General features: G+C 70.6%; 101 protein-coding genes, 1 tRNA gene, 3 rRNA genes, 2 pseudogenes and 1 riboswitch (2 of these 108 cut by a window edge). Of the genes and pseudogenes, 88 read left to right on the forward strand and 19 right to left on the reverse strand.

The genetic code is table 11. The annotated features are described in order from the left end of the window. The 18 genes from JOD64_RS25585 to JOD64_RS25665 form a co-directional block, all read left to right on the forward strand. Positions 1-137, forward strand: partial view of a dihydroorotase gene (locus tag JOD64_RS25585; RefSeq protein ID WP_204944571.1) — the 3' portion only. It extends 1,141 nt beyond the left edge of the window; only the last 137 of its 1,278 coding nucleotides appear in the window; its start codon lies beyond the left edge, outside the window; it ends in the stop codon at positions 135-137. 58 nt (positions 138-195) lie between these two features. Then, positions 196-1,392 (forward strand): glutamine-hydrolyzing carbamoyl-phosphate synthase small subunit, encoded by a 1,197-nt coding sequence (gene carA, locus JOD64_RS25590; RefSeq protein WP_204944572.1) that lies wholly within the window; start codon positions 196-198, stop codon positions 1,390-1,392. Beyond that, the gene (carB, locus tag JOD64_RS25595) at positions 1,385-4,777 is read left to right on the forward strand and encodes a carbamoyl-phosphate synthase large subunit (RefSeq protein ID WP_204944573.1); all 3,393 of its coding nucleotides are present in this window, start codon (positions 1,385-1,387) and stop codon (positions 4,775-4,777) included. Before carA ends, carB begins: the two co-directional genes overlap by 8 nt. Positions 4,778-4,799: 22 nt before the next feature. Next, positions 4,800-4,925, forward strand: a complete 126-nt coding sequence (locus tag JOD64_RS33580; RefSeq protein ID WP_275581595.1) for a hypothetical protein — start codon at positions 4,800-4,802, stop codon at positions 4,923-4,925. Next, entirely contained in the window at positions 4,922-5,965 is a 1,044-nt protein-coding gene (locus JOD64_RS25600) for a quinone-dependent dihydroorotate dehydrogenase (RefSeq protein ID WP_204946249.1), read from the forward strand. The genes JOD64_RS33580 and JOD64_RS25600 overlap by 4 nt, the downstream gene beginning before the upstream one ends. 55 nt (positions 5,966-6,020) lie before the next feature. Beyond that, complete coding sequence (locus JOD64_RS25605) at positions 6,021-7,295, forward strand: adenosylmethionine--8-amino-7-oxononanoate transaminase (RefSeq protein ID WP_204944574.1); 1,275 nt, start codon at positions 6,021-6,023, stop codon at positions 7,293-7,295. Positions 7,296-7,367: 72 nt separating this feature from the next. Then, entirely contained in the window at positions 7,368-8,204 is an 837-nt protein-coding gene (gene pyrF / locus JOD64_RS25610; RefSeq protein ID WP_204944575.1) for an orotidine-5'-phosphate decarboxylase, read from the forward strand. A gap of 178 nt (positions 8,205-8,382) precedes the next feature. Beyond that, a complete protein-coding gene (gene mihF, locus JOD64_RS25615) occupies positions 8,383-8,700 on the forward strand; it encodes an integration host factor, actinobacterial type (protein WP_110566057.1) in 318 nt (105 codons plus the stop codon). 25 nt (positions 8,701-8,725) lie between these two features. Next, a complete protein-coding gene (locus JOD64_RS25620; protein ID WP_204944576.1) occupies positions 8,726-9,259 on the forward strand; it encodes a nucleoside/nucleotide kinase family protein in 534 nt (177 codons plus the stop codon). 64 nt (positions 9,260-9,323) lie between these two features. Beyond that, positions 9,324-9,587, forward strand: coding sequence for a DNA-directed RNA polymerase subunit omega (rpoZ, locus tag JOD64_RS25625; protein WP_074318577.1), 264 nt, complete (start codon positions 9,324-9,326; stop codon positions 9,585-9,587). A gap of 14 nt (positions 9,588-9,601) precedes the next feature. Beyond that, positions 9,602-10,810, forward strand: a complete 1,209-nt coding sequence (coaBC, locus tag JOD64_RS25630; protein ID WP_204944577.1) for a bifunctional phosphopantothenoylcysteine decarboxylase/phosphopantothenate--cysteine ligase CoaBC — start codon at positions 9,602-9,604, stop codon at positions 10,808-10,810. Between the two features lie 87 nt (positions 10,811-10,897). Further along, positions 10,898-12,091 carry a methionine adenosyltransferase gene (metK, locus tag JOD64_RS25635; protein WP_204944578.1) on the forward strand — a complete coding sequence of 398 codons (1,194 nt, stop codon included), beginning with the start codon at positions 10,898-10,900 and terminating at the stop codon, positions 12,089-12,091. After that, positions 12,088-14,067, forward strand: a complete 1,980-nt coding sequence (locus JOD64_RS25640) for a primosomal protein N' (protein ID WP_204946250.1) — start codon at positions 12,088-12,090, stop codon at positions 14,065-14,067. Before metK ends, JOD64_RS25640 begins: the two co-directional genes overlap by 4 nt. A 315-nt stretch (positions 14,068-14,382) precedes the next feature. Further along, positions 14,383-15,366: an AAA family ATPase gene (locus tag JOD64_RS25645; RefSeq protein ID WP_204944579.1), complete on the forward strand. Its 984-nt coding sequence runs from the start codon at positions 14,383-14,385 to the stop codon at positions 15,364-15,366. A gap of 121 nt (positions 15,367-15,487) precedes the next feature. Beyond that, positions 15,488-16,756 (forward strand): cytochrome P450, encoded by a 1,269-nt coding sequence (locus JOD64_RS25650; protein WP_204944580.1) that lies wholly within the window; start codon positions 15,488-15,490, stop codon positions 16,754-16,756. A gap of 45 nt (positions 16,757-16,801) precedes the next feature. Continuing rightward, complete coding sequence (gene def, locus JOD64_RS25655; protein WP_204944581.1) at positions 16,802-17,359, forward strand: peptide deformylase; 558 nt, start codon at positions 16,802-16,804, stop codon at positions 17,357-17,359. Positions 17,360-17,364: 5 nt separating this feature from the next. Next, the gene (gene fmt, locus JOD64_RS25660; RefSeq protein WP_204944582.1) at positions 17,365-18,291 is read left to right on the forward strand and encodes a methionyl-tRNA formyltransferase; all 927 of its coding nucleotides are present in this window, start codon (positions 17,365-17,367) and stop codon (positions 18,289-18,291) included. After that, on the forward strand, positions 18,246-19,724 hold the full coding sequence (locus JOD64_RS25665) for an RsmB/NOP family class I SAM-dependent RNA methyltransferase (protein ID WP_204946251.1): 1,479 nt from the start codon (positions 18,246-18,248) through the stop codon (positions 19,722-19,724). The genes fmt and JOD64_RS25665 overlap by 46 nt, the downstream gene beginning before the upstream one ends. A gap of 77 nt (positions 19,725-19,801) precedes the next feature. On the opposite strand, the gene JOD64_RS25670 is transcribed toward JOD64_RS25665, so the two are convergent. Then, positions 19,802-20,692: a septum formation family protein gene (locus JOD64_RS25670; RefSeq protein WP_204944583.1), complete on the reverse strand. Its 891-nt coding sequence runs from the start codon at positions 20,690-20,692 to the stop codon at positions 19,802-19,804. A gap of 82 nt (positions 20,693-20,774) precedes the next feature. Next, the gene (locus JOD64_RS25675) at positions 20,775-21,665 is read right to left on the reverse strand and encodes a septum formation family protein (protein ID WP_204944584.1); all 891 of its coding nucleotides are present in this window, start codon (positions 21,663-21,665) and stop codon (positions 20,775-20,777) included. 254 nt (positions 21,666-21,919) lie between these two features. Here JOD64_RS25675 and rpe point away from each other — a divergent pair, with 254 nt between their 5' ends. From rpe to ribH, 7 genes are all read left to right on the forward strand, one after another. Next, positions 21,920-22,600, forward strand: a complete 681-nt coding sequence (gene rpe / locus JOD64_RS25680; protein WP_110566069.1) for a ribulose-phosphate 3-epimerase — start codon at positions 21,920-21,922, stop codon at positions 22,598-22,600. 1 nt (position 22,601) lies between these two features. Then, on the forward strand, positions 22,602-23,558 hold the full coding sequence (locus tag JOD64_RS25685; protein WP_204944586.1) for a GGDEF domain-containing response regulator: 957 nt from the start codon (positions 22,602-22,604) through the stop codon (positions 23,556-23,558). A 77-nt stretch (positions 23,559-23,635) separates the two neighbouring features. After that, positions 23,636-23,806: riboswitch (FMN riboswitch) on the forward strand. Positions 23,807-23,970: 164 nt separating this feature from the next. Continuing rightward, the gene (gene ribD / locus JOD64_RS25690; protein ID WP_204944588.1) at positions 23,971-25,032 is read left to right on the forward strand and encodes a bifunctional diaminohydroxyphosphoribosylaminopyrimidine deaminase/5-amino-6-(5-phosphoribosylamino)uracil reductase RibD; all 1,062 of its coding nucleotides are present in this window, start codon (positions 23,971-23,973) and stop codon (positions 25,030-25,032) included. A 1-nt stretch (position 25,033) separates the two neighbouring features. After that, on the forward strand, positions 25,034-25,672 hold the full coding sequence (locus JOD64_RS25695; RefSeq protein ID WP_204944589.1) for a riboflavin synthase: 639 nt from the start codon (positions 25,034-25,036) through the stop codon (positions 25,670-25,672). Beyond that, on the forward strand, positions 25,672-26,358 hold the full coding sequence (pnuC, locus tag JOD64_RS25700) for a nicotinamide riboside transporter PnuC (RefSeq protein ID WP_204944590.1): 687 nt from the start codon (positions 25,672-25,674) through the stop codon (positions 26,356-26,358). The genes JOD64_RS25695 and pnuC overlap by 1 nt, the downstream gene beginning before the upstream one ends. Positions 26,359-26,434: 76 nt before the next feature. Further along, on the forward strand, positions 26,435-27,700 hold the full coding sequence (locus JOD64_RS25705; protein ID WP_204944591.1) for a bifunctional 3,4-dihydroxy-2-butanone-4-phosphate synthase/GTP cyclohydrolase II: 1,266 nt from the start codon (positions 26,435-26,437) through the stop codon (positions 27,698-27,700). 2 nt (positions 27,701-27,702) lie between these two features. Beyond that, on the forward strand, positions 27,703-28,203 hold the full coding sequence (gene ribH, locus JOD64_RS25710; protein ID WP_204946252.1) for a 6,7-dimethyl-8-ribityllumazine synthase: 501 nt from the start codon (positions 27,703-27,705) through the stop codon (positions 28,201-28,203). 55 nt (positions 28,204-28,258) lie between these two features. Here the strand turns inward: ribH and JOD64_RS25715 are convergent, their stop codons facing one another. From JOD64_RS25715 to JOD64_RS25725, 3 genes are read right to left on the reverse strand one after another with little or no spacing between them, the layout of a single operon-like run. After that, a complete protein-coding gene (locus JOD64_RS25715) occupies positions 28,259-29,002 on the reverse strand; it encodes an amino acid ABC transporter ATP-binding protein (RefSeq protein WP_275581596.1) in 744 nt (247 codons plus the stop codon). 2 nt (positions 29,003-29,004) lie between these two features. Further along, on the reverse strand, positions 29,005-29,850 hold the full coding sequence (locus JOD64_RS25720) for an amino acid ABC transporter permease (RefSeq protein ID WP_204944592.1): 846 nt from the start codon (positions 29,848-29,850) through the stop codon (positions 29,005-29,007). Beyond that, positions 29,847-30,710 (reverse strand): ABC transporter substrate-binding protein, encoded by an 864-nt coding sequence (locus JOD64_RS25725; RefSeq protein WP_204944593.1) that lies wholly within the window; start codon positions 30,708-30,710, stop codon positions 29,847-29,849. The genes JOD64_RS25720 and JOD64_RS25725 overlap by 4 nt, the downstream gene beginning before the upstream one ends. Positions 30,711-30,843: 133 nt before the next feature. On the opposite strand from JOD64_RS25725, the gene JOD64_RS25730 reads away from it, so the two are divergent. From JOD64_RS25730 to argH, 17 genes and pseudogenes are all read left to right on the forward strand, one after another. Further along, positions 30,844-31,107: a phosphoribosyl-ATP diphosphatase gene (locus tag JOD64_RS25730; RefSeq protein WP_204944595.1), complete on the forward strand. Its 264-nt coding sequence runs from the start codon at positions 30,844-30,846 to the stop codon at positions 31,105-31,107. Positions 31,108-31,157: 50 nt separating this feature from the next. Continuing rightward, positions 31,158-32,003, forward strand: a complete 846-nt coding sequence (gene hisG, locus JOD64_RS25735) for an ATP phosphoribosyltransferase (protein WP_204944597.1) — start codon at positions 31,158-31,160, stop codon at positions 32,001-32,003. Positions 32,004-32,472: 469 nt separating this feature from the next. Then, positions 32,473-32,946, forward strand: coding sequence for a PH domain-containing protein (locus tag JOD64_RS25740; protein ID WP_204944599.1), 474 nt, complete (start codon positions 32,473-32,475; stop codon positions 32,944-32,946). A 564-nt stretch (positions 32,947-33,510) separates the two neighbouring features. Continuing rightward, complete coding sequence (gene infC / locus JOD64_RS25745; RefSeq protein WP_204944600.1) at positions 33,511-34,197, forward strand: translation initiation factor IF-3; 687 nt, start codon at positions 33,511-33,513, stop codon at positions 34,195-34,197. Positions 34,198-34,217: 20 nt separating this feature from the next. Beyond that, complete coding sequence (rpmI, locus tag JOD64_RS25750; RefSeq protein ID WP_110566082.1) at positions 34,218-34,412, forward strand: 50S ribosomal protein L35; 195 nt, start codon at positions 34,218-34,220, stop codon at positions 34,410-34,412. A 32-nt stretch (positions 34,413-34,444) separates the two neighbouring features. Then, the gene (gene rplT / locus JOD64_RS25755; protein WP_007458417.1) at positions 34,445-34,837 is read left to right on the forward strand and encodes a 50S ribosomal protein L20; all 393 of its coding nucleotides are present in this window, start codon (positions 34,445-34,447) and stop codon (positions 34,835-34,837) included. 83 nt (positions 34,838-34,920) lie between these two features. After that, on the forward strand, positions 34,921-35,718 hold the full coding sequence (locus JOD64_RS25760; RefSeq protein WP_204944601.1) for a TrmH family RNA methyltransferase: 798 nt from the start codon (positions 34,921-34,923) through the stop codon (positions 35,716-35,718). A gap of 219 nt (positions 35,719-35,937) precedes the next feature. After that, complete coding sequence (gene pheS, locus JOD64_RS25765; protein ID WP_204944602.1) at positions 35,938-37,005, forward strand: phenylalanine--tRNA ligase subunit alpha; 1,068 nt, start codon at positions 35,938-35,940, stop codon at positions 37,003-37,005. A gap of 40 nt (positions 37,006-37,045) precedes the next feature. After that, entirely contained in the window at positions 37,046-39,580 is a 2,535-nt protein-coding gene (gene pheT, locus JOD64_RS25770) for a phenylalanine--tRNA ligase subunit beta (RefSeq protein ID WP_204944603.1), read from the forward strand. Between the two features lie 211 nt (positions 39,581-39,791). Continuing rightward, the gene (argC, locus tag JOD64_RS25775) at positions 39,792-40,793 is read left to right on the forward strand and encodes an N-acetyl-gamma-glutamyl-phosphate reductase (protein ID WP_204944604.1); all 1,002 of its coding nucleotides are present in this window, start codon (positions 39,792-39,794) and stop codon (positions 40,791-40,793) included. Between the two features lie 115 nt (positions 40,794-40,908). Beyond that, positions 40,909-42,081, forward strand: a complete 1,173-nt coding sequence (argJ, locus tag JOD64_RS25780; protein WP_204944605.1) for a bifunctional glutamate N-acetyltransferase/amino-acid acetyltransferase ArgJ — start codon at positions 40,909-40,911, stop codon at positions 42,079-42,081. After that, entirely contained in the window at positions 42,078-42,983 is a 906-nt protein-coding gene (gene argB, locus JOD64_RS25785) for an acetylglutamate kinase (RefSeq protein WP_204944606.1), read from the forward strand. Before argJ ends, argB begins: the two co-directional genes overlap by 4 nt. Further along, positions 42,980-44,212: an acetylornithine transaminase gene (locus tag JOD64_RS25790; protein ID WP_204944607.1), complete on the forward strand. Its 1,233-nt coding sequence runs from the start codon at positions 42,980-42,982 to the stop codon at positions 44,210-44,212. Before argB ends, JOD64_RS25790 begins: the two co-directional genes overlap by 4 nt. Next, a pseudogene (gene argF / locus JOD64_RS25795) lies at positions 44,209-45,129 on the forward strand (ornithine carbamoyltransferase); the annotation flags it as partial. The gene JOD64_RS25790 and the pseudogene argF, both read left to right, overlap by 4 nt. A 104-nt stretch (positions 45,130-45,233) precedes the next feature. Beyond that, a complete protein-coding gene (locus JOD64_RS25800) occupies positions 45,234-45,749 on the forward strand; it encodes an arginine repressor (RefSeq protein ID WP_204944609.1) in 516 nt (171 codons plus the stop codon). After that, entirely contained in the window at positions 45,746-46,957 is a 1,212-nt protein-coding gene (locus tag JOD64_RS25805) for an argininosuccinate synthase (protein WP_204944610.1), read from the forward strand. Before JOD64_RS25800 ends, JOD64_RS25805 begins: the two co-directional genes overlap by 4 nt. Before the next feature lie 76 nt (positions 46,958-47,033). Beyond that, the gene (gene argH, locus JOD64_RS25810; protein WP_204944611.1) at positions 47,034-48,497 is read left to right on the forward strand and encodes an argininosuccinate lyase; all 1,464 of its coding nucleotides are present in this window, start codon (positions 47,034-47,036) and stop codon (positions 48,495-48,497) included. Between the two features lie 43 nt (positions 48,498-48,540). Here argH and JOD64_RS25815 read toward each other — a convergent pair whose 3' ends face one another. Both JOD64_RS25815 and JOD64_RS25820 read right to left on the reverse strand, forming a co-directional pair. Next, positions 48,541-48,894, reverse strand: a complete 354-nt coding sequence (locus JOD64_RS25815; RefSeq protein ID WP_204944612.1) for an MmcQ/YjbR family DNA-binding protein — start codon at positions 48,892-48,894, stop codon at positions 48,541-48,543. A gap of 265 nt (positions 48,895-49,159) precedes the next feature. Next, positions 49,160-49,585 carry a DNA-binding protein gene (locus JOD64_RS25820; RefSeq protein WP_204944613.1) on the reverse strand — a complete coding sequence of 142 codons (426 nt, stop codon included), beginning with the start codon at positions 49,583-49,585 and terminating at the stop codon, positions 49,160-49,162. A 98-nt stretch (positions 49,586-49,683) separates the two neighbouring features. Here JOD64_RS25820 and JOD64_RS25825 point away from each other — a divergent pair, with 98 nt between their 5' ends. Beyond that, entirely contained in the window at positions 49,684-50,307 is a 624-nt protein-coding gene (locus tag JOD64_RS25825) for a DNA-3-methyladenine glycosylase (protein WP_307813658.1), read from the forward strand. Between the two features lie 64 nt (positions 50,308-50,371). On the opposite strand, the gene JOD64_RS33585 is transcribed toward JOD64_RS25825, so the two are convergent. The 3 genes from JOD64_RS33585 to JOD64_RS25835 form a co-directional block, all read right to left on the reverse strand. Beyond that, positions 50,372-50,506: an NAD-dependent epimerase/dehydratase family protein gene (locus JOD64_RS33585; RefSeq protein ID WP_275581597.1), complete on the reverse strand. Its 135-nt coding sequence runs from the start codon at positions 50,504-50,506 to the stop codon at positions 50,372-50,374. A 67-nt stretch (positions 50,507-50,573) separates the two neighbouring features. Continuing rightward, positions 50,574-50,927 (reverse strand): nuclear transport factor 2 family protein, encoded by a 354-nt coding sequence (locus JOD64_RS25830; RefSeq protein ID WP_204944615.1) that lies wholly within the window; start codon positions 50,925-50,927, stop codon positions 50,574-50,576. Then, positions 50,912-51,832 carry a fructosamine kinase family protein gene (locus JOD64_RS25835; RefSeq protein WP_204944617.1) on the reverse strand — a complete coding sequence of 307 codons (921 nt, stop codon included), beginning with the start codon at positions 51,830-51,832 and terminating at the stop codon, positions 50,912-50,914. Before JOD64_RS25835 ends, JOD64_RS25830 begins: the two co-directional genes overlap by 16 nt. A gap of 127 nt (positions 51,833-51,959) precedes the next feature. Here JOD64_RS25835 and JOD64_RS25840 point away from each other — a divergent pair, with 127 nt between their 5' ends. Continuing rightward, a complete protein-coding gene (locus JOD64_RS25840) occupies positions 51,960-53,045 on the forward strand; it encodes a WD40/YVTN/BNR-like repeat-containing protein (protein ID WP_204944618.1) in 1,086 nt (361 codons plus the stop codon). 2 nt (positions 53,046-53,047) lie between these two features. Continuing rightward, the gene (locus tag JOD64_RS25845; protein ID WP_204944619.1) at positions 53,048-53,323 is read left to right on the forward strand and encodes a ubiquitin-like small modifier protein 1; all 276 of its coding nucleotides are present in this window, start codon (positions 53,048-53,050) and stop codon (positions 53,321-53,323) included. Positions 53,324-53,445: 122 nt separating this feature from the next. Here the strand turns inward: JOD64_RS25845 and JOD64_RS25850 are convergent, their stop codons facing one another. Beyond that, positions 53,446-54,042 (reverse strand): TetR/AcrR family transcriptional regulator, encoded by a 597-nt coding sequence (locus JOD64_RS25850; protein WP_204944620.1) that lies wholly within the window; start codon positions 54,040-54,042, stop codon positions 53,446-53,448. Between the two features lie 102 nt (positions 54,043-54,144). On the opposite strand from JOD64_RS25850, the gene JOD64_RS25855 reads away from it, so the two are divergent. The 3 genes from JOD64_RS25855 (at position 54,145) to JOD64_RS25865 (ending at position 56,660) form a co-directional block, all read left to right on the forward strand. Continuing rightward, entirely contained in the window at positions 54,145-54,714 is a 570-nt protein-coding gene (locus JOD64_RS25855; protein ID WP_204944622.1) for a dihydrofolate reductase family protein, read from the forward strand. Between the two features lie 174 nt (positions 54,715-54,888). After that, the gene (locus JOD64_RS25860) at positions 54,889-56,028 is read left to right on the forward strand and encodes an LLM class flavin-dependent oxidoreductase (protein WP_204944623.1); all 1,140 of its coding nucleotides are present in this window, start codon (positions 54,889-54,891) and stop codon (positions 56,026-56,028) included. Next, positions 56,025-56,660, forward strand: coding sequence for an FMN reductase (locus JOD64_RS25865; RefSeq protein ID WP_204944624.1), 636 nt, complete (start codon positions 56,025-56,027; stop codon positions 56,658-56,660). The genes JOD64_RS25860 and JOD64_RS25865 overlap by 4 nt, the downstream gene beginning before the upstream one ends. On the opposite strand, the gene JOD64_RS25870 is transcribed toward JOD64_RS25865, so the two are convergent. Beyond that, a complete protein-coding gene (locus tag JOD64_RS25870; RefSeq protein ID WP_204944625.1) occupies positions 56,653-57,537 on the reverse strand; it encodes a universal stress protein in 885 nt (294 codons plus the stop codon). The two genes, JOD64_RS25865 and JOD64_RS25870, sit on opposite strands and share 8 nt — an antisense overlap. A gap of 200 nt (positions 57,538-57,737) precedes the next feature. Here JOD64_RS25870 and JOD64_RS25875 point away from each other — a divergent pair, with 200 nt between their 5' ends. The 3 genes from JOD64_RS25875 (at position 57,738) to JOD64_RS25885 (ending at position 60,373) form a co-directional block, all read left to right on the forward strand. Beyond that, positions 57,738-58,238, forward strand: a complete 501-nt coding sequence (locus JOD64_RS25875; protein WP_204944626.1) for a GNAT family N-acetyltransferase — start codon at positions 57,738-57,740, stop codon at positions 58,236-58,238. Between the two features lie 9 nt (positions 58,239-58,247). After that, complete coding sequence (locus JOD64_RS25880; RefSeq protein WP_204944627.1) at positions 58,248-58,889, forward strand: hypothetical protein; 642 nt, start codon at positions 58,248-58,250, stop codon at positions 58,887-58,889. 152 nt (positions 58,890-59,041) lie between these two features. Next, entirely contained in the window at positions 59,042-60,373 is a 1,332-nt protein-coding gene (locus JOD64_RS25885; protein ID WP_204944629.1) for a hemolysin family protein, read from the forward strand. A gap of 19 nt (positions 60,374-60,392) precedes the next feature. Here the strand turns inward: JOD64_RS25885 and JOD64_RS25890 are convergent, their stop codons facing one another. Then, positions 60,393-60,776 (reverse strand): PaaI family thioesterase, encoded by a 384-nt coding sequence (locus JOD64_RS25890; RefSeq protein ID WP_204946254.1) that lies wholly within the window; start codon positions 60,774-60,776, stop codon positions 60,393-60,395. Between the two features lie 107 nt (positions 60,777-60,883). On the opposite strand from JOD64_RS25890, the gene tyrS reads away from it, so the two are divergent. The 7 genes from tyrS to JOD64_RS25925 all read left to right on the forward strand — a co-directional run bounded on the left by tyrS (position 60,884) and on the right by JOD64_RS25925 (position 72,107). Beyond that, positions 60,884-62,176, forward strand: a complete 1,293-nt coding sequence (gene tyrS, locus JOD64_RS25895) for a tyrosine--tRNA ligase (RefSeq protein ID WP_204946255.1) — start codon at positions 60,884-60,886, stop codon at positions 62,174-62,176. Positions 62,177-62,812: 636 nt separating this feature from the next. Continuing rightward, positions 62,813-64,329: ribosomal RNA gene (locus JOD64_RS25900) — 16S ribosomal RNA — on the forward strand. A gap of 384 nt (positions 64,330-64,713) precedes the next feature. Beyond that, positions 64,714-67,822, forward strand: a 23S ribosomal RNA gene (locus tag JOD64_RS25905). Positions 67,823-67,908: 86 nt separating this feature from the next. Next, a 5S ribosomal RNA gene (rrf, locus tag JOD64_RS25910) occupies positions 67,909-68,025 on the forward strand. The 16S, 23S and 5S rRNA genes sit together here, the layout of an rRNA operon. 139 nt (positions 68,026-68,164) lie before the next feature. Next, positions 68,165-70,045: a hypothetical protein gene (locus JOD64_RS25915; protein ID WP_204944630.1), complete on the forward strand. Its 1,881-nt coding sequence runs from the start codon at positions 68,165-68,167 to the stop codon at positions 70,043-70,045. A 20-nt stretch (positions 70,046-70,065) separates the two neighbouring features. Further along, positions 70,066-71,079, forward strand: a complete 1,014-nt coding sequence (locus JOD64_RS25920; protein WP_307813991.1) for a hypothetical protein — start codon at positions 70,066-70,068, stop codon at positions 71,077-71,079. After that, positions 71,076-72,107 (forward strand): HAD-IIA family hydrolase, encoded by a 1,032-nt coding sequence (locus tag JOD64_RS25925; protein ID WP_204944632.1) that lies wholly within the window; start codon positions 71,076-71,078, stop codon positions 72,105-72,107. The genes JOD64_RS25920 and JOD64_RS25925 overlap by 4 nt, the downstream gene beginning before the upstream one ends. A gap of 25 nt (positions 72,108-72,132) precedes the next feature. On the opposite strand, the gene JOD64_RS25930 is transcribed toward JOD64_RS25925, so the two are convergent. Beyond that, positions 72,133-72,471, reverse strand: a complete 339-nt coding sequence (locus JOD64_RS25930) for an SCP2 sterol-binding domain-containing protein (RefSeq protein ID WP_204944633.1) — start codon at positions 72,469-72,471, stop codon at positions 72,133-72,135. Positions 72,472-72,582: 111 nt separating this feature from the next. Between JOD64_RS25930 and JOD64_RS25935 the strand changes: the two genes are divergently transcribed. From JOD64_RS25935 to JOD64_RS33175, 6 genes are all read left to right on the forward strand, one after another. Further along, complete coding sequence (locus tag JOD64_RS25935; protein ID WP_204944635.1) at positions 72,583-73,197, forward strand: phasin family protein; 615 nt, start codon at positions 72,583-72,585, stop codon at positions 73,195-73,197. After that, on the forward strand, positions 73,194-73,454 hold the full coding sequence (locus JOD64_RS33845; protein ID WP_204944636.1) for a hypothetical protein: 261 nt from the start codon (positions 73,194-73,196) through the stop codon (positions 73,452-73,454). Before JOD64_RS25935 ends, JOD64_RS33845 begins: the two co-directional genes overlap by 4 nt. 38 nt (positions 73,455-73,492) lie before the next feature. Continuing rightward, positions 73,493-74,353 carry a TlyA family RNA methyltransferase gene (locus JOD64_RS25945; RefSeq protein ID WP_204944637.1) on the forward strand — a complete coding sequence of 287 codons (861 nt, stop codon included), beginning with the start codon at positions 73,493-73,495 and terminating at the stop codon, positions 74,351-74,353. 103 nt (positions 74,354-74,456) lie between these two features. After that, positions 74,457-75,341: an NAD kinase gene (locus JOD64_RS25950; protein ID WP_204944638.1), complete on the forward strand. Its 885-nt coding sequence runs from the start codon at positions 74,457-74,459 to the stop codon at positions 75,339-75,341. 158 nt (positions 75,342-75,499) lie between these two features. Next, entirely contained in the window at positions 75,500-78,619 is a 3,120-nt protein-coding gene (locus JOD64_RS25955) for a S8 family peptidase (RefSeq protein WP_239559652.1), read from the forward strand. Beyond that, complete coding sequence (locus JOD64_RS33175; protein ID WP_239559653.1) at positions 78,592-79,212, forward strand: hypothetical protein; 621 nt, start codon at positions 78,592-78,594, stop codon at positions 79,210-79,212. Before JOD64_RS25955 ends, JOD64_RS33175 begins: the two co-directional genes overlap by 28 nt. Before the next feature lie 80 nt (positions 79,213-79,292). On the opposite strand, the gene JOD64_RS25960 is transcribed toward JOD64_RS33175, so the two are convergent. Continuing rightward, positions 79,293-80,312, reverse strand: a complete 1,020-nt coding sequence (locus JOD64_RS25960) for a helix-turn-helix domain-containing protein (protein WP_204944639.1) — start codon at positions 80,310-80,312, stop codon at positions 79,293-79,295. An 89-nt stretch (positions 80,313-80,401) separates the two neighbouring features. On the opposite strand from JOD64_RS25960, the gene recN reads away from it, so the two are divergent. The 9 genes from recN (at position 80,402) to JOD64_RS26005 (ending at position 93,200) form a co-directional block, all read left to right on the forward strand. Further along, on the forward strand, positions 80,402-82,159 hold the full coding sequence (recN, locus tag JOD64_RS25965; protein ID WP_204944640.1) for a DNA repair protein RecN: 1,758 nt from the start codon (positions 80,402-80,404) through the stop codon (positions 82,157-82,159). 119 nt (positions 82,160-82,278) lie between these two features. Further along, the gene (steA, locus tag JOD64_RS25970; RefSeq protein ID WP_204944642.1) at positions 82,279-83,457 is read left to right on the forward strand and encodes a putative cytokinetic ring protein SteA; all 1,179 of its coding nucleotides are present in this window, start codon (positions 82,279-82,281) and stop codon (positions 83,455-83,457) included. Between the two features lie 27 nt (positions 83,458-83,484). Further along, a complete protein-coding gene (locus JOD64_RS25975) occupies positions 83,485-84,426 on the forward strand; it encodes a copper transporter (protein WP_204944643.1) in 942 nt (313 codons plus the stop codon). Positions 84,427-84,508: 82 nt separating this feature from the next. Next, positions 84,509-85,375, forward strand: a complete 867-nt coding sequence (locus JOD64_RS25980; protein ID WP_204944644.1) for a hypothetical protein — start codon at positions 84,509-84,511, stop codon at positions 85,373-85,375. 1 nt (position 85,376) lies between these two features. Continuing rightward, the gene (murJ, locus tag JOD64_RS25985; protein ID WP_204944645.1) at positions 85,377-87,062 is read left to right on the forward strand and encodes a murein biosynthesis integral membrane protein MurJ; all 1,686 of its coding nucleotides are present in this window, start codon (positions 85,377-85,379) and stop codon (positions 87,060-87,062) included. Then, positions 87,059-88,228 carry a glycosyltransferase family 4 protein gene (locus JOD64_RS25990; RefSeq protein ID WP_204944647.1) on the forward strand — a complete coding sequence of 390 codons (1,170 nt, stop codon included), beginning with the start codon at positions 87,059-87,061 and terminating at the stop codon, positions 88,226-88,228. The genes murJ and JOD64_RS25990 overlap by 4 nt, the downstream gene beginning before the upstream one ends. Then, a complete protein-coding gene (locus JOD64_RS25995; RefSeq protein ID WP_239559654.1) occupies positions 88,228-90,684 on the forward strand; it encodes a hypothetical protein in 2,457 nt (818 codons plus the stop codon). Before JOD64_RS25990 ends, JOD64_RS25995 begins: the two co-directional genes overlap by 1 nt. Positions 90,685-90,846: 162 nt before the next feature. Further along, positions 90,847-92,598 (forward strand): CTP synthase, encoded by a 1,752-nt coding sequence (gene pyrG / locus JOD64_RS26000; RefSeq protein WP_204944648.1) that lies wholly within the window; start codon positions 90,847-90,849, stop codon positions 92,596-92,598. Continuing rightward, positions 92,595-93,200, forward strand: a complete 606-nt coding sequence (locus tag JOD64_RS26005) for an NUDIX domain-containing protein (protein ID WP_204944649.1) — start codon at positions 92,595-92,597, stop codon at positions 93,198-93,200. The genes pyrG and JOD64_RS26005 overlap by 4 nt, the downstream gene beginning before the upstream one ends. 89 nt (positions 93,201-93,289) lie before the next feature. On the opposite strand, the gene JOD64_RS26010 is transcribed toward JOD64_RS26005, so the two are convergent. Next, positions 93,290-93,562, reverse strand: a complete 273-nt coding sequence (locus JOD64_RS26010) for a TM2 domain-containing protein (RefSeq protein WP_204944650.1) — start codon at positions 93,560-93,562, stop codon at positions 93,290-93,292. Positions 93,563-93,855: 293 nt separating this feature from the next. On the opposite strand from JOD64_RS26010, the gene ald reads away from it, so the two are divergent. From ald to JOD64_RS26065, 11 genes are all read left to right on the forward strand, one after another. Beyond that, a complete protein-coding gene (gene ald / locus JOD64_RS26015) occupies positions 93,856-94,971 on the forward strand; it encodes an alanine dehydrogenase (RefSeq protein ID WP_204944652.1) in 1,116 nt (371 codons plus the stop codon). Between the two features lie 38 nt (positions 94,972-95,009). Beyond that, a complete protein-coding gene (locus JOD64_RS26020; protein WP_204944653.1) occupies positions 95,010-95,975 on the forward strand; it encodes a site-specific tyrosine recombinase XerD in 966 nt (321 codons plus the stop codon). 180 nt (positions 95,976-96,155) lie between these two features. Continuing rightward, positions 96,156-97,079 (forward strand): ParA family protein, encoded by a 924-nt coding sequence (locus JOD64_RS26025; RefSeq protein WP_030487987.1) that lies wholly within the window; start codon positions 96,156-96,158, stop codon positions 97,077-97,079. A 41-nt stretch (positions 97,080-97,120) separates the two neighbouring features. Next, entirely contained in the window at positions 97,121-98,143 is a 1,023-nt protein-coding gene (locus tag JOD64_RS26030) for a segregation and condensation protein A (RefSeq protein ID WP_372434194.1), read from the forward strand. Next, on the forward strand, positions 98,136-99,161 hold the full coding sequence (gene scpB / locus JOD64_RS26035; protein ID WP_204944655.1) for an SMC-Scp complex subunit ScpB: 1,026 nt from the start codon (positions 98,136-98,138) through the stop codon (positions 99,159-99,161). The genes JOD64_RS26030 and scpB overlap by 8 nt, the downstream gene beginning before the upstream one ends. Beyond that, positions 99,148-99,918, forward strand: a complete 771-nt coding sequence (locus JOD64_RS26040; protein ID WP_179778442.1) for a pseudouridine synthase — start codon at positions 99,148-99,150, stop codon at positions 99,916-99,918. The genes scpB and JOD64_RS26040 overlap by 14 nt, the downstream gene beginning before the upstream one ends. A 193-nt stretch (positions 99,919-100,111) precedes the next feature. Further along, positions 100,112-100,792 (forward strand): (d)CMP kinase, encoded by a 681-nt coding sequence (gene cmk / locus JOD64_RS26045; protein WP_204944656.1) that lies wholly within the window; start codon positions 100,112-100,114, stop codon positions 100,790-100,792. Continuing rightward, complete coding sequence (gene der, locus JOD64_RS26050) at positions 100,789-102,201, forward strand: ribosome biogenesis GTPase Der (protein WP_204944657.1); 1,413 nt, start codon at positions 100,789-100,791, stop codon at positions 102,199-102,201. Before cmk ends, der begins: the two co-directional genes overlap by 4 nt. 192 nt (positions 102,202-102,393) lie before the next feature. Next, positions 102,394-102,467 (forward strand) — tRNA-Pro (locus JOD64_RS26055). A gap of 116 nt (positions 102,468-102,583) precedes the next feature. Beyond that, positions 102,584-103,612, forward strand: a complete 1,029-nt coding sequence (locus tag JOD64_RS34065) for a tyrosine-type recombinase/integrase (RefSeq protein WP_239559655.1) — start codon at positions 102,584-102,586, stop codon at positions 103,610-103,612. Between the two features lie 618 nt (positions 103,613-104,230). Continuing rightward, positions 104,231-104,392, forward strand: a complete 162-nt coding sequence (locus JOD64_RS26065) for a hypothetical protein (protein WP_204944658.1) — start codon at positions 104,231-104,233, stop codon at positions 104,390-104,392. 217 nt (positions 104,393-104,609) lie between these two features. On the opposite strand, the pseudogene JOD64_RS33180 reads toward JOD64_RS26065, so the two are convergent. Then, positions 104,610-105,281, reverse strand: a pseudogene (locus tag JOD64_RS33180) (DUF6308 family protein). A gap of 94 nt (positions 105,282-105,375) precedes the next feature. Between JOD64_RS33180 and JOD64_RS26080 the strand changes: the two are divergent. Continuing rightward, complete coding sequence (locus tag JOD64_RS26080; RefSeq protein ID WP_307813663.1) at positions 105,376-105,906, forward strand: DUF6998 domain-containing protein; 531 nt, start codon at positions 105,376-105,378, stop codon at positions 105,904-105,906. A 218-nt stretch (positions 105,907-106,124) separates the two neighbouring features. Here the strand turns inward: JOD64_RS26080 and JOD64_RS26085 are convergent, their stop codons facing one another. Next, positions 106,125-109,736: a tetratricopeptide repeat protein gene (locus tag JOD64_RS26085; protein WP_204944661.1), complete on the reverse strand. Its 3,612-nt coding sequence runs from the start codon at positions 109,734-109,736 to the stop codon at positions 106,125-106,127. A 165-nt stretch (positions 109,737-109,901) separates the two neighbouring features. Between JOD64_RS26085 and JOD64_RS26090 the strand changes: the two genes are divergently transcribed. Then, complete coding sequence (locus JOD64_RS26090) at positions 109,902-110,132, forward strand: hypothetical protein (RefSeq protein WP_204944662.1); 231 nt, start codon at positions 109,902-109,904, stop codon at positions 110,130-110,132. Positions 110,133-110,350: 218 nt separating this feature from the next. Next, positions 110,351-111,574 carry an IS110 family RNA-guided transposase gene (locus JOD64_RS26095; protein WP_204944664.1) on the forward strand — a complete coding sequence of 408 codons (1,224 nt, stop codon included), beginning with the start codon at positions 110,351-110,353 and terminating at the stop codon, positions 111,572-111,574. A gap of 106 nt (positions 111,575-111,680) precedes the next feature. Here the strand turns inward: JOD64_RS26095 and JOD64_RS26100 are convergent, their stop codons facing one another. Then, on the reverse strand, positions 111,681-112,046 hold the full coding sequence (locus JOD64_RS26100) for a tyrosine-type recombinase/integrase (protein ID WP_307813665.1): 366 nt from the start codon (positions 112,044-112,046) through the stop codon (positions 111,681-111,683). Between the two features lie 655 nt (positions 112,047-112,701). On the opposite strand from JOD64_RS26100, the gene pglW reads away from it, so the two are divergent. Next, positions 112,702-115,343 carry the 5' portion of a BREX system serine/threonine kinase PglW gene (gene pglW / locus JOD64_RS26105; RefSeq protein ID WP_204944665.1) on the forward strand. Its footprint extends 1,576 nt past the window's final position, so the window shows 2,642 of its 4,218 coding nt (coding positions 1-2,642); it begins with the start codon at positions 112,702-112,704; its stop codon lies off the right edge, out of view.

A 115,343-nucleotide genomic window follows, 5' to 3' on the forward strand; every position in this document is an offset into this window, starting at 1 on the left:
GCCGCACCATCGAGCCGGCGGAGTTGGCCAGTCGCAGTCGCAACACCCCGTACGCCCGCATGACGCTGCCGGGTCGCATCGTGGCGACCTTCCTGCGTGGCGAGCCGACGGTCCTGGACGGAAAGGCTGTCAAGTGAGCGCGAGGAATGCAGCGAGGCGGAGTCCCGCAGTCGCGAACGAAAGGCGGGCCCGGTAATGGCCAAGCGCAGACCCGCGATCCTCGTGCTCGAGGACGGGCGCACGTTCCCCGGTGAGGCGTACGGCAGTGTCGGCGAGACCTTCGGCGAGGCGGTCTTCAACACCGGTATGACGGGCTACCAGGAGACCCTGACCGACCCGTCCTACCACCGGCAGGTGGTGGTGCAGACCGCGCCGCACATCGGCAACACCGGCGTCAACGGTGAGGACGACGAGTCCAGCCGGATCTGGGTGGCCGGCTATGTCGTGCGCGACCCGGCCCGGATCGGCTCGAACTGGCGGGCCACCGGCGGTCTGGAGGACCGTCTCGCCACCGAGGGTGTGGTGGGCATCAGCGGGGTGGACACCCGGGCGCTGACCCGGCACCTGCGCGAGCGGGGCGCCATGCGGGTGGGCATCTCCAGCATCGACAACGACCCGCAGAGCCTGTTGGCCCGGGTCCGCCAGGCACCGCAGATGGTGGGCGCGGACCTGTCCGCCGAGGTGACCACCGCCGAGCCGTACGTCGTCGAGGCCCTCGGCGAGCACCGCTTCACCGTGGCGGCACTGGACCTGGGCATCAAGCGCAACGTTCCGCGCCGGCTCGCCACCCGCGGGGTGACCACCCACGTGCTGCCGGCCTCGTCGAGCATCGAGCAGTTGCTCGCCACCGGCGCCGACGCGATCTTCCTGTCGCCCGGGCCCGGTGACCCGGGCACCGCCGACGCTCCGGTGGCGCTGGCCCGGGAGGCGCTGCGGCGGGAGGTGCCGCTGTTCGGCATCTGCTTCGGCAGCCAGATCCTCGGCCGGGCGCTCGGCTTCGGCACCTACAAGCTGGGCTACGGCCACCGGGGGATCAACCAGCCGGTGCTCGACCGGGCCACCGGCAAGGTGGAGGTGACCAGTCACAACCACGGCTTCGCGGTCCAGGTGCCCGGTGCGGGTGGCGGCGCGGTGGTCCCCGACCAGGTGATCGACACCGACTTCGGCGGCGTGCGGGTGTCGCACGTGTGCCTCAATGACAACGTGGTCGAGGGGCTGCGGGCCGTGGACGTGCCCGCTTTCACCGTGCAGTACCACCCGGAGGCGGCAGCCGGCCCGCACGATGCGGACTATCTTTTCGACCGGTTCGCCGAGCTGATCGAGGGCACTGGCGCCCTCGACCGGCAGCGCAGCGAGGGCCGGACCCACAGCAAGGGGCGCAGCAATGCCTAAGCGGACCGATCTCAAGCACATCCTGGTGATCGGCTCCGGGCCGATCGTCATCGGGCAGGCCTGCGAGTTCGACTACTCCGGCACCCAGGCGTGCCGGGTGCTGCGTAGTGAGGGCATCCGGGTCAGCCTGGTCAACTCCAACCCGGCGACGATCATGACCGACCCGGAGTTCGCCGACGCGACCTACGTCGAGCCGATCACCCCGGAGTTCGTCGAGCTGGTCATCGCCAAGGAGCGCCCGGACGCGATCCTGGCGACCCTCGGCGGGCAGACCGCGCTGAACACCGCGGTCGCCCTGCACTCCGCTGGTGTCCTGGAGAAGTACGGCGTGGAGTTGATCGGCGCGAACATCGACGCGATCAACCGGGGTGAGGACCGCCAGCTGTTCAAGGAGATCGTGGCGAAGGCCGGTGTCCGGCTGGGTGTCGACGACCCGACCGCGCTGGTGCCCCGCTCCCGGGTCTGCCACTCGATGGACGAGGTCGAGGCGACCGTCGCCGAGCTGGGCCTGCCGGTGGTGATCCGGCCGTCGTTCACCATGGGTGGCCTGGGCTCCGGCATGGCGCACACCCCGGAGGACCTCGCCCGCATCGCCGGTGACGGCCTGTCCGCCAGCCCGGTGCACGAGGTGCTCATCGAGGAGAGCGTGCTCGGCTGGAAGGAGTACGAGCTTGAGCTGATGCGCGACCGGCACGACAACGTGGTGGTGGTCTGTTCGATCGAGAACATCGACCCGATGGGTGTGCACACCGGCGACAGCGTCACCGTGGCCCCGGCCATGACGCTCACCGACCGGGAGTACCAGCGCCTGCGTGACCTGGGCATCGCCGTGCTGCGCGAGGTCGGGGTGGACACCGGCGGCTGCAACATCCAGTTCGCGGTCAACCCGGCCGACGGCCGGATCGTCGTCATCGAGATGAACCCCCGGGTGTCGCGTTCCTCGGCGCTGGCCTCCAAGGCCACCGGGTTCCCGATCGCGAAGATCGCCGCGAAGCTGGCCATCGGCTACACCCTCGACGAGATCCCCAACGACATCACGTTGAAGACCCCGGCGGCCTTCGAGCCGAGCCTGGACTACGTGGTGGTGAAGATCCCCCGGTTCGCGTTCGAGAAGTTCCCCGGCGCGGACCCGGAGCTGACCACCACGATGAAGTCGGTGGGTGAGGCGATGAGCCTCGGGCGCAACTTCACCGAGGCGCTGAACAAGGCGATGCGCTCGATGGAGACCAAGGAAGCCGGCTTCTGGACCCTGCCCGACCCGGCCGGCGTGACCCTCGCCGACACCCTCGCCGCGCTGCGGATCCCGCACGACGGCCGGCTCTACACCGTCGAGCGGGCGCTGCGCCTCGGCGCGTCGATCGCCGAGGTCGCCGAGGCCTCCGGCGGGATCGACCCGTGGTTCCTGGACCAGATCGCCGCGCTGATCGAGCTGCGTACCGAGATCGTGGACGCGCCGGTGCTCGACGCCGAGCTGCTGAGCCGCGCCAAGCGGGCCGGCCTGTCCGACCGGCAGCTCGCCGCGCTGCGTCCGGAGTTGGCTGGCGAGGACGGTGTTCGCACCCTGCGGCACCGCCTCGGGGTGCGCCCGGTCTACAAGACCGTGGACACCTGCGCGGCCGAGTTCGAGGCGACGACGCCGTACCACTACTCGACCTACGACCTGGAGACCGAGGTCGTGCCGTCGGACCGGCCGAAGGTGCTGATCCTGGGCTCCGGCCCGAACCGGATCGGGCAGGGCATCGAGTTCGACTACTCCTGTGTGCACGCGGTACAGGCGCTGCGAAGCGCGCCGATCGGCAGGGCCGCTGCGTCTGGTTCCGGTGCCGCGGGCACCGGTTACGAGACGGTCATGGTCAACTGCAACCCGGAGACGGTCTCCACCGACTACGACACCGCCGACCGGCTCTACTTCGAGCCGTTGACCTTCGAGGACGTCCTGGAGGTCTGGCACGCCGAGGACTCGTCCGGCCGGGCGGCCGGCGGGCCGGGTGTGGTCGGGGTGATCGTGCAGCTCGGTGGGCAGACCCCGCTGGGGTTGGCGCAGCGGCTCAAGAACGCCGGTGTGCCGGTGGTCGGCACCTCCCCGGAGTCGATCCACCTGGCCGAGGAGCGGGGCGCGTTCGGCGCGGTGCTGGCTCGGGCCGGGCTGCGTGCGCCGGCGCACGGCATGGCCACCTCGTACGACGAGGCCAAGACGATCGCCGACGAGATCGGCTACCCGGTGCTGGTGCGACCGTCGTACGTGCTGGGTGGGCGGGGCATGGAGATCGTCTACGACGATCCGACGCTGCGTGACTACATCGGTCGGGCCACCGACATCTCCCCGGATCATCCGGTGCTGGTGGACCGGTTCCTCGACGACGCCATCGAGATCGACGTGGACGCTCTCTGCGACGCCGACGGTGAGGTCTACATCGGCGGGGTGATGGAGCACATCGAGGAGGCCGGCATCCACTCCGGCGACTCGTCCTGCGCGCTGCCGCCGATCACCCTCGCGGGCTCGCACCTGGCCGAGGTCCGCCGCTACACCGAGGCCATCGCCCGCGGTGTCGGTGTCCGTGGCCTGCTCAACGTGCAGTACGCGCTCAAGGACGACGTGCTCTACGTCCTGGAGGCCAACCCGCGGGCGTCGCGGACCGTCCCGTTCGTCTCGAAGGCGACGGCGGTGCCGCTGGCCAAGGCGGCGGCCCGGATCGCGCTCGGTGCGCGCATCGCCGAGCTGCGCGCCGAGGGCCTGTTGCCGGCGACGGGGGACGGGGGCACGATGCCCGCCGACGCGCCGGTCGCGGTCAAGGAGGCGGTGCTGCCGTTCAAGCGTTTCCGGACCCGCGCCGGCAAGGGGATCGACTCGCTGCTCGGGCCGGAGATGAAGTCGACCGGTGAGGTGATGGGGATCGACACCAACTTCGGTCACGCCTTCGCCAAGAGCCAGTCGGCCGCGTACGGCTCGCTGCCGACCGCCGGAAAGATCTTCGTTTCGGTGGCCAACCGCGACAAGCGCGGCATGATCTTCCCGATCAAGCGGCTGGCCGATCTGGGCTTCGAGATCGTGGCGACCACCGGCACGGCCGAGGTGTTGCGCCGGCACGGCATCGCCTGCGAGCAGATCCGCAAGCACTACCAGGCTGGTGAGGGGGACGACGCGGTGTCGCTGATCGGTGGCGGCCACGTGGCGCTGGTGATCAACACGCCGCAGGGTTCGGGTGCCAGCGCCCGCTCCGACGGCTACGAGATCCGCAGCGCGGCGGTCACCGCGGACATCCCCTGCATCACCACCGTCCCCGGCGCCGCCGCGGCCGTGATGGGCATCGAGGCGCGGATCCGCGGCGACATGCAGGTACGCCCCCTGCAGGACCTGCACGCCATCCTTCGGGCCGCCCACTGACCACCCACCCTCCTCGTTGATCATGACGTTGTTGCCCGCGGAGACGGCGTGTCGGGGCAACAACGTCATGATCGACGGCGGGGGCCGGACGAGGGCCGGGGACGGGGTGGAGTTGCGGGTCGCGGTGGGAGAGGGACGGTGGGGTTGATGTTCGAGCGGGTTGTTCGGCCTTGGTTGTTTCGGCTCGGCGGCGGGGACGCCGAGGCGGCCCACGAGTGGACGCTGCGGCGGTTGACCGCTCTGTCGCGGCGCCCGGTGGCCCTCGCCGCGCTGCGGGCCCGGTACGCGGTCAGCGCCCCGCGCACGGTGTTCGGTGTGCGGTTCCCCAACCCGGTCGGGCTGGCCGCGGGCATGGACAAGGACGGCGCGGCGCTGCCGGCGTGGCCCGCGCTCGGCTTCGGTTTCGTCGAGGTCGGCACGGTCACCGCGCACGCCCAGCCGGGCAACCCCCGGCCGCGGCTGTTCCGCCTGCCGGCCAGCGAGGCCGTGGTCAACCGGATGGGCTTCAACAACGCCGGGGCCGCCGCGCTGGCCGCCCGGCTGGCGGCGCTGCCGCGCCCGCTCGGGGTGCCGCTGGGCATCTCGCTCGGCAAGTCCAAGGTGACCCCGCTCGACGAGGCGGTCGAGGACTACCTCGCCTCGTACCGGGCGCTTCGCGGGCACGGCGACTACTTCGCGGTGAACGTGTCCTCACCGAACACTCCGGGGCTGCGCTCGTTGCAGGACCGCTCCCACCTGGACGCGCTGCTCGGCGCACTGGTGGGGGAGAAGCCGGTGCTGGTCAAGATCGCGCCAGATCTGACCGAGGCGGCGATCGCCGAACTGCTGGAGGTCTGCCTGGCCCGGGGTGCCGCCGGGGTGATCGCCACCAACACCACGCTGGCCCGTACCGGGCTGGCCACGGTGGACGCCGAGCGCGGCGCCCAGGCCGGTGGTCTCTCCGGTCGACCGCTGACCGGGCGGGCTCGGGAGGTGGTCGACTTCGTACACCGGGAGACCGGCGGCCAGCTACCGATCATCGGCGTCGGCGGAGTGCTCGACCCGGACGACGCGGCGCGGATGTTCGATGCCGGCGCCGCCCTGGTGCAGCTCTACACCGGTTTCATCTACCGGGGTCCGGCCCTGGTGCGCGCCGCCGCCCGTGCGACGGCCACAGCGGTGGCACCGGATCCGGTCGTCGGCCGGTGACCGGCCGGCGAGCCGGACGCACCGGCCGGCCAGTCGACGCCTGGAAGGAACGCGTGTGACACCCGAGGAGATCCTGGCCGCCGACCGGGCCCACGTCTGGCATCCGTACGCGGCGTTGCCGCCGACGAACCCGCCGTACGTGGTGCAGAGCGCCGAGGGGGTGCGGTTGCGGCTGGCCGACGGGCGGGAGTTGGTGGACGGGATGTCGTCCTGGTGGGCGGCGATCCACGGGTACCGACACCCGGTGCTGGACGCGGCGGTGACCGACCAGCTCGGACGGATGAGCCACGTGATGTTCGGTGGGCTCACCCACGAGCCCGCCGTGCAGCTCGCCCGGACCCTGGTCGAGCTGACCCCGGATGGTCTGGAGCACGTGTTCCTGGCCGACTCGGGGTCGGTCAGCGTCGAGGTGGCGGTGAAGATGTGCCTGCAGTACCAGCGGGCCGTCGGTCGGCCGCAGCGGCGGCGGTTGGCGACCTGGCGGGGCGGCTACCACGGCGACACGTTCCACCCGATGAGCGTCTGCGACCCGGAGGGTGGGATGCACCACCTCTGGGGCGACGTGCTGCCCCGGCAGGTGTTCGCCCCGGTCCCACCGGGTGGCTTCACCGACCCGCCCGACGACGCGTACGTGGCGGCGTTGGTGGACACCGTCGAGCGGTACGCCGACGAGCTGGCCGCGGTGATCGTCGAGCCCGTCGTCCAGGGCGCTGGCGGAATGCGTTTCCACCACCCGGGTTACCTGCGGGTGCTGCGCGAGGTGACCCGCGCGCACGGGGTGCTGCTGATCTTCGACGAGATCGCCACCGGGTTCGGCCGTACCGGTGCGATGTTCGCCGCCGAGCACGCCGCAGTGACGCCGGATGTGCTGTGTGTGGGCAAGGCCCTCACCGGGGGCTACCTGACGCTCGCGGCGACGCTCTGCACCCCGGAGGTCGCCCGGGGCATCTCCGCCACCGGTGTGCTGGCGCACGGGCCCACGTTCATGGGCAACCCGTTGGCCTGCGCGGTGGCCAACGCCTCCATCGGGCTGTTGCGGGCCAGGGACTGGTCGGCCCAGGTGGCCAGGGTCGGCGCCGGCCTACGCGCCGGCCTGGAGCCCCTGCGCGCCATGCCGGGGGTGGCCGACGTGCGGGTGCTCGGCGCGATCGGGGTGGTCCAGCTCGATCACGAGGTCGACCTCGGTGCGGCCACCGTTGCCGCGGTCGACCGGGGGGTGTGGCTGCGCCCGTTCCGGGACCTGATCTACACGATGCCGCCGTACGTCACCGACGACGCCGATCTGGAACGGATCGCGGCCGGGGTGGCGGCGGCGGTGGCGGTCGGCTGAGTCGTCCCGGTCGCCGGGGCGACGGTTACCCGGGCGGGGCTGCCGTCCGGACGAGGAGAGGGGAACACTCCGATGGAAAGCTTCGGCACCCGGCTGCACCGGGCGATCACCGAGCGGGGGCCGCTCTGTGTGGGCATCGACCCGCATCCCGGTCTACTGGCCCGCTGGGGCCTTCCGGACGACGTTCAGGGGCTCGACCGGTTCACCCAAACCGTCGTGGAAGCCCTCGGTGACCGGGTTGCGGTAGTCAAGCCTCAGTCGGCCTTTTTCGAGCGTTTCGGATCCCGAGGCGTGGCGATTCTTGAGTCAACTATCCGACAGTTACGGGATGCCGGCTCGCTCGTTCTCCTCGACGTCAAGCGCGGCGACATCGGCTCGACGGTGAGCGCGTACGCCTCCGCGTACCTTGATCCATCCAGCCCGCTGTATGTCGACGCGGTCACCGCGAGCCCCTACCTCGGGGTCGGTTCGCTGGCGCCGATGTTCGAGCTGGCCGCCGAGCACGGCGGCGGGGTCTTCGTGCTGGCCCTCACCTCCAACCCCGAGGGCGCGGCCGTGCAGCAGGCCCGCACCGCCGACGGCCGCACCGTGGCGCAAACCGTGATCGACGAGATTTCCCAGCTCAACAGGGGTGCGACTCCGCTTGGGAGCTTTGGTCTGGTGGTCGGCGCGACCATCGGTGACACCGGTCACGACCTCTCCGGCGTGGGGGGCCCACTGCTCGCCCCGGGGCTCGGCGCACAGGGTGCCGGTGCCGCCGATCTGCGTACCGTCTTCGGTTCGAGCCTCGCCTCGGTGCTCCCGTCGTACTCCCGGGAGGTGCTCTCGGCCGGCCCCGATGTCGCCGCCCTGCGGGCCGCCGCGGACCGGGTGTTGGTCGACTGTCGGGCCGTCCTGCCTGCCCGGTGACTGACTGATGGGTCGGTCACTCTACGGTGATCATGCGGCCCCCACGTTGCCGAAAGCTCCGTTGGCCGCTAGTTTTCCCCGCGCTGGGAACCACGGACCCCTTGGTTCACAGCGACACCACGTTTCACAGATGCGGCGGTGCGCCCCGCCCGCCGCGATAGGGACCTGAGGAGAACTGGTGCCGCTCCCGTCACTGACCCCCGAACAACGCGCTGCCGCGCTCGAGAAGGCCGCGGAGATCCGCAAGGCCCGTGCTCAGCTGAAGGAGCAGCTCAAGCAGGGCAAGACCACCCTTGGCGCCGTCCTCGAGCGCGCCGAGAGCGACGATGTCGTCGGCAAGCTCAAGGTTTTGGCCGTCCTGCAGGCCATGCCGGGTATCGGCAAGATCCGGGCTACCCAGATCATGGAGAAGCTCAAGATCGCCGACAGCCGTCGCCTGCGTGGCCTCGGCGAGCAGCAGCGCAAGGCACTGCTTGGAGAGTTCGCCGCCAACTGAACCTGGCAGCGTGTAGAAACAAGCAGTGAGCACGGATGACGAGGCGCGCCCGGCGGCTCGGCTCACTGTCCTGGCTGGACCTTCGGGTTCCGGCAGGGAGAGTGTCGTCGAGCTAGTCCGGGCGCGTTCTCCGTCCGTGTGGATCCCGGTGCCGGCAACCACCCGGCCGCGCCGGGAGACGGAGATCGACGGGGATGACCGTGTCTTCCTCGCCCCCGCCGAGTTCGATCGCCGGCTCGCCGTCGGCGAGCTGCTGGAGTGGTCCCGGATCGGCAGGTACCACCGGGGCACCCTGTACCCACCGCTGCGCGCCCGGCTCGACGCCGGGCAGCCGGTGCTGCTCGCGCTGGACCTGCCCGGCGCCCCACTGGTCCGTGCGCGGCTGCCCGATTCGCGGCTGGTGCTGCTGAGCCCACCCGGGTACGAACCCGACGTGACCGTGGCGGCTGCCTTCGAGCACACGCTGACCCATGACCTCACCGAACGGGTGGTCAACGAGCTGGTAGGCTTACTCGGTTCTTCTTATCCGGATCCGGCCTGGTCGCGCGTGCGTGGCTGACGGCCGGCCGCCGTTGAGACTCAGCACCGCGTCCGCGCGGCTCGAAAGACGCAGAGGTTATTTCGTGGGATCCATCGCCAACCCCGAAGGCATCACCAACCCGCCGATCGACGAGCTCCTCGAGAAGACGACGTCGAAGTACGCGCTGGTCATCTTCGCCGCCAAGCGCGCGCGCCAGGTCAACGCCTACTACAGCCAGCTCGGTGAGGGTCTGCTGGAGTACGTCGGCCCGCTCGTCGAGACCACCCCGCAGGAGAAGCCCCTCTCCATCGCCATGCGCGAGATCAACGGCGGCCTGCTCACCGCCGAGCCGACCGACCAGCCGTAAGCCCTCGCCGGCCGATGTCCGCCTCGATCGTCCTCGGGGTCGGCGGCGGCATCGCCGCCTACAAGGCGTGTGAGCTGCTGCGACTCTTCACTGAATCGGGTCACCAGGTTCGGGTCGTGCCGACCGCGTCGGCGCTTCGGTTCGTCGGAGCGCCGACCTGGGCGGCGCTCTCCGGCCAGCCGGTCGCCGACGACGTCTGGACCGACGTCCACGAGGTGCCGCACGTCCGGCTCGGTCAGCAGGCAGACCTGGTGGTGGTCGCGCCGACCACCACCGACCTGCTCGCCAAGGCCGCCCACGGGCTCGCCGACGACCTGCTGACCAACACCCTGCTGACCGCCCGGTGCCCGGTGCTGCTGGCCCCGGCCATGCACACCGAGATGTGGGAGCACCCGGCCACCGTGGCCAACGTCGCCACGCTGCGCGCCCGGGGCGTCCGGGTCATCGAGCCGGCCGTCGGTCGGCTCACCGGTGTCGACACCGGCAAGGGCCGCCTACCCGACCCGGCGGAGATCTTCGCCGTTGCCCGTCGGGTCCTGGCCCGGGGCGACTCCACCGCCGCCGACCTGGCCGGCCGCCGGGTGGTCGTCACCGCCGGTGGCACCCGCGAACCGCTGGACCCGGTCCGCTTCCTGGGCAACCGCTCCTCGGGCAAGCAGGGTTACGCGTTCGCCCGCGCGGCGGTCGCCCGGGGCGCCCGGGTCACCCTGATCGCGGCCAACGTCTCCCTCGCCGACCCCGCCGGTGTCGACCTGATCCGCGTCGGCACCACCGCCGAGTTGCGGGATGCGACGCTGAAGGCCGCCGTCGAGGCCGACGCGGTGGTGATGGCGGCGGCTCCGGCCGATTTCCGCCCCGCGACGTACGCGCCTGGCAAAATCAAGAAGTCGGACGATGGCGTCGCGCCCACCATCGAGCTCGTCACGAACCCGGACATCGCGGCGGAGCTCGGCCAGCGCAAACGACCGGAGCAACTGCTGGTGGTGTTCGCCGCCGAGACCGGTGATGCCGAGGCCAACGGCCGAGCGAAACTCGCCCGGAAGCGGGCCGACCTGATCGTGGTCAATGAGGTCGGTCCGAACCTGGTCTTCGGCGCCGACACCAACACGGTGACGGTCATCGGCGCGGACGGCTCGGTCAGCCGGCTGCCCGAGCAGGCCAAGGAAGCCGTGGCCGACACCGTCTGGGATCTCGTCGTGGCGCGGCTGCCCGGTCGCTCCTGACGGGTGGAACAGGGCGCGACCGCTCCCGACAACGGCCGCAGTGGTGACTAGACTGCCGCGGAACGACCTCACACGCTTAGGAGTGCCGTGACACGCCGCCTCTTCACGTCCGAATCGGTCACGGAAGGCCACCCGGACAAGATCGCCGACCAGATCAGCGATGGCATCCTCGACGCGTTGCTGGCCGAGGATCCGCACAGCCGGGTGGCGGTGGAAACCATGATCACCACTGGCCAGGTGCACATCGCCGGTGAGGTGACCACCAAGGCGTACGCCGACATCCCGACGATCGTCCGCCGGACCATCCTCGACATCGGCTACGACTCGTCGAAGAAGGGCTTCGACGGCGCCTCCTGCGGGGTCAGCGTCTCCATCGGGGCGCAGTCCGAGGACATCGCCCAGGGTGTGGACAACGCCTTCGAGCTGCGCACGGGGGCGTCGGAGAGCGCGCTGGACGCGCAGGGCGCCGGCGACCAGGGCATGATGTTCGGCTTCGCCTGCTCGGAGACGCCCGAGCTGATGCCGCTGCCGATCGCCCTCGCCCACCGGCTGGCCCGCCGCCTCGCCGCTGTGCGCAAGGACGGCACGATTCCCTACCTGCGGCCGGACGGCAAGACCCAGGTGACCATCGAGTACGAAGGGCTGCGCCCGGTCCGGCTGAACACCGTGGTCGTGTCCAGCCAGCACGCCGCGGACATCTCGCTCGACTCGCTGCTCACCCCGGACGTGCGCGACCACGTGATCGCGCCGGAGTTGGAGAGCCTCGGTCTGGACACCGACGGCTACCGGCTGCTGGTCAACCCGACCGGCCGGTTCGAGATCGGCGGCCCGATGGGTGACGCCGGGCTGACCGGCCGCAAGATCATTGTCGACACGTACGGCGGGTACGCCCGCCACGGCGGCGGCGCGTTCTCCGGCAAGGATCCGTCCAAGGTGGACCGTTCGGCCGCGTACGCGATGCGCTGGGTCGCCAAGAACGTGGTCGCCGCCGGTCTGGCCGAGCGGTGCGAGGCGCAGGTCGCCTACGCCATCGGCAAGGCGCACCCGGTGAGCCTGTTCATCGAGACGTTCGGCACCGAGACCGTGCCCGTCTCCTCGATCGAGAAGGCCGTCACCGAGGTGTTCGACCTGCGTCCGGCCGCGATCATCCGGGACCTCAACCTGCTCCGCCCGATCTACCAGCAGACCGCCGCGTACGGCCACTTCGGCCGGGAGCTGCCGGACCTGACCTGGGAGAGCACCGACCGGGCCGCCGACCTCAAGTCGGCCGCGGGAGCCTGACCGCCACCAGGCGTAGCGACCGGCGACCCGCGGAAGGGTCGCCGGTCGCACGCGTCTGCGTGGACGTCGGACTGGCACATCTGGACCGGCCGTTCGACTACCTGGTGCCGGCGGAACTGGACGACGTCGCGGTGCCCGGCACCCGGGTGAAGGTGCGCTTCGCCGGGCAGCTCGTCGACGGATGGCTGTTGTCCCGCGCCGACGACTCCGGGCACACCGGCCGCCTCGCGTACCTGGAAAAGGTCGTCTCGCCGGAGCCGGTGCTGTCGCCCGAGGTCGCCCGGCTGGCCCGCGCGGTCGCCGACCGGTACGCGGGGAGTCTCGCCGACGTGCTCCGGCTCGCCGTGCCGCCGCGGCACGCGCGGGTGGAGAAGGAGCCCCACGACGAGCAGCCCACCCCGGTGGTGGCCGCCGCGCCCGACGCGGTCGACCCACGCGGGTGGCGGAACTACCCGACGGGCCCCGCGCTGCTGCGCGCGCTCACCGACGGCCGGGCGCCCCGCGCGGTCTGGTCGGCGCTGCCCGGCGAGGACTGGGCAGCCCGCTACGCCGACGCGGTGGCCGCCACCGTCGCCGGCGGGCGCGGCGCGGTGGTCGTGGTGCCCGACGCCCGCGACCTCGACCGGCTGGACGCCGCGCTCACCAGCGTGCTCGGCCCGGGGAAGCACGTCAGCCTCTCCGCCGCGCTCGGGCCGGCCCGGCGCTACCGGGCGTTCCTCGCCGCCCGCCGCGGGCAGGTGCCGGTGGTGATCGGCACCCGGGCGGCGATGTTCGCCCCGGTGGACCGGCTCGGCCTCGTCGCCATCTGGGACGACGGTGACGACCTGCACTCCGAGCCCCGATCTCCCTACCCGCACGCCCGCGACGTGCTGCTCACCCGCGTCCAGCTCGCCGAGGCCGGCGCGCTGGTCGGTGGGTACGCCCGCACCGCCGAGGCGCAGCTGCTGCTGGAGACCGGCTGGGCCCGGGAGGTCGTCGCCGACCGGGCCACCGTGCGGGCCCGTATCCCGGCCATCGCGCCGACCGGCGACGACCCACAACTGGCGCGCGACCCCGGGGCCGCCACCGCCCGGCTGCCCAGCCTGGCCTGGACGGCCGCCCGCGACGCCCTCCGAGCGGACCTGCCGGTGCTGGTGCAGGTGCCCCGCCGCGGCTACCTGCCGTCGATCTCCTGCGCCGAGTGCCGCACCCCGGCCCGCTGCGCGCACTGCGCCGGCCCGCTCGCGCTGCCCTCGGCCGGCGGCACTCCGGCCTGCCGGTGGTGCGCTCGGGTGGCCGCCGCGTACGCCTGCCCGGAGTGTGGGGGGCGGCGGCTGCGGGCCGCGGTGACCGGCGCCCGGCGGACCGCCGAGGAGTTGGGCCGGGCGTTCCCCGGCGTGCCGGTACGCACCTCGGGCCGCGAGGAGGTGCTGACCGAGGTGCCCGGCGGCGCCGCCCTGGTGGTGACCACGCCCGGCGCCGAGCCGGTCGCCGAGGGCGGCTACGGCGCGGTGCTGCTGCTCGACTCGTGGGCCCTGCTGACCCGGGCCGACCTGCGTGCCGGCGAGGAGGCGCTGCGCCGCTGGCTGGCGGCTGCGGCGCTGGCCCGCCCGGCGCCGGCCGGACGGGTGGTGGTCGTCGCCGACGGCGCGCTCGCCCCAGTGCAGGCGCTGCTGCGCTGGGACGCCGCCTGGTTCGCCGGCCGGGAGTTGGCCGAGCGCCGGGAGCTGGGCTTCCCGCCGGCCGTACGCATGGCGAGCGTCACCGGCCCGGCCGAGGCGGTGGCGGACCTGCTCGCCGCGGCCCGGCTGCCGGCCGACGCCGAGGTGCTCGGGCCGGTGCCGGCGGAGGAGGGGCGGGAGCGGATGCTGGTCCGGGTTCCCCGGGCTCGGGCCGCCGCGCTCGCCGAGGCGCTGCACTCGGCCGCCGGCGCTCGCGCCGCCCGCAAGGCCGCCGACCCGGTTCGTCTCCAGGTCGACCCGCTGAGCCTGTTCTGACGCTCCCCGCCGGTGCCGACGCCGGTGGTCCCGGTCTCGGCCGGCGCCGAAGACGGTGGCCCTGTTTTTGCAGCTGTCGACGCCGGCGGGCCTGGCCGGTGGGGCGTCTCTCGCACACCGCGTCCGGCAGGGTGGTGGCGCCGGAGTGGTAGCATCGCCCGTCATGCCGAGGCGTACGACGGCTCCAGGTCGCGACGGAGCGTCTGCCGCGCCGAACTGGGGTCGCCGCAGGATGGCGCGGCGATGGCGGGAACGCGTCGCTGGGGACGCGATGTCGATGATGTCTGTGAGCCGGTGATCAGGGGTGGACCAGTCGTGACCGTTGGACAATCGATCGTCTTCAACGGCGACCTCGGCAGCGGCAAGAGCACCGTGTCGGTCGAGATCGCCAAGCGGCTCGGGATGCGCCGGGTCAGCGTGGGGGACCTCTACCGCGAGATGGCGCAGCAGCGGCAGATGACCGCACTGCAGCTCAACCTGCACGCCGAGCTCGACCAGGCCGTCGACGGTTACGTCGACCAGCTCCAGCGGGACATTGCCGCCTCCGGTGAGCCTCTGATCATGGACTCCCGGCTGGCCTGGCACTTCTTCACCGACGCGCTCAAGGTCCACATGATCACCGAGCCGGGTGAGGCGGCGCGGCGGGTGCTCGCCCGCCCCTCCGGGCCGGCGGAGAGCTACGCCACCCTGGAGGAGGCCAAGGCCAAGCTCCGTGAGCGCAGCGCGAGCGAGCGCGGCCGGTTCATCATCCGTTACGGGGTGGACAAGGCCCGGCTGCGCAACTACGACCTGATCTGCGACACCACCCGGGCGTCCGCGGCCGAGGTGATCGAGCACATCGTCGGCGCGTACGAGGGCACGCTCGGCGCCGAGGTGCTGCGCGACGGACCGCCGTTGCTGCTGCTCGACCCGTCCCGCGTCTACCCGACCGAGGACATCGCCACCCTGCGGGGTCTGTGGGACACCGACTTCGTCGGCGACGTGGCCGAGGCCGGCGACGAGGCCCTCGAACCGCTGAAGATCGGGTTCACCGGCGAGTACTTCTTCGTCGTCGACGGGCACCGTCGGCTCAGCGCCGCCCTGCAGAACGGCTTCTCCCTGGTCCCCGCCCAACTGGTCGCCGAGGTCGACGAGCCGGTGGTGGGTGGGATGAGCGCGATCGACTACTTCGCCGCCCAGGTGCGTCCCGGCCTGGTCTACGACTGGGAGGCGGCCCACAAGATCCAGCTGCCGCTGCCCGAGCCCGCGCTGCTGCGCGGCGACGCGGTGCTCGCCGGGGACCCGGGCGCCAACGCCTGACGGGTCGTTCCCCGCGCCGGTGTGCAACCGGCGCAGGACCCGTCCGCCTCGACGGGGCTGCCGGGAGTGGCTGGTACCTCCGATGATGGAGCCTCCAACGCTCCGACGAGGGAGGCCGGCCATGGACGCTGCCGAGGCGCTCACACTGCTTATGTCGCCGCAGGGGCGCATCGACCCGTACCCGACGTACGAGCAGCTGCGGGCGCACGGGCCGGTCGTGCAGGCCATGCCGGGCCTGTACGTGGTGACCGGTTACCCGGAGGTGGACGAGCTGCTGCGCGATCCCCGCCTCGGGGTGCTCGACGACGAGCGGCGCGATCAGGTGTGGCCGAACTGGCGGGCGAGCCCCGCCGTGTCGTCGATCGCCCGCTCCATGCTGCGCACCAACCCGCCCGATCACAGCCGGATGCGCCGGCTCGCCTCCGGCGCGTTCAGCCCGCGGCGGGTCGCCGGGATGCGTGACGTGGTGCACGCCCAGGCCGTGGAGCTGCTCGACGCGATGGTGGCCCGGGCCTCCGACGGTGAGCCGGTCGACGTGCTGGCCGACTTCGCGTACCCGCTGCCGGTGGGTGTGATCTGCGCGCTGCTCGGCGTGCCGGCGGCGGACCGGCCGATGTTCCGCCGCTGGGCCGGTGACATGACCGGGGTGCTGGAGCCGGAGATCACCCCCGAGGAGTTGGCCGTCGCCGACGCCGGCGCCGCCGAGCTGCGCGACTACTTCGTTCAGCTGGTCGTCGACCGGCGGCGGGCCCCGGCCGACGACCTGACCACCGCGCTCGTCCAGGTGCACGACGCCGACGGCGATCGGCTCACCGGCGTGGAACTGCTGGCCAACCTGGTGCTGCTGCTGGTGGCCGGCTTCGAGACCACCACCAACCTGCTCGGCAACGGCCTGGTCGTGCTGCTGGGTCACCCCGAGGCCGCCGCCGCGCTGCGCGCCGACCCCGACCTCGCTCCGGCGTACGTCGAGGAGCTGCTGCGCTTCGACTCCCCGGTGCAGCTGACCACCCGGGTCAGCACCGCGCCGGTGCGCTGCGGTGGGGTCGACCTGCCGACCGGCAGCACGGCGTTGCTGCTGCTCGGCGCGGCCAACCGGGACCCGCGACGCTTCGCCGACCCGCAGCGCTTCGACCCGACCCGTGACCAGGTGCACCCGCTCTCCTTCGGCGCCGGCCCGCACTACTGCCTCGGGGCCGGCCTGGCCCGGCTGGAGGCGCAGCTGGCCTTCCCGATGCTGCTGCGCCGCCTGCCCGAGCTGGCGCTGGCCGGGACGCCCCGGCACCGCACCCGGCTGACCCTGCGCGGCTACGAGAGCCTGCCCGTGACGCTGGGCACACCGGCGGTGGTCGATCAAGGTACGCCGGCCGGCGTGCGTCCGAGCACTCCGTAGACTGGTACGGCACCGCCCGTCCACCTGTCGAAGGAGCCACCCCGCGTGACCGTCCAGCCCATCCGTCTTTTTGGGGATCCGGTGCTGCGCACGCCGGCCGATCCGGTGGTCGACTTCGACGCCGAGCTGCGTCGGCTCGTCGCCGACCTCACCGACACGATGCGTGAGCAGAACGGCGCCGGCCTGGCCGCGCCGCAGCTCGGCGTGAGCCTGCGGGTGTTCACCTTCGACGTCGACGACGTGCTCGGGCACCTGATCAACCCGGTGCTCGAGTTTCCCGACGAGGAGGAGCAGGACGGCCCGGAGGGTTGCCTGTCGATCCCCGGGCTCTACTTCGACACCAAGCGTCGGCAGAACGTCATCGCCAAGGGCTTCAGCTCGTTCGGTGACCCGATGCAGATCGTCGGCACCGGGCTGATGGCGCGTTGCCTCCAGCACGAGACCGACCACCTCGACGGGGTGCTCTTCCTCGACCGGTTGGATTCCCAGGGCCGCAAGGAGGCCATGAAGGCGATCCGCCAGGCCGAGTGGTACGACGCGGCGGCCCCGCCGACGGTCAAGCTGAGCCCGCACATCAGCGACCCCTTTGGTCTGGGGCGGTGACCCCGATGCGCGTGATCTTCGCTGGTACGCCGGCCGTCGCTGTCCCCGCTCTGGCCGCCGTCGCCGCCTCCGGGCATGACCTGGTCGCCGTGGTCACCCGGCCCGACGCGCCCGCCGGACGCGGGCGTGGCCTGTCCCGCTCCCCGGTCGGCGAGTGGGCCGACGCGCAGGGCGTCGAGGTGCTCACGCCGGCCCGCCCCCGCGACCCCGAGTTCCTCGACCGACTGCGCGAGCTCGCACCGGACTGCGTGCCGGTCGTCGCCTACGGCGCGCTGGTCCCACCGGCTGCCCTGGAGATCCCCCGGCACGGTTGGATCAACCTGCACTTCTCGCTGCTGCCCGCGTGGCGTGGCGCCGCGCCCGTGCAGCACGCCGTGCTGCACGGTGACGAGTTGACCGGGGCCAGCGTCTTCCAACTGGAGCAGGGCCTGGACACCGGCCCGGTCTACGGCACCCTCACCGACGAGATCCGCGCCACCGACACCTCCGGGGACCTGCTGGAGCGGCTCGCCGAATCCGGTGCCGGTCTGCTGGTGGCGGTGCTCGACGCGATCGCCGCCGGCACCGCCAGGGCGGAGCCACAGCCCGCCGACGGGGTGTCACTGGCACCGAAGCTGACCGTGGACGACGCCAGGGTGCGGTGGAGTGACCCGGCCTTCGCCGTCGACCGCCGGCTGCGGGCCTGCACTCCGGCCCCGGGCGGCTGGACCACGTTCCGGGGCGAGCGGGTGAAGCTCGGCCCGGTCGTGCCGGTGCCCGACGGCCCCGAATTGAAGCCTGGAGAGTTGCTGGTGGAGAAGTCGCGGGTACTGGCCGGCACGGCGACCGTGCCGGTGCGTCTCGGTGAGGTCCGCGCCGCGGGCAAGCGGGCCATGGGCGCGACCGACTGGGCGCGCGGCGTCCGGGTCGGCACCGGCGAGGACTTCGCGTGACGGCCCCGGAGGGAACGCGCCCGACGCGCTCCGGCCCGTCGGCCGGTCGTGGCGGGGACCGCCGTCCGGTCCGGCCACCCGTGGACCGGCCGCGTCGCGCGGCGTACGAGGCGGTGGCCGCGGTGCACCGCGACGACGCGTTCGCCAACCTGGTGCTGCCCATCATCCTGCGCGAGGAGGGGCTGTTCGGCCGGGACGCGGCCTTCGTCACCGAGCTGACCTACGGCACCCTGCGCCACCTGGGCACGTTGGACGCGATCCTGACCGACGCCGCCGGCCGGGACGTGGCCCGGATCGACCCGCCGGTACGCGACGCGCTGCGGCTCGGGGCGTACCAACTGCTGCACACCCGGGTGCCGCCGCACGCGGCGGTCTCGTCGACGGTGGACCTGGTCCGGTCGGTCGCGCCGGGCGCCACCGGCTTCGCCAACGCGGTGCTGCGCGAGGTGTCCACCCGTGACGCGGACGCCTGGGTGGCGAAGCTCGCCCCACCGATGGAGACCGACCCGGTCGGGCACCTGGCGTTGGCGTACAGCCACCCGCAGTGGATCGTGCGGGCCTTCTCCGAGGCGCTCGGCGGCGATCTCGGTGAGACGGCCCGTCTCCTGATCGAGGACAACGAACGCCCGCCGGTGCACCTGTGCGCGCGGCCCGGCCTGATCGACCCGATCGAGCTGGCCGACCAGGTCGGCGGGGCGCCGGGCGCCTTCTCGCCGTACACCGTCTATCTGCCCGGCGGTGCGCCGGGCGACGTGCCGGCGGTGGTCGACGGCCGTGCCCACGTGCAGGACGAGGGCTCCCAACTGGTGGCAGCCGCGCTGGCCGACGCGCCGTTGGACGGCCCGGACGGGCGTTGGCTGGACCTGTGCGCAGGCCCGGGCGGCAAGGCCGGTCTGCTCGGCGCGCTGGCCGCGCAGCGTGGTGCGCGGGTGACCGCGGTGGAGGTGGCCGAGCACCGGGCCCGCCTGGTCTCCCAGGCGACCCGGGGCCTGCCGGTGACCGTGCTGGCCATGGACGGCCGTGACGTCGGCGCCGACCCGAAGCTCCCGGAGCAGCACTTCGACCGGGTGCTGGTGGACGCCCCGTGCACGGGGCTCGGCTCGCTGCGTCGCCGGCCGGAGTCGCGCTGGCGTCGGCAACCGTCCGACCTGCCGCCGCTCACCCGGCTGCAACGGGAGCTGCTCGGTGCGGCGCTGCGGGCGGTCCGTCCGGGTGGCCTGGTCGCCTATGTCACCTGCTCGCCGCACACGGTCGAGACGCACGTGACGGTGACCGAGGCGGCCCGCCGTAGTGGCGTTCCGGTGGACTTCGTGGACGCCCGGCCGCTGCTGCCGGCCGGTATGCCCGGTCTGGGCGACGGGCCGACCGTGCAGCTCTGGCCGCATCGCCACGGCACCGACGCGATGTTCCTCGCCGTGCTGCGTCGAGGCTGAGTCGCACCGGGTCCGATGAACGGAGGGGCCCCCGGTCAACGCCAGGCGTTGACCGGGGGCCCCTCCGTTCACCTCGGTCAGGTGATCGGGAGCCCCTTGGTGCCGGCGTTCTTCATCGAGCGGGTCAGGTCCCGGTCGGAGATCCAGAGGAAGCACTGCACGCCACGGTTGCCGTTCTTCCACTCCTCCTCATACGGCTGGTAGTAGATCGTGCCGGCGCGGAAGTCGAGCTGCGAGTTGTCCGGAACCTTGGCGTACTTGGCGATCGTCGTCTGGCAGGCCCGGTGGGTCCGCTTGACGGTGCGCGAGAACTCGGCGTAGCTGACCTCCGGGGCCTGCCAGACCCCGACGAACTCGGCGTGGTGCTTGGCGGTGCAGGAGACCGGCACCATCTCGTCGATCTCGTCCTTGACCAGCTTCGGGTTGAAGCAGCGGTACGCCAGCGGCGCCGCGCCGGACAGCGCACCCCGGAGGCTGCCGGTGCGCACGCCGACGGTGGTGTCGTCGATGCTGGCGATCTCGGTGACGTCGCAGCGGTACCAGCGGGCCCCGCCCGCCCAGGCCTGCGGCGACGGCAGTACGACGGTCAGGCCGAGCCGCCCGGAACGCCAGTCGGCGCCCACCGCCTTGTTGACTTCCTTGTCGCACGCGCTCTGTGCGGCCCGCAGGCCCACCGAGCCGGGCCGCGGGGGCGTGGTGGGTTCGGCGCTCGGCCCGGTGAGCGTGCCGACATGCATGGTCTCGACCAGGTGCGGCCCGGTGCACGCCGTCGGGTTGTAACCGGTCAGGAAGCCGACCTGCTGGGGGGTTTGGTGGCAGACGTCGGCGGCGGGGACGAACTGCTGCGCCGCGACGGGCGCCGGCCAGTCGTCGATGAGGTCACGGTCGACTCCAACCGGTGCGCTGCACCCGGTCAGCACCAGGGCCAGAGCCGCACCCCCGGCGAACGCCGCCAACCACCGTCGCATTCCTGACCTCCCGCTGCGGTGGCCTCCTGCCGGACCCCGCCGGTAGGTAGCGCCACGGCGCAGCAGCATACGGCACCGATGCTCAGATCGCGGGCAGTCCCTTGGGGCCGACGCCGCGCATCGAACGGGTGAGTTTGCGGTCATCGCTCCACAGGAAACAGCGCACCCCACGGTCTCCGTCCTCCCACTCCCGTTGTGACGGTGGGTAGTAGATGGACCCCGCCCGGTACGGCAGGTCGCCGTCGTTCGGCACCGCCGCGTACGTGGCGATCAACTCCATGCAGCGTTTGTGCGCGTGCTCGGCGGAGCGGGTGAACTCCGTCCAGGTCACGTCCCGCTCGTCGTAGACGCCCACGAACTCGGCGCGGTGCGGCTCGGTGCAGAGCACCGGCGCCATGTAGTTGAGGTTGTCACCGATGAGCTTGGGGTCGAAGCAACGGTGGGTCAGCGGGGCGTCGCCGATCAACGCGCCGCGCAGGCTGCCGGTGCGGTTCACCGGACGGGTGTTGTCGATGCTGCCGGTTTCGCTGAGGTCGCAACGGAACCAGCGTGCCCCGCCGGACCAGGCGGGTCCCGAGGGCAACGCGAGGGACAGGGCGAGGCGGGCGGTGTGCCAGTCGCCACCGAGCATCTCCCGAGCCCGCTGGTCGCACTCGGCGCGGGCTCTGCGCAGCGCCGACGATCCGGGTTCGGGCCGGGTCTCGGCCAGCGCGTCGGGCCCGTCGAAGGTGCCGACGTGGATGGCCTCGGCCACGTGGTTACGCGCGCAGTCCACCGTCTCGTACGTGCTGGCCTGCACGACCGCGGTGATCCGGGGCAGGCAGGTGTCGGTGGCGGGGGTGAACGGCGTCGGGTCCCGCAGTGCCGGCCAGTCGTCGGTGAGATCACCGTCCGCGCCGCGGGCCGGTGCGCAACCGACCAGCAGTATCGTCGTGACGCCGGCCAGCACCAGCGCTGGAAGCCACCGTCGCATCGTCCGCCCTTCCGGGAGCTGGCGGCCGGTCACCGCGCCCCGCGGCGAAACCCCGGCGGGCGTGCAGCCTACGGCACCGTCCCGCTTGGAGTGTCGTCGTGTTTCCGTCGATCGGCCAGCTACTCGTGTCTGTTCGTCCGGATTCGGCGGTCCGGACCGACCAATTCTGCACCACTGGTCACTGCCGGGTCACAGCGCGTCGGAGTTGGTGCCGCCATGCGGGAGGTAGGTGACCGCGTTCGTACACTGGCCCCGTGACCGTACCGCCGCCGATCGTCGCGCCGAGCATCCTGGCCGCCGATTTCGCCCGCCTCGCCGAAGAGGTCCGTGCCGTCGAGGACGCCGCGGACTGGTTGCACGTCGACGTGATGGACAACCATTTCGTGCCGAACCTGACCATTGGGCTGCCCGTGGTGCAGAGCCTGCGGGCTGTCACCGCGATGCCGTTCGACGTGCACCTGATGATCGAGGACCCGCGCCGGTGGGCCCCCGGTTACGCCGACGCCGGGGCGTACAACGTCACCTTCCACGCGGAGGCGTCCGACGACCCGGTGGCGCTGGCCAAGGACCTGCGTTCGGCCGGCGCCAAGGCCGGCCTGGCCATCGACCGGGACACCCCGATCGAGCCGTACCTGGACCTGCTGCCCAGCTTCGACACCCTGCTGATCATGACGATCAAGGCGGGCTTCGGCGGGCAGCGGTTCATCCCGCAACTGCTGGACAAGGTGCGTACCGCCCGCCGGCACGTCTCGGCCGGGCACCTGGAGCTACGTATCGAGGTGGACGGGGGGATCGCCGCCGACACCATCGAGCAGGCGTCCGCCGCCGGCGCCGACGCGTTCGTGGCCGGCACCGCCGTGTACGGCGCCGCCGACCCGGCGGAGGCGGTACGGCACCTGCGGGCACTGGCGGAACGCGCGGCTCCCGAGGCCTGAGGTGGACCCCGACGGCGACCGTAAGGACATCATTCTCGTCGTCGACGACGACGACGACATCGCTCGTTTCGTCGAGTTCAACCTGCGGCTGCACGGCTTCGAGGTGATCCACGCCAGCGACGGCCAGGAGGCCCTTGAGGTCATCGAGCGTCAGCGGCCCGACCTGGCGGTCGTCGACCTCATGATGCCCCGCATCGACGGGCTGGAGCTGACCCGGCGGCTGCGCGCCGACCCGATGACCTCCGCCCTGCCGGTGATCATGCTGACGGCGAAGGGGATGACCGTCGACAAGGTGCACGGGCTCAGCGCCGGCGCCGACGACTACCTGGTCAAGCCGTTCGACACCGCCGAGTTGGTGGCCCGGGTCTCGTCGACCCTGCGTCGCAACAAGGAGTTCCGGGAGGTGTCCCCGCTGACCGGGCTGCCCGGCAACAGCCGGATCCGTCGGGAGATCAGCGACCGGGTCCGGCAGGGTGTGGACTACGCGGTCGGCTACATCGACATCGACCGGTTCAAGAGCGTCAACGACCGGTACGGCTTCGTCCGCGGCGACGACTTCATCTCCGCGCTGGCCCGCAGCCTGCACCGGGCGGTGGTGGCGGTGGGCCTGCCGCCGGCCTTCCTCGGCCACGTCGGCGGCGACGACTTCGTCATCGTCTGCGCCCCCGACCAGGTCCGCCCCCTGACGTCCCGCGCGGTGGTCGACTTCGAGAAGTCCGCCGACACGCTCTACGACGCGACCGACCGTGAGCGTGGCTTCGTCGAGCTGAAGGACCGGCGTGGCAACATCCGCCGCGCCGCCCTGGTCACGCTCTCCATCGGGGTGTCCCTCTCCGACGCCGGCAAGCGGTTCACCGACCCTCTCGAGGCGATCGCGGTGGCCTCGGAGATGAAGACGGTGGCCAAGAGCCAACCGGGTTCGTACGTGGCGGTGGACCGGCGTCGCGGTGTCACCTGAGCGTGATCCTGCTGTGAAGTAGCTCGCCTAGGTGGCGACGCGGCCGGATCGGCGTGTAAGACTTCGGGGTACCCACCACGCGCTGGCGGGACTCGGTGAAATTCCGAACCGGCGGTGATCCACGGTCCAACCGTGGTCAGCCCGCGACCCGGACGGCTCTGCCGTCCGGTGGACCTGGTGAAAATCCGGGGCCGACGGTTGGGAGCGGTTCGTCCGCCCCCAGACAGTCCGGATGGGAGACAGCGCGCGGGACGGACGGGTCCGCCCGGTCGCTGGCTTCAGCGTGCCGTGCCGACCTCCCGGGGCGGCTGTGCCGTTCCCGGAATCCGCCACCGCCTGCCCGTGGCCCCATGGCCGCAGCCTCCCTGACCGCCCGCGCGCGGACCGGCGAGTGAGAGGGCAGGGCAGGGCGATGGTCAGCGTCTCCGTCGATGAGGCGATGCGGCGTGCGATCGAATTGGCGGCACGCGGTCTCGGCACCACCAGTCCCAATCCGGTCGTCGGTTGCGTGCTGCTCGACGAGGACGGCCAGGTCGTGGGTGAGGGTTTCCACGCGTACGCCGGTGGACCGCACGCCGAGATCGTCGCTCTGGCGCAGGCCGGGCGACGCGCCAAGGGCGGCACCGCGGTCGTCACTCTGGAGCCCTGTGACCACACCGGTCGCACCGGCCCCTGCAGTTCCGCGCTCGTCCAGGCCGGGGTGAGCCGGGTGGTCATCGCCGTGCCCGACCCCAACCCGGTCGCGTCCGGTGGCGCCGCCACCCTGCGCGCCGCCGGGGTCCGGGTCGACCTTGGGGTACGCGGCGAGGAGGCCGAATCCGGCAACGTCGCGTGGCTGACCTCGATGCGCCGCGGCTGGCCGTACGTGATCTGGAAGTACGCCGCCACGCTCGACGGGCGCTCCGCCGCGGCCGACGGCACCAGCATGTGGATCACCTCGGAGGCGGCCCGGATGGACGTGCACGCACTGCGCGGCACGGTCGACGCGGTGCTCGCCGGGGTGGGCACCGTGCTCGCCGACGATCCCCGGCTGACCGCCCGCAACCTGCGCGACGGCAGCCTGGCGATCCGGCAGCCGCTGCGGGTGGTGGTGGACAGTTCGGGGCGTACCCCGGCTGACGCCCAGGTCCGCGACGGCGCCGCGCGCACGTGGATCGCGACCGCCGACGAGGTCGGCACCGGCCCGGACGGCCGGGTCGACCTGCCGGCGCTGCTCGCGGCGCTGCACCAGCGCGGGGTCCGCGCGGTGCTGCTGGAGGGCGGCCCGCGGCTGGCCGGCGCGTTCCTGGCCGCCGGCCTGGTCGACAAGATCGTCGGGTACGTCGCGCCCCGGTTGCTCGGCGCCGGCCCGACCGCTCTGGTCGACGCGGGAGTGAGCACCATCGCTGAGGCCATCGATCTGGAGTTCGTCGACGTTACGCAGGTCGGTCCGGATCTCCGGATCACCGCTTTGCCCCGCAAACGGGAGGGCTGAGATGTTCACTGGCATCATCGAGGAATTGGGCGAGATTGTCCGGGTGACGCCGACGGCAGGCGATTCGGCGCTGGTCGCCGTACGCGGTCCGCTGGTCACGTCCGACGCCCGGCACGGTGACTCCATCGCGGTCAACGGCGTCTGCCTGACCGTCGTGGAGGTGGCCGACGGGACGTTCACCGCCGACGTGATGGGGGAGACGCTGCGCCGCTCCGCCCTGGGCGCGCTGCGCCCCGGCGACCCGGTCAACCTGGAGCGGGCCGCCGCCCTCGGCAGCCGACTCGGCGGGCACCTGGTGCAGGGCCACGTCGACGGCGTCGGTGAACTGATCTCGCGGGAGCCGGCCGAGCACTGGGAGACCGTCCGGTTCCGGCTGCCCACCGCCCTGTCCCGGTACGTGGTGGAGAAGGGCTCCATCACCATCGACGGCGTCTCGCTGACCGTGGCCGAGGTGGGCGCGGACCAGTTTGCCGTCGGGCTGATCCCGACCACGCTCAAGCTGACCACGCTCGGTGCGAAGGGTGCCGGTGACCCGGTCAACCTGGAGGTCGACGTGTTGGCCAAGTACGTCGAGCGGCTGCTCGGCAGCCGGGCCACCGACACTCACCCGGTGGCCTCGAGCACGGGCGAGGTGGCCTGATGGGTCCGCTCAGCTGGCTGCTGGACGGCCAGGTGCAGGTGGCCGGTTCGCCGGTGCTGGCCCGGGAGATCGTCGGCAACGCGTTCGGGCTGGTCTCCGCGCTGTTCGGGCTGCGCCGGCTGCTCTGGGCGTGGCCGGTCGGGATGATCGGTAACGCGCTGCTGCTCACCGTGTTCCTCGGCGGGGTGTTCGCCACCCCGCAGGAGCACGACCTGTACGGCCAGGCCGGCCGGCAGGTGTTCTTCTTCGCCGTCAGCGTCTACGGCTGGTGGCGCTGGCAGCGAAACCGCCGCGCCGACGCCGCTCAGGCGGCGGTCGTGCCACGCTGGGCCACCGGGCGGGAACGTCTGGCGCTGCTGCTGGCCGCCGTGGTCGGCACCGCCGCCGCGTACCCCGTGCTCGCGGCACTGGGCTCGTGGGGTCCGCTGCCCGATGCCTGGATCCTCACCGGCAGCCTGCTGGCCACGTACGGCATGGCCCGCGGCTGGGTGGAGTTCTGGCTGCTCTGGATCGCGGTCGACGCGGTCGGCGTGCCGCTGCTGCTGCGCGGCGGGTTCTACCCGTCGGCGGTCATGTACCTGATCTACGGCGCCATCTGCGCCTGGGGCTTCGCCGCCTGGTGGCGCACCTCGCGTGCGACCCGGCCGGCACCCGTCCGTCCCATCTACACGGAGGCCGTCGCATGAGCGAGCGTAGCGAGCGAATCATCAGGTTCAGCGCCATGGTGCCTCATGACGCCACGGAGCGAAGCGGAGTGGCGGCATGAGCAGCTTTGGGAGCATCGAGCAGGCGGTCGCGGACATCGCGGCCGGTCGGCCGGTCGTCGTGGTCGATGACGCGGACCGGGAGAACGAGGGCGACCTGATCTTCGCGGCCGAGTTGGCCACGCCGGAGCTGATGGCGTTCATGGTGCGCCACACCTCCGGGTACGTCTGCGTGGCGGTGACCGAGAGCGAAGCCGACCGGCTCGACCTGCCGCCGATGCATCACACCAACCAGGACCGGCGCGGCACCGCGTACACGGTGACCGTGGACGCCCGGGAGGGGATCAGCACCGGCATCTCGGCGGCCGACCGCGCGCACACCAGCCGGCTGCTCGCCGCCGCCACCACCGATCCGACCGATCTGGCCCGGCCCGGGCACGTGGTGCCGCTGCGCGCCCGCGAGGGCGGGGTGCTGCGCCGGCCGGGGCACACCGAGGCGTCGATCGACCTGACCCGGCTCGCCGGGTTGCGCCCGGCGGGCGTGCTCTGCGAGCTGATCAACGACGACGGCACCATGATGCGGGTTCCGGACCTGGAGAAGTTCAGCGCCGAGCACGGCCTCACGCTGATCACCATCGCCGACCTGATCGCCTACCGGCGGCGTACCGAGAAGCAGGTCGAGCTGGTCGCGGACGCCCGGATGCCCACGCGGCACGGGGTGTTCCGGGCGCTCGGCTACCGCGCCGAGCACGATCCCGCCGAGCACATCGCAATGGTGCTGGGCGACATCGGCGACGGTCAGGACGTGCTGGTCCGGGTCCACTCGGAGTGCCTGACCGGGGACGTGTTCGGCTCCCTGCGTTGCGATTGCGGACCGCAGTTGGACGCTGCGCTGGCCCGGGTCGCGCGGGAGGGCCGGGGCGTCGTGCTCTACGTACGCGGACACGAGGGGCGCGGCATCGGGCTGCTGCACAAGCTGCAGGCGTACCAGTTGCAGGACCTGGGCCGCGACACCGTCGACGCCAACCTCGACCTTGGTTTGCCGGCCGACGCCCGGGACTACGGCACCGGCGCGCAGATCCTCTACGACCTGGGCGTGCGTTCGATGCGCCTGTTGACCAACAACCCGGCCAAGCGGGCCGGGCTGGAGGGGTACGGGTTGACCATCACCGGCCGGGAGGGGTTGCCGGCCGGCGCACACCCGGAGAACCTGCGCTACCTGCGCACCAAGCGGGACCGGATGGGTCACCTGCTGGACGAGTTGGACGAGGTGTCCGAGGCGCCACTGGGGCGTCCGGTCGCCAACGACGAGATCGGAGCATGACGATGGCGGGTTTCGGTGAGCCGGGAGTCGACGCGGTGGACGCCGCAGGGCTGACCGTTGGGGTCGTCGCCGCCCGGTGGCACGGCGACCTGACCGACCACATGCTGGAGCGTGCGGTGGCTGCCGCCGAGGCGTGCGGGGCTCGTGCCGTTGTCGCCCGGGTCGCCGGCTCGGTCGAGCTGCCGGTGGTCGCCCAGGCCCTCGCGCGCCGCTGCGACGTGGTCGTCGCTCTCGGCGTGGTGGTCCGTGGCACCACCGCCCACTTCGACTACGTCTGTCGCTCGGTCACCGACGGGTTGACCCGGGTGGCGCTGGACGAGGGCAAGCCGGTGGCGCACGGGGTGCTCACCGTGGAGAACATCGAGCAGGCCCGGGACCGGGCCGGACTGCCCGGCTCGGCGGAGGACAAGGGTTGGGCGGCCACCGTGGCGGCGCTCGACGCGGCGCTGGCCGTTCGGACCGTGGCGGCGGGCAACGCGCAGCGGGTCGGCTTCGGCGGCTGACACGGCCTTTGAAGGCGGCCGGCTTCGAATGCGGCCGGCGGCGGGCGGGCCGCCTTCAGAGGCGGCCGGCCTCGATGATGCGGTGCAGGAACTGTTGGGTGCGGGGCTGGGTGGGCTCGCCGAGCACCTGCTCCGGCGGGCCACTCTCGATGATCCGTCCCGCGTCGAGGAAGCAGACCTCGTCGGCGACCTCGCGGGCGAAGCCCATCTCGTGGGTGGCCAGCACCATGGTCATGCCGTCGGCCTTCAGGTCCCGGATCATCGCCAGCACCTCACCGACGAGTTCCGGGTCCAGTGCGGAGGTGACCTCGTCGAGCAGCATCAGTCGAGGTGAGTTCGCCAGCGCCCGGACGATCGCCACCCGCTGCTGTTGACCGCCGGAGAGTCGGTCCGGGTAGGCGTCCGCCTTGGCGCCGAGACCCACCCGGTCGAGCAGCTCCCGCGCCTGCGCCTCGGCCTCCGCCCGTGCCCGCCGGTGTACGCGGCGCGGCGCGAGGGTGATGTTCTCCAACACGCTCAGGTGCGGGAAGAGGTTGTACGCCTGGAACACCATGCCGATGCGCCGGCGGACCCGGTCCGGGTCCACGCGGGGATCGGAGATGTCCTCCCCGTCCAGCTCGATGGTGCCGTCGTCGAGTTCCTCCAGCAGGTTCACACACCGCAGCAGGGTCGACTTGCCGGACCCGGACGCACCGATCAGGGCCACCACCCGGTGCTCGGCGACGGTCAGATCGAGCCGGTCGAGCACGACGTGCCCGGCGAACTCCTTGCGCAGGCCCCGACAACGCAGCAGTGCCATGGTCAGCCTCCCGACTGTCGGCGGGCCGCGCGCAGCGTCACCCAGTCGGTGACCGCGATCAGCGGGATCGCGAGCAGCACGAAGAGCACCCCCGCCACGATGTACGGCGTGTAGTTGAACGACTGGGCGGTGGCGATCTGGGCGGCCCGGACCGCGTCGATCGGCCCGGCGAGTGAGACCAGCCCGACGTCCTTCTGCAACGCCACCACATCGTTGAGCAGAGGCGGTGCCACCCGGCGGACGGCCTGTGGCAGGACCACGTGCCGCATCGTCTGCCGGTAGGTCAGGCCCAACGACCGGGCCGCGGCGAGCTGGCTGGGATGCACCGACTCGATGCCGGCCCGGAACACCTCGGCGAGGTAACCGCCGTAGGTCAGGACCAGCGCGAGCCCACCGAGCACCAGCACCGGTGGCATGCCCTGCAGACGCAGCCCCGGCACGCCGAGGGTGAGCAGGTAGAGCACGATGATCAGCGGCAGGCCACGGAAGGTGTAGGTGTAGCCGGCGGCCAGTGCCCGGACCGGGAAGAAGATCGGGCCGCGCAGCGTCCGCAGTACGGAGATCACCAGCCCGAGCACCAGCGCGCCGGCCGCGCAGCAGACCAGCAGCCGTACGTTCAGCCAGAGCCCACTCAGCACCGCCGGCAGCGCGTCCCGGGCGATCGCCGGATCCAGGAACGACTGCCGGACCCGGTCCCAGCCGGGCGCACCGGTCACCGCGATGACCAACAGCATGCCGAGAGCCGCCGTCGAGGAGGCCGCGACCAGCACGCTGTAGACGGTCTGCCGACGCCGGTACGCCGTACGCCGCACCTGCGCCTCGGAGGGGACGTGCTCCCGAAGCGTCACCGCAGCTCGGCCGCCCCTGCCACCTGGGCGAGCCACTTCTGCTCCAACTGCTTCAGCGTGCCCGCCTCAGTGAGCTGACCGACCGCGCCGGTCACACAGGACGTCAGCGGCGAGTTCTTGTCCAGCAGCAAACCGAACGCCTCGGGCGTGCCGACCTGCGGCACCTGCCCGACGATGGTCGCATCGGTGATCTCCGCGCCGGTGATGTAGAACGCCGTCGGCAGGTCCACCACCAGACCGTCGATCTGCCCGTTCTGCAGCGCCTTCTTGGCGTCGTCATTGCTGTTGTAGACCTGTGGCTTCGCGGCCGGCTTGAGCACTTCGGTGATCGCCTGATAGCTGGTCGTGCCGACCTGGGCGCCGAGCCGGGCGTCACGGAAATCGGCCAACGACTTCCTGCCGGCGATCTTCGAGGACTTCAAGGCGATGACGGTCTGCCGGACCAGGTAGTACGGCGCGGAGAAGTCGACCGCCTGCTTGCGTTCCTCGGTGATGGAGAACTGGTTGATGTCGAAGTCGAAGTTCTTCGGCCCCGGGGCGATCGCGGTGTCGAACTTGACCCGGGTCCAGGTGACGTCGGCGCGGGCGTAGCCGAGCTTCTCGGCGACCGCGTACGCGACGGCGGACTCGAAGCCCTCGCCGTTGTCCGGCTTGTCCTTGGAAAACCACGGCTCGTACGCGGGCTGGTCGGTGGCGATGGTGAGCTTGCCCGGCGTACGGGTGGGCAGGCTGTCCTTGGCGCAGGACGGCGAGTCGATGACGGTGGGCATAGGTTTCTCGACCTGTGGCGCGCACCCGGCGGTGGCTACGACGACGGCACCGGCGAGGGTGAGCGCGAAGAGACGTGAGCTGCTGGCCATGGCGGACAGCGTAGAGCTCCATGAGCATCGATCGAAGATCATCCCACCATGTTGGTAGGGAATTGTCCGCTGGCTGGGTTTCGGTGGACCCGGACGCGGGGCGTCGGTCGGCCGGCTGGAAGAATCGTTCCCCGTGAAGACGTTCGAGGAGTTGTTCGCCGAGCTGCAGGCCAAGGCCGCCGCCGGCACCCCGGGCTCGGGCACCGTCGCCGCCCTGGACAAGGGCGTGCACTTCATCGGCAAGAAGGTCGTCGAGGAGGCGGCCGAGTCGTGGATGGCCGCCGAGTACGAGGGGCCGGAGCGCACCGCCGAGGAAATCTCCCAGCTGCTCTACCAGGTTCAGGTGCTGATGCTCGCCAGCGGTCTCGACCTCAAGGACGTCTACCGACATCTGTGAGTGCCCCCAACCCCGTTGATCGCCATCCGGATCGAAGGAGCACTCCCGTCATGCTGCGTGTCGCCATTCCCAACAAGGGCACCCTGGCCGAGCCGGCCGCCCAGATGCTGCGCGAGGCGGGCTACCGCCAGCGCACCGACTCCAAGGACCTCGTCTGCCGCGACGAGGCCAACGACGTCGAATTCTTCTACCTGCGCCCCAAGGACATCGCCACCTACGTCGGATCCGGCGACCTCGACCTCGGGATCACCGGTCGGGACCTGCTGATCGACTCGGCCGCGCCGGCCGAAGAGGTCGTCGACCTCACCTTCGGTCAGGCCACGTTCCGCTTCGCCGCCCGCCCCGACGACATCACCTCCGTGCAGGACCTGGGCGGCCACCGCATCGCCACCGCGTACCCCGGTCTGGTCGAGCGGCACCTCGCCCAAGCGGGCGTCAAGGCCGATGTGATCCGCCTCGACGGTGCGGTGGAGAACGCCGTACGCCTCGGCGTCGCCGACGTGATCGCGGACGTCGTGGAGACCGGCGCGACCCTGCGCCAGGCGGGCCTGGTGGTCTTCGGTGAGCCGTTGCTGCGCTCGTCGGCGGTGCTGGTCCGGCGCGTCGACGCTCCGGTTCAACCGCAGGCCGAGCAGTTGCTGCGCCGCCTGCACGGTGTGCTGGTGGCCCGCCGCTACGTGATGCTCGCCTACGACGTGCCGGCCGGTCTGCTGGACCGGGCCAGCGGGCTCACCCCGGGCATCGAGTCGCCCACCGTGTCGCCGCTGCACCGTGAGGGCTGGGTGGCGGTGCAGGCGATGGTGCTCCGCGACGACGTCCACCGGATCATGGACGAGCTGTACGAGCTGGGCGCCCGCGCCATCCTGGTCACCAACATCCACGCCTGTCGGCTCTGACCGCCAGTCAACCGACACACCCCGGCCGTTCAGGGTGGTCGTTCCTTTCCTTGATCGACTCAGGGTCGCCGATGTGGGGGTATCCGTCCGCAAGGACACCGCCACATCGCCGACCTTGAGTTGATCTACCAACCAGCGCGGCCCTGCTGCGGGGGTGACGCGCCTTGACGATCGCGCCCGCACCGACAAGATCGTGCTCGAACATTGATGTAGTGGCCTCACGCGCAGCCGACACCACTACATCCACGATCGAGCACGATCTTGGCGGGCTGGGACCCGGTCCGGCGCGGCCCGGCCTGGCGCGGTCCGGCGCGGTCCAGCCCGGTCCGGTCCGGCCCGGCCAGGCCCGGCCGGTGCCGCCGCCATGTGGGCCTTGGGTGCGCTGGCGGGCTGGGGCAGGTCGTGTCGTATGGGGGTGGCTCGGCGGGTGGTGCGTTCGTCGGGCGGGTGCGGGTGGCAGACTGGTGGGGTGAGTGAAACCGAGCTGATCCGCCTGAAGCCCCGCCGCATCCGGCTGGTCTGCTGGTCCGCGGCCATCGCGCTGGTAGTGGTGTTCGGCTTGGTTGCCACCTCGTTGAGTGGGCCGACCGGCGATGGTTACGGCAGCTTCCAGCGCGGTGATCAGGTCGCCATGATCGGCTTGGGCATCTTCGGTGCCCTGGGCTTCCTGTTGTTCACCCGCCCGCGGGTCGAGGCTGACGCGCGCGGTGTCCGGGTGCGCAACGTCATCAGCTCGTACGAGCTGCCGTGGGAGGTCGTGCGGGGTGTCCGTTTCGACCGGAGCGCCCCCTGGGCAAGCCTGGAGTTGCACGATGACGACCTGCTGCCGATGATCGCCCTGCAGGCCGCCGACAAGGAGTTGGCCGTCGAGGGAGTCCGCGCGCTGCGCCGACTGCACGAGGCGCACCAGGCCCGCCTCGCCGAGCGCGCCAGCGGCCGCTGACTCAAGCATCTCCACCTTGCCCCGGCCGAGCGGTCCGGCGCGATCACCGCACATCTCAGCGGCCAGGATTCGGGCAACGTCGCCGAAACTGCCCGGCGGCCGGTGGTGGCCCTCGCAGCCGTGAGCTGGTCGCAGGCCGCGCATCCGCGAGCCGGTGGCGGCCTCCGCAGCGACCGGCCGATGGCAGGCCCGCAGCACCGAGCCGCGGCGGGGGTGTGGACCCAGCGTGACGTGGGTGTTCTGGTGTGCCCGGTTTGGGGGCGGCCGGGGCGCGGGTGTAGTGTTGTCGAGTCGACCAGGCTGTCTCCGCGTGCGAGCAGACAGCCTTTGAAAGCGGAGCGCCTGCTCCCACCCGAGTCGCCTCTTCGGTGGCCGGGTCCGGTCACCGGTTTCGGGCATGTCCCGGCGCCGGATGCGCGATCCTGTGATCGTGCCGACCGGTCGAGCGGGCCCTGGCATACGCCGGGGCCTTCTGCTTTCCAGGTTGGTTCCCACCTGGGAGCCGCAGGGGTCGGCACCTGAGCAGAAACGACTCGAGGAGGCCCCATCAGCGTCGAACCACGCGTGAACGAGCAGATCCGGGCACGTGAGGTCCGACTGGTCGGCCCCGAGGGTGAGCAGGTGGGCATCGTCCCGCTGGAGCGCGCCCTTCAGCTGGCCGCGGACGTCGATCTGGACCTGGTCGAGGTTGCGCCGATGGCGCGCCCGCCGGTGTGCAAGCTCATGGACTTCGGCAAGTTCAAGTATGAGAGCGCACTGAAGGCGCGCGAAGCGCGGCGTAACCAGCAGCAGACCGTCATCAAGGAAATGAAGCTTCGGCCGAAGATCGACCCGCACGACTACGAGACCAAGAAGGGTCACGTGGTGCGGTTCCTCAAGGCGGGCGACAAGGTCAAGGTGACGATCATGTTCCGCGGTCGCGAGCAGAGCCGCCCGGAGCTGGGTTACCGGCTCCTGCGTCGGCTCGAATCCGAGATCACGGACCTGGGCTACGTCGAGGCCGCTCCGAAGCAGGACGGCCGAAACATGATCATGGTTCTCGCTCCGCTTCGGGCCGTCAAGGCCTCCGCGGTCGCCGCTACGGCGTCCCGCGGTGCACCTCGGGACCGGGCAGCGGACGAGTCCGCCGTGTCGGCAGCCGATGAGACCGCGGCAGCCGATGAGACCGCGGCGGTCGGCGAGACCGCAGCAGCCGGCGAGACCGCAGCAGCCGGTGACACCGGCACCGCCGCTGACACCAGCGGCAAGTAACAGGGGAGAAGACGTTCCACATGCCGAAGATGAAGAGCCACACGGGTATGGGCAAGCGGGTCAAGGTGACCGGCCGTGGCAAGATCGTGGCCGAGCAGGCTGGCAAGCGCCACCTGTTGGAGGGCAAGTCTTCCACCCGTACCCGCCGGTTGACCGGCACGGTCGAGGTGGCCAAGGCTGACGTCAAGCGCATCAAGAAGCTGCTCGGCCGCTGACGCGCGCCACCTTTACCTAATAAGGAGTTGAGATGGCACGCGTCAAGCGGGCTGTAAACGCCCAGAAGAAGCGTCGTACCCTGCTGGAGACCGCGAGTGGTTACCGCGGTCAGCGCTCCCGCCTGTACCGCAAGGCCAAGGAGCAGGTGCTGCACTCGATGCAGTACGCCTACCGGGACCGTCGCGACCGCAAGGGCGACTTCCGGCAGCTGTGGATCCAGCGGATCAACGCGGGCGCCCGGGCGAACGGGATGACCTACAACCGTCTGATCCAGGGCCTGCGTCTGGCCGGCATCGAGGTCGACCGCAAGATCCTGGCCGACATGGCTGTCAACGACGCCGCCTCTTTCGCGGCGATCGTCGAGCTGGCCCGGGCCGCGGTCACGGCCGAGGGCACCGGCGGCGCGGCGGCTCAGGCCGCCTGATCCCCACGCACCAGAGCGAGGCGTCTCCCGGGTCGGCACCGCCGTCCGGGGGGCGCCTCAATCGTGCCGGAGGAGCGCACATCATGGCCTTCACCCCGCGTACCCCCAGGGTTGTCGCCGCCCGCCGTCTGCAACGCCGCCGGGACCGCGACGCCACAGGCAGTTTCCTGGCCGAGGGCCCACAGGCGGTCCGCGAGGCCCTCGCGCGGCCGGGAGTGGTCACCGAACTGTTCGGTACGCCCACAGCCCTCGACCGGTATCCGGAGTTGGCCGCCACGGCGGCCCGCGCCGACGTGCCGGTCTCCGAGGTGACCGACGACGCGGTGGCCGCGTTGGCCGAGACCGTGGCCCCGCAAGGGCTGGTCGCGGTCTGCCGGCACCTCGATGTGTCGCTGGAGCAGGCCCTCGCGGGCGCGCCCCGGCTGGTGGCGGTGCTCGCCGAGATCCGCGACCCCGGTAACGCCGGAACGGTGCTGCGCACCGCCGACGCGGCCGGGGCGGGTGCGGTGATCTTCGCGGGCGACGCCGTCGACCCGTACAACGGCAAGTGTGTGCGGGCCTCGGCCGGCAGCCTCTTCCATGTCGATGTGGTCCGCGCCCCCGACCCGGCCCAGGTGGTCGACGCGCTGCGCGCCGCCGGGCTGTCGATCTTCGCCACCACGGGGTACGGCGACGACGACCTGGACGACCTGACCGACTACGGTCGGCTCGTCGGGCCCACCGCCTGGCTGTTTGGCTCCGAGGCGCATGGGCTGCCCGAGGAGTTGACCGCCGCCGCCGACGCCCGGGTGCGGGTGCCGTTGTACGGGCGCGCGGAGAGCCTCAACCTGGCTGCCGCAGCCGCGGTCTGCCTGTACGCTTCAGCGAGAGCACAGCGCTGAGGGCGACCGAGCCCCGGCGCGACTGACAGCAGGGGAGAGCGGTCGTCCATGAACGCGCCACGGCGTTCGTTTAGCCAGCCCGCCGGTGTCGGCGGGCGGCGGGCCTGACCTGCTCCCTGCGCAACTCCTACCGGCGGGCTGCGGCGAAGCCGCGCGTCCGTAGACTCGCCTAGCCGCCCGTGGAGGGCTGGCGCCGCCGTGAGGGAGTGCCCGTACGCCATGAGCTACCGCAACGATCCGTACGACCCGAAGCAGGTCGCCCTGCTCGACCCCGCCGCCCTGGACGAGGCTGTCGCGGACGCCACGAAGGCGTTCACGGCCGCCACCGACCCGGACGCGCTGACCGCGCTGCGCTCGGTGCACCTCGGTGACCGGTCACCGGTCTCGCTGGCCCGCCGGGAGATCGGCGCGTTGCCGCCGGCTGCCAAGTCCGACGCCGGCAAGCGGGTCAACGAGGCCCGCCGGGCGATCGAAACCGCGTACGCCGACCGCGCCGAGGTGCTGGAGCGCGAGCAGGCCGAGCGGGTGCTGGTCGAGGAACGGGTGGACGTCACCCTGCCCTACGACCGGCGTCCGCGTGGCGCCCGGCACCCGCTGAGCACCCTGATGGAGTCGATCAGTGACCTCTTCGTCGGGATGGGCTACGAGGTGGCCGAGGGGCCCGAGGTCGACCTGGAGTGGGTCAACTTCGACGCGCTGAACATTCCCGCCGATCATCCGGCGCGCGGGTTGATGGACACCTTCCACATCGCACCGGAGGGTTCCGGCCTGGTTCTGCGGACGCACACCTCCACGGTGCAGACCCGCACGATGCTCAGTCGCAAGCCGCCGATCTACGTGATCGTGCCCGGCCGCGTCTACCGCACCGACGAGATCGACGCCACCCACAGCCCGGTGTTCCACCAGGCCGAGGGTCTGGTGGTCGACAAGGGCATCACGATGGCGCACCTGCGGGGCACTCTCGATCACTTCGCCCGGGCGATGTTCGGCCCGGAGGCGAAGACCCGGTGGCGGCCGCACTACTTCCCGTTCACCGAGCCATCGGCGGAGTTCGACGTGTGGTTCCCGGAGCATCGCGACGGCCCGCAGTGGGTGGAGTGGGGCGGCTGCGGGATGGTCAACCCGCGGGTGCTGCGCGCCTGTGGAGTCGACCCGGAGGTCTACTCCGGCTTCGCGTTCGGCATGGGCATCGACCGGACCCTGATGGTCCGGCACGGGGTCAGCGACATCCGTCATCTCTTCGAGGGCGACGTGCGGTTCAGCCGCGCGCTCGGGACCGGGGCGTAGGCGATGCGGGTACGAGACACGGGAACGGTGGTCTGAAGTCATGCGAGTTTCTGTCAGTTGGCTGCGGGAGTACGTCGACCTCCCCGCCGACCTGCCCACCGGTGACCTGGAGCAGGCGCTGGTCGACCTCGGTATCGAGGTCGAGTCCGTCGTGGACCTCGCCGAGACCGTCACCGGCCGACTCGTCGTCGGTGAGGTGCGCGAGATCGAGGAGCTCACCGGCTTCAAGAAGCCGATCCGGTTCTGCCGGGTCGACGTGGGTGACGCGAACGGCACCGGCGAGCCGCAGGAGATCGTCTGCGGGGCCCGGAACTTCGCCCCGGGTGACCGGGTGGTGGTGATCCTGCCCGGCGGTGTGCTGCCCGGCGGGTTCGCCATCGGCGCCCGCAAGACGTACGGGCACAACTCCGCGGGCATGATCTGCTCGGCGAAGGAGTTGGGTCTGGGCGATGACCACTCCGGCATCATCGTGCTGGGGCCGGACGTGACGGCCAAGCCGGGCGACGACGCGCGGCCGGTGGTCGGCCTCGACGATGTCGTGCTCGATCTGGAGGTCACCCCCGACCGGGGGTACGCGCTGAGCCTGCGCGGCCTGGCCCGGGAGTTGTCGCACGCGTTCGACGTGCCGCTGCGCGACCCGGCCCTGGCGCCGGCTCCGGGCGGCACCGAGGCGCCGGCGTACCCGGTGGAGGTCCGCGACACGGTCGGCTGCGACCGGTTCACCGCCCGCCTGGTCCGGGGCGTCGACCCGAACGCGCCCACGCCCGCGTGGATGCAGCAGCGGCTCGTCACCGCCGGCATCCGCAGCATCTCGCTGCCGGTCGACATCACCAACTACGTGATGGTGGAGTTGGGCCAGCCGATGCACGCCTTCGACGCCGACCGGATCGCCGGACCGCTGGTGGTCCGTCGCGCCGAGGCGGGGGAGAAGCTGACCACCCTCGACGGGGTCAACCGGGTGCTCACCGCCGACGACATGGTCATCTGCGACGACACTGGCCCGATCTCCCTCGCGGCGGTGATGGGTGGTGAGACCAGTGAGGTCGTCGCCGGCACCACCGACGTGCTCTTCGAGGCGGCGCACTGGGATCCGGCGATGGTCGGGCGCACCGCCCGGCGGCACAAGCTGTTCAGCGAGGCCGCGAAGCGCTGGGAGCGGGGTGTCGACCCGGCCGTGGCGTTGGTCGCGTTGGAGCGTGCCGTGCGGCTGCTCACCGAGCACGGCGGTGGCACCCCGGGTGCGGAGATCCTGGACATCGACCACGTCCGACCGCGTAGCCCGATCATCCTGCCGGCGGACCTGCCGACCCGGCGGATCGGCGTCGAGTACCCGCCGGCGCGGGTGGTCGCCCTGCTGGAGCGGGTCGGCTGCACGGTCGCGCAGGGCGCGGACCGGTTGCCCGAGGACACGGGCACCGTCGGTGCCGGGGCGACGCTGAGCGTCACCCCGCCGACCTGGCGGCCCGACCTGACCGACCCGGCCGACCTGGTCGAGGAGGTGGTCCGCCTCGACGGGTACGACCGGGTGCCGTCGGTGTTGCCGACCGCGCCTCCGGGCCGCGGTCTGACCCCGCGGCAGCGTCGGCGTCGGGCGGTCGCCGGGTCGTTGGCGGAGCGGGGGTACGTGGAGGTGCTCGCGCACCCGTTCGTGTCGCCGGGGTTGGCCGACCTGCTCGGTCTGCCGGCCGACGACAGGCGCCGACCGGCGGTGCGGCTGGCCAACCCGTTGTCCGAGGAGGAGCCGCTGCTGCGCACCACGCTGCTCGGCCCGCTGCTCGGCATCCTCAAGCGCAACCTCGGCCGGGGTCACCGCGACCTCGCCCTCTACGAGATCGGTGCGGTGTTCCACCCGCGTGTCGGTGCCGGCAGCCCGCCGGCGATGGGCGTGGACCGGCGCCCCACCGATGCGGAGTTCGCGGCCGCTGACGCGGTGGTGCCGGCGCAGCCGGTGCACGTCGCTGCGGTGCTCGCTGGCGACCTCGACCCGGCCGGCTGGTGGGGTGCGGGCCGACCGGCCGGCTGGGCGGACGCCATCGAGGCGGCCCGTGACGTGCTGGACGCCGCCGGTGTCTCCGGCGAGCGGGTCGAGGTGCGGGCGGCCGAGTACGCGCCGTGGCACCCGGGCCGCTGTGCCGAGCTGCGGGTCGACGGCTCGGTCGTCGGCCACGCCGGTGAGCTGCACCCGCTGGTGGTCGCGGCGTTGGAGTTGCCCCGCCGTACCTGCGCGATGGAGCTGGACCTGGACGCGCTGCCCGCGGTCGGGGTGACACCTGCCCCGGCGGTCTCCGGCTTCCCGCCGGCGCTGATCGACGTGGCCCTGGTGGTGGACGACTCGGTGCCGGCGGAGCAGGTGCGCCGGGCGCTGGAGGCGGGCGCCGGTGAGCTGCTGGAGGACGTGCGGCTGTTCGACGTGTATTCGGGCGCGCAGCTCGGTGCCGGACGCCGGTCGCTGGCGTACAAGCTCACGTTCCGTGCGTCGGACCGGACGCTCACCGTCGAGGAGGCGGTCGCGGCACGGGACGCGGCGGTCGCGGTCGCGGCCGAGCGTCTAGGCGCCACCCTGCGCGGCGCCTGACCGATCCCGGGGATCGAACCCCCGCCGCCCACCCCCGCGATCTTGCAGTTTGTGTTGTCGATCTGCAGCTTTTGTCGGCTACGCAAGGACAGTAGGTGCAAGATCGCGGGGGCTGGGGCGGCCCACTCATCACCATGCAGTCAACCGCATGAACTTGCAGTGATCCGTTCACCACTGCTAACCTTCGCTGCATAGTCATGCGGAGGTGAGTATGGGGATCCGAGTCGCGGTCGCCGGTGCGAGCGGCTACGCCGGGGGCGAGTTGCTGCGCCTGATCGCCGGGCACCCGGAGTTCGACCTGGTCGCTGCCACCGCGCACAGTCAGGCCGGGCACCGCGTCGACGTGGTGCACCCGCAGCTCACCGGGCTCGACCTGGTGTTCGGCGCGACCGACCCGGCGACCCTGGCCGACGCGGACCTGGTCTTCCTGGCCCTGCCGCACGGTGAGTCGGCGGCCCTCGCGGCCCAACTCCCGGCCGAGGTGCGGATCGTCGACCTGGGCGCCGACCACCGGCTGGCCGACCCGTACGCGTGGGCGCAGTACTACGGCGGCACACACGCCGGGCAGTGGACCTACGGCCTGCCCGAGCTGCCCGGCCAGCGGGAGCTGATCGCCGGCTCCACCCGGGTGGCGAACACCGGCTGCTACGCCGCCGCGATCACGCTGGCCCTCGCGCCGCTGATCGCCGACGGCGCGGCCAGCCCCGCCGATGTGGTGGTCGTCGCCGCCTCCGGCACCTCCGGCGCCGGGCGGGCGGCGAAGCCGCACCTGCTGGCGAGTGAGGTGCTGGGGGACCTGTCGCCGTACCGGGTGGGCACCCACCAGCACGTACCGGAGATCAAGCAGGCCAGCGGTGCGACCGGGCTGTCGTTGACCCCGGTCCTGGCACCGATGCCGCGGGGCATCCTGGCCACGGTCACGGCGGTGCCGGCGCGCGGCGTCGACCCGCAGCAGGTGCTGGCGCAGGCGTACGCGGACGCGCCGTTCGTGCACGTGCTGCCGGAGGGCCGCTGGCCGCACACGGCGGCGACCCTGGGCTCGAACTCCTGTCACCTGCAGGCCACCGTCGACATCGACTCGGGGCGTCTGATCGTGCTCAGCGCCTTGGACAACCTGGGCAAGGGCGCAGCCGGTCAGGCCGTCCAGAACGCCAACCTGATGCTCGGCCTGCCGGAGACGACGGGCCTGTCGATCTGGGGAGTTGCTCCGTGAGCGCGAGGAGTGCAGCGCAGCGGAGCCCCGCAGTCGCGAACGAAAGGCAGGCACCCGTGAGCGCAAGGAGTGCAGCGCAGCGGAGCCCCGCAGTCGCGAACGAAAGGCAGGCACCGTGAGTGTCACCACCCCACGGGGTTTCCGGGCGGCCGGGGTGGCCGCCGGTCTCAAGGCCAGCGGTGGCGCGGACGTCGCCCTGGTGGTCAACGACGGTCCGGACGCCGGTGTCGCCGGTGTCTTCACCACCAACCGGGTCAAGGCCGCGCCGGTGCGCTGGAGCCAGCAGGTCGTGCAGGGTGGTGTGGTCCGCGCCGTGGTGCTCAACTCCGGTGGCGCCAACGCCTGCACCGGGCCGGGCGGTTTCCAGGACACGCACGCGACCGCCGAGCACACCGCCGCCGCGCTGACCTCGGTCAGTCCACGGTTGATCCTCGGCGCCGGTGAGGTCGCGGTTTGCTCCACCGGGCTGATCGGTGAGCGGTTGCCGATGCCGAAGCTGCTGCCGGGCGTCCGCTCGGCGATCAAGGGGTTGTCCCGGGACGGCGGTCCCGCCGCCGCCGAGGCGATCATGACCACGGACACCCGGCCGAAGACCACCGTGGCCCGGGGCAGCGGCTGGACGGTCGGCGGCATGGCCAAGGGCTCCGGGATGCTCGCGCCGGGTATGGCCACCATGCTCTGCGTCCTGACCACCGACGCGGTGGCCGGGCCGGCGACGCTGGACGAGGCGCTGCGCGCGGCCACCCGGGTCACCTTCGACCGGGTCGACTCCGACGGTTGCATGTCCACGAACGACACCGTGTTGCTGCTGGCCAGCGGTGCGAGCGGCATCGAGCCGACTCCGACCGAGCTGGCCGCCGCCGTCACCGCGGCCTGCCACGACCTGGCCCAGCAGTTGGTGGCCGACGCCGAGGGTGCCACCAAGCAGGTCGCCATCGACGTGGTCGGCGCCGCCGACGAGGACGACGCGGTCGAGGTGGGTCGCACGGTGGCCCGCAACAACCTGGTCAAGACCGCGCTGTTCGGCAACGACCCGAACTGGGGTCGGATCCTCGCCGCCGTCGGCACCACCGCCGCCGCGTTCGAGCCGGACGAGGTCGACGTGGCGGTCAACGGGGTGTGGGTGTGCCGGGGCGGTGCCGCCGCGGAGGACCGCTCGAAGGTCGACCTGACCGGGCGGGACGTGACCATCCGGATCGACCTGCACGCTGGCACGTCCGAGGCGACGATCTGGACCAACGACCTGTCCCACGCGTACGTGCACGAGAACTCGGCCTATTCATCATGAGTCTCAGCCAGGACCTCGCCCGCGCTCAGGTCAAGGCGGAGACGCTGATCGAGGCGCTGCCGTGGTTGGCGCGTTTCTCCGGCTCCACGGTCGTGGTCAAGTACGGCGGCAACGCCATGATCGATCCCGAGTTGCAGCGGACGTTCGCCGCGGACATGGTCTTCCTGCGCTACGCCGGCCTCAAGCCCGTGGTGGTGCATGGCGGTGGTCCGCAGATCTCCGCCATGCTGAGCCGACTCGGGATCGCCAGCGAGTTCCGGGGTGGTCTGCGGGTGACCACCGCCGAGGCGATGGACGTGGTCCGGATGGTGCTGGTCGGGCAGGTCGGCCGCGAACTGGTCGGGCTGATCAACTCGCACGGTCCGTACGCCGTGGGCCTCTCCGGCGAGGACGCCCGGCTGTTCACCGCGGTGCGCCGCCCGGCGTACGTGGACGGGCTGCCGGTCGACGTCGGCCAGGTCGGCGACGTCGAGTCGGTCGACGTGTCCGCGGTGACCGACCTGATCGACGCCGGTCGGATCCCGGTGATCTCCACGGTCGCGCCGGACGTGGACGGGGTGCTGCACAACCTCAACGCGGACACGGCCGCCGCCGCGCTGGCCATCGCGTTGCGGGCCCGCAAGCTCGTCGTGCTCACCGATGTGGCCGGCCTGTACGCGGACTGGCCGGACACCTCAAGCCTGGTCTCCGAGATCGTCGCGGACGACCTGGCCAAGCTGCTGCCGAGGCTGGAGTCGGGCATGGTGCCGAAGATGGAGGCCTGCCTGCGGGCGGTGCGTGGGGGAGTGCCCGCCGCGCACGTCGTCGACGGTCGGGTGGCCCACTCCACGTTGTTAGAGGTGTTCACCTCGGAAGGGTTCGGGACGATGGTGGTGCCAGGAGACGGGACGGTCGTGTCATGAGCACGTTGGTGCAGCGCTGGACGCAATCCATGATGGGCAACTACTCCACGCCGCAGTTGGCACTGGTCTCCGGTGCCGGTGCCGTCGTGGTCGACGACGCCGGCCGGGAATACCTCGACCTGCTCGGTGGCATCGCGGTGAACGCCCTCGGCCACGCCCACCCGGCCGTGGTGGCGGCGGTGTCGAAGCAGGTCGCGACCCTCGGGCACGTCTCCAACTTCTACGCCGCGGAGCCGCCGATCGCCCTGGCCGAGCTGCTGCTGGCGCTCGCCGGCCGGCCCGGCCGGGTCTTCCTGTCCAACTCGGGTGCGGAGGCGAACGAGGCGGCGTTCAAGCTGTCGCGGCAAACCGGACGCACCCACGTGGTCTCCACCCGGGGCGGCTTCCATGGCCGCACCATGGGTGCGCTCGCCCTGACCGGCCAGCCGGCCAAGGCCGATCCGTTCCGGCCGCTGCCCGGCGAGGTGACCCACATCGACTTCGGCGACGTGGCCGCTCTCGAGGCGGCCGTCAGTGACGCCACCGCCATGGTGATCCTGGAGCCGATCCAGGGCGAGAACGGCGTCGTCGTCCCGCCGGCCGGCTACCTCGCCGCGGCGCGGCAGATCACCGCCCGGCACGGGGCGCTGCTGGTGCTCGACGAGGTGCAGACCGGCATCGGACGCACCGGGCACTGGTTCGCGCACCAGGCCGACGGTGTGGAGCCGGACGTGGTCACGCTCGCCAAGGGGCTGGGTGGCGGGCTGCCGATCGGGGCCACGCTGGCCTTCGGCCGGGCCGCCGACCTGCTCACCCCCGGCTCGCACGGCACCACCTTCGGCGGCAACCCGGTCAGCTGCGCGGCTGCGCTCGCCGTGGTGGCGACCATCGCCAACGAGGGCCTGCTCGACAACGTCAAGCGGGTCGGGGAGCGGCTGCGTCGCGGCATCGAGGCACTGGGTCACCCGCTGATCGACGGCGTACGCGGCGCCGGGTTGCTGCTCGGCGTGACGCTCACCGCGCCGGTGGCGCCGGTGCTCGCCGAGGCGCTGCGGGAGGCCGGCTTCCTGGTCAACCCGGTGCAGCCGGGCGTGCTCCGGCTGGCCCCGCCACTGATCCTCACCGCCGCGCAGGCGGACGCCTTCGTCGCCGCGCTGCCTGCCGCCCTGGACGCGACCTCCCCGGCAGCAGCCGGTGCGGAGTTCACGCAGGCCACGACCACCACCATCACCACGGGGACGACCGCATGACCCGGCACTTCCTGCGCGACGACGACCTCTCGCCCGCCGAGCAGTCCACGGTCCTCGACCTGGCGGCGCGGATGAAGGCCGACCGGTTCGGTCACCGGCCGCTGACCGGGCCTCGTTCGGTGGCGGTGCTCTTCGACAAGCAGAGCCTGCGGACCAGGATCTCGTTCGACGCCGGGATCGCCGAACTGGGCGGGCACCCCCTGGTCGTGGACACGCAGGTCACCCACTTCGGCCGGGGTGAGTCCCTCGCGGACGCGGGGCGTGTGCTGTCCCGCTACGTCGCGGCCATCGTGCTGCGGACCCACGGCGACGACCGGATCGCCGAGGTGGCGAGCGGCGCCAACGTGCCCGTGATCAACGCGCTCACCGACGGTTTCCACCCGTGCCAGTTGCTGGCCGACCTGCTCACCGTGCGCGAGCGGTGCGGCGGCACGGCCGGCCGCACCCTGACGTACGTGGGGGACGGGGCGAACAACATGGCGCAGTCGTACCTGCTGGCCGGGGCGATGGCCGGGATGCACGTGCGGATCGCCGGGCCGGTCGGGTTCGCGCCCGACCCGGCCGTGGTCGAGCGGGCGGCCCAGATCGCCGCCGGCACCGACGGGTCGGTGCGGGTGCTGACCGACCCGGTCCAGGCGGCACGCGACGCGGACGTGTTGGCCACCGACACCTGGACGTCGATGGGCCAGGAGGCCGACGGCCTGGACCGGATCACCCCGTTCCTGCCGTACCAGGTCAACAAGGAACTGCTCGGCCAGGCCGCGCCGGACGCGATCGTGCTGCACTGCCTGCCCGCACATCGCGGCGAGGAGATCACCGACGAAGTGCTCGACGGCCCGCAGAGCGCCGTCTTCGACCAGGCGGAGAACCGGCTGCACGCCCAGAAGGCGCTGCTGACCTTCCTACTCGCAGCCGCGACCGAGGGCACCGCGACCGAGGGCACCGCGACCGAGGGCACCGCGACCGAGGGCACCGCGACCGAGGGCACCGCGACCGGGGGCACCGCGACCGGGGAGCTCCGATGACGGCGCCACTGACCCGCGCGGCCCGGCACGCCCGGATCGTGGAGCTGATCCGCGACGGGGCGATCCGGTCGCAGACCGAGCTGGCCGACCGGCTCGCCGCCGACGGTGTCGGCGTCACCCAGGCCACCCTCTCGCGGGACCTGGAGGAGTTGGGTGCGGTCAAGGTGCGCGGCGGCGACGGCCCGGCCGTCTACCTGATCCCCGAGGACGGTCAACGGCCGCTGCGCGACGCCGAGGCCGCACCGGCCCGGCTGGTGCGGCTGCTGCGCGAGCTGCTCAACGGTGTCGACTCCAGCGGCAACATCGCCGTGCTGCGTACCCCGCCGGGCGCAGCCCAGTACCTCGCCAGCGCGTTGGACCGAGCGGGCCTCCCCGAGATCGTCGGCACCATCGCCGGCGACGACACCATCCTCGTCGTGGCCCGCGAGGCCATCGGCGGGGCCGCGCTCGGCGAGAAACTTGCCGGCTGGGCCCGCCGGGAAGACACCGTTGAAGGGAACACCACGCCATGACCGAGCGGGTCGTGCTTGCGTACTCCGGAGGGTTGGACACCTCCGTCGCCATCCCTTATCTGGCCGAGCAGACCGGCGCCGAGGTGATCGCGGTCGCGGTCGACGTCGGACAGGGCGGCGAGGACCTCGACGCCATCCGGCAGCGTGCCCTGGACTGCGGCGCCGCGGAGTCCGAGGTCATCGACGCGCGTGACGAGTTCGCCGCCGACTACTGCCTGCCGGCCATCCGGGCCAACGCCCTCTACATGGACCGCTACCCGCTGGTGTCGGCGCTGTCCCGGCCGCTGATCGTGAAGCACCTGGTGGCGGCGGCGCGCAGGCACGGCGGCACGATCGTGTCGCACGGCTGCACCGGCAAGGGCAACGACCAGGTCCGGTTCGAGGTGGGCCTGAACGCGCTCGCCCCCGACCTGAAGATCATCGCGCCGGCCCGGGACTTTGCCTGGACGCGGGACAAGGCGATCGCCTTCGCCGAGGAGAAGGGCCTGCCGATCGACGTGTCGGCCAAGTCCCCGTACTCGATCGACCAGAACCTGTGGGGTCGCGCGGTGGAGACCGGCTTCCTGGAGGACATCTGGAACGCCCCCGTCGAGGACCTCTACTCGTACACTGCCGATCCGGCGCAGGACCGCGACGCCGACGAGATCGTGATCACCTTCGACGGCGGCGTGCCGGTGGCGATCGACGGTGAGACGGTCACCCCGTACCAGGCGATCCTGGAGCTGAACCGGCGCGCCGGCGCGCAGGGCGTGGGCCGGCTCGACATGGTCGAGGACCGCCTCGTCGGCATCAAGAGCCGAGAGGTGTACGAGGCTCCCGGCGCGATCGCACTGATCACCGCCCATCAGGAACTGGAGGCGGTGACCGTGGAACGGGACCTGGCCCGGTTCAAGAAGGGCGTCGACCAGCGCTGGGGCGAGCTCGTCTACGACGGCCTGTGGTTCTCGCCGTTGAAGGACTCGCTGGACGCGTTCATCGACGACGCGCAGCGGCACGTGAGCGGCGAGGTGCGGATGACCCTGCACGGCGGTCGGGCCACCGTCACCGGTCGGCGCTCCGAGGCGAGCCTCTACGACTTCGGGATGGCGACCTACGACACCGGTGACACCTTCGACCAGTCCCTCGCAAAGGGTTTCGTGCAGTTGTGGGGCCTGCCGAGTCGGATGGCGTCCGCTCGGGACGCCCGGCTGGGCGGTGGCGGACAGTGACACGTGCGAGCGCGAGGAGTGAGCGAGCGCAGCCAGTGAGCCCCGCAGTCGCGAGCGAAAGGCAAGCAGAGCAATGATGGGCGACGTGGACGACAAGAGCCTGACCGAGAACAGTGCCGCCACCAACCGGACCAGCCTGTGGGGTGGCCGGTTCGCCGGCGGCCCCGCCGAGGCGCTCGCCCGACTGTCGGTGAGCGTGCAGTTCGACTGGCGCCTGGCCCCGTACGACATCGCTGGTTCCCGGGCGCACGCCCGGGTCCTCGCCGGTGCCGGGCTGCTCGACCCTGAGGAGCTGGGTCGGATCCTGGCGGCCCTCGACGACCTGGAGGCGGCCTGTGCCTCCGGCGCGTTCCGCCCGACCGTCGACGACGAGGACGTGCACACCGCGTTGGAGCGCGGTCTGCTGGAGCGCCTCGGCAGCCTCGGTGGCAAGCTGCGCGCCGGCCGGTCCCGCAACGACCAGGTCGCGACGGACCTGCGGCTCTATCTGCGGGACCACGCCCGGGGCGTGGCCAGCCGCCTCGTGGAGCTGGCCGAGGCGTTGGTCGAGCAGGCCGAGCGGCACGTCGACACGGCCGCGCCCGGTATGACGCATCTCCAGCACGCCCAGCCGGTCACGTTCGGGCACTGGTTGCTCGCCCACGTGCAGCCGCTGCTGCGGGACCTGGAGCGGCTGCGCGACTGGGACCACCGGGCGGCGATCAGCCCACTAGGCGCGGGGGCGCTGGCCGGTTCCGGGCTTCCCCTGGACCCGGTGGCCGTGGCCAAGGAGCTGGGCTTCCGGACGTCCTTCGCCAACTCGATGGACGCCGTCGCCGACCGGGACTTCGTCGCCGAGTTCCTCTTCACCACTGCCATGATCGGGGTGCACCTCTCCCGGCTCGGCGAGGAGGTCGTGCTCTGGACCTCGCACGAGTTCGGCTGGGTGGAGCTGGACGACTCGTTCGCCACCGGATCGTCGATCATGCCGCAGAAGAAGAACGCGGACATCGCCGAACTCGCCCGCGGTAAGTCCGGCCGACTGATCGGCGGCCTGGTCACCGTGCTCACCATGCTCAAGGGCCTGCCGATGACCTACGACCGGGACATGCAGGAGGACAAGGAGCCCGCCTTCGACGCGGTCGACACCTTGGAGCTGCTGCTCCCGGCCCTGGCCGGAATGATCTCCACGATGACGGTCCGGGTGGACCGGCTCGTCGCCGCCGCGCCGGTCGGCTTCTCCCTCGCCACCGAGGTCGCCGACTGGTTGGTCCGGCGCAACGTGCCGTTCCGGGACGCGCACGAGATCACTGGCCGGCTGGTGGCGCTCTGCGCCGCTCGGGAATGCGAACTGGAGGACGTCTCCGACGACGACCTGGCTGCGGTCAGCGAGCATCTCGACCCGTCGGTTCGCGACGTGCTCTCGGTCCGTTCGGCCCTCGCGGCCCGGACCACCCCCGGCTCGACCGGCCCCGGCCCGGTCGCCGACCAACTCGCCGACGCGGCGGACCGGCTGGCCAACTGGCGGGACTGGGCCACCGAACGGGTCGTCCCGCGCTGACGGCACCGTGGCGTCGGCGCATGTCGCCGGCGCCACGGCCGGTTCAGGCCGTCGGGCGCTCCCGCTTCGGGAGCTTGGCCACCACCATGTCGTACGACGAGTCGACCGCCTCGGTCAACTCCTCGTCGTCGATCCCACCGTCGAGGCGCAGCGTGTTCCACCCGGACCGGCCGATGTAGGCCATCACCCGGGCGTCGTCGGGGTGCCGGTGCAGCCACTCGTCGGCCACCTCGCGAGTCGGGCCGCACTTGATGCCGACCGTCGGGTTACCCGCGCCGCTGCCGAGGAACGCGAAGATCCGGCTGCCCACCTTCACGACCTCGTCGCCCTCCCACGGCCGGTCCAACCACGCTCCCGGCTTGGCCAGGCAGTACGCCAGCATCTCCGCGCGCTCCATGGGTGCCTCCTCGTCGTGGGCACAGTCTGCCCGCCCCGCGACCGTGAGGCACGCGGCGTGCCGATCCACCCCGCGCTCCGCGCGCTGCCCGCGCTGCCCGCGTTCCGTGCGCTTCGCTGCCCGCGCTCCCAAGATCGTGCTCGATCCAGGATCTAGTGGCTTTGGTCGCGTCGGAAGCCACTACTTCCATGTTCGAGCACGACCTTGCAGGTTCGAGCACGATCTTGCGGGTGTGAGAGTGGGTGTGCGCGCGGGCGTCAGTCGGTCAGGGGGTCTGCTCGGCCGAGCGGGCGGCGACTCGCTCGTAGCGCTGCCGGGCCGCCTGCGCGCTGCCCAGGCCCAGCCCGTACGCGATGGCCTGCCAGGTCAGCCCGCGGTCCCGGGCCAGCGTCAACAGCCCGGCCTCCAGGGCGTCCAGCTCGGCGCGGACGTGTGGCAGCAGGGTCAGCGCGGCGGTGAGGTCGGCGGCGTCGATCGGCTCCTCCGCAGGCTCCCGCTCGGCTCCGCCGGCGGCCAGTGCGGTGACCAGGGCGACGGCTTCCCACGGGTCGAGCACGTACGGGTGGGCCCAGCGCCCACGCTGGGTGTCGGTGCCGGCGTGCCGCTCGCTGATGCGTTGCAGTGCCTCGTGGGTGCGGTGGGCGCGGGCACGGGCCGGGTGGGGTGCGGTGAACGGATCGTCCGTCGTCATGCCCCGAGCACACATCATCAATGCTTCCTTGTCAACATTCCGTTGAAGTGTGGCGCATCAAGCTTGCCGATCCTCGTTCCCCGACGTTTGCTGGACCGGTGGACTACTCGTGGCTGCACGCCCCCGCCGCTCAGGTGCCCGAGACGGCTCAGACGCTTCTCGGGTGGGAGATCACTGCCGGAGGCGTCCGGGTCAGGCTGACCGAGGTCGAGGCGTACGCGGGCACGGGGGAGGACCCCGCGTCGCACGCTCATCGCGGTTCCACTCCCCGCACGGCTGTCATGTTCGGCCCGGCCGGGTACGCCTACACCTACTTCGTGTTCGGCATGCACTGGTGTCTGAACATCATTTCTGGTGCCGAGGGGGAGGCGGCGGCCGTCCTGCTGCGAGCGGGTGAGGTTGTCGACGGTGTGGACATCGCTCGCGAGCGCCGAGGGGACGTGTCCGGTAGAGACCTCGCTCGCGGGCCTGCTCGGCTGGTGGTCGCCCTCGGGATCACCGCCGCGGCCAACGGCACATCCATGATCGACGGCAACGGTCCGATCCTGTTGACGCCGCCAACGCGCCCGGTCAACCGGTCGGCCATCTCTGCCGGCCCCCGGGTCGGGGTGGCCGCGGCGCATGACGTTCCGTGGCGCTTCTGGATCACCGACGATCCCACCGTCAGTAGTTACCGTCGGCACGTGCCCCGTCGGCGACCCGCGAGGAAGCCGGGAGGGTAGTCCGGCTCATGGACGGGGCGGCCGACGTCAACCCGCGCCTCTGGCGCTAGGACCGAAGCCTTGGTCATGGCAGTGCTTGGGCGGTGAGGTCGACGTGCACGGTGCGTCCGGCCACGACGACGTCGTGACCGTTGGATCGCAGTGCGGGCACCAGGCGTCGTCCGATGGTGCTGGCGCCGCCGACGACGATGATCCTCATCGTGGTTCTCCTCCTGACGTCGGATCGACTGAGCAGAGTCCCGGTTCCGCCACCATGGCTGACCGGCTCACGCCAGCCGGTCGGGCAGTGCGGCGAGCGCGTAGTTGTTCCAGACGTAGCTGTCCATCTGATGCTGGTCGGCGGAGAGGTTGACCACCCGGTCGATCTTGCCGTCGGCGGTGAAGTGCCACACCAGTGCCCACAGGGTGTCGACGGTGCCGATGCCCTCGGTGGTCCACCCGCGGTGGATGTCGACCACGTATCCCTCGTTGGCTTCCAGGAACAACGGTTCGGCCTGGAATCCGGCCCTGCCCAACTCGGTGAAGAAGGCGGCGACTTCCTCCACGCCCCGTTTGGTGCCGGACAGCGGGTGGTGGCCGGGGATGGTCCACTCGTCCTCATCGGTCAGCACGGCCCGCATGGCCGGGATGTCGTAGGCCGCGTAGGCGTTCGCGACCGGAACGGGGCGAGGGTGGCACGGATCTGGTCCGCCGCGCCCCAGTCGTCGTCGAACTGCGCCAGCACGGCGAGGTGTTGCCGCAGCTGGACGATCGGCATGCGGGCCCGCCAGTCGCTGTCGAGCGAGGTCAGCTCCGCGTAGACCTCGAAGAACCGTTGCGCCTCGGGTGGGGGCGCGGTGGACCACACGTGGGCGAGGTCGACCTCGGCCCACAGGTAGGACACGGCCGGGTCGATCAGCGCGGGCTGCCCATCCGGGGTGGACAGGAGGTTCTGTGCCCACAGGTCGCCGTGCGTCAGGCACGCCGGCCGGACCGGCAGCAGGTCGGGCAGGCGGTGACACAGCCGCTCCAGCGCCGCCCGGTCCGCGGCATCGAGTGCCGCCTCGACGCGGGGCTGCCCGAGCCACCGCAGCAGCCGGTGCTGTGCGAAGAATGCGAAGCCGTCGTCCTCCCACGTATTGATCTGGCGGCGACGACCCAGCCAGTTGTCGCGGTGCCACCCGAAGCGGGGATGTGTCGTGCTCAGGTGCATCCGGGCGAGCGCGTGCGCGAACTGTTCCCAGAAGGCCTCGCTGTGCGGCCTCGGGCGTAGCACCGACAGGACAAGCAGCTCTCGGCCGGCGAGGATCACCTCGGGTGTCGCCACGCCGCCGAGCTCGCGCAGGGCGGTCAGCCCTTCGGCTTCCGCCACGAAGACGTCGTCGGCAGGCGCGTCGTCGAAGGCCTTGACGAACACCGGCGGCGCGTTCCGGCGGGTGGCGATGCCCGCGAGCGCCGCGACCCCACCCGTCGTCGGCTCCACTGTGACGACATCGCGCATCCCGGCCCGGAGCAGGCACTCCCGCAGGAACGTCGCCGATTGCATCCGGCGATCTTAGGAGTTCGATGGTTCGAGGGGGAGGTGTAGCGGCTGCCGAGGTGTGACCGCGCGTTTGTGTCGGTCGGTGTGTCCATAATCACTGGACCTGCTCACGGACGGTTCGGAGGACGTTATGGCAACGCTGCTCGCGATCGGCACGGCCAAAGGATTGTTTCTCGCCACCAGCGGCGACGACCGGCGCAGCTGGGAGATCACCGGCCCACACTTCCCGATGACCGGCGTCTACGCGGTCGCGGTCGACACCCGTCACTCCACCCCACGGTTGCTCGCCGGGATGACCAGCTCACACTTCGGGCCCAGCGTCGCCACCAGCGACGACCTCGGCGCTTCCTGGGACGAGCCCGACCAGGCGCCGGTCGCGTTCCCGGCCGACACCGGCGTCTCCCTCGGGCGGGTCTGGCAGTTGATGCCGGCCGGCCCCGACCAGCCCGACGTGGTCTGGGCCGGCACCGAGCCGTCCGCGCTGTTCAAGTCCACCGATGGTGGCCGCAGCTTCGAGCTGGTCCGCTCCCTCTGGGACCACCCGCACCGCCCGCAGTGGGAGGCCGGCTTCGGCGGCCAGGCCGTGCACACCGTGCTGCCCCACCCGCGTGACCCGGCCCGGCTGCTGGTCGCCATGTCCACCGGCGGCGTCTACCGCTCGGAGGACGCCGGCGCGAGCTGGGCGCCGGGCAACACCGGCATCCGCGCCTACTTCATGCCCAACGAGTGGCCGGAGTTCGGCCAGTGCGTGCACAAGGTCGCCCGGGACGCCGGCAACCCCGAGCGGCTATATGCGCAGAACCACCACGGCGTCTACCGCTCCGACGACGACGGCCGCACCTGGTCCTCGATCGCCGACGGGCTGCCCAGCGACTTCGGCTTCCCGATGGTGGCCCACCCGGGGCGGGGCGGCACGGTGTGGACCTTCCCGTTGGTGGCCGACGGCGAGCGGTTCCCGACCGACCACCGCTGCCGGGTGTTCCGTTCCGCCGACGCTGGCGGCAAGTGGGAGCCGCTGTCGGTGGGGCTGCCCGAGGGACCGTTCTATCCGGCGGTGTTGCGCGACGCGATGTGCGCCGACGAGGCCACCCCCGGTGGGGTCTACTTCGGCACCCGCTCCGGCTCGGTCTTCGCCAGCCGCGACGAGGGCGACTCCTGGTCCTTGGTGGCCGCGCACCTGCCCGACGTGCTCTGCGTTCGTGCCGCGGCGGTCTGAGCGTGGTCACCGTGTTGCTGCCCGGCCCGCTGCGTGGCGAGGCCGGCGGGGCGAGTCGGTTGAGCATCACCGCCGCCGGGACTCTGCGGGCGGTCCTCGACGAGTTGGCCAGTGAGCATCCGCGGCTGGCCCGACGGATCCGCGACGAGCGAGGTGAGCTGCGCCGTTACGTCAACGTCTTCGTCGACGGTGAGGATTGCCGGCACTCGGGCGGTCTGGCCACCCCGGTCGGCGATGGCGCCGAGGTGCAGGTGCTCCCCTCAGTGGCCGGAGGCTGAGCCGATACCGCCATGGCCGGAGGCTGAGCCGATACGCCGCGTCGACGACGCCGGCGGCCCAACCGGGTTCGGCAGGGTTGCGGCCGACGGTCGGGTGACGGCCGCACCAGGCGGTGGTCGTCCTACGATCTGCCGGCGGTGGGCGTCTCGGGTGGGAGGATCCGTTCGACCAGGTCGGCGATCATTTCGTCGCGCGGAAACGGCGCCAGCACCTCGGGCAGGGTGAGGTCGTCGACCAGCAGGCCGCTCATGGCGAGATAGAGCAGCAGCACGGTGGTCTGGTCGCCGGGCAGCGCGGCGTCGAGGTGGAACCGGATGCTGTCCTGGAGGTTCGCGCTGAACACCTCGGTGAGGGCCGTCTGGAGTTCTGGGCGTCGAGTGGCCTCCAGGCGCAGCTCCAGCATGGCCAGGTAGCTGCTCCGATCACGCTGAAGCCGGCCGTACAGCTCCCGCATCAACTGGGTGACCAGGGCGCGGGTCGGGGGCGCCTGCATGGTCACGGTCACCTCCGCGTCCACCGGGGCCAGGCGTTCCCGGGTCCGCTGTGTCACCTGGCCCAGCAGATCGTCCCGGTTGGTGAAGTAGTTCGACGTCGTGCCGGTGGGCACCGACGCCGCCGCGTCGACGGCTCGGAAGGTCAGACCCCGTGATCCGTCGCGGGCGAGTACCTCGATGGCGGCGTCGAGCAGCGCCGTACGCCGGGCCGGGTTCTGACGCATGAGACCTCCAGGCATTCTCAGGTTGACAGCACTCCAAGTGTAGTACTACATTCAGACCACTTCATGCGGAGTGCTTTAAGCGTAGTGGTTCGAGGGAGCACAGTGCGAAAACTGGTCTACTACATCGGCACCACCATCGACGGCTTCATCGCCGGGCCCAACGGAGAGTTCGACTTCCTCCCGATCGAGCCCGACGTCCTGGCGGCGATCAACGCCGAAATGCCGGAGACCGTGCCCACGCAGTTTCGGGCGGCAGTCGGGCTGGCCGACGCGCCGAACCTGCGGTTCGACACGGTCGTGATGGGACGCGGCACCTACGAGCCGGCCCTGAAAGAGGGCATCACCAGCCCGTACGCCCACCTCCGGCAGTACGTCTTCTCCCGCACCCTGACGAGCTCCGACCCGGAGGTGGAGATCGTCTCCGGCGATCCGGTGGATGTCGTCCGGAAGCTCAAGCAGGAGGACGGGCAGGACATCTGGCTCTGCGGTGGTGGGCACCTGGCCCGGCAGTTGCTGCCGGAGATCGACGAGATGGTGGTCAAGCGGTACCCGCTGGCTATCGGTGCCGGCATCTCGATGTTTGACGGGCCCTTCAACCCGGTCCAATTCGCCGTCGCCAGCACTCGGACCTTCGAGTCGGGCGCTGCCGTCATCACGTACATCCGGACGTGAGGCGGGGATCGGTGGAGGTGCACGGCTGCCGCCAGCTGGGACCTCCTCGGCGGCTCCGGCGCGAGTGACCGGGGCCACCGAGGGGCAGTCCGCTCGCGGAATAGTTGCGTCGTCAAGTAAGTTGTGAGCTGCGTCCGGGTACCACGACCCGGTTCGACAAGCGAGGAGCTGGTCATGCAGTTCGGAGTCTTCACCGTCGGCGACGTCACGGTTGACCCGACCACCGGGCGGGAGCCGACCGAGCATGAGCGGATCAAGGCGATGGTCGCCATCGCGCTCAAGGCTGAAGAAGTCGGTCTGGACGTCTTCGCGGCCGGCGAGCACCACAACCCGCCGTTCGTGCCCTCGTCACCGACCACCATGCTCGGCTACATCGCGGCGCGTACCGAGCGGCTGCTGCTGTCCACCGCGACCACGCTGATCACCACCAACGACCCGGTGAAGATCGCCGAGGACTACGCGATGCTTCAGCACCTGTCCAACGGCCGGGTGGACCTGATGATGGGCCGCGGCAACACCGGCCCGGTCTACCCGTGGTTCGGCAAGGACATCCGGGCCGGCATCCCGCTCGCGATCGAGAACTACGAGCTGCTGCACCGGCTGTGGCGCGAGGACGTGGTCGACTGGAAGGGCAAGTACCGCACGCCGTTGCAGTCCTTCACCTCGACACCGCGCCCGCTCGACGGGGTGCCCCCGTTCGTCTGGCACGGCTCGATCCGCAGCCCGGAGATCGCCGAGCAGGCCGCCTACTACGGTGACGGCTTCTTCGCCAACCACATCTTCTGGCCCAAGGAGCACACCCAGCGGATGATCGAGCTCTACCGCCAGCGGTACGCGCACTACGGCCACGGCACCGCCGACCAGGCCATCGTCGGCCTCGGCGGTCAGGTGTTCATGCGGCGCAACTCGCAGGACGCGGTCCGGGAGTTCCGGCCGTACTTCGACAACGCCCCGGTCTACGGGCACGGGCCGTCGCTGGAGGAGTTCACCCGGGAGACGCCGCTGACCGTGGGCAGCCCGCAGCAGGTCATCGACCGCACGCTGGGCTTCCGCGAGTACGTGGGCGACTACCAGCGCCAGCTGTTCCTGATGGACCACGCGGGCCTGCCCCTGAAGACCGTGCTGGAGCAGCTCGACCTGCTCGGCGAAGAGGTCGTGCCGGTGCTGCGCAAGGAGTTCGCCGCGCGTCGTCCCGCGCACGTGCCGGACGCGCCGACCCACGCCTCGATGGTCGCCGCAGCCGGCGGCGCCAAGGACAGCACCGTCCACGCCGTCGACGACGTGACGGGCAAGGCACCGGAGGTGGCCCGATGACGCACCGCACTCTGGCTGTGGTCTCGGCGGGGCTGAGTCAGCCCTCGTCGACCCGGCTGCTCGCCGACCAACTCGCCGCGGCTACCCGCGACGAGCTGGTCCGGCGCGGCTCCGAGGTGGAGTTGCACGTCGTCGACCTGCGGGAGTACGCCCACGACGTGGTGAACAACATGCTCACCGGGTTTCCGCCGACGGCGCTGCGCGAGGCCATCGACGCGGTGACCGGAGCGGACGGTGTCATTGCCGTCACTCCGATCTTCAGCGCCTCCTACAACGGCCTGTTCAAGTCCTTCTTCGACGTGTTGGATTCCGAGTCCCTGATCGACCGACCGGTGCTGATCGGGGCCACCGGCGGCACCGCACGACACTCCCTCGCCCTGGAGCACGCGGTCCGACCGATGTTCGCCTACCTGCGTTCGGTGGTGGTCCCGACCGCGGTCTTCGCCGCCCCGGAAGACTGGGCGGACGGCACCGCCGACGGCGCGTTGCGTGCTCGGATCCTGCGCGGCGCCGGCGAGCTGGCCGACCAGATCGAGCGTCGGCCACCGGCCAAAGGCCCGGCCGACCCGTTCGCCCTCACCACCGACTTCCTCCAGATGCTCGGCGGAGGGCCAGACGCCCCGGTCAGCTGACCGGGTACGGGTGGGCGACCAGCACCGGACAGTGCGCGTGCCCGATCGCCGCCTGGCTGACCGAGCCGAGCAGCAGACCAGTGAAGCCGGCCCGGCCCCGGGTGCCCACGACCAGCAGCGACGCCATGCCGCTGGCTTCGATGAGCCCCTGGGCCGCGCCGGGCGCCCGGACCGGATGCTCCCGCACCACCAGGTCGGGGTGCGCGGCGCGGACCGCGGCGGAGGCGTCGGCCAGCAGCCGCACCGTCTCCGCCTGGTACGCGGCCTGCGACTCCTCGACCTCCTCCGGCACCGCACGGTCCCCGTCCGACGGGCCCACGTGCACCAGCACCAGCGGCACATCCCGGAGCGCCGCCTCGTCGGCGCCGTAGTCGACGGCGAGCCGGGACGACTCGGACCCGTCAACGCCGACCAGCACCGGAGCGTCCATCGGGATCGGCTGCACATCCGGGCGTACCACCAGCACCGGGCAGTGCGCGTACGCGGCCACCTGCGCGCCGACCGAGCCGAGCAGCAGCCCGGCGAACCCGCCCAGCCCTCGACTGCCCACCACGACCAACTCCGCCCGGCGGGACTCCTCGACCATCGTGATGCCGGGACCGCCGGCGACCTGGCGCACCTCGACGACCAGGCCGGGCCACCGCTCAGCCAGGTCGGCCGCAGCGCGTTCCAACATCTTCTGCGCCTCGTCCGAGGGCACCGGCACCCCGATGTCGTACGGGTTGAGCGGCACGCCGTAGCCGAGTGGGTGCAGGTAACCGTGCACCAGGAGCAGTGGGCGGGACCGGAGCCTGGCGGCGCTGGCCGCGTGCTCCGCGGCGACGAGGCTGGACGGTGATCCGTCCACGCCCACCACGACGGGTCGATTCATCGGCACTCCCTGGGTCGGTCAGGTCATTGTCGACCGCGCACCCCCGGCCGTAACGCCGGACGCGCCGCCAAGCCAGCGCCCGACGCGCCGCTCGCACGCACGTACCGAGCCCAATCGGCCCGCCGGGGTCGGTGCTGTCGGCAGGACCTGACGGTACGGCCGGCCGGAGGTCCCGGACTGTCACCGCCAGTGCGTACCCTCATCGGATGACCTTCGATGTGCTGCTGCGTCCGGTCCGTGAGGACGACCTCGTCGAGTTCTTCCTGCACCAGCAGGACCCGGAGGCCAACCGGATGGCAGCGTTCGGCCCCAAGGACCCGTCCGACCGTCGCGAGTTCGCCCGGCACTGGGCCCGGGTGCTCACCGACCCGGCGAACACGGTCCGCACCATCGAGGTCGACGGCGAGGTGGTCGGGCACGTCACCGCCTTCCCGGTCGGCGAGCAGACCGAGGTCAGCTACTGGATCGACCCGGCCCGCTGGGGCCGGGGTCACGCCACCGCAGCGCTGGATGCCCTGCTGCGCGAGCTGCCCCGACCGGTGCACGCCCGCGCCGCCAAGGACAACGCCGCCTCCCTGGCGGTGCTGCGCAAGTGCGGCTTCGTGGTGGTCGGTGAAGACTCGGGGTACGCCAACGGCCGCGGAGAGGACGTCGAAGAGTGGCTGCTGGAGCTGCCCGCCGATGGGCCTGAGCTGGGCGGGCACTAGTCTCGCGGAGTGAACTGGTTGGATCTCGTCGGCTGGGCCGGCTCTGCGGTGCTGGTCTGGTCGCTGCTGCAGTCGCGCGTCCTGCGGCTGCGTGCGCTCAACCTCGTCGGCAGCGTCGTGCTGATTGGCTACAACGCCGCGATCGAGGTCTGGCCCATGGTCGGGCTCAACGTCGTGCTCGCGGGGATCAACATCTGGTACCTGCGCGGGATGCTCGCCACCCGCCACGACGAGAAGACCTACCAGGTGGTGGAGGTCGGCGTCGGCGACCAGTTCCTCGCGCACACGCTGCGGGTGCACGCCGCCGACATCACCCGGTTCAACCCTGACTTCCACTGGGACCCGGAGGCCGCGGGACGCTCAGCGTTCCTGGTGGTCACGGCCGACGAGGTGGTGGGGGTGGTGCTGTCACACGCCGAGGCGCGCGGAGTCGCCCAGATCGACCTGGACTACGTGACCCCGAAGTTCCGTGACTTCACCCCGGGCGAGTTCGTCTACCGGCGCAGTCACCTGTTCACCGAACGAGGCTTCCACCGGGTGGTCAGCCCACCCCGGATGGTCGCCCCGTACTACCACCGGCTCGGCTTCCGCCCCGAGGGCGACTCGTACGTCCTCGATCTGCCCGGAGCACCGGCCGCCGATCCGGCGTAGCGGTACGGCCGCTGATCCAGCGTAGCGTCGCCCGGCAGGGTTCGGCCGGCGCCGGACGGGGCAAAGACACGCCTACGCCGGGCGGGCTCGCCGACCGGCGGGGCGCCGCGCGTACCGGCCGGTGCCACCACCGCAGAGGGAGCGAACCGGGCGTGCAGAGCTACGGGAGCCAACTGGCCCTGGTCGGGATCCTGGTCGTGATCAACGCGCTCTTCGCCGGCAGCGAGATGGCGCTGGTGTCACTGCGGGACAGTCAGATCCAGCGCTTGGAGCGCACCAGCCGGGCCGGGCGGGTGCTGGCTCGCCTCGCCAAGGACCCGAACCGCTTCCTGGCAACCATCCAGATCGGCATCACCCTGGCCGGTTTCCTGGCCTCCGCCGCCGCGGCGGTCTCGCTGGCCAAGCCCCTCGTGCCGCTGCTCGCAGTGTTCGGCGGCGCCGCCGAGACCGTGGCGATCGTGGTGGTGACCCTCGCGCTGACCTTCGTCACCCTGGTCTTCGGCGAGTTGGCACCCAAGCGGATCGCCATGCAGTCCGCCGAGCGGTGGGCGCTGCTGGTGGCTCGCCCACTCGACCTGCTCGCCAGTTTCACCCGCCCGGCCGTCTGGGCGCTCGGCGCCACCAGCGACCTGGTGGTCCGCCTGGTCGGGCTCAACCCGAAGCACCAGCCGGAGGAGATCGGCCCGGACGAGTTGCGCGACATCGTCGCCGGGAACCACGGCTTCACCAAGGAGCAGCGCACCATCATCGCCGGCGCCGTGGAGATCGCCGACCGGCGGTTGCGGGCTGTCCTCGTACCCCGGTTGCAGGTCTTCACGCTCGACAGCGGGACCACCGCGGAGGCCGCGCGGCTCGTGCTGGCCGCGACCGGGCACTCCCGGGCGCCGGTGGTGCGCCACGGCGGCCTGGACGACACGGCCGGCGTGATCCACCTGCGCGACCTGGTAGGGGTGCCCGACGACCGTCCGGTCGACGAGATCGCCCGGCCCCCGATGCTGTTGCCCGACTCGCTGCCGGTGGTGGACGCGCTGCGTCAGTTCAAGGCCGAGCGCCAGCACATCGCGCTCGTCGTGGACGAACGCGGCGCCGTCGACGGCATCGTGACGCTGGAGGACATCCTGGAGGAGATCGTCGGCGAGATCTACGACGAGACCGACCGGGACGTGAACTCGGTTCGCCGCGATCCCGACGGTGCGCTGCTGCTCCCCGGCACCTTCCCGGTGCACGACCTTCCTGACATCGGGGTCGAGTTGCCGTCGCGCCCGGCCGGTGACTACACCACCGTCGCCGGGCTGGTGCTGGCCCGACTCGGGCACATCCCCACCGTCGTCGGAGAGGACGTCACGCTGGACGGCTGGGTGCTGGTGGTGGCCGGCATCGACCACCGGGCGATCACCGAGGTACGACTGAGCCGCGTACCCGATGACGCCGACGCCGACGCCGATCTGACCTCGGAGCCGGTGCTGGACGAGGCCCGTAGCTGAACCGTCCGGGTGCCGCCGCTCAGTCGCGCGAGAGGTTCTGGAGTCGGACCTGACCGCGGGCGACCAGCCGCTCGTCGGCATCGGTGATCTCCACCTGCCACAGCTGCTGGCTGCGGCCCCGGTGCACGGGCGTGCCGACCGCGGTCAGCTCCCCGTCCCGGACGGCCCGCAGGAAGTCGGTCTGGTTCGACACGCCGACCACCGTGCCCCGGTCGGCCAGCCACAGGGAGCCACCCACGCTGGCCGCGGTCTCCACGACCGAGCAGTACACCCCACCGTGCTGGATGCCGAACGGCTGGTGCAGCTCCGGTCGGACCCGCCAGCTGATGACCACCCGGTCGGCGGACGCCTCTTCGAACTTCAGGCCGAGCAGGGCGACGAAACCACCCGTCAGATCCGGCATCTCCACGGCAGAACCCCTCCTCGATCAACGGGGCGCAAGCCTAACCGGGGCGGGTTACGGCAAACCCGGTACGGGTCGGCGCCGGTCATGGGGGAGAATCGGTGACCGTGACCGACAGCAGCCCCCCGCCGTCCCGGCGGGACTCCCTGACCGACGACCTGCTCTGGCGTGGCCTCATCCAGGACTCGACCGGCCTCGACGAGCTGCGCGAGCTGCTCGACGGGGGGACGGCCACCACCTATTACGTGGGCTTCGACCCCACCGCGCAGAGCCTGCACGTCGGCTCGCTCATGCAGGTCACCACGGCCCGCAGACTGCAACTCGCGGGGCACCGACCGTTGCTGCTGGTGGGTGGGGCGACCGGGCAGATCGGTGACCCGAAGGAGAGCGCCGAGCGGACGCTCAACCCGCCCGAGGTGATCGCCGGCTGGGTCGAGAGGATCCGTGAGCAGCTGGCGCCCTTCGTGTCGTACACGGGGGACAACGCGGCGCACCTGGTCAACAACCTGGACTGGACCGGCGAGATGTCGGTGGTCGAGTTCCTGCGCGACGTGGGAAAGCACTTCCCGGTCAACAAGATGCTCGCGCGGGAGGTGGTGCGGGCGCGGTTGGAGACGGGGATCAGCTTCACCGAGTTCAGCTACCAGCTGCTGCAGGCCAACGACTTCTACGAGCTGCATCGGCGGCACGGCTGCCAGCTTCAGTTCGGCGGGTCCGACCAGTGGGGCAACATCACCGCTGGCGTCGACTACGTCCGTCGACGTGGCGCGGGGCCGGTGCAGGCGTTCACCACGCCCCTGGTCACCAAGGCCGACGGCACGAAGTTCGGCAAGACCGAGGGCGGCGCCGTCTGGCTCGACCCGATGTTGACCAGCCCGTACGCCTTCTACCAGTTCTGGCTCAACGTCGACGACCGAGAGGTCGACCGCTACCTGCGCTACTTCAGCTTCCGTACGCGTGACGAGCTGGAGGAGTTGGCGAAGGCGACGGCCGAGCGGCCGGCGGCCCGCCTGGCGCAGCGGGCGCTCGCCGAGGAGCTGACCACTCTGGTGCACGGCGCCGAGGAGACCCGGCAGGCGGTCGCCGCCAGTCAGGCGCTCTTCGGGCGCGGATCGCTGGACGACCTCGCCCCGGAGACACTGCGGGCGGCGCTGACTGAAGCCGGGCTGGTGCGTCTCTCTGGCGAACCGCCGGATGTGGCGGGCCTGCTGCGGGATTCCGGGCTCGTGGGTGGTCTCAAGGAGGCCCGTCGGGTGATCGCCGAGGGCGGCGCCTACGTCAACAACAACAGGGTGACCGAGGTGGACGCCGAGGTTTCGTCGTCCGATCTGCTGCATGGGCGATACCTGGTGCTGCGCCGTGGCAAGCGCTCGTTCGCGGGCGTTGAGCTGGTCGAATAGTCGCCCGTCGACGATGTGACCGGGGACGCGTCCGGCGGATTTGACGATCATCCCGCCGGACGCGTAACTTTCTCTCTGCCAGCGCGGAACGGACGAAACAGGCGAAAGCCTGAGACGGCCGGAGCGCCGGCCAACGGCCTCGGGGTCGGCGGGCTCGCCCACCGGATCCCGGACCGGGAGGTGCCCCCAACGCCGCGAGGCGGATTTGGTGCGGCGAAACCGACCGGGTATGGTTACCAACCGGCAGGGCACCGGGCGGTCGCGGGAAATCGCGACGGCTGGCCTGCCAACTCCGTGACGAGAGCGGCGCAAGCCGGTCGAGACATGGTGCCCGCATTATCGGGTGAAGCACGACGAACCGGGAAACACCGGTTTGACGCGGCGGAAACGAGCGGGTAACGTAGTAAAAGTGCCTGGCGCTGGAAAGCGCTGGGGACGCTGAACGAAAAGCCCCGGTTGGGGTTCCGCTGAGGTGGGGCTTCTGGTCGGTGTGTGGTTGTTCTTTGAGAACTCAACAGGGTGCTTGTAAAGCCAGTGCCAATTATGATTTATACCCCGGACTGGTCAGTTTTTCTGGCTGGTTGGGATTCCTTTGGCAACATTTGTTTGTTGTCAGGATGCTGTTCAACTAATTTTTTGTTGGAGAGTTTGATCCTGGCTCAGGACGAACGCTGGCGGCGTGCTTAACACATGCAAGTCGAGCGGAAAGGCCCTTCGGGGTACTCGAGCGGCGAACGGGTGAGTAACACGTGAGCAACCTGCCCCAAGCTTTGGGATAACCCCGGGAAACCGGGGCTAATACCGAATAGGACCTTTGGCCGCATGGCCGGGGGTGGAAAGTTTTTCGGCTTGGGATGGGCTCGCGGCCTATCAGCTTGTTGGTGGGGTGATGGCCTACCAAGGCGACGACGGGTAGCCGGCCTGAGAGGGCGACCGGCCACACTGGGACTGAGACACGGCCCAGACTCCTACGGGAGGCAGCAGTGGGGAATATTGCACAATGGGCGGAAGCCTGATGCAGCGACGCCGCGTGAGGGATGACGGCCTTCGGGTTGTAAACCTCTTTCAGCAGGGACGAAGCGAGAGTGACGGTACCTGCAGAAGAAGCACCGGCCAACTACGTGCCAGCAGCCGCGGTAAGACGTAGGGTGCGAGCGTTGTCCGGATTTATTGGGCGTAAAGAGCTCGTAGGCGGCTTGTCGCGTCGACCGTGAAAACTTGGGGCTCAACCCCAAGCCTGCGGTCGATACGGGCAGGCTAGAGTTCGGTAGGGGAGACTGGAATTCCTGGTGTAGCGGTGAAATGCGCAGATATCAGGAGGAACACCGGTGGCGAAGGCGGGTCTCTGGGCCGATACTGACGCTGAGGAGCGAAAGCGTGGGGAGCGAACAGGATTAGATACCCTGGTAGTCCACGCTGTAAACGTTGGGCGCTAGGTGTGGGGGGCCTCTCCGGTTTCCTGTGCCGCAGCTAACGCATTAAGCGCCCCGCCTGGGGAGTACGGCCGCAAGGCTAAAACTCAAAGGAATTGACGGGGGCCCGCACAAGCGGCGGAGCATGCGGATTAATTCGATGCAACGCGAAGAACCTTACCTGGGTTTGACATGGCCGCAAAACTCGCAGAGATGTGAGGTCCTTCGGGGGCGGTCACAGGTGGTGCATGGCTGTCGTCAGCTCGTGTCGTGAGATGTTGGGTTAAGTCCCGCAACGAGCGCAACCCTCGTTCGATGTTGCCAGCGCGTTATGGCGGGGACTCATCGAAGACTGCCGGGGTCAACTCGGAGGAAGGTGGGGATGACGTCAAGTCATCATGCCCCTTATGTCCAGGGCTTCACGCATGCTACAATGGCCGGTACAATGGGCTGCGATACCGCGAGGTGGAGCGAATCCCAAAAAGCCGGTCTCAGTTCGGATCGGGGTCTGCAACTCGACCCCGTGAAGTCGGAGTCGCTAGTAATCGCAGATCAGCAACGCTGCGGTGAATACGTTCCCGGGCCTTGTACACACCGCCCGTCACGTCACGAAAGTCGGCAACACCCGAAGCCGGTGGCCCAACCCCTTGTGGGAGGGAGCCGTCGAAGGTGGGGCTGGCGATTGGGACGAAGTCGTAACAAGGTAGCCGTACCGGAAGGTGCGGCTGGATCACCTCCTTTCTAAGGAGCACCTTCCGACGAAAGTCGGTAAGGAGCCCGCACTACCCGAATGTGGTGGTGGGGTGCTCAGATGGCGGAGACACTGGCAAGTTTTACCCTGGCAACGGCCGGCGGCGCTTAGTACAGCCACTCTCTTCGGGGTGTGGTGGGAACGGATGACGTTGGTGCGGCTGGGGGAGAATGTGAGCACCCTGTTGGGTCCTGAAGGAACAACCATTGGTTGTTGTTTCAGAGACTTGGCCAGCCTCCTTGTGGGGGCTGGAAGTCTGCCAGGCATGGCCTGGCTCCACATACCGCCGGCGGTTGTCGGGTTTGGTGTGGGGCGGATCGGGTTGTGGGTTGGTCGTTTGTTGAGAATTGCACAGTGGACGCGAGCATCTTTGTGGTCAAGTTGTCAAGGGCGAACGGTGAATGCCTTGGCACCAGGAGCCGATGAAGGACGTGGGAGGCCGCGATAGGCCTGGGGGAGCTGTCAACCAAGCTGTGATCCCAGGGTGTCCGAATGGGGAAACCTGGCACCAGTCATGTGGTGTCACCCACACCTGAACACATAGGGTGTGTGGAGGGAACGCGGGGAAGTGAAACATCTCAGTACCCGCAGGAAGAGAAAACAATTTAGTGATTCCGTGAGTAGTGGCGAGCGAAAGCGGATCGAGGCTAAACCGGCTGCGTGTGATACCTGTCAGGGGTTGCGTGGTCGGGGTTGTGGGACCCTGCTGAACAAGCTGACACTTGTTCGAGAAGTTACAAAGTTAGTGGCTAGTCGAACAGTCTGGAATGGCTGACCGTAGACGGTGAAAGTCCGGTAGGTGAAAGTTGCTGACCTTCTGTGGGTGTTCCCGAGTAGCGGCGGACCCCTGAAATCTGCCGTGAATCTGCCAGGACCACCTGGTAAGCCTAAATACTTCCTGGTGACCGATAGCGGACAAGTACCGTGAGGGAATGGTGAAAAGTACCCCGGGAGGGGAGTGAAATAGTACCTGAAACCGTTCGCCTACAATCCGTCGGAGCCTTGCGGGGTGACGGCGTGCCTTTTGAAGAATGAGCCTGCGAGTTAGTGGCATGTGGCGAGGTTAACCCGTGTGGGGGAGCCGTAGCGAAAGCGAGTCTGAATAGGGCGATTCAGTCGCGTGTCCTAGACCCGAAGCGGAGTGATCTAGCCATGGGCAGGCTGAAGCGCGGGTAAGACCGCGTGGAGGGCCGAACCCACCAATGTTGAAAAATTGGGGGATGACCTGTGGTTAGGGGTGAAAGGCCAATCAAACTCCGTGATAGCTGGTTCTCCCCGAAATGCATTTAGGTGCAGCGTCGCGTGTTTCTTGCCGGAGGTAGAGCACTGGATGGTCTAGGGGGCCCACAAGCTTACCGAAATCAGCCAAACTCCGAATGCCGGTAAGTGAGAGCGCGGCAGTGAGACTGCGGGGGATAAGCTTCGTAGTCGAGAGGGAAACAGCCCAGATCACCAGCTAAGGCCCCTAAGCGTGTGCTAAGTGGAAAAGGATGTGGGGTCGCATAGACAACCAGGAGGTTGGCTTAGAAGCAGCCACCCTTTAAAGAGTGCGTAATAGCTCACTGGTCAAGTGGTTCCGCGCCGACAATGTAGCGGGGCTCAAGCACACCGCCGAAGCTGTGGCATTCACATTTTATCCTCGCTTGGACTTGATTCCTTGTGCAGGTGTGTGGATGGGTAGGGGAGCGTCGTGCCGCGAGTGAAGCAGCGGGGTGACCCAGTTGTGGACGCGGCACGAGTGAGAATGCAGGCATGAGTAGCGAAAGAAGGGTGAGAAACCCTTCCGCCGGATGACCAAGGGTTCCAGGGCCAGGCTAATCCGCCCTGGGTGAGTCGGGACCTAAGGCGAGGCCGAGAGGCGTAGTCGATGGACAACGGGTTGATATTCCCGTACCCGCGAAAGAGCGTCCCTGATGAACCTCGTTGTGCTAACCGCCCGAACTTGGTGAGGTCTTCGGACTGAGCTGAGGGAGCGTGGGAACCTGATGGGTAGTAGTCAAGCGATGGGGTGACGCAGGAAGGTAGCTGAGCCCGGCCGGTGGTTGTGCCGGGGTAAGCGTGTAGGCCGTGTTGTAGGCAAATCCGCAACACATATAGGCTGAGACGTGATGCCGAGCCGATTCAGGTGAAGTCAGTGATCCTATGCTGCCGAGAAAAGCCTCTAGCGAGTTCTTAGCGGCCCGTACCCCAAACCGACACAGGTGGTCAGGTAGAGAATACCGAGGCGATCGGGCGAACTGTGGTTAAGGAACTCGGCAAATTGCCCCCGTAACTTAGGGAGAAGGGGGGCCGGAGACGTGAAGCCCCGCGCGGGTGGAGCGTTGTATGGCCGCAGAGAGCAGGGGGAAGCGACTGTTTACTAAAAACACAGGTCCATGCGAAGAAGTAATTCGATGTATATGGACTGACGCCTGCCCGGTGCTGGAACGTTAAGGGGACCTGTTAGCTCTTCGGGGCGAAGCGGAGAACTTAAGCGCCAGTAAACGGCGGTGGTAACTATAACCATCCTAAGGTAGCGAAATTCCTTGTCGGGTAAGTTCCGACCTGCACGAATGGCGTAACGACTTCCCCACTGTCTCAACCACAGGCCCGGCGAAATTGCAGTACGAGTAAAGATGCTCGTTACGCGCGGCAGGACGGAAAGACCCCGGGACCTTTACTATAGCTTGACATTGGTACTCGAATTAGCTTGTGTAGGATAGGTGGGAGCCGGTGAAGTCCATACGCCAGTATGGGTGGAGGCAATCTTGAAATACCACTCTGGTTGATTTGGGTATCTAACTTCGGACCGTTATCCGGTTCAGGGACAGTGTCTGGTGGGTAGTTTAACTGGGGCGGTTGCCTCCTAAAAGGTAACGGAGGCGCCCAAAGGTTCCCTCAGCCTGGTTGGCAATCAGGTGTTGAGTGCAAGTACACAAGGGAGCTTGACTGTGAGACTGACAGGTCGAGCAGGGACGAAAGTCGGGACTAGTGATCCGGCACTTGCGAGTGGAAGCGGTGTCGCTCAACGGATAAAAGGTACCCCGGGGATAACAGGCTGATCTTCCCCAAGAGTCCATATCGACGGGATGGTTTGGCACCTCGATGTCGGCTCGTCGCATCCTGGGGCTGTAGCAGGTCCCAAGGGTTGGGCTGTTCGCCCATTAAAGCGGTACGCGAGCTGGGTTTAGAACGTCGTGAGACAGTTCGGTCCCTATCCGCCGTGCGCGTAGGATACTTGAGAAGGGCTGTCCCTAGTACGAGAGGACCGGGACGGACGAACCTCTGGTGTGCCAGTTGTCCTGCCAAGGGCACGGCTGGTTAGCTACGTTCGGAAGGGATAACCGCTGAAAGCATCTAAGCGGGAAGCCTGCTTCAAGATGAGGTATCCCACCCACTTTGTGGGGTAAGGCCCCCAGCTAGACGACTGGGTTGATAGGCCGGAAATGTAAGCCCGGTAACGGGTTCAGTTGACCGGTACTAATAGGCCGAGGACTTGACTACTAAGCTGCTACGCGTCCACTGTGCAACTCTGAACAAGCGAACACCCGTGATTTTTGTGCCGGGGTTGTTTGATATGTTCATAGAGTTACGGCGGTCATGGCGGAGGGGAAACGCCCGGTCACATTCCGAACCCGGAAGCTAAGCCCTCCAGCGCCGATGGTACTGCACTCGTGAGGGTGTGGGAGAGTAGGACGCCGCCGGACAATCTTCCAGTCGAGGGCCGCCCCATCCGGGTCGGCCCTCGACTGCGTAGCGCCATTGGTGGCGCAATCAGGAAGGATGTACCTGTGAGTTCAGGACCGCAGGGCGGAGACCGTCCCCGTCGCGAAGACCGTACTGACGGTGCGGGCGGACGCGACCGCGGCCCGCGCCGCGATGATCGAGACCGGCCCCCGTACCGGGGAGACCGCGACAGCGGCGGCGGCGCCCGAGGTGGCTACGCAGGCGGCCGCGACTCTGCTTCCCGTGGTGGTGACCGGGACAGCTCGCGGTCCAGCGCTCCGCGTGAGGGTGGTTTCCGCGGTGGCGATCGCGATGGTTCGCGGTCCAGCGCTCCGCGCGAGGGCGGCTTCCGTGGCGGCGATCGCGATGGTTCGCGTTCGGGCGCGCCCCGTGAGGGTGGCTTCCGTGGTGGCGACCGGGATGGTTCGCGGTCCAGCGCTCCGCGTGAGGGTGGCTTCCGCGGTGGTGACCGTCGTGAGGGCGGTTTCCGTGGCGGCGATCGCGATGGTTCGCGGTCCAGCGCTCCGCGTGAAGGCGGTTTCCGTGGTGGCGACCGGGACGGTTCGCGTTCGGGCGCTCCGCGCGAGGGTGGCTTCCGTGGTGGCGACCGGGATGGTTCGCGTTCGGGCGCTCCGCGTGAGGGTGGCTTCCGCGGTGGTGACCGTCGTGAGGGCGGTTTCCGTGGCGGCGATCGCGATGGTTCGCGGTCCAGCGCTCCGCGTGAAGGCGGTTTCCGTGGTGGCGACCGGGACGGTTCGCGTTCGGGCGCTCCGCGTGAAGGCGGTTTCCGCGGCGGTGACCGGGACGGTTCGCGTTCGGGCGCGCCCCGTGAGGGTGGCTTCCGCGGTGGTGACCGTCGTGAGGGCGGTTTCCGTGGCGGCGACCGCGATGGTTCGCGGTCCAGCGCTCCGCGTGAAGGCGGTTTCCGTGGCGGCGATCGCGACGGTTCGCGTTCGGGCGCGCCCCGTGAGGGTGGCTTCCGTGGGGGCGACCGCGACGGTGGCTTCCGTGGTGGTGATCGTCGTGAGGGCGGCTATCAGGGTGGCGACCGTCCCCGTTCCGGCCCGTCCCGCGAGGGCGGTTTCCGGGGCGACCGCGAGGGCGGCTTCCGCAGCGGCGAACGTCGCGAGGGTGGCTTCCGCGACGGGTCCCGGACTGGTGCACCCCGCGAGGGTGGCTTCCGTGGCGGTGACCGCGACGGCTCGCGCTCGGATGCTCCTCGTGAGGGTGGCTTCCGCGGTGGTGACCGTCGTGAAGGCGGGTTCCGTGGCGGTGACCGCGAGGGCGGGTTCCGTGGCGGTGATCGTCGCGAGGGCGGTTTCCGTGGTGGCGACCGTGAGGGTGGCTTCCGGGGTGGCGACCGTCGTGAGGGCGGCGCGCCTCGCGAGGGTGGCTTCCGGGGTGGCGACCGTGAGGGTGGCTTCCGAGGTGGCGACCGTCGTGAGGGCGGCGCGCCCCGTGAAGGTGGCTTCCGTGGCGGTGACCGTCGTGAGGGCGGCTTCCGTGGCGGCGACCGTGACGGCTCCCGGCCGAGCGGACCGCGCGAAGGCGGCGCGCCCCGCGAGGGTGGCTTCCGTGGCGGTGACCGTCGTGAGGGCGGTTTCCGTGGTGGCGACCGCGAGGGTGGCTTCCGGGGTGGTGACCGTCGTGAGGGCGGCGCGCCCCGTGAGGGCGGTTTCCGCGGCGGTGACCGTCGTGAAGGCGGCTTCCGCGGTGGCGACCGTGACGGCTCCCGGCCGAGCGGACCGCGCGAAGGCGGCGCGCCCCGCGAGGGTGGCTTCCGCGGCGGTGACCGTCGCGAGGGTGGCTACCGGGGCGGCGAGCGTACGGGTGGTTTCCGGGCCGACGAGCGGCCGCGTCGCGAGGGTGAGTTCCGCCGCGACGACCGCGCCGGCGGCTCCGAGTCGTTCGAGGGCGGGCGTAGCTCGGCCCCGGCGCTGCCGGACGACATCGTCGCGACCGATCTCGACAAGGATGTTCGCGCTGAGTTGCTCTCGCTGAACAAGCCCGTCGCCGAGACGGTGGCCCGGCACCTCGTCGCGACCGGTCAGCTGATCGACGAGGACCCGGCCGAGGCTTTGGCGCACGCGCTGGCCGCCCGGCGGCTCGCGTCGCGCATCTCCGCCGTCCGTGAGGCGGTCGGTCTGGCCGCGTACCACGCGGGGGAGTGGCAGACGGCGATCGCCGAGCTGCGTACGTACCACCGGATGAGCGGCCTGCAGAGTCACCTGGCAGTCCTCGCGGACTGTGAGCGGGCTCTCGGTCGGCCGGAGCGGGCCATCGACCTGTTCCGCGGCGCCGACCGTGACAAGTTGGATCAGGCCGTCGCGATCGAGCTGCTGATCGTCGCCGCCGGTGCCCGGGGTGACCTTGGGCAGAAGGACGCCGCAGTGGCGATGCTCCAGGTCCCGGACCTCACCAGCGAGGCCACGGTGCCGTGGACGGCCCGGCTGCGTTACGCCTACGCCGACGCACTCCTGGCGGTGGGCCGGCGCGAGGAGGCCCGCGAGTGGTTCTCCCGCGCTGCCGACGTGGACACCGAGGGTGAGACCGACGCCGCCGAGCGGCTGCTGGAGCTCGACGGCGTGGTCATCGAGGGCGACGACGAGGACGAGGCCGCCGAGGAGATCGCCGCAGGTCCGGGCGCTCCCGGTGCGGTGCCGGCCCGACCGGACGCCGACCTGACCGCCGACGACGTCGACGAAGACGACGTCGACGACGACGACGAAGACGACGACGAAGACGACGAAGACGACGACGACGAAGACGACGACGACGACGAAGACGACGACGACGAAGACGAAGACGACGACCGCGAGAACGAGGACTTCGACGACGACGAGGAGGACGGCGCGGCCGGCCGTCCGGCCGACGACGAGGGCTTCGACGACGAGGACGAGGATCGTCACTCGGACCAGGACGGCAACGCCGACGCGGACACCACCGCTGAGAGCAGCGCGACGTCCGGCGACGCGGTGAGCGCCGACGGAACCGTCCCGGCCCGGGACGACGAGTCGGGGTCGACGCAGCGGTGAACGCGGGTGCGGGGGATCGGCTGGTCGACGGGTACACCCTGGTCGTTTTCGACCTGGACGGGGTGATCTACCTGATCGACCGGCCGATCCCCGGCGCCGTTGAGGCGGTGGCCCGGCTGCACGCCGAGGGGCGGGCGGTGGCGTACGCCACGAACAACGCGTCCCGCCGGTCCAGCGAGGTCGCCGACCTGCTGACGGGGATGGGTGTGCCGGCCCGACCGGAGGAGGTGCTCACCTCCGCCGCCGCCTCGGCCGAACTGCTCCGTGATCGACTGCCCGCTGGCGCGCCGGTGCTGGTGGTCGGCGCGGAGGCGCTGCGCGCGGAACTGCGCGCGGTCGGCCTGACCCCGGTCAGCCAGGCCGACGAGAACCCGGCCGCGGTGGTGCAGGGGTACGGCCCGCAGGTCGGCTGGGCCGAGTTGGCCGAAGCGTCGGTGGCGGTACGGGCCGGTGCGCTCTGGATCGCCACCAACACCGACCGGACCCTGCCCAGCGGGCGAGGACCATTGCCGGGTAACGGTTCGCTGGTCGCGGTGCTGCGTACGGCGCTGGAGCGGGATCCGGACGTTGTGGTCGGCAAGCCGGAGTCGGCGCTGTTCGAGACTGCCGCTCGGCGCAGTGGTGGTGGCGGGAGCCTGGTGGTGGGCGACCGGTTGGACACCGACATCGAGGGTGCCCGCCGAGCTGGGCTGGACAGTCTGCTCGTGCTCACCGGCGTCAGCGGCGTACCGGATCTGCTGGCGGCCGAGCCGCAGCGGCGTCCCACGTACGTCGCGAGGGACCTGGCGGGGCTCTTCGACCCGGCTGCCGCCGTGCGTGTCCCCGGCCCGGCGAACGCCGGCGGCTGGTCCGTGACCGACCGCGACGGCACGCTGGAGCTGGCGGGGTCAGGTCGGCCGCTGGACGCGCTGGCCGCGCTCTGCGCGGCGGCCTGGTCGGCACCGGAGCCGGCGCTGCCGAAGATCCGCCCGATGGGCCCGGACGCGGCCCACGCTCTGGAAAGCTTCGGTCTGGCTGCTGCTGCGTGAGCCGGGGCACCTGACCCGGCGCTCGTCAGAGCAGCTTGCGCAACTTCAGCAGGTCGAACGGGTTGGCCTTGATCGACACCCGGCCGGAGGCCACCGCTCCGGTGACATCCAGGTCGCCACGGACCAGGGCGAGCAGGTCATCGCTGGACGTGCTCAGCGCGATCTTGGCCTTGGGGTCGTCGCCGTCGGTCAACTCGACCAGCCGACCGCCGGTGATCCGGCCGTGAAAGGCAGTGTCCAGGTCGGTGATCCGGCAGGCCAGCGTCCGGTCCAGGTCGATCCGTTCGCGCACCGTCTCGGCGTTGCGATCCAGCCGGGCGGCCAGGTCCTGCAACGCCTGCCGGCACTCGTCCACGCTGGCCACGTCTCCCCCTCGATGATCGCCACACCGTCCTCGGCACCGTACCGCACAGGACAGTGCGGGGTGCCCGGTAGCGTGACACCTGCACACCTCGCCCCGTGGAAGGACTCAGGCATGCAGGACGCGTGGCGCGCCTACCTCGAGCTGGCCATGGGCCTTGCGGAGGCGCCCCGGAAGAAGGCCCAGGACGTGGCCCGTCGTCTCGTCGGCTCCGGCGGCGCGACCGCCGCCCAACTTCAGGCCCTCGGCGAGGAGCTGGTCACCACCGGCGCCGCCAACCGGGAGGCGCTGACCAAGCTGGTCCGCTTCGAGGTCGACCGGGCCCTCGGCGCGGTCGGTCTGGCCACCGCCGACGAGGTGGCCGAACTGACCCGGCGGGTGCACGACCTGGAGCGGCAGCTCCGCGAGGCACGCGCCGCCGAGCCGACCGGCGCGCCGACGACGGCTGAGCCGGCCCACGCGCCGGCCGTCGGCCCCACGGAGCAAGCCGACCCGACCGCCGCCGCGCAGCCGGGGGAAAGCCTCGTGCCGTCCGACGGCTCGGCGGGTGCCCCGGTGGCCAGGAAGGCCGTCGCGAAGAAAGCCGTGGCGAAGAAGGCGGTCGCCAAGAAGGCCATCGTGAAGAAGCCGCCGGCGACGATCAGCCGGACCGGCGAGGACGCCCCGACTCCGGCGGCAATGCCCGCCAAGAAGGCGGTCCGCAAGCAGCCGCCGGACGACGCCGAATGAGCCGCCCCGGTCCGCCGGCCGGAGGACCGTTCGCCGCCCGGCCCGGCCCTCCGGTGAGTGCCCGGCCCGGCCCTTTGGGTGCCCGACCTGGACCGTTGCCCGACGTCGGGGACGACGAAGCGCGGCACCCGGCCGTGGACGCCGCCGTGCAGGCCATGGCCAACGCGGCGACGCTGGCCCCGGCCGACCAGATCGCGCAGTACGAGGCGGCCTACGAGACGCTGCGGGAAACCCTCGCCACCATCGACCAGACCTGAGCGGGACGACCAGGCCTGAGCAGACCGGAGAACCACCCATGGCACGTCGCAACCGGTTGGACGCCGAACTCGTCCGCCGCGGTCTGGCCCGCTCCCGGGAGCAGGCCGCCGCGTTGGTGGAGGCCGGCCGGGTCAAGCTGCGCGGGGTTACCGCCCGCAAGGCCGCCGCGATGGTCGACCCCGCCGATCCGCTCCTGGTGACCGGCGCGGACCCGACCGAGGAGTACGTCTCCCGGGGCGGGCACAAGCTCGCTGGCGCGTTGGCCGCGTTCGGGCCCGGTGGGCTGCGCGTCGCCGGGCGGCGTTGCCTGGACGCCGGCGCGTCGACCGGTGGCTTCACCGACGTGCTGTTGCGCGCCGACGCCGCCGAGGTGGTGGCCGTCGACGTCGGCTACGGGCAGCTCGCCTGGTCGCTGCGCACGGACGAGCGGGTCCGGGTCCTGGAACGCACCAATGTGCGTACCCTCGATGTCGACACGATCGGTGGGCCGGTCGACCTGACGGTGGCCGATCTGTCGTTCATCTCGTTGCGGCTGGTGCTGCCGGCGCTGGCGGCCTGCACGCGCGTCGACGGTGACCTGGCGTTGATGGTGAAGCCGCAGTTCGAGGTCGGCAAGGACCGGGTCGGCTCCGGTGGTGTGGTCCGTGATCCGGAGCTGCGTGCCGAAGCGGTGCTGGATGTGGCGGCGGCGGCCGCGCAGCTCGGCCTCGGGCTGGCCGACGTGGCGGCCAGCCCGCTGCCCGGGCCGAGCGGCAACGTGGAGTTCTTCGTATGGTTGCGCCGGGGCGCACCACCGGCTGACCCGCAGCGGGTGCGGGCGGTGGTGGCGGCCGGGCCGGATGGCCCGACCACGGCCGGTGACGTGCCGGACGTGGCGGCGGAGGAGGTCGCAGGGTGAACGCGCGCAGCGAGGGCACCGCAACGGCCCGCGGAGGGACACGCGGGCAGGCGGGGGCGAGGGTGGCCCGACGCCGCCCGGTTCCGGACGGGTGGTCGGCCCGATGAGCCGGACCGCGCTGCTGGTGACCCACACCGGCCGTCGGCGCAGCACCGAGCACGCCCGGTCGGTCGCCGCCGACCTGATCGCCGCCGGTTTCGAGGTGCGGGTGGTCGCCGACGAGGCCGACGACCTTGACCTGCCCGGCGTGGTGCCGGTCGCCGGCCCGCAGGCCGCCGAGGGCGCCGAGATCGTCTTCGCGCTCGGGGGGGACGGCACCTTCCTGCGCGCCGCCGAGTTGGCCCGGCCGGCGAAGGCGCCGCTGCTCGGCATCAACCTCGGCAAGGTGGGCTTCCTGGCCGAGGCGGAGATCGACGACCTGGACATCGCGGTTCGTGACGTCGTCAACCGTAACTACACCGTCCACGAGCGGCTCACCCTGGACGTGACCGCCGAGTTCGACGGTGGGCCCACCATCGAGTCCTGGGCGCTGAACGAGATCAGCATCGAGAAGGGCGAGCGGGCGCAGATGCTCGAGCTGCTCGTCGACGTGGACGGGCGGCCCCTGTCCCGGTACGGCTGCGACGGTGTCGTCTGCGCGACCCCCACCGGCTCCACCGCGTACGCGTTCTCCGGTGGGGGGCCGGTGGTGTGGCCGGAGGTGGAGGCGCTGCTGCTGGTGCCGATCAGCGCGCACGCGTTGTTCAGCCGCCCGTTGGTCACCGCTCCGACGTCCACCTTCGTGATCACCGTCGACCCGTTCACCACCCTCGCCGTGCTCTCCTGCGACGGGCGGCGGGTCTACGACCTGCCACCGGGGGCCCGGGTGACGGTGCGTCGGGGTGCTCTGCCGGTGCGCATCGTGCGGTTGCGGGCCCGCCCGTTCACCGACCGGCTGGTCGCCAAGTTCGACCTTCCCGTGCACGGGTGGCGCGGCAGCCGCCGGTGACCGGGTGGCGCACCGTCGGTGGACGTTCGTTGTCCACCTGACGACATGTCGCCGCTGCGGCGGCTGGCGACTAGTGACCCGGTGACAGGCTCCGTCGCAGACTCCGATCGGCCCTCATCCACGGATGGTGGGCCTGGAGGAGTAGAGGAGCACATCGCATGCACTGGTCCCCACGCTGGCTCGCCGTCGGCGCGGTCGGCGCGTTGGTGGTCGGCCTCGCCGCACCGGCGTCCGCCGACCCGCCCGCCCGGCCCACCGACCCGCACTCGGGCACGCCTGCCTCGGGCGTCGCGCCCGTCCGCATCACCCTGATCACCGGCGACCAGGTCGACCTGGTCCAGGCCGCGCCCGGCCGGGTCACCGCCAGCGTCCGGCGCGGCCCGGGTCGGGACCGGATCATCTTCCAGACCGTGGAGGTCGACGGCGGGTTGCGGGTGCTGCCCAGCGACGTCATGCCGTACCTCTCCGCGGGGGTGCTCGACCCCAACCTGTTCGACGTGCAGGAGTTGGTCGCCGACGGGTACGGCGACGCCGCGCAGGGCGCGTTGCCGCTGATCGTCCGCTATCAGGAGCCGGCCGCCGGTCGGGTTCGGCCGCTCACCGGCGCCACTGATGCCCGGCCGTTGGAGAGCATCAACGGCGCGGCGGTGCGGGTCGGCAAGAGTGACCTGGGTGGACTGTGGACGTCGTTGCGTGGTGCGCCGGGGCAGCGTGTCGCCGCCGGTGCGCCGGCCACGCTCGGCGCCGGTGTCGCCCGGATCTGGCTGGACGGGAAGGTCCGCCCGACGCTGGAGCACAGCGTGCCGCAGATCGGCGCCCCGGCGGCCTGGGCGGCCGGCCGGGACGGTACCGGCGTGAAGGTGGCCGTGCTCGACACCGGCGTCGACGCGACCCACCCCGACCTGGCCGGCCGGATCGCCGAGGCGCGGGACTTCTCCGAGAGCGGCAGCGCCCGCGACGGGCACGGACACGGCACCCACGTGGCGTCCACCATCGCCGGCAGTGGCGCCGCGTCCGGTGGTCTGCGCAAGGGCGTAGCGCCCGGCGCGCAGCTGCTGATCGGCAAGGTGCTCGACGACAGTGGCTCGGGCTACGACTCGTCCATCATCGCGGGGATGGAGTGGGCCGCCCACTCCGGTGCGAAGGTGGTCAGCATGAGCCTCGGCGGCTCCCCGACCGACGGCACCGACCCGATGAGCCAGGCCGTCAACGACCTGACCGCCGAGACCGGGACGCTGTTCGTCGTCGCCGCCGGCAACGAGGGTGCGGCGCGTACCGTCGGGTCGCCGGGCGCGGCCGCGGCGGCGCTGACCGTCGGCGCGGTGGATCGCGACGACAACCTGGCGTCGTTTTCCAGTCGGGGCCCGCGGCTCGGTGACAACGGTCTGAAGCCGGAGATCACCGCGCCGGGCGTCGGCATCATCGCGGCGCGGGCCGCCGGCACCGCCATGGGTACGCCGGTGGGCGACGCGTACACGACCGCGAACGGCACCTCGATGGCCACCCCCCACGTGTCCGGTGCGGCGGCGATCCTCGCGCAGGAGCACCCCGACTGGACCGCCGGCACGCTCAAGGACGCGTTGGTCAGCACCACGAAGGCGAACCCGGCGCTGACCGTGTTCGAGCAGGGCGGCGGCCGAGTCGATGTGGCCCGGGCGCTCGGCCAGCGGGTGTACTCCTCCGGGACCGCCGACTTCGGCCGGCTCAGCACCGGTGGCGCGACGGCCGAGCGGACCGTGACGTACACCAACGGCACCGCGGCCCCGCAGACCCTGCGGCTGGCCCTGGAGCTGCGCAACCTGGACACCCGCGCGGCCGAGACCGACGGTGTCTCGGTCGGTGGCGCCGAGGTGACCGTGCCGGCCGGTGGCAGCGTCGCCGTGCCGCTGCGGGCGGACCCGGCGAAGTTGGACCGGGGTCTGTACAGCGGGTGGCTGGTAGCGACCGGCGCGGACGGTGTGGCGGTGCGTACCGCGGTGGCCCTGACCCTCAGCGGTCCGCTGCACACCGTGACCGTGCGGGCGGTGGACCTGCAGGGGCAGCCGGGTTCCGCGCCGGTGTTCACCCTCTTCGGCGAGAATCCCGAATCCGACTGGCTCGGCTGGGTCGGCGGTGAGGTGCAACTGCAGGTTGAGGAGGGCCCGTACCTGCTCGAGGCGTTGATCGAGCACGGTGCTCCGCTGGATGAGCAGGTCACCCTGGTCACCGACCCGGAGTTGCTGGTCGACCGGGATGTCACGGTGGTGCTCGACCCGCGTAAGGGCACTCCGGTGCGGATCGAGACGCCGAAGCCCTCCGAGCAGCAGGCGACGATCAGCTTCTACGAGCACCGGGTCTTCGGCAACGGCCGGCAGATCGACCACGGGGTGATGACCTTCAGCACCGTCCAGCAGGTCAACGTCACGCCGACCCGCCCGGTGAGCAAGGGTGAGTTCGAGTTTTCGTCGCGTTGGCAGTTGGTCGCACCGATGGTGGACGCGACGATCAGCGGGGTGTCCGGTCCGCTGGACATCAACCTGATGGGCTACTCGCCGGCGCCGTCGGAGCGGCGGAAGCTGCCGCTGGTCTGGGCCGGCACCGGCACCCCCGGGGAGCTTGCCCGGGTGCGCGGCGCCGCGGCGCTGCTCACCACCAGCCCGGACGCCTCGGAGGAGGAGCAGATCGCGGCGGCAGCCGCCGCCGGTGCGACGGTGGCGCTGATCGTCCGGCCGGCCGACCAGAGCGCGTGGACGTCCTGGACGCCGTTGGGCGACCGGTTGCCCATCCCGGCGCTGGCAGTGGCGTACGACGACGGGCAGAAGGTGATCGCGGCTGCCAAGCGTGGCCGCACGACGCTGGACCTGACGTTGACCGTGCAGAGCCCGTACCTGTACGACGTGTGGCAGGTCTCGAAGGGTCGGATCCCGGAGCGGATCACGCACAAGGTCACCGCGCAGAACACCGCCGAGGTGACCGCCAGCTACGGGGGCGTCGGTGGTGAGTGGGCCAGCGAGCAGCGCTTCGGTTGGCGTCCGTGGCAGGATGCGTCCTGGAACGACAACGCGCGGCTGGTGCGTGCCGGCAGCACCCGGCAGGAGTTCGTCAGCGCTGACGACTCCTGGTGGCAGCACCGGGTTCTGCACAAGATCACGTTCATGGCGGACATGCCGTTGACCGGTGGCCTGGCCGAGCAGCCCCGGCGGTACTCCGGTGCCGACCGGGTGAGCGAGACCTGGCACGCCCCGGTGATCCGGCCGGGCGCGGGGCACCGGTGCCCACGCGTACCGCGGACACGCTGAACCTGCGGGTGGCCGAGTTCGTCGACGCCGAGGGCCACTACAGCGTGGCCGGCGGCAGCGAGGAGTCGGACACCGTCGAGGCTCGGCTCAGCCGCAACGGGCAGCAGATCGCGGACCTGTCCGGTGGGTGGGCCCCGGTGCCCACCACCGCGGGGCCGGCCCGCTACCGACTGGACCTGACCACGCGGCGGGACTCGCCGGAGTGGCGCTACGCCACCCGGACCGACACGGCCTGGGAGTTCACCTCGGCCCGACCGGCGGGCGACGCCGCGACGCCGTTGTCGCTGCTGCAGGTCGACTACCGGGTGCCGGCCGACCTGCTCGGCACGGTACGCGGCAACCGGCCGCACGAGTTGGGAGTGACGCTGCGTCAGCCGGCCGGGGTGCCCGCGCCGACCGGTACCAGTGTCCGGGTGCAGGTCTCCTTCGACGGGGGCGTCACCTGGCGCAACGCGCCGACGAAGGGGTCGGGCACCCGCTACACCGCGACCGTGCCGGCGGGGCGTGGAACGGTGTCGCTGCGGGTGCACGCCGCCGACCGGGCCGGAAACGTCGTCGACCAGACGGTGCTTCAGGCGTACGGGCTGCGCTGACCTGGGCAGGGCGGGGCGGCTGAGCCGTCCCGCCCGCCCGCCGCAGGGCCCGCCGTCGACCGACGGCGGGCCCTGCGGTGTCAGAGCCAGCCGCGTCGCGCGACCTGGAACGCCAGCCCCGGCCGGGTGTCCACCCCGGCGGCGGCCATCAGGTCGGCCATGCGCCGTTGGACGGTCCGGCGGCTCACCCCGAGCTGGGAGGCGATGGACTTGTCCGGTACGCCGGCCACGAACAGCGACAGCAGCCGCGCCTCGTCGGCGTCCGGCTGGTAACCGTCGCTCGGGTGGTCCTCCGGGTCCGGCCGTCGGCCCTCGGCCGGCGCGACGGCGAGTGGGTCGTCGAGCCGTAACCGGGTGGCCACCCGCCAGTGACTGTCGAAGAGGGCGAGCAGCGCGTCGAGCAGTTGGCTGCGGCCGATCACGGCGGCGCTCGGTTCACCGCCGTCGCGGTCGGGCACCAACGGGCAGACGGCGACGCGGGCGTCCACGATGGCCAGTCGGACCGGTAGCCGGTCCAGGACCCGGGCCTGCTCGCCGGCGGCGACCCCCTTGGCCAGGTCGGCCAACGCGCCCGGTTCCAGCAGCAGATCACGCTCGTAGATAGCCCGGTAGCTCACGCCGCGGGCCAGCGCGTCGAACTCCTCGACGTTCTCCGGGCCGGCCATGGCGAGGGGGTTGGCCCGGCAGAACCACAGCACCTCGGTACGCGCCGCATTCTGCAGATCGCGCAGACGGTCCCGGAGAACCCGCGCGCCGGTGATCACCTCCACGAGGTGGTCGACGTCGTGGCGCCGAAGCCCGGACCGGTACTCCTCGGCCAGTTGGGTGACCCGCCGGCGGGCCACCTCCAGGTCCTCCTGGCGGCGCAGCAGCGCCCCGCCGAGGGCGACGTCCGGGGCGGTCGGGCGTAGCGGTGCGTTCGGATCGTTGTCGGTGGGCTGCACCAGGCCCTTGGCGCGCAGCGCCTCGACCTGCGCGACGACCTGCTCGCGGGGCCGGTCCAGGCGACGGACCAACTCGTCGATGCGGGCCGTGGTGAGCTGGAGCAGGCAGCGGTAGAGCTCCTCCTCAGCCGTGGTCAGGCCGATCACGTCCAACACGGGGCAGAACTGTACGTCGGTGGGGTGTCGGGCGCACCCGGGCCCGTCGGCTGGTCAACTGTCGGGCCTCGCGTCTACTGTCGGTGGCTGTGCTGGAAGAGCTGCGCATCACCGGACTCGGCGTCATCGACGACACCACGCTGCCGTTGACCGGCGGCATGAACGTGATCACCGGCGAGACCGGTGCGGGTAAGACGATGGTGGTGACCGGCCTGGGCCTGCTCTTCGGTGGTCGGGCCGACGCCGGGCGGGTCCGGGCCCAGCCCGGCCGGGCGGTGGTGGAGGGGCGGTTGCGCCTGCAGGGGCGGGTCGCCGACGCCGTGCACGCCCGGATCACCGAGGCCGGTGGCGAGCCGGACGAGGACGGCTCGGTGCTGCTGAGCCGCACGGTGACGGTGGAGGGGCGTTCGCGCGCCCATGTTGGCGGCCGGAGCATGCCGGTGTCGATGCTCGGTGAGGTCGGCGAGCAGGCGGTGGCCGTGCACGGTCAGTCCGACCAGCTGCGGTTGCTGCGCCCGGCCGAGCAGCGGGCCGCCCTGGACCGGTTCGCCGGCCCCGGGCACGAGAAGCTGCTCGACGCGTTGCGTGAGGCGTACACCGGGTGGCGGCGGGTGGTCGACGACCTGGCCGACCGGCGGCGCAATGCCCGCGAGCGCAGCCAGGAGGCCGACCTGCTGCGGCTGGGCCTGGACGAGATCACCCGGGTCGATCCGCAGCCCGGTGAGGATGACGAGCTGAAGACCGAGGCGCAGCGGCTGGAGCACGCCGAAGGGCTGCGGACGGCCGCGCAGATCGCGCAGCAGTGTGTGGCGGGCGGTGCGGAGGTCGCCGACGAGACACCGGACGCGGCGGCGCTGCTCGGCACCGCCCGACGGACGCTGGAGGCGCAGTCTGGCACCGACCCGGCGCTGGGTGAGCTGGCGGCTCGCCTGGAGGAGGCGGCGACGCTGGTCACCGACGTGTCGGCGGAGCTGTCGGCGTACCTGGCGACGCTCGACGCGGACCCGGCCCGGTTGCAGCACGTCTACGAGCGGCGGGCGGCGCTGCGCGGGCTGACCCGCAAGTACGCCGACGACGTCGACGGGGTGATCGCCTGGGCCGATCGGGCGCGCACCCGACTGTCCGATCTGGACACCTCCGACGATCTGCTCGACGAGTTGGAGCGCGACGGTCAGCGGCTCGCCGTCGAGGTGGCCGACCTGGCGGGGCGGGTGTCGGTCTCCCGGCAGGAGGCGGCGATCCGGTTCGCCGATCAGGTCACCGTCGAGCTGGCCGGTCTGGCGATGCCCCACGCGCGGATCGAGGTGGCGGTGCTGCCGCGCCCGGCCGGGCGGGCCGAGCCGACGTTGTCGGTCAACGGCGTCGAGGTGGGTGTCACGCCCGACGGTGGTGACGAGGTGGAGCTGCGGTTGCTGGCTCACCCGGGAGCGCCGTCGTTGCCGTTGCAGCGGGGTGCCTCCGGTGGTGAGTTGTCCCGGGTGATGCTTGCCATCGAGGTGGTCTTCGCCGGTTCGGGTGGCCCGCCCACGTTGGTTTTCGACGAGGTCGACGCGGGGGTCGGCGGTCAGGCGGCGGTGGAGATCGGCCGGCGGCTGGCCCGGCTGGCGCGCAGTCACCAGGTGCTGGTCGTCACACATCTGCCGCAGGTGGCCGCGTTCGCCGACCGGCACCTGGTGGTGGCGAAGGACACTGGCGGCGCGGTGACGACCAGCGGGGTGCGGGTGGTGGAGGACACCGAGCGGGCCCGGGAGTTGGCGCGCATGCTGGCAGGTTTGCCCGATTCGGATCTGGGTATCGCCCACGCTGAGGAGCTTCTGGCGGTGGCCGCCAAGGAGAGGCGGCTGTGACGCCGCGTATTGTGAGCGCAAGCACAACGGCTTGTGCCGACGTGTGCTTCCCTGGGTAGGCGGCCCTGCTCAGGCATGTCGCGACAGAAAAGCCTGCCTCACATGCCAGGATGGTCACGATGCGTCTACCCACGTTGCGCCGGAACCGGAGCTCCGACCCGGGCACAGTCCTCGGCACCGCGCGCCTTGATCGCCGGACGAAACGCCTGGTCGGCCGGCTGCGCCCCGGTGACATCGCGGTGATCGACCACGTCGATCTGGACCGGGTGGCGGCCGATTCGTTGGTTGCTGTCGGTGTCGCGGCGGTGCTCAACGCCAAGCCCTCGGTCTCCGGCCGTTACCCGAACCTCGGTCCGGAGGTGTTGATCGCCGCTGGCATTCCGCTCCTCGACGACCTGGGGGAGGGCGTCTTCGAGCAGGTCCGCGAGGGCGATCAGGTGCGCATCGAGGGCAACACGGTTTTCGCCGGGGACGAGCCGGTGGCCCACGGGAGCCTGCAGGACGCCGAGTCGGTGGCGAAGGCCATGGCTGACGCCCGGGAGGGTCTGTCGGTGCAGTTGGAGGCGTTCGCCGCCAACACGATGGACTACCTGCGCCAGGAGCGCGACCTGCTGCTCGACGGTGTGGGCGTGCCGGACATCGAGACCCAGATGCAGGGTCGGCACTGTCTGATCGTGGTGCGCGGCTATGACTACAAGGCCGACCTGGACGTGCTGCGCCCGTACATCCGGGAGTTCAAGCCGGTGCTCATCGGTGTCGATGGCGGCGCGGACGCGCTGGTCGAGGCCGGGTACACCCCCGACATGATCATCGGGGACATGGATTCGGTCACCGACGACGTGCTGCGCTGCGGCGCCGAGGTGATCGTGCACGCCTACCCGGACGGGCGGGCGCCCGGCCTGCCCCGGGTCAACGGCCTCGGCGTCCCGGCGGTGACCTTCCCGGCCGCGGCGACCAGCGAGGATCTGGCCATGCTGCTCGCCGACGAGAAGGGCGCCTCGCTGCTGGTCGCGGTCGGCACCCACGCCACGCTTGTCGAATTCCTCGACAAGGGTCGCGGCGGTATGGCCTCGACGTTCCTGACCCGGCTGAAGGTCGGCGGCAAGCTGGTCGACGCCAAGGGTGTGAGCCGGCTCTACCGGCAGAGCATCTCCGGTTCGTCGTTGCTGCTGCTGGTGCTGTCGGCGATCGCGGCGATGGCGTCCGCGGTGGCTGTCTCGACCGTCGGGAAGGCGTACCTGGGCGTGGTCGCCGAGTGGTGGGACAATTTCGTGTTCCAGCTGTACCGGCTCTTCTAGTTCCCGACCGATCAAGAGGCTGCAAGCGTGATCAACTTCCGCTACCACGTGGTGTCCCTCACCGCGGTCTTCCTAGCTCTGGCGATCGGCCTGGTGGTCGGCACGGCCGCCCTCAACGGCCCGGTCGCCGATTCGCTCGAGGGACAGGTCACCGGGCTGCGAAAGGACAACCAGTACTGGCGCCAGCAGGTCAACAACATGGAGAAGCAGCTCGGGCTGGAAGAGGAGTTCGCCGAGGAGATGTCAGAGGTCGTCCTCCCGGGCACCCTGACCGGGCGGCGTGTGCTGGTGCTCACCCTGCCGAACGGGCGCGACCACACCGAGGGTGTGCTCAAGAAGCTCCAGCAGGCCGGCGCCACCGTCACGGGCCGCGTCGACCTGCAGGACAAACTCATCAACCCGGACAACAACTCCAACCTGCTGGAGTTGGCCGTCACCGCCGCCCGCCCGACGGCGCAGACCACCGGCCTGCCGGGTAACGGGCACGGGGTGGAGACCTCCAGCGCGCTGCTGGCCAGTGTCCTGCTCGACCGGGCCCAGGGCACCACACCGGTCAGCGACGCCGACCGGCGGGCGGTGCTCGCCGCGTACAACAACGCCGGGTACCTGACCACCGACAACAACAAGGTCACCGGCTCGGCGGAGGCGGTCGTCGTGGTCAGCGGTCAGCCGTACGTCGACAAGGACTCCGAGAAGCGGGACGAGTCGGTCGTCAAGATCGCCGAGCAGTTCGACCGTACCGGGTCGATCGTGGTGGCCGGGAACGGCTCCGCCGGCGGCAACCTGGTGTCCGTGGTCCGCGGTGACCCGGTGCTCGCCCAGACCATCTCCACGGTCGACAACGCCAACACCGTCCAGGGTCAGCTGGTCACCAGCCTCGCTCTGGTGCAGCAACTCACCGAGAAGAAGGCCGGCCAGTACGGCGTCGGCGACAACGCCGCGTCCCTGCTGCCTAGACTGCCCCAGTGAGCGAACGACGTACCCCCGTGTCCGTAACCGACGAGGCGGCGCGTGCGCGGCACGCGACGCTGAGGCACCGCAGGGCGGCGGCGTGAGGACGCTGGGCCGGCTGCTGCTCGCCGGTGCCGGCGCCGCGGCGGCCCGGTACGCGCTGCGCGAGGTGCGTACCTCCCCGGCCGGGCCCACGCTGGAACGCACGAACTTCCGCGGCCGCACGGTGACCCTGGCCGCCGGGCCGGCGCTCGCCGCCGGTGCGGCCGCCGCTGGCGCTTTCGGTGCCACCAGCGGGGCCGCCGGTGGGGCCGCCCTGGTCGCCGGCCTGGGTGCCGGTGGCGTCGGGCTGTACGACGACGTGGTCGGCGCCCGGCCGGAGCAGAAGACCGCCAAGGGCTTCGCCGGCCACCTCGCCGCGCTGCGCGAGGGGCGGGTCACCGCGGGCCTGGTCAAGGTCGTCGGGGTGGGTGCCGCCGGGCTGGGTGCCGCCGCGCTGCTCGCCGCCGACCCGCGGGTCGCCGCGCACCCGCGCCGGCAGCGCCACGGTGCCATTGGCCGGGGCGTCGACGTGCTGCTCGGCGCCGGCGTGATCGCCGGCACCGCCAACCTGCTCAACCTGCTCGACCTGCGGCCCGGCCGGGCCATCAAGTCCGGGCTGCTGCTCGCCGCGCCGCTGACCGGCGGCCCGCACGGCGGGATCGCCGCCGGCGCGGCCGGAGCCGCCGCCGGCCTGCTCCGCGACGACCTGGCCGAGGACGTGATGCTCGGCGACAGCGGCGCGAACGCCCTCGGGGCGCTGCTCGGCGTCGCGCTCGCCGCCCGCACCGGCCCGCTCGGTCGGGCCGGTCTGCTCGCCGTGCTCGCCGGCCTGACCGCCGCCAGCGAGAAGGTCAGCTTCACCGCGGTGATCCAGCGGACGCCGGGGTTGCGCGAGCTCGACGCACTGGGCCGACGCGCCGACTGACGTGACCAGACCGGCACCCCTCGCCGGCGCCGGCCGGCTGGCCGGAGCAGCCGCGCTCATCGCCGTCCTCACCGTGGCCAGCCGACTCGCCGGCTTCGGCCGCACCGCCGTGTTCACCTGGGTCGTGCAGCAGAGTGACCTCGGCGGCATGTACGTCATCGCGAACACCGTTCCGAACATCGTCTTCGAGATCGTCGCCGGCGGGGCACTGGCCAGCTTGGTCGTACCGCTGTTGGCCGGCGCGGTCGCGGCGGGGGATCGGCGAGCAGTGGCGGCCACCACAGGGGCCCTGCTGACCTGGACGGTGAGCCTGCTGGTTCCCCTCGCCGTGCTCGTCGTTCTGTTCGCCGATCCGATCATCTCGTTGATCAGCGATGGGCGCTCCGCGTCGGAACTCGCTGCCGGTGCCCGGATGCTGCGGGTGTTCGCCCCCCAGCTGCCGCTCTACGGGATCGGCATCGTGCTCACCGGCGTCCTCCAGGCGCACCGGCGCTTCGCCTGGCCCGTCATCGCGCCGCTGCTGTCCAGCCTCACCGTGGTCGTCGTCTATGTGGCATTCGGTGCCGCGCAGGGGCGGGGCGTGTCGGTGGCCCAGGTTGGCCGCGACGGCGAGTTGCTCCTCTCCGGCGGCACGACCCTGGGCGTGGTCGTGCTGTCCCTGTCGCTGATCATCCCGCTGCGCCGGCTGCGGCTGCGACCCCGGTTTGGCTACGCCTTCACCGGGGACGTGCGGGCGCGCATCGGTGGGCTCGCCACGGCCGGCGCGGTGACGGTGGCGGCACAGCAGGTCGCGCTGCTGGTGGTCCTCAACCGTGTCTCCGGCGGTCCCACCGGATCCCCGCAGGTGTTCAACCTGGCTCAGGCCATCTTCCTGCTGCCGTGGGCGGTCCTCGCCGTACCGCTGGCGGTGGCGGCCTATCCCACGCTGGCCGCCGCCAGCGCCGCCGGTGACGAGGACGATTACCGACGGACCCTCTCCGGCACGGTGCGTGGCGTGCTGCTCTTCAGCTGCCTGGGCGTCGCGGCACTGATCGGTACCGCGCAGCCGATCGCCGCCCTGTTCTACCCGGGTAATCCGGCGTCCACCGCGGCGGCCATCACCGGGTTCGCGCCGGGCCTGCTCGGCTACGGACTGTTCGCGGTCCTGTCCCGCGCGCTGTACGCGCGGGGCGACACCCGGCCGGCGACCGTGGCGATCACCCTGGGCTGGCTGGTCGTTCCGGCCGTGGCGGTGCCGTTGACGGTGCTGCTACCCACCGCCGACCGGGTGCTCGCGGTGACGTCCGCGAACTCGGTGGGGATGCTGGTGCTCGGCGCCCTGCTGCTCCTGGCGGTGCTGCGCAGCGCCGGCCGTCGCGCCCTCGCGGGCGCGGCACGGGCCGGGGCGGCCGGCGGTCTCGCTGGTGTGCTCGCCGCGCTCGCCGGATTGGGCCTCACCCGCTGGCTCGACACGCCGGGCGGCGGCACCCCGACGATGGTGGTGGCGTTCGGTCAGGGCATGCTGTCCGGGGTTCTGGTGGGGGTTGTGTTCCTCGCCGTGGTCTGGTTCGTCGACCGGCGCGACGTACAGCCACTGCTCGCCGGGGTGTTGCGGCGTCTGCGCCGGCGAGGGCCACGGGGTGGCGCGCCGACGCCCGCTGCGGGCTCCCCGGAGCGGGGCGACGGGAAGGAGACGGCGACTCGATGAGCGAGGCAAGTCTGCCTGCCGGCTGGTCGGGCACTGTCGCGTTGGTGCTCGCGTCCAGCACCGGCGGGGTCGGCCAGCACGTCCGTTCGGTGGCTCGTGGCCTCGTCGCGGGCGGCGCCACCGTCCTGGTCTGCGGGCCCGCCGCCACTCAGGAGCAGTTCGACTTCGTCGGTGTCGGTGCGCGGTTCGAGCCGGTGGAGATCCCGGCCAGCCCGACGCCGGCCGACGCCCGGGCGGTGCTCGCCCTGCGTCGGGTGCTCTCCGCCGCCCACGTCGACGTGGTGCACGCGCACGGTCTGCGGGCCGGGTTGGTCGCCGTGCTGGCCCGTCCCGTCGCCCCGCTGATCGTCACCTGGCACAACGCGGTGCTCGCGGGCGGACTGCGAGGCGGGGTGTCCCGATTCGTGGAGCGGGTGGTGGCCCGGGGTGCGCGGGTGGCCCTCGGTGCCTCCGCGGACCTGGTGCGACGCGCTGCCGCGCTGGGCGCCGCCGACGCCCGGCTCGCCCCGGTCGCCGCGCCGACGCTGCCCCCGCCCCGTCGACGCCCGGCGGCGGTACGCGCCGAGTTCGGCGTACGCCCGGACCAGCCGTTGATCCTCTCGGTCGGCCGGCTGCACCCGCAGAAGCGCTACGACGTGCTGATCGACGCGGCGGCCCGCTGGCGTACGCGTACCCCGCCGCCGGTCGTGGTGATCGCCGGCAGTGGGCCGGCCTATCTGCCGCTGGCCGCCCGGACGTCCGCGGCCCGCGCTCCGGTGACCCTGCTGGGGCACCGCACCGACGTGGCGGACCTGCTCGCCGGCGCCGACCTCGCGGTGGTGACCAGCGACTGGGAGGCTCGGCAACTCTTCGCCCAGGAGGCGCTGCGCGCCGGCGTACCGCTGGTGGCCACCGAGGTTGGTGGGCTGCCGGAGTTGGTCGGCGACGCTGCCACGTTGGTTCCCGCCGGCGACGTGGACGCGGTCGATGCCGCGGTGCGCGCGCTGCTGGACGATCCGGCGGCCCGCGCCGAATTGGGCCGCCGCGGCGCCGAACGGGCGGCGACGTGGCCGACCGAGACGGACACGGTGGCCACGCTGGCCGCCCTCTATGCCGAGGTGGCTGCGGACCGCACCGGTCCGGCGGACGCGCCGGACTCCGACGCCCCGAGAACGGGACACCGGTGATGCTGCGCCGAATCGCCCCCGCCCTGTTGACCGTGCTCGTGGTGGCGCTGGGTGTCACCGCGCTGGCCGCCCGCCCACCCCGGGGCGTCCCGCAACGCACCGCCGACTTCGTGGTGCTCGCCGGGGTCGCCGGGTTGCGCTGGGAGGACGTGGATCCGCAGAGCACCCCGACGTTGTGGCGGATGGCCCAGGACGGGTCGATCGGCTCGCTGTCGGTGCGGTCCGCGCACCGACCCACCTGCCCGGTGGACGGCTGGCTGACTCTGGGTGCGGGCAGCTTCGCCGCGTGGAACGGCAGCCGGGTCGCCGATGGGTGCCCGCCGGCCGGCGTGGCGGTGGAACAACCCGACGGCATCGGCGCGAACCTGCCCGACCAGGAGAGCGTGGTGCAGTACAACCAGCAGCGCCTATCCTGGGGTGCCGTGCCCGGATCGCTGTCGGAGTCGGTCCGCTGCTCCGTCGCGGTGGGCCCGGGTGCGGCCGTGGCGGCAGCCCGACCGTTCGGCCGGGTCGACCGGTACGCGTCTGCCCTGCCGGCCGACCCGCGGACGCTGCTCGGCTCATGCGTCCTGAGCATCGTCGACCTCGGCACGGTCGAGGGGACCGACCCGGCGTCGCGCGCCGAGGAGGCCCGGGCGGCGGACGCCCAACTGGCCCGGGTGTTGGCCGCGCGGCCACCACGGTCGTTGGTGCTGGTCGCGGGGATCTCCGATACCGCCCAGCCGTCGCGGCTGCACGTGGCGGTCGCCGACGGGCCGGGCTGGGAGCGGGGGTGGCTCACCTCGGCCAGCACCGGCCGGGACGGGTATCTGCAACTTGTCGACCTCGCGCCGACGGCGCTGGCGGCGCTGGGCCGGCCGATGCCGGAGCGACTCTTCCTCGGCCGTCCGGCGCTCAGCACCGGCGGTCGCCCCAGCGACCTGGCCGACGCGATCGACGCCCCGGGGGACGCCGACCGGGAGGCGTCCGCCCAGCGGCGCATCTCCGGCAGGTTCTTCACGCTGCTCGCCGTCGTGCAGGTGTTGCTGGCGTTGGCGATCCTGCCGCTGTTGCGCCGGGCCCGCCCGCACGCCGGGCCGGCCGGTCCGACGCCTGTCTCCGGGCGGATCGTGGCAGTGGTGGAGGTGCTGCTGGTCGCCGCGGCGTTGACGATCCCGGCGGCGCTGCTGGCCGACGCGGTGCCCTGGTGGCGGGGCGGGCACCCTGGATGGATCTTCGCCGGGGTGACCGCGCTGCTGGTGGCCGCCGGCACCGCGGCGGTGCGGTTCGCCCCCGGGTACGCGGGCACCCTCGGCCCGGTGGGTGCGGTGGCCGGTCTCACCACACTCGTCGTCGGGCTGGACGTGCTCACCGGGGCCAGCCTGCAACTCAACGGCGTGGTGGGCTACTCCGCGTTGCAGGGTGGCCGCTACGCCGGGCTGAGCACGGTAGGGCTGGGCGTGTTCCTCGCGGGCGCGTTGCTCACCGGGGGTTGGCTCGCGCAACGGGTGCACCGCAGCTGGCGGCCGGCGGTGATGGTGGCCGTGGGTGGCCTCGCCGTGGTGGTGGTCGGCAGCCCGTACCTGGGTGCCGACCCGGTCGGGGCGATCGCGCTCACCGCCGGGGTGAGCGTCGCCGCCGTGATCAGCGCCGGCGGCTGGTTGACGATCAGCCGGCTGGCCTGGGCCAGCATGGCCGCCCTGGCGGTCGGCATCGGCTTCGCCGTGGTGGATCTGCGCCGCCCGGCGGCGGAGCGGGGCAGCCTGGGTCGGTTCCTGTCCGCGCTCAGCGACGGCACCGGCGGGTTCACCGTGCACCGATCCAGCACGGAGAATTTCGAGACGTTGGTCAACAGCCCGCTGACCGTGCTGGCGTTGGCCGGTGGGTTGTTGGTGTGGTTCGCCCTGTTGCAGCCGTGGGGTGGGCTGATGCGGTTGTTCGGCATCTACCCGGCGGTCCGGGCCGCGTTGGCCGGCACCGTGGTCGCCGCGGTGCTCGGTGGTGTGCTCGACGGTGCGGCGCTGGACGTGATGGGCGCTGCCGCCGCGCTGGTGGTGCCGATGGCCGCCCTGGCGTCGCTGCGGGTCCTCGGGCACGCCGCCGACCGGACCCGCCCCGTGGCGGGCCGCTCCCGGGCGGATGACGCCGACGACGACTCGGGCACGGGCGGGGTTGGCCCGGCCGCCGGGGGTGGCGGTCCGACCGGTGGTGGGGGGCCGCTGGGCGCGGTCCACCCCCGTCCGATCAGCGGCCCGCCCGCGGGCGCACCAGAGACGGTCGCGCCGCCGCAGGCTCCGGTCGACACCGACACCGACACCGACACCGACACCGACGACGGCCCGGCGGAGCCGACCGCGAGCGGGTCGACCGACCCGGCGGGGCCGACCGGGAGCGGGTCGACGCCGGACGCCGCGCCGACGGTGCCGGTGCCGCCCCGGCAGGTCACCCGATCATCGAACGAGGTTGCCGCTTCCTGAGCGTCGGGCCTCCTCCGGGTGGCCCAGCGGTGTCGCAGCCGGGTGCGGCCTGCGGGTACCCGCCCGGGAGGTGTTACCGTCAAATCCCGTGGATCGCGTGATCACTTTGTTGATCAAGCACGGCGGTCTGCATGACCGCGACAGACGACACGGGAGCAGGCCTTGGCCCCATCAGCACGGACGACCAGGCACATTTTCGTCACCGGGGGCGTTGCCTCCTCGCTGGGTAAGGGCCTCACCGCCTCCAGCCTCGGCAACCTGCTGACCGCGCGCGGGTTGCGCGTGGTGATGCAGAAGCTCGACCCCTACCTGAACGTCGACCCGGGGACGATGAACCCGTTCCAGCACGGTGAGGTCTTCGTCACCGAGGACGGCGCCGAGACCGACCTCGACGTCGGGCACTACGAGCGTTTCCTGGACCGGGCGCTGTCCGGTAAGGCGAACGTCACCACCGGCCAGATCTACTCCGATGTGATCGCCAAGGAGCGCCGGGGTGAGTACCTGGGCGACACCGTCCAGGTCATCCCGCACATCACCAACGAGATCAAGTCGCGGATCCTGGCGATGGCCGACCCGGACGAGGACGGCCAGCTCCCCGACGTGGTGATCACCGAGGTCGGCGGCACGGTCGGCGACATCGAGTCGCTGCCGTTCCTGGAGGCGATCCGCCAGGTCCGCCACGACCTGGGCCGGGACAACTGCTTCTACCTGCACGTCTCGCTGGTGCCGTACCTGGCGCCGTCGGGGGAGCTGAAGACCAAGCCGACCCAGCACTCGGTGGCGCAGCTGCGCAACATCGGCATCCAGCCGGACGCGATCGTGCTGCGGTGCGACCGGGAGATCCCGGTGAAGCTCAAGGAGAAGCTGTCGCTCTACTGCGACGTGGACACCGAAGCGGTCGTCGCCGCCCCGGACGCCCCGAGCATCTACGACATCCCGAAGGTCCTGCACCGTGAGGGGCTCGACGCGTACGTGGTGCGTCGGCTCGGCCTGTCCTTCCGGGACGTGGACTGGGCCAACTGGGACGACCTGCTGGAGCGGGTGCACCGGCCCCGGCACACGGTCACCGTCGCGGTGGTCGGCAAGTACGTCGACCTGCCCGACGCGTACCTGTCGGTCAGTGAGGCGATCCGGGCGGCCGGGTTCGGCCACCGGGCCCGGGTGCAGCTGCGCTGGGTGCCCAGCGACGAGTGCATCACCCCGGCCGGCGCCGCGGCGGCCCTGGCCGGCGTGGACGGCATCCTCATCCCCGGCGGCTTCGGCGTCCGCGGCATCGAGGGCAAGATCGGCACCGCCCGGTACGCCCGGGAGAACGGCATCCCGCTGCTCGGCCTGTGCCTCGGTCTGCAGTGCATGACCATCGACGTGGCCCGGCACCTGGCCGGCCTGGACGGCGCCAACTCGTTGGAGTTCGACGAGCAGGCCGCGCACCCGGTCATCGCCACCATGGCCGACCAGGAGGACATCGTCGCCGGCAAGGGCGACCTGGGCGGCACCATGCGGCTCGGGGCGTACCCGGCGACGCTGACCGAGGGTTCGATCGTCGCCGAGGCGTACGGCAGCACCGAGATCAGTGAGCGGCACCGGCACCGGTACGAGGTGAACAACGCCTACCGGGACGCGTTGACCAAGGCGGGTCTGCACATCTCCGGCACCTCACCGGACGGCCGGCTGGTGGAGTTCATCGAGCTGGACCGGGGCCTGCACCCGTTCTTCGTGGCCACCCAGGCACACCCGGAGCTGAAGAGCCGCCCCACCCGTCCGCACCCGCTGTTCGCGTCGTTCGTCAAGGCCGCGGTGGCGTACTCGCAGGCCGACCAGTTGCCGGTCGACCTGGACGTGGCGGCGGAGGCCCCGACGACGCGCAAGGCCGCCCGCAACGGCGCCGCGACGAAGGCCGCGTCCACCTCGTGAGCAACCTTGAGCACCGCTACGAGGTGCGCTCCCGCGAGGAGCGTTACCGGGGGCGGATCTTCGACGTGGTCACCGAGGAGGTGACCATGCCGGGCGGCGGGACCGCACTGCGGGACCTCGTCCGGCACGTCGGGGCGGTGGCCGTGGTGGCGCTCGACGACGCCGGCCAGGTGGTGCTGATCCGGCAGTACCGGCACCCGGTCGGGCGGCACCTGTGGGAGCTGCCCGCCGGGCTGATGGACGTCTCCGGCGAGGACCTGCCGGCGGCGGCCCTACGGGAGCTGGCCGAGGAGGCCGACCTCACCGCCGGGCGGGTCGACGTGCTTGTGGACCTGCACAGCTCGCCGGGGTTCACCAACGAGATCGTCCGGGTGTTCCTGGCCCGCGACCTCGGCGACGTGCCGGCCGACGAGCGCCACGAGCGCCGCGACGAGGAGGCCGACCTCCAGGTCGTCCGGATCGACCTGGACGAGGCAGTCGCCATGGTCCTGGCCGGTGAGATCACCAACGCGTCCGCGGTGGCCGGGCTGCTGGCCGCGGCCCGCGCCCGGGACACCGGTTGGTCGGCGCTGCGTCGGGCGGACGCGCCGCTGCCACGCTGAGCAACGTCGCCGGTCCGCACCGGCGAGGGTGTACGCACAGAGGGGCCCCGCGGTCGATCGCGGGGCCCCTCTGTCGTCGGTGTGGTCGGTCAGTCGCGCAGCGGGCGGCCCTGTGCGTCCGTGCCGCCGTTGACCAGGACGAGGATGCCGTCGATCAGGCCCCAGAGGGCGCCGAAGCCGCAGGTCACCAGGCTCACCACGAGCTGGAGGATCGCGATCTTGGTGTGTCCGGTGTAGAACCGACCGGCGCCGAAGGTGCCGAGCAGGATGCCCAGGATGCCCGCGACGACCTTGCTCTTGTCGGAAAGGCCCTGGGGGTATCCGGGCGGGGGGTACCCGGGCTGGTATGGAGGAGTGGTCATGCGCGGACACATTAGTGATCGAGTCTTGCGCTGTCCGCACCGCCACCCAGTAGATGGGACGATAGTGGTGCAACAGTGTGCGGACGGCTGAGGCGGTGATCCACCGGCGAATCCGGGTGCTGCCCTGACACTCCGTCAGGACACCCGGGCACCGGATGCCACTGTGCTGGCTCGCGGCGGCACCGGACGCGCCTAGACTGCCGCCGGCGGGACCGGTGGACCGCGGTGGCAAAGGGGCCATTGCGGCACCGAGCAGTCGGGGGTGAGCAGCCCCGAAGAGAGGTGTCTGCATCGTGAAGGTCGGAATCCCACGCGAGGTCAAGAACCACGAGTACCGCGTGGCGATCACGCCAGCGGGCGTCAACGAGTTCACCCGCGGCGGTCACGAGGTCTTCGTCGAGGCCGGTGCCGGGGTCGGCTCCAGCATCACCGACGAGGAGTTCGCCGCCGCCGGCGCGAAGATCCTCGCCACCGCCGACGAGGTGTGGGAGACCGCCGAGTTGGTGCTCAAGGTCAAGGAGCCGATCGCCGAGGAGTACCACCGGATGCGTGCCGGGCAGGTGCTCTTCACCTACCTGCACCTGGCCGCCTCCAAGGAGTGCACCGACGCGCTGATCGACCGCAAGGTCACCGGCATCGCGTACGAGACGGTCGAGTTGCCCGACCGGTCGTTGCCGCTGCTCGCCCCGATGTCCGAGGTGGCCGGCCGGCTCGCCCCGCAGGTAGGCGCCTTCTACATGATGCGTACCGGCGGCGGGCGCGGTGTGCTGCCCGGTGGTGTCTCCGGGGTCTACGCGGCCAAGACCGTGGTCATCGGCGCCGGCGTCTCCGGTCTGAACGCCGCCGCGATCGCGCTGGGCCTGCAGTCCGAGGTGCTGCTGCTGGACAAGAACGTCGCCCGGCTGCGGTCGGCCGACGCCATCTACCGTGGCCACCTGCAGACCGTCGCGTCCAACGCGTACGAGGTCGAGCGGGCGGTGCTCGACGCCGACCTGGTCATCGGCGCGGTGCTGGTGCCCGGTGCGAAGGCCCCGAAGCTGATCTCCAACGAGCTGGTCTCCCGGATGAAGCCGGGCAGTGTGCTCGTCGACATCGCCATCGACCAGGGCGGCTGCTTCGAGGACTCGCACCCCACGACCCACGCCGACCCGGTCTACAAGGTGCACGAGTCGATCTTCTACTGCGTCGCGAACATGCCCGGCGCAGTGCCGAACACCAGCACGTACGCCCTGACCAACGTCACCCTGCCGTACGCGCTGGAGTTGGCCAACCACGGTTGGCGTGAGGCGCTGCGCCGCGACCCGGCGCTGGGCCTGGGCCTGAACACCCACGACGGCCACGTCACCTACGGCCCGGTCGCCGAGGCGCACGGCATGGACGTGCTCCCGCTGGCCGACGCGCTGGCCTGAGCGGCGGCGGGCTGACCGGCAGCACGGACGGCGCCGGCGTGGGCGAACAGCCCACGCCGGCCCTGCGCCGTGCCGTGCGCGGCTACCTCGACCACCTCACCGTCGAGCGTGGTCTGTCGGCGAACACGCTCGCCTCGTACCGCCGGGATCTGGACCGTTATCTCGCGACCCTGGCCGATGCCGGCGTCGCCGACCTCGCGTCGGTCGGCGCCGGCCTCGTCGAGTCGCACCTGGCGCGGCTGCGCACCGGCGACGACACGCACCCGCCGCTGGCGGTCTCCTCTGCCGCCCGCGCGGCCAGCGCGGTACGCGGTCTGCACCGTTTCGCCATGCGTGAAGGGCTGGCCGGCGCCGACCCCAGCCGCGACGTCCGCCCACCCACCCCACCGCGCCGGCTGCCCCGGGCGTTGCCGGTCGACGACGTGGTCCGGCTGCTGGACACCGCCGGCCCGATCGCCGCGACCGGCGAGGACGCGCCCCTCACGTTGCGCGACCGGGCGCTGCTGGAGTTCCTGTATGGCACCGGCGCGCGGATCTCCGAAGCGGTCGGCGCCGCCGTGGACGACCTGGACACCGACGAGGGCACCGTGCTGCTGCGCGGCAAGGGCGGCCGGGCGCGGCTGGTGCCGATCGGTGGGTACGCCGTCGACGCGGTGCGCGCCTACCTGGTCCGGGCCCGTCCCGGCCTGGCCGCCGCCGGTCGGGGCACCCCGGCGGTCTTCCTCAACGCCCGCGGCGGCGCGTTGACCCGCCAGGGCGCCTGGGGCATCCTGCGCGGCGCCGCCGGCCGGGCCGGGCTGCCCGTCGACGGGCCCGCCGCCGTCTCCCCGCACACCCTGCGCCACTCGTACGCGACCCACCTGCTCGACGGCGGCGCCGACGTCCGGGTGGTCCAGGAGTTGCTCGGCCACGCATCGGTGACCACGACGCAGGTCTACACGTTGGTCACCGTCGAGCGGCTGCGCGAGGTGTACGCCACCGCCCACCCGCGCGCCCGCGGCTGACCCCGGTCGCGGTCGGCTCCGACACGCCGGGCCGGTGCCGAACCCCCTGCTGGTCGGTGGCGTACAGTCGGCATCGGCGCGGACCTCCTGGAGCGAGACGACCGGGGTGCGCAGCGGCGCCGCGAAGGACGTCGGACGGCTCCGGCGCCGGGTGGGTCGTCGGGAGGGGGCAACGAGCACATGGCTGGCAACGGTGACCGTGCCGAGACCTGGACGTCGGAGCTCCGCGAGCAGCAGGCCACGCTCGGCGCGGACCTGGGTCCTGCGGACCCGGCTGCCTACACGATGCGCAAGCCCATCCCTGAGCCGATGCCGACCGACCGGCACGGCCCGGCGCGCATCATCGCGATGGCCAACCAGAAGGGCGGCGTCGGCAAGACCACCACCACCATCAACCTGGGCGCGGCTCTGGCGGAATACGGCCGCAAGGTGCTGCTGGTCGACTTCGACCCGCAGGGCGCCCTCTCGGTGGGGTTGGGGGTCAACCCGCACAACCTCGACCTGTCCATCTACAACCTGCTCATGCAGGACGACATCATCGCCGAGGACGTCGTCATCAAGACCGACGTCGCGGGGCTGCACCTGCTGCCGGCCAACATCGACCTCTCCGCCGCCGAGATCCAGCTCGTCAACGAGGTGGCCCGGGAGATGGCCCTGGCCCGGGTGCTGCGCACGGTCCGCAAGGAGTACGACTACATCCTGATCGACTGCCAGCCCTCGCTCGGCCTGCTGGCGATCAACGCGCTGACCGTCGCGCACGGCGTGCTCATCCCGCTCGAGTGCGAGTTCTTCAGCCTGCGCGGTGTGGCGCTGCTGCTGGACACCATCGACAAGGTGCGCGAGCGGCTCAACTTCGACCTGGAGCTCGAGGGCATCCTCGCCACCATGTACGACAGCCGCACCACGCACTGCCGGCAGGTCCTGCAGCGGGTGGTGGAGGCGTTCGGTGACAAGGTCTACCAGACGGTCATCACCAAGACGGTGAAGTTCCCGGAGTCCACGGTGGCCGGTGCCCCCATCACGACGATGGACCCGGCGTCCTCCGGGGCGCGTAACTACCGTCAGCTGGCCCGCGAGGTGATCGCCGCCCAGTCGGAGCGGTAGCCGGAACGCCCGGTGCCCGCCTCGTGGACTACGGTCGTCCGGTGACCGCGCCACCCCTCGACCCGCCCGAGACCGCCGCTGCGGCCGTGGTCGACGGTGTGCCGCCCGCCGACCCGGTTGCCACCGGTTTCACGGTGCGGCTGGCCAACTTCACCGGCCCGTTCGACCTGCTGCTGCAACTGATCGGCAAGCACAAACTCGACGTCACCGAGGTGGCCCTGCACACGGTCACCGACGAGTTCATCGCCTACATCCGGGCCATGGGCGACGACTGGGACCTGGACGAGGCCAGCGAGTTCCTGCTCATCGCCGCGACCCTGCTCGACCTGAAGGCGGCCCGGCTGCTGCCCTCCGCCGAGGTGGAGGACGAGGCCGACCTCGCCCTGCTGGAGGCCCGGGACCTGCTCTTCGCCCGGTTGCTGCAGTACAAGGCGTACAAGGAGGCGGCGGCGCACATCGCCGAGTTGGAGGCGGTCGGCGGTCGTCGGTACCCGCGGGCGGTCAGCCTGGAGGCCCGCTACGCCGAGGCGCTGCCCGACCTGGTGCTCGGCATCGGCCCTCAGCGCCTGCTGAAGCTGGCCGTGAAGGCGATGACCCCGAAACCGGTGCCGGAGGTCTCCATCGCCCACGTGCACATGGTCCGGGTCAGTGTCCGCGAACACGCGGCGATCATCAGCGCCCGGCTGCGCCGGGCCGGCACGGCCACGTTCTCGCTGCTCTGCGCCGACTGCGAGGCGACCCTGGAGGTGGTGGCGCGGTTCCTCGCGCTGCTGGAGTTGTATCGGGAGGGCCTGGTGTCGTTCGTGCAGGAGCAGGCCTTGGAGGAGTTGACCGTGCGCTGGACCGGCCCGGCCGACGGCGACACCGACCTGCACGTCGACGAGTACGCCGGCACCCCGGCCGAGTCGGCGGTGGCCGCTGGGTCGATGGGGGCCGAGTCTCTGGAGGCTGAACCTTTGGCTGTTGAGTCTCTGGCTGTCGAGCCGGACGAGGGCAGCGTGTCGTCGGGGGAGGCCGGGGGATCGGACGGGACGGGAACGACGGAGGGTGCTGGGGATGAGTGACGAGGAACGCCGGGACACCGGGGATTCCCTGGCCGATCAGGCCGCCGCCTGGATCCCCCCGTGGGAGCGCCCCCGCCCGCCCGCTCCCACCACCGCCGACGACAGTGCCGCTGACGACTTCACCGCTGACGACAGCGGTGCCGACGACGTGCCGCCGGAGACGTCCGTCACCGCTGCGGCTGGTGGTGTCTCACCCGTTGTTGGGGCAGATCGTGGAGCGGATCCTCAGCCGCAAGAGCCGCAAGAGCCGCAAGAGCCGCAAGAGCCGCAGGAGCCGGAATCGTCGGACGAGCCGGGTGAGCCGACGGAAACCGTCGAGTCGCCAGAGCCTGCTGTTGTCGGCGAGCTGGGCGGTGCCGGTGGGGACGGGGCCGGCAGCGTAGGGGAGGCGGCGGAGGCGCAGGCCGTACCCCGACGGCAGCCGACGGGCCGGCGGCGGGTGCCCGTCGCGCCGGAGCCTGCGCCCGAATTGTCCGACGCCGAGTTGCGTGGTGCCCTGGAGGCGATCCTGCTGGTGGTCGACGAACCGGTCAGCGAGTTGGTCCTGGCGCAGGTGCTGGAGCAGCCCGCCGAACGGGTCGGGCCGATGCTCGACGAGATCGCCGCCAGCTACACCGCGGCGGGGCACGGGTTCGAGCTGCGCCGGGCGGCCGGCGGGTGGCGGCTCTACACCCGGCCGGAATACGCTACCTACGTCGAACGGTTCGTGTTGGACGGGCAATCGGTGCGGCTGACCCAGGCAGCGTTGGAGACGCTCGCCGTGGTCGCCTACAAGCAACCGGTGACCCGTTCGCGAATCTCAGCCATCCGGGGTGTGAACTGCGACGGGGTCATCCGTACGCTGGTCACCCGCGGCCTCGTCGAGGAGTGCGGCACCGAACAGGACAGCGGGGCGTTCCTCTACCGGACCACCACGCTGTTCCTGGAGAAGCTCGGGCTGAACACCGTTGACGAGCTGCCGCCCCTCGCACCCTTCCTGCCCGACGACGTAGAAGAGCTTGCTGATGCGACCCGATAACCGTTCCCCCAAACCCGACGCCCCTGTCTTCGAGGGGGCTGAGCGCCTGCAGAAGGTGCTCGCCGCCGCCGGCGTGGGGTCCCGGCGTGCCTGCGAGGACCTGATCTTCCGCCGCCGGGTCACCGTGGACGGGCGGGTCGCCAAGCTCGGCGACAAGGTCGACCCGGCCACCGCCGTGATCCACGTGGACGGCGAGCGCCTCCAGGTCGACGTCCGCCTGGTCTATGTGGCGATGAACAAGCCGCGCGGCGTGGTCACCACCATGGCGGACGAAAAGGGACGCAACGAGCTGTCCGACTTCATCGGCGCCCGGCTGGAGCAGCGGGTCTACCACGTCGGGCGGCTCGACGCGGACAGCGAGGGCCTGCTGCTGCTCACCAACGACGGCACCCTCGCGCACAAGCTCATGCACCCCTCGTACCAGGTGCTGAAGACCTACCTCGCCGAGGTGGTCGGGCCGATCCCGCGCAACCTGAGCAAGCGGCTGCTGGCCGGGGTCGAGCTGGAGGACGGGCCGGTCAAGGTCGACTCGTTCAAGGTGGTGGACACGCTCGGCAAAAGCGCCCAGGTGGAGCTGAGCCTGCACGAGGGACGCAAGCACATCGTCCGGCGGCTGATGGAGGAGGTCGGCCACCCGGTCACCCGGCTGGTGCGTACCTCGATCGGGCCCATCCGGCTGGGTGACCTGCGCACCGGGCGGATCCGGCGGTTGACCAACGCGGAGGTCGCCGCCCTGTTCAACGCGGTGGGTGACTGACCCCGGCATCCGGGGTACGGCAGCCGGTAGGCTCCGCAACGGCCGAGACGCGGCCGCGGGGGTGGCGTGGGTCGCCTCCGGCGGTGTCGCGCGCGGGTCCGCCAGGGACCCGGGCATGATTGATGACGATGGACAACCGCTTGCGGCGCCAGATCACCGGGCGATCCGTGAGGTACGGGCTGAGGAGGACACGGTGGAGGAAAACGTACGGGCCGGGCGATGTGTGGTCGCTGTGGACGGGCCGTCCGGTTCGGGTAAGTCCACCGTGTCGCGGCGGCTCGCCGTCGCGATCGGTGCACGCTACCTGGACACCGGGGCGATGTACCGGGCGATCACGTGGGCCGTGCTGCGCTCCGGCGTGGATCTCACCGACGCCGCGTCGGTGGCCAAGGTCGCCGGCGAGGTCAAGCTGCACATCGGCACCCACCCGCAGGGGTACGCCGTGACCGTCGACGGCGTGGGCGTGGACGCGGACATCCGGGGCCCGGAGGTGACCGGCGCCGTTTCGGCCGTCGCCGCCGTGCCGGCTGTTCGTGAGCTGCTCGTCACCCGGCAGCGGGAGATGATCGCCAACGTTGGCCGGATCGTGGTCGAGGGTCGTGACATCGGCTCGGTCGTCGCTCCGGACGCTGACCTGAAGGTCTTCCTGACCGCCTCCGAGGCGGCCCGTGCCGCCCGTCGGAGCGCCGAGGACGCCGCCGACGTGGCGGCCACCGCCGCCGACCTGGCCCGACGGGACCGGCTCGACTCGACCCGCAAGGTCAACCCGCTGGCGCAGGCACCCGACGCGGTGGTGCTGGACACCACCGAACTGGGCATCGACGAGGTCGTGGCGCGGCTGCGCGACCTGCTTACCGAGCGGGGCGTGGCATGAGCGAGCGTAGCGAGGGCAGTGGGTGGGTCGAGCTGCGTGAGCCCGACGTTGCCGTCGAGGAACCGAGCGGCCCGCAGCCGGTGGTGGCCGTGGTCGGCCGCCCCAACGTGGGTAAGTCCACACTGGTCAACCGGATCATCGGCCGCCGGCAGGCGGTCGTCGAAGACGTCCCCGGCGTGACCCGTGACCGGGTGCCGTACGACGCGCAGTGGAACGGCCGGGCGTTCACCGTGGTGGACACCGGCGGCTGGGAACCGGACGCGAAGGACCGGGCCGCGGCCATCGCGGCGCAGGCCGAGACGGCCGTCGTCACCGCGGACGTGGTTCTCTTCGTGGTGGACGCGATGGTCGGGTCCACCGACGTGGACGAAGCCGCGGTGAAGATGCTGCGGCGCAGCGCCAAGCCGGTGATCCTGGTGGCGAACAAGGCCGACAACACCTCCATCGAGATGGAGGCGACCTCGCTCTGGTCGCTGGGTCTCGGTGAACCGTTCACGGTCTCCGCGCTGCACGGGCGGGGTTCCGGTGACCTGCTGGACGCCATCCTCGACGCGCTGCCGGAAGCGCCGGCGATCGTGGAGAACCGGCCGCGCGGGCCACGCCGGGTGGCGTTGGTCGGGCGGCCGAACGTGGGCAAGTCCAGCCTGCTCAACCGGTTCTCCGGTGAGGATCGGGCGGTCGTTGACTCGGTGGCGGGCACCACTGTGGACCCGGTGGACAGCCTGGTCGAGATCGGTGGTCAGACCTGGCAGCTGGTGGACACGGCCGGGTTGCGTAAGCGGGTCGGTAAGGCCAGCGGCACCGAGTACTACGCGAGCCTGCGCACCGCCGGTGCGATCGAGGCCGCCGAGGTGGCCGTGGTGCTGCTGGATTCCAGCGAGCCGATCAGTGAGCAGGACCAGCGGATCCTGTCGATGGTGACCGAGGCCGGCCGGGCAATGGTCATCGCGTTCAACAAGTGGGACCTGGTCGACGCCGACCGCCGGTACTACCTGGACAAGGAGATCGACCGGGAACTGCGACGCATCCCCTGGGCGATCCGCCTGAACCTGTCGGCGATGACCGGCCGCGCGGTGGACAAGCTGGCTCCGGCCCTGAACAAGGCCCTGGCCAGCTGGGAAACCCGGGTGCCGACCGCGCAGCTCAACCAGTGGTTGACCGCGCTGGTGCAGGCCACCCCCCACCCGGTGCGTGGTGGTCGTGCTCCGCGGATCCTGTTCGCGACGCAGGCCGGGGTGGCGCCGCCACGGTTCGTGCTCTTCACCACCGGCCCGCTGGACGCCGGTTACCAGCGCTTCGTCGAGCGCAAGCTCCGCGAGGAATTCGGGTACGAGGGCAGTCCCATCGAGATCTCGGTTCGCCCGCGCAAGAAGCTCGGCCCCGGCGGCCGAGGCAAGGCGCACGGCTGACCTGCCCTGTTCTCTCGAAATGCCGGATGGGTCCACGAGGCCCATCCGGCATTTTGCATCCCCACCCTCCTAGGACGCTTTAGGGGGTGTGCGGTGGTTCGGTTGGCTCGCGACGCGGGTGGGGCCTGTGCGAACACGCCGAGACAGCTGCGCTAAGCTTTAGCGGCTGTCGCGGGGGAAACCACGCGGGGGCGGGACGTGGCGCAGCTTGGTAGCGCACTTGACTGGGGGTCAAGGGGTCGTCGGTTCGAATCCGGCCGTCCCGACAGCGAGAGGGTTTCCACAGGTCAGAGCCTGTGGAAACCCTCTTTTTCGTGTTCACGGTGGTTCGTCGAGGTCGAGCACGCCGCTTATCGACCCCTTGACTCGACGGGTGACCGACATGGCTCTACTGGACCTCACCAAGCTCACCACCGACCTGTCCGCGACCTGGGCGGGGTACCTGCGCGACTGGGACCGGACGCTGCGGGCGGGCAACTACCCGGAGACGACCCGGTACAACTACCTCCTCGCTGCGGCGCAGTTGGCCCGATACCTGGCCGAGCACTCGCCCGACCCCGATGCCGCCGACGCCGCGGAGGACCCCACCGAGGTGACCCGGGGGCATGCGGAGGCGTTTCAGGCGTGGATGATCGAGACCCGGTCGGCGTCGACCGCGCTGAACAAGCACAAAGGTCTGCAGCAGTTCTTCAAGTGGTTGCTGACTGAGGAGGACATCGACCGCTCTCCAATGGATCGGGTCCGACAGCCCAAGACACCACAGAAGCTGATCCCGATCATCCGCGACGAAGACACGAAGAAGCTCCTCGACGCATGCAAGGGCAAGACCTTCCCGCACCTCCGTGACGAGGCGATCATCCGCCTGTACTACAACACCGGAGCGCCTCTGTCGGAGATCGGCAACCTGCTGCTCGATGACGTCGACCTAAACACGGAGTCGGTCCACTACCACGGAAAGGGCACCAAGGACCGCCGGGTGCGATTCGGACCGAAGACAGCCCGGGCCATCAGCCGTTACCTACGGGCGCGAGGCAAGCACAAGGGTTCGGAACTGCCGGATCTGTGGCTCGCCGACCGTGGTGGGCGGAGGTTGGCGGCCAACGGCATCAAGATTCGGGATTCGTCTGAAGCGGTTGGGTCTCGCTGCGGGCGTTGCGAACGTGCACGCCCACCGCTGGCGGCACAACTTCGCCCACGAGTGGAAGCGTGCCGGGGGGAACACCGGCGATCTGATGCTGCTGTTGGGCTGGACCTCGGAGGACATGCCCCGGCACTACGGCGCCAGCGCGGCGGCCGAACGCGCCCAGGAAATCCAGGTGCAGCTGGGCATCGGGGAGGGGGTGTAGACGTCGGCATCGCGGTCGGCCGACCCGGGTACCGGCTTGGCCGACCGCGTTGTCCTCGTCGTTGATCGGCGGACCTGAGTCGAGTCGGGCTGGGCTCGGCCTACTCACTCCGGTGCAGATTCCGGTAAGACTTGTCGTACAGCGTTGCATCGGATTAGCCGATCTACCGCTGATCGGCAGTTCGTGACGCCGGTAGGACCGGTCGTAGTACCCACTGGTGACGTCGCGTAACCGGTGGCCAGGCAGCGACGCGCCGCTCGGCGTTCGGAGCCGAGATGACTGCCTCGACCATCTCGGTGAAAGTTCGCCTACAGGACTCACCATCGCCATGACTCAACCCATCCCTGTCACCGACTCGGCGACAGACTGCGCAGCCGGCCGGCGTGCCTTCGCAGCAGTGGTCGTGGTGGTCGCTTACGCTGTCCGGCAAGTGCCAGCCCTCGGGGCGGCGTCTGACCCTCTGGTCAATGCTTTGCGGCGAACTTCGGTGCCGACTACCGAACGGGCCTTCTGTAAAAGAGACCAGACGGAACACGAGCGAATATTTGCGATGCCTACACAGCGCGTGGTCAGAGCACAAGGATTTCGCCCAGTCGGAGCGGAACCTCTGTCATTGGTCCATGGATGGCCGAGCTGGGTCTTTTTGTCTCCAGCTCGGTCACCGAAGCATGTAGGAGATCGTCGTGGAGATCGAAACCTTTCAGGCGAGCCTGTCGCCGCGGACTCGCATTGCCGTCGCCGGCGTACTTGTGGCCGGAGCTGTCATCGTCCTTCTATTTTCCAACTCGGAGCATCGGGCGGACATGATTAAGGCGATGGTCGAGCCGATCCACACCGGCCGGTAGACAGCCGGCACACCCGCTCGATCCGGACTTCAGACATCGAGCGGGTGTGCCGTCCACCCAGAACGATCCTCCCGCTGTTCTAGGGGAATGGTCGGAGATGGCTGTCTCGTCAGATGGCAGGCGGGTTCGCTCTATCCTCTTTCGCCACGTTCAGCTCGCTAGGCGGCGTGACGTAGTGGCTGAGTGGCTTAGCGGGACATTCGCCCTGAGGCGCCGATCAGAGCTCCACGGACCCACGCTGCGGACACGTCGTGGGCTTGTCCCGCCAGTGTTTCTTAACGTGTCGCCTCCACAGGACGATATCCAGGACCCGCAGGATGCTCACTCTGTCGCCTGCGCCCGAGGTCGTGCGAACTTCGCCGAGGGCAGCGCGCAGGTCACCGCCGTTCTCGGTGAGCCGGTCGTGCAGCCTCAGCCAAACGTGCGTCGGCGCTGCGAACTGGCAGCTGACAATCGAGTCGTAGACGGGGATGAGCTTGGGCCCCTTGCGAGCCAGCAGGTTGCCGGCAATCACCCAGCCGATACCCGTCTTCTTGTTCCGATCATTCAGCAACTGCCATGCCTGATCGGCGTGCCCGCCGTCGACGATGAGCTCGTCGGCGCCGGGGGTGCCCAGCTCGGCATCATGGGGAATCTTCCGCAAGCGTGCGCTGATATCCCTTCATAGCTGGCCGTCAATCAGCTCCCTGCCGACGGCGAACGGAACTTGGACGTTGAGCGCCTCCACCGCATAGAGATCACCTACGGTGATCCTGTCGCGGGTCTCGACACGATCACCGCCACCCGCGAAGGTCTCGAACCACTGCCCGGTGTACGACCCGGGCGTGAAGTAGGCACCAAGATGGCCCACGCCTTCACGACGAACAATGTCGATCAACTTATCCGGCACCGGCAGATAATACTGAGCACCGGTGCTCAATCACACCCGCCGCCGAGCGAGTTCGCGAGGTGAACTCGTACGCGCGCGGGTGTACCGTCACGTCGTGCAAACGGCCACCGATTCTGATCTTCGATCGATGAGTGTCCGGCAGCTGCTCGAGCTCTACTCTCGGATCCTCACGGAGCTGATCCGGCGTGGCGTTGTTAGGTCGCGCAATGCCCCTGCCGGTGACCTGGCGGAGTCCATCGTTGCGAAGGCTTATCGCGGCGAGCTTGCGCCGCAGTCGGAGAAGAGCTGGGACGTTCGCGCGGCGGACGGCACCTTGTTGCAGATCAAGTGCCGCGTCATCGAGCCCGGCAGCCGGCGTACCCACGTCTTCTCGCCGTTTCGGAGCTGGAGCTTCGATGCTTGTGTGTTTGTCATCCTGAGTAGCGTCACCTATGACATCGAGCAGGCTGTCGAGGCTCCGGTCGACCAGGTCAGGGCAGCTGCCCGAGCGAGCTCATGGGTCGCCGGTCACCGGGTATCCCTGAGTCAGGTCCGCGTTGGCCTTGATAACGCAGTCGATGTGACTGACCGTCTTCGAGAGGCCTATGGTGCAATGGAACGATTGGAGCAGAAACAGGCGATTTGACGTCTCCGAGCGCCGCATTGATCTGCTGCGGGTCGCCTACCAGGCAATGTCCCGGTCTTAAAGGGCTGGACGGCATGAGCCTGCTGTTCTTCAGCTTGATCACGGGATGGCCGGTCCTGCCACGGCCCGCGTCGAAGCACCGAAACGTGTCCGCGCAGCGCTTCCCAGCTGCGTGAAGCAGAAAACCCAATAGGGTGCAGGAAGCCTGGTGAGGCGCGCTAGTCGCGGTGCGTCAGGATTACCCGGGATATCGTGGCCTTGTCCGACTCCGTCAACTGCGCGGCTAGCGCCATCATCATTGACATGGCGAACGCATGTCCTTGGCGGCCGACCAGGTTGCGGTAGATGCTGGCGGCGACCGCCTCGAATGGGTCGGTCACCAGTTGGCGTTCAGCGACTCCCGCCCGCACGCCGCGCAGGACACCAAGCAGATGGTCGGCGTTCATCCACGGCTCTGCCATGCACCGGCCCATCAGCACACGCAGGTTGGCGCTCGCACCGTGGTCATCGGTGTTGATGCGGACCAATCCGATGGCGGTTGCGGACACCCACCCTTCTACCTGGTCGGGTCCGTTGATCACCGCGAGCCGCAGCATCGCGAGCATGAAGTCGAGTGCGGCTTCCGGGTCGTTCCAGGTTGCGGGCCGAGTCAGCGCGAATGCCGCCCCGCGTGGAATGTGGCCCTCGATCGCCGCGGCAAGGTCGAACGTCGTTCGATCGAATCCGAGGTCGGTGAAGTAGTTGGCGATCAGGACTGCCTCAGCAGCCACGCGGAGCTGACGCGAGATGTGTCCTTTGCTCTGCAGGTATCTGATGAGATCGACGGTGCCGAAGGTGGGCACGCCCATGCTGGCGGCGACCGATCGCAGGCGGTGGTCGTCGCACCAGAACGGGATCTGTTCTGCGGCCGCCAGATCGAACGACGAAAGCCACTCGAATTTCTGGTCCACGTCGGGGAACATCGTGAGCCTGGGCCACGGGCGCCGGGCAGCCTGGTGCAAGATCGAGTAGACCACGGAGGACTGTTCCGCAAGCGCGTCAGCGGCAGACTGCTCGATCTTCGTGACGGTCGGCCGCTCGGCGTCAGGATCCCATCCCGTCGACAGGGTCGAGCGCATGCCGAGTGACTCCTGTCCTCGGACCGCGTCGCGGTAGGCCTCATCGGTCGCACGGACCTGGGCGAAGCACGAGATGAGCTGCGAACGCAGCTGCGGGTCGAGCAAGGCGAGAGTGTGTGCTGCGGTGATGTCGATGACGATGGTCTTGTTCAGGGCCGCCGATGCCGAGGCGCTGCCGTACGGTTCGCCTTCAGGAGCGTGGGCGTTGACGAAGCCAGCGCCGCGCTTCAGCGACGCTTCTGTGTACGACGAGTCGAACGTGGTGGCCAGGAATCCCAACGGTAGGTTTGCCTTGTCGAGTGCCTCGATCGCTTCGCTAAGTGAGTCGTGGCGTGCGCGAAGGTCAGGCGTGAGGGATCCAAGCGGGTCGTCTTCCGAGATCGGAATCCTGCGGAACACCGTGCTGTCGGGGAAGCGTTCGGTGTAGTCGAACATGGCCGTGTGCAGCGCGGCGAGGTCTTGGTCGGTTGCGGATAGGTTCTGCCGGTGCAGACCGAAGAAGATCTGTGCGATGAACACGCCAATCAGCTGCTCATCTTCGGGCCAGCGAGCCATGGTGGACAGTGCGCGCGGCACAAACTGGGTGCTGGTGTCGTGCCGGGCCACCAAACCGATCCAGGTGAGAGCGTCGTGCCGATCACGGGGTGCGACCGGATCACCGTCGGGAGTGAGTGCGTTCCATGCACCTTCCCTGTCGCCGCGCCGGATCAATGAGTGTATGAGCGCCCAGCGGGCGTCCACGGCGTCGGGGTCGAGCGCCACCAGGTTGCGGGCCTGCTCGATCGCTAGATCCCACGAGCCCTCATCAACGTGGATCTCGAAAATGAGGACTCGCGCAGCGAACTGTCCCGCCCATTCGGGTCCGCCCATGGTCAGCCCGCGCTCGGCAGCCCGGATTGCGGCTTCCGGTTTCTCGGCGGTCCGGAGATGACGCGCCGAGCTGAGCATCATGCCCGGGTCGTTCCACCGGTGGGCGGCTTCCTTGAGAACCTCGGCAGCCAGCAGGTGTTCCCCGTCTTTCCCGTACCGCTCTGCGAGTAGTACGGCGAGAACGGCGTGGTTGGCGGCGCCAGCTCGCAGGGCCTCGATCGTTCCGCCCTGGACACCCATGGTGCGGTGGATGTCCCGAATCTCACGGACCAGCGCCGGATGCTGCTTCTCGACCTCGGCGAGGTCGGGGAGTTCGCCCCCGACGTGGGCCAGCCCGCGAACCGCTACCAGGAAATCGCGTTCGGACTCCACGGCGGCCAAGGCGGACTGCCATGCCGCAGCGGCGGCCGTGTCGTCGGCGGTGTCGGTCAGTCTCACGGCTTCGATCATCGCGACAACAAAGGCGGTGCCCAGCTCGGCTGCCAACGCTCTTGCCTCGTCGTATTCGCCGGCGACGGCGAGCAGCTCTGCTTTCTCTCGTCGCAGCCGTGGGTCCGCGGCCTCGTGAGGCCAAGCTTCACCGCTCGGCTTCGGTTCGATCAGCGCCCGCGCCTGCGCCACCTTGCCGCTGAGGATGTAGGCGTTGACCGCGACCAGGATCGCCGCAACGCTGTCGCCATGCCACGATTGCCTGACGTTGCGGGCTTTGATCGCAAGCGCAGCGGCCTGTTCGGTGTCGGCCAGCCGGTTGACCGTCGTCCCGTGCTGCGCCCGGTACAGCAGCAGCTCAGCTGCATGGAGCGCAGCTCCACTCGCGCCCTCAATGGCGGCAGCCTCGAGCGCGATCGTGATTCCCCGGTTGGTGTCGCCAGCTCGAGCGTGCAGCCGCGACAGCAGTTGCAGGCGCATCGCCGCTTCGAGGTTCGACGTCGTCTGCCACGCATCCAAGACGTTGACGGACTGATCCCAGCTCTCGCGGTGGACCAGCAGCAGCGCCTGAGCGAGCGGGTGTTCCCCTGCAGCGCCGGCAAGCAGTTCGTCGACCTCAGCGTGGGCGTCCTCCGGCAGGCACATCGCTTGCCGGGCCTTCCAGAAGCCAGCCGGAAACGCTCCACGCTCGACGGCAATCCTGAACAGGCGCGCCGCTGTCGAATTCTGGCCGTAATCGCAGGCGAGGTCAGCCAGCCAGCAGACCACCTGCTCAGGTGCTTGGGAGAACCAGTCCGGTGGCTGCTCGCACCACTGCCGAAGGAGAGCCGCGCGGTCGCCGGTCGTGACGATGGCCTGGACCAGCCTTTCAACGTCGGGCCAGGAGCCGCGGATCCCGATGGCTTGGTCGCGGCGCCACGGCTGGAGCTTGTTGACCTGGTCCCCGAACACGTTGCTGGCCGACATCCGGTCGAGGATGGAGCGATTGCCTTCCGCTACGACTGCCTGGGTGGATGCTGCGGCGACACGCGTATGTTCCGTCAGCCAATCCCCGGAGATGGCGGCTGCGGTGGCTGGGTCGTGAGCACGCACGAAGGCGGCGAGAACAAGGATGAGAACCTGCTCGGCGTCGGATCGCCGCTGGTCTGCCCTGCCACCCAGCAGCCCGGCCAGACCATCGATAACCGCCTCGGCCACCTCAGCACCGCCGCGGGATAGCTGACTCTGCACCTCCGGCAACGCCAGCCACTTGCGCAGTTGTCCAGCTTTCAGACGAATGCCCTTCTTGCGGGCCTGCCGTCCGACCGTCCATGCGACCCGCCAGCGAACCGTGCGCTTGCCGATCAACCGGGCAATAGGCGCAACAGCCGAGCCGAGGGCCTTCGCGAGCCCGGCGGAGACGGTTGGTTCCACGATCTACCTGCCTTAAATCTTCCTTCTCTGACGCCACTTGGACGGTGCGCCGTGATGCCCTGCTGCCGCCCAGCGTCCATCGGCCGTCTCCGGGGGTCGCAACAGTACGACCTGGCTACGACAGAACGCCTGCGGGAGCACCTGCTCATCATCCCTAGGAGGGACTTGACATGGCGCACCTGCCTATCCAGCCGGATCTGTACGCCGACGGCGGGACTTCCGGGACAGTTCCGTCAGCTGCAACATGTACGCCTTCCTGGCGTGTCGTGCCATTTCCGCGCGTACATCTGGATCGAGCAGGCCGCCGGGATCGACCTGTCGCTCAAAGCGATCGAGGAAGCCCTGCGTCCCCGCTGCCGTGCGGGCGCGACGGTGTCGACGCCGCGTGAAAACTAATGGGATCCGGCCGGGCTAACCTTCGTACGCTCGGCTCCGCAGCCGCCAGCGGGTGAGCACTCCTGAAAACTGAGCGTGGAGCTCTAGGGTCAGACCGTGCCCCTGCTGGTCGGCGAGGAGGATTGACCGCTGATGGGATGACGTGCCGGCTGAGCACTTGACCATTAGTTCGCTCAGGTTCTCCTCGAAGCTGTACCGCCGGAGCTGGAGGAGATCAGGTGTTGTTCGTCGGAAACGATTGGGCCGAAGACCACCACGACATCGAGGTGCAGGACGCTGCTGGGAAGCGACTCAAGCGGGCGCGGCTTCCTGAGGGCGTAGCCGGGATCGCAAAGCTGCATACCTTGATCGGTGACCTGCTTGGCGATGATGCGGATCCGTCCGCAGTGACCGTGGGCATCGAGACCGACCGCGGCCCGTGGGTGCGGGCGCTGGTCGCCGCCGGCTACCGCGTGATCGCAATCAACCCGATGCAGGCGGCCCGCTACCGGGAGCGGTACTCCACGTCGGGTGCCAAGTCCGATGCCGGCGATGCTCGAGTGTTGGCGGACATCGTGCGGCTGGAGGCCGACCGGCATCGGCCGGTCGCCGGAGACAGCCGCCTGGTCGAGGCGGTCCAGGTGCTGGCTCGCGCCCATCAGTCGCTGGTCTGGGCACGACAGCGACACGTACTGCAGCTACGAGCGGTGCTGCGCCAAGCGTTCCCGGCCGCGTCGGTGGCCTTCGGCGAGGACCTGCATGACCGGGACGCACTGGCCGTACTGGCCAAGGCGCCATCGGCCGCCCAGGCCCGCAAACTCCGCGTCAGCCAGGTCGAGGCCGCGCTACGCCGCGCCGGGCGACAGCGCAACGTCCCCGCCGTTGCCGATCGCATTCTGTCCGCACTTCGCACCCCGCAGTTGAACCAGCCCGCCGTGGTCAGCGACGCCTACGCCGCGCACACAGCTGGCCTCGTCGGCATCATCGGCGCGTTCAACACCCAGATCGTCGCGCTGGAAGCACAACTGACCGACTACCTCGGCCGTCACCCCGACGCAAAGATCCTGATGTCCCAGCCCGGCCTGGGCACCGTGTTGGCTGCCCGGGTGCTCGGCGAGTTCGGGGACGACCCGCACCGTTACCCCGACGCCCGCAGTCGAAAGAACTACGCCGGCACCAGCCCGATCACCCGAGCCTCCGGCACGCGGAGTGTGGTCCTCGCCCGCTACGCCCGCAACCGCCGACTCGGCGATGCTCTCTACCGGCAGGCGTTCTGCGCGCTGCTGGCCTCACCCGGCGTCCGCGCCTACTACGACCAACTCCGCGCCCGAAACATCAGCCACAACGCCGCCCTGCGCCAAGTCGCCAACCGCCTCGTCGGCATTCTGCACGGCTGCCTACGTCACCGACGCGAATACGACGAATCCACCGCCTGGGCGCACCGGCAGCTGGCTACGACTTGACAGACGGTCGGTCGTTCTGGCCCAGGATGCGTGGGCGGCTATGCGTGCCCGGCGTCGACGCTGCCCCGGCGTCAGCCCCGTCGACCCGGCTGTCGGTTCGTCGGGTTCAGACACGCTCACCGATCCCGACGCGAGATTGGCTTTCCTGGGCGCGTTCGGCGGCTGCGCTGGCGCCGTAGTGCCGGGGCATGTCGTCTGAGGTCCAACCGAGCAGCAGCATCAGGTCGCCTGTGTCGCCGCCGGCGCGTTTCCACTCGTGGGCGAAGTTGTGCCGCCAGCGGTGGGCGTGGACGTTCGCGACGCCGGCGCGCTGGCCGCGACGTTTTAGCATGAGCTTGATGCCGTTGGCGGCAAGTGCCCGTATGCCTCGATCCGCGAGCCAGAGTTCGCGCGCATGGAGTGCGCAATCATCTACCGCTTCGGACTGCGTCGCCTGATGTGGCGCCGGTGGGTACTGCGCAGACTCCGCCACCGGGCTTGCCTGCCCAAGACATCCCCGACCACGGCCGAGTAGGTCGGTACTCCCGGGTCTTCTCGTCCGCCCTGCTCATCGCCTTCTCGATCATTGTGATGAGTCAGACGGTGCCTCGAATCCAAAGGACCGGACGCGACGGCGATCTTTGGCGCGCGTTGACCGCAGCGTCTAACCGGGCCTCTACGCCTCTTGTAACTCTGGGGAGGGACGACGTCGGTTACTAACAGTCACCAGCACGGCACGCATGGCCAGATGCGACCCGGCTCACGCGCTTTGTGGACGAATGTCTCACCTCACCAGGGCTGCCGCGCCGAGACGCTGGCACCAGAATCGGACTCGCCCCGCTCTGCGACCGACGCCCTCAAATCGCCCATAGAACCGCCACTCGAATTCCGAGCACCCAGCTCCGCAGCCGAACAGGCTATACGTCTTTCGGGGAGCGGCTGGGGCCGGCCAGCACGGCCGTCAACACCCCATCCGTCTGAAAGCCTCTAGCTAATCAGCCAACACGATTCCCGCGGATGTACATCTCCCTCGTAGGGCAACAACTTGCGGAGCGGAGACGATGGCCACCCGCTACTGACCGGGTATGCTCCTGCGGCCCGGGGCAGTAGGTTCAGGGACGGACCAGGCGCGGTGCGGAGGGTGAACGGTGGCAGAGGCTGGGCAGGACCGCTGGATCGAGGTCTCGCCCTCGCAGTTTCCGCACGAAGCCGAAGGGTTGGCACTGGTCCGCGCGATCATGCCCGGCGAGACGCCGTTTCGCGCGTGGTCGAACTTCGAGTTCCGCGATTCGCGGGGTCGATGGCACGAGGTAGACCTACTTCTGCTCGGTCGCAAACAACTCCACCTCATCGAGCTCAAGTACTACTCTGGCACCCTCCGCGGCGATGATCAGCGTTGGGCCCGCGACGGTCGGCGCCCCGAAGATTCTCCGCTCAAGCTGACCCGGCGCAAAGCGCAGTTTTTCGCGAGCAAGCTAAAGGACGAGCTGCGTCTGTGGGCGCAGGAGCAGAACGTTCAGATTCCCGACGAGCGAGACGTCATCCCGTTCGTGCAGGAGGCGGTGTTCCTGCACCACCCCGACCTGCGCTGCGTCCTCAGTTCATCCAGCGCTATCAACCTTTATGGCCTGGATGACCACAGCGACCGAAGCAACCTGGCCGGCATATCTGAACTGGTGCTCGAACCCGCGGGGCGGCGGGCGATCGGCCCGAACCAGGAACACATCCTGGTTAAGCTGCTTGAACGCATCGGCCTCGTACAACGCCGTGAGCGTGAGGCGGGGTCCTGGGTCATTGAGGACCAGGCCATCGATTCTGACGAGGGCTGGCAGGACTGGCTCGCCTACCACCGGGTGGTCCAGCAGGACCGCGCCCGGATCCGGTTCCGAGTCCTACCACCGGCCGCCGGCCAGCAGGAGCGGGCGTCGGCCCGGCAGATCGCGGAGCATGAGTTCCGCATCATGTCCCGGTTGCAGCACGACGGGCTGCTGCGCCCGCGTGACTTGGTCGAATCCGAACTCGGCATCGGGCTCGTCTACCCCTATGACCAGCAGTGGCAGCGTCTCGACCTATGGCTGGCCGGCCAGGATCAGGGTGTGCCGCTGGCAACGCAGTTGTCGATGATTCGCCAGATCGGCGAGGCGCTGCAGTACGCCCACAACAACAGGGTCGTACACCGCGGGCTGATTCCGCCTGCGGTGTGGGTGCGCCCGGTTCCCGGAACCCAGAGCGACGTCAAGGTGCGGGTCGGCGACTGGCAGGGCGCCGGCAGCGTCCAGAACGGCTCGGCCGCCAACTCTTCCCTCCACGGGGTGACCTCGCTGGTCGACGCGGCCCTCGCGAATCACGGACCGGGAGCGGCCGAGGTGTTCAGCGCCCCTGAAGGGGCGTGGAGCGCAGACGCCGACCGTATCCGGCTCGATGTTTTCGGCCTGGGGACACTCGCCTTCTACCTGATCACCGGGAGAGCGCCAGCACCCACCCGGAGCGCTCTCAAGCAACGACTGCGCGACCAGCACGGCCTCGACCTGGCGATCGAGCTGCCTCAGGTCCCGTCGGCGTTGCGATCGCTCGTCCTCAAAGCAACTGATCCGGCGCCTAGTCGGCGGACGGCCGACGTAGCGACTTTCCTGTCGCAGCTCGCCGCGGCCGAGCGCGACTCCGCGACCTCAAGCGAGGAGACCGATCCGCTCGAGGCGACACCCGGTACGGTCCTTGATGGACGCTTCCGGCTGATCCGGCGCCTCGGGCAGGGCTCGACTGCTGTGGGTCTGCTCGTGCAGGATCTGCACATCGACGGAAACGGCGAGTGCGTCCTGAAAGTGGCCCTTGACGACACCGCCGCGACCCGGCTCGACGATGAGGCGGAGGTGCTGCGTCGTCTCGACGCCCCCCGCATCGTGAAAGTTCTCGAAGGACCGATCGTCGTCGGCGGCCGGCGTGCTCTTTTACTCGAAAGTGCCGGGCCGGAGACTCTCACGACCGCGCTGCGGGCGCGTACTCGCCTGTCAATCGACCTACTTGAACGATACGGAACGGACCTGCTTGACAGCCTGGTCACGCTGGACAAGGCCGGGATCGACCACCGAGACATCAAGCCTTCCAACCTGGGTGTACGGGAAAGCCGCAGCGACCGCACCAAGCATTTGATCCTTTTCGACTTCTCACTGACCCGGGCCGCGGCCTCCGCTCTCCAGGCCGGCACCCCGCCGTACCTCGACCCTTTCCTGACCGGCACACGGGACCGGTACGACTCGGCAGCGGAACGATATGCCGCCGGCGTGGTTCTCTTCGAGATGGCGACCGGCAGCACGCCCGTGTACGGGGACGGCGAAGGCGACCCAGGGAGCATCCAGGACGAGGCCACCATTCGGCCGGAGATGTTCGACACCACGCTGGCTGGCGACCTGGTCGACTTCTTCCGCAAGGCGCTGGCCAGCGATGCCAAAGCCCGGCACCACACCGCGGAAGGAATGCGGGCCGCATGGCTGACGATTTTCGCGCAGGACGCCACGACCGAGCCGGACGAGTCCTACGACGAGCTCGCAGCTCAAGCCACACCGACCACGCCGCTGCGTGACTCCGGGTTGACGGCTCGCGCCTTGTCGGCGCTGGAACCCTACGGCGTCCAGACGGTTGGCGAGCTACTGACCGTCGACCCGGTGCAGCTGTCCCGCCTACAGGGCGTCGCGAACGCAACTCGTTTGCAGATCACCTCGCGTATCAAGGAGTGGCGCGCCCGGCTCGGGACTGAGATCCGCACGACCGAACGTGGTGGCCCGGAGCTGAC

It is taken from the genome of Micromonospora luteifusca, assembly GCF_016907275.1.
Lineage (GTDB): Bacteria > Actinomycetota > Actinomycetes > Mycobacteriales > Micromonosporaceae > Micromonospora > Micromonospora luteifusca.

Bases quoted from the DNA above. Each gene is read 5' to 3' on its own strand.
- JOD64_RS25875 (WP_204944626.1), top strand. From the start codon at position 57,738: ATGACCTTCGATGTGCTGCTGCGTCCGGTCCGTGAGGACGACCTCGTC.
- JOD64_RS25835 (WP_204944617.1), bottom strand. From the start codon at position 51,832: ATGCAATCGGCGACGTTCCTGCGGGAGTGCCTGCTCCGGGCCGGGATG.
- JOD64_RS25650 (WP_204944580.1), top strand. From the start codon at position 15,488: ATGGACGCTGCCGAGGCGCTCACACTGCTTATGTCGCCGCAGGGGCGC.
- JOD64_RS25830 (WP_204944615.1), bottom strand. From the start codon at position 50,927: ATGCGGGCCGTGCTGACCGATGAGGACGAGTGGACCATCCCCGGCCAC.
- JOD64_RS25705 (WP_204944591.1), top strand. From the start codon at position 26,435: ATGAGCAGCTTTGGGAGCATCGAGCAGGCGGTCGCGGACATCGCGGCC.
- JOD64_RS33845 (WP_204944636.1), top strand. From the start codon at position 73,194: ATGAGCCGCCCCGGTCCGCCGGCCGGAGGACCGTTCGCCGCCCGGCCC.
- ribD (WP_204944588.1), top strand. From the start codon at position 23,971: ATGGTCAGCGTCTCCGTCGATGAGGCGATGCGGCGTGCGATCGAATTG.
- JOD64_RS25865 (WP_204944624.1), top strand. From the start codon at position 56,025: ATGACGCACCGCACTCTGGCTGTGGTCTCGGCGGGGCTGAGTCAGCCC.
- JOD64_RS34065 (WP_239559655.1), top strand. From the start codon at position 102,584: ATGGCTCTACTGGACCTCACCAAGCTCACCACCGACCTGTCCGCGACC.
- JOD64_RS25950 (WP_204944638.1), top strand. From the start codon at position 74,457: ATGAGCCGGACCGCGCTGCTGGTGACCCACACCGGCCGTCGGCGCAGC.
- JOD64_RS25670 (WP_204944583.1), bottom strand. From the start codon at position 20,692: ATGCGACGGTGGTTGGCGGCGTTCGCCGGGGGTGCGGCTCTGGCCCTG.
- pnuC (WP_204944590.1), top strand. From the start codon at position 25,672: ATGGGTCCGCTCAGCTGGCTGCTGGACGGCCAGGTGCAGGTGGCCGGT.
- steA (WP_204944642.1), top strand. From the start codon at position 82,279: ATGCGTCTACCCACGTTGCGCCGGAACCGGAGCTCCGACCCGGGCACA.
- pheS (WP_204944602.1), top strand. From the start codon at position 35,938: ATGAGCTACCGCAACGATCCGTACGACCCGAAGCAGGTCGCCCTGCTC.
- JOD64_RS25695 (WP_204944589.1), top strand. From the start codon at position 25,034: ATGTTCACTGGCATCATCGAGGAATTGGGCGAGATTGTCCGGGTGACG.
- JOD64_RS25995 (WP_239559654.1), top strand. From the start codon at position 88,228: ATGCTGCGCCGAATCGCCCCCGCCCTGTTGACCGTGCTCGTGGTGGCG.
- JOD64_RS25955 (WP_239559652.1), top strand. From the start codon at position 75,500: ATGCACTGGTCCCCACGCTGGCTCGCCGTCGGCGCGGTCGGCGCGTTG.
- carA (WP_204944572.1), top strand. From the start codon at position 196: ATGGCCAAGCGCAGACCCGCGATCCTCGTGCTCGAGGACGGGCGCACG.
- JOD64_RS33580 (WP_275581595.1), top strand. From the start codon at position 4,800: ATGACGTTGTTGCCCGCGGAGACGGCGTGTCGGGGCAACAACGTCATG.
- JOD64_RS25715 (WP_275581596.1), bottom strand. From the start codon at position 29,002: ATGGCACTGCTGCGTTGTCGGGGCCTGCGCAAGGAGTTCGCCGGGCAC.
- argB (WP_204944606.1), top strand. From the start codon at position 42,078: ATGAGTCTCAGCCAGGACCTCGCCCGCGCTCAGGTCAAGGCGGAGACG.
- JOD64_RS25800 (WP_204944609.1), top strand. From the start codon at position 45,234: ATGACGGCGCCACTGACCCGCGCGGCCCGGCACGCCCGGATCGTGGAG.
- JOD64_RS25990 (WP_204944647.1), top strand. From the start codon at position 87,059: ATGAGCGAGGCAAGTCTGCCTGCCGGCTGGTCGGGCACTGTCGCGTTG.
- argC (WP_204944604.1), top strand. From the start codon at position 39,792: ATGGGGATCCGAGTCGCGGTCGCCGGTGCGAGCGGCTACGCCGGGGGC.
- pyrF (WP_204944575.1), top strand. From the start codon at position 7,368: ATGGAAAGCTTCGGCACCCGGCTGCACCGGGCGATCACCGAGCGGGGG.
- JOD64_RS25725 (WP_204944593.1), bottom strand. From the start codon at position 30,710: ATGGCCAGCAGCTCACGTCTCTTCGCGCTCACCCTCGCCGGTGCCGTC.
- JOD64_RS25790 (WP_204944607.1), top strand. From the start codon at position 42,980: ATGAGCACGTTGGTGCAGCGCTGGACGCAATCCATGATGGGCAACTAC.
- pheT (WP_204944603.1), top strand. From the start codon at position 37,046: ATGCGAGTTTCTGTCAGTTGGCTGCGGGAGTACGTCGACCTCCCCGCC.
- JOD64_RS26010 (WP_204944650.1), bottom strand. From the start codon at position 93,562: ATGACCACTCCTCCATACCAGCCCGGGTACCCCCCGCCCGGATACCCC.
- JOD64_RS25945 (WP_204944637.1), top strand. From the start codon at position 73,493: ATGGCACGTCGCAACCGGTTGGACGCCGAACTCGTCCGCCGCGGTCTG.
- JOD64_RS25840 (WP_204944618.1), top strand. From the start codon at position 51,960: ATGGCAACGCTGCTCGCGATCGGCACGGCCAAAGGATTGTTTCTCGCC.
- JOD64_RS25850 (WP_204944620.1), bottom strand. From the start codon at position 54,042: ATGCGTCAGAACCCGGCCCGGCGTACGGCGCTGCTCGACGCCGCCATC.
- fmt (WP_204944582.1), top strand. From the start codon at position 17,365: ATGCGCGTGATCTTCGCTGGTACGCCGGCCGTCGCTGTCCCCGCTCTG.
- JOD64_RS25820 (WP_204944613.1), bottom strand. From the start codon at position 49,585: ATGACGACGGACGATCCGTTCACCGCACCCCACCCGGCCCGTGCCCGC.
- ribH (WP_204946252.1), top strand. From the start codon at position 27,703: ATGGCGGGTTTCGGTGAGCCGGGAGTCGACGCGGTGGACGCCGCAGGG.
- JOD64_RS25860 (WP_204944623.1), top strand. From the start codon at position 54,889: ATGCAGTTCGGAGTCTTCACCGTCGGCGACGTCACGGTTGACCCGACC.
- JOD64_RS26025 (WP_030487987.1), top strand. From the start codon at position 96,156: ATGGCTGGCAACGGTGACCGTGCCGAGACCTGGACGTCGGAGCTCCGC.
- rpmI (WP_110566082.1), top strand. From the start codon at position 34,218: ATGCCGAAGATGAAGAGCCACACGGGTATGGGCAAGCGGGTCAAGGTG.
- JOD64_RS25760 (WP_204944601.1), top strand. From the start codon at position 34,921: ATGGCCTTCACCCCGCGTACCCCCAGGGTTGTCGCCGCCCGCCGTCTG.
- der (WP_204944657.1), top strand. From the start codon at position 100,789: ATGAGCGAGCGTAGCGAGGGCAGTGGGTGGGTCGAGCTGCGTGAGCCC.
- coaBC (WP_204944577.1), top strand. From the start codon at position 9,602: ATGTCCGCCTCGATCGTCCTCGGGGTCGGCGGCGGCATCGCCGCCTAC.
- argH (WP_204944611.1), top strand. From the start codon at position 47,034: ATGGGCGACGTGGACGACAAGAGCCTGACCGAGAACAGTGCCGCCACC.
- JOD64_RS25935 (WP_204944635.1), top strand. From the start codon at position 72,583: ATGCAGGACGCGTGGCGCGCCTACCTCGAGCTGGCCATGGGCCTTGCG.
- hisG (WP_204944597.1), top strand. From the start codon at position 31,158: ATGCTGCGTGTCGCCATTCCCAACAAGGGCACCCTGGCCGAGCCGGCC.
- scpB (WP_204944655.1), top strand. From the start codon at position 98,136: ATGAGTGACGAGGAACGCCGGGACACCGGGGATTCCCTGGCCGATCAG.
- JOD64_RS25890 (WP_204946254.1), bottom strand. From the start codon at position 60,776: ATGCCGGATCTGACGGGTGGTTTCGTCGCCCTGCTCGGCCTGAAGTTC.
- carB (WP_204944573.1), top strand. From the start codon at position 1,385: ATGCCTAAGCGGACCGATCTCAAGCACATCCTGGTGATCGGCTCCGGG.
- JOD64_RS25815 (WP_204944612.1), bottom strand. From the start codon at position 48,894: ATGGAGCGCGCGGAGATGCTGGCGTACTGCCTGGCCAAGCCGGGAGCG.
- JOD64_RS25675 (WP_204944584.1), bottom strand. From the start codon at position 21,665: ATGCGACGGTGGCTTCCAGCGCTGGTGCTGGCCGGCGTCACGACGATA.
- JOD64_RS33585 (WP_275581597.1), bottom strand. From the start codon at position 50,506: ATGAGGATCATCGTCGTCGGCGGCGCCAGCACCATCGGACGACGCCTG.
- rplT (WP_007458417.1), top strand. From the start codon at position 34,445: ATGGCACGCGTCAAGCGGGCTGTAAACGCCCAGAAGAAGCGTCGTACC.
- JOD64_RS26040 (WP_179778442.1), top strand. From the start codon at position 99,148: ATGCGACCCGATAACCGTTCCCCCAAACCCGACGCCCCTGTCTTCGAG.
- JOD64_RS25805 (WP_204944610.1), top strand. From the start codon at position 45,746: ATGACCGAGCGGGTCGTGCTTGCGTACTCCGGAGGGTTGGACACCTCC.